Origin of the sequence: Paenibacillus ginsengarvi, assembly GCF_003626695.1 — a bacterium.
Classification (GTDB): domain Bacteria; phylum Bacillota; class Bacilli; order Paenibacillales; family NBRC-103111; genus Paenibacillus_AB; species Paenibacillus_AB ginsengarvi.
This window is the reverse complement of the sequence record NZ_RBAH01000005.1, coordinates 57,672-173,014: the sequence shown is the minus strand read 5'-3', so window position 1 is coordinate 173,014 and position 115,343 is coordinate 57,672. Positions and strand designations below refer to the sequence as shown.

Here is a 115,343-nt window from a genome sequence, read left to right as displayed (position 1 = left end):
AACAGCCCATATCCGCCGAGGGCCGTCGTGAACAGATCGGGGTTCTCTTCCCGGCTCACGTTCCGGATGTGTCCATCGGCGCCGAGCAGCCGAAACGATTCCACGCTGCCGATCATCGAACCGTTGCGGATATCCCGCCCATGCGCATTGATGCTGATCGAGCCGCCGACGGTAAAAATATTTTGCGACTGCATCGTTTTCACGGCGAGCCCGCTCGGGTTAATTTTGTTTTGAATATCGTTCCATGTCGCTCCCGCCTGCACGCGGATCGTTCTGGCCTCCGGGTCAAACCCCAGTATCCGATTGTACGAGGTCATGTCGAGCACGATGCCGTCTTTGTAATACGTATGTCCGCCTTGGCTATGCCGCTGGCCCGCGATCGATATCGTCAAGCCTTTGCGCTTCGCCTCTTCGACCAGCGCGATCAACTGCCGCTCCTCCTTGCCCTGCACTACACGCTCCACCTTGACGGGATGGAGCCTGCCGTAATCGGTAATGAGATAAGGGTCCTGATCGGGAGAAGCGGTTCGCGCATATTGGTACAAACATAGCGCTGCCAGCATGGCCAACGCGATAAGCTTCTTCATCCGGCACCTCCTTGCCGCGAACGGATTGTTATGGCTGAGTTCGATACCCGCAGCGGAAAATCCTTTTTATTCGGGGCAAAGAAAGTCGAATCCGTCCTGCTGTAACCTTTATAGCGACAATTTCACTTCCTCCTTGCCCGGGCAGAACCGTTCCGCCAGCGATAACGGAACTTCCGCTTCTGTTATCGCTGCCCCAGTGGAACCGTTAGTTCCGTTATTACCGCTTCGCGAGCCTATTAGGCCTGCATAAAGGAAGCAATACTTCCTTTATGGCGCTAAACGCCCGGCTCAAACTCAAGCTATCGGCGGCCTTAACGGAACTTTTGCTTCCGTTATCGCCCGATCAGCGGCATTCTGCCAGCTATAGCGGAACTTTCACTTCCGCTTCCCTGACCCCAAAAAGTGAAGAGAAGCTACGAAGTAATCCTTCGTAGCTGTGTCGCTTAGCGAACTTAAACTTTCTCGATTCCAAACAAAAGAGCCCGGCGCCTTTCGGCCCGAGCTCTTTGTTATGTTTCACCGCTTACGCTCCCGCCCGCGCTTTCGCAAAAGCGGCGCTGCCGACAACGCCGGCATCGTCGTTCATCTCCGCCAGCTTAATCGCGACGCGGCCGCGATACATCGGCAGGATAAGCGGCTCCAGCGCTTCCCGCATCGGCGCGAGCAAACGCTCGCCGGCGTTCGCCGCCCCGCCGCCGATGACGATGACATCGGGGCTCCACAGCGTGATCGCCCAGGCGAGTCCTCGCGCCAAATTACGGCCGACGAACTGCAGCACCTGCTTCGCCAGCTCGTCGCCTTCGTCATATGCCCGGGACACATCCGCCGCCGTAATCTCGCTGCGGCGATCACCCGGGAACCATTCCCCGAGCAAGCTCGCGCTTCCCTGCTCCAGCCGTTCGCGGGCGATTCTCGCGATGCCCGTTGCCGAGGCGATCGTCTCGAGACAGCCGCGCATGCCGCAGCCGCACAAGGCGCTCTCGCCGTCCAGCGGAACGTGGCCGAGCTCGCCGGCGAGAAAGCCGCTGCCGTAGTACAGCTCGCCCTTGTTGATCATCGCTGCGGCGATGCCGGTTCCGAGCGTAATGCCCATGACGTGTTCGTAGCCGCGTCCGGCGCCGCGGGCCGCTTCCCCGTACGTATACATGCGCACGTCATTGTCGATAAAGACCGGGATGCCGCCAAGCAGCTCGCCGAGCCAATCGCTGACGGGCACGTTTTCCCATTTCAAATTGGCCGACGACAGCGATATGCCCCGGATCGGGTCGATAAAGCCCGGGTTGCCCATCCCTACCGCGCCAAGCTCGCTTCGGCCGATACCTTGCCCCGCCAGCAGCTCGTCGATCATCGAAGCGATGAGACCGAGTACGTAACGAGAACCGTTCGCGGCCCCGGTAGGTTTTTTCGCCTTGCGCAGCAAATTCAGCTCCGCGTCCAACAGCCCGCATACGATGTTCGTGCCGCCGATGTCGACTCCGATATAATAGCTCATGGTCCGGTTCCTCCACTTGTCCATCAAATCGCCCGGACCGCCTGGACATCTCCGGCTTCACCCGGAAATATCCGCAGTCCGGGCTTATTTCCCGTACATTTCACCCTCTTAAGCGCGCCGCTTTACTCGGCTACATGTACCCGAATGCCGCATTCGAGCAGGCGTTCCTTGAGCGCGCCATCCAAAGGCGCATCGGTAATGCACGCATGGATGGCGTCGATCGGCGCGATCGTAAACAGCGAAACGCGGCCGACCTTGGACTGGTCGAATACGACGTACGTACGTTCGGACCGTCTCAGCAATATTTTGGCGATCTGCGCCTCCGACTCGGAATGGGTCGTCAGACCTTGCCCGAGCGTTAGGCCGTCGATGCCGAGAAACATTTTGCCGATATTGAGGCCCTCCACCACTTTTTCCGTCAGCGGTCCGCACAGCTCATAGCTTTTGTGGCGCAAAATGCCTCCCGCCACGACGAGCTGAATACCGTCGCTGTCGGCCAGCTCCATCGCGATGTTCAAGGCGTTCGTGACGACCGTGATGCCGCTTCTCGCCTTGAGCTGCTTCGCGATCAGATACGTCGTCGTGCCGCCGGAGAGGCCGATAATATCGCCCTCTTCGACGAGGGCCGCAGCAGCTGCGGCGATTCGCTCTTTTTCCATCCAGGATATCGACGTTTTTTCCGCGAACGATACTTCCTTGGCCGTATGGTAGGCGTCATAGATCGCCCCGCCGATCGTCCGGATGACCGGATCGGTTTGCTCGAGCGCATCCAGATCCCGTCGCGCGGTCGCCTCCGAGCAGTGGAGCGTATCGACGATATCTTGCACGGAGACGCGCCCCCTGCTCTTCAGCATGCCAAGTATGGCCTGACGGCGCTGTTCCCCTTTGGACAAGGACTGTTCTTGCATGAAACGTTCACTCCATCGGTTTCGGGATGTGCAGCAGCATTTGTTTCTTTTTCTAAGTACGGGCAAGATCGGTCCTTGAACCGATCAAATTTTTACGACTTGGGTCAAATTGCGCGGATGATCGGGATCGACGTTCTTTTTCAGCGCCGTGTAGAAGCCGATATATTGCAGCACCGGCAAATACAACACGCCGCGCGCTTCGTCGCTGATGTCCGCGCAGCCGGTTTCGAAGACGCCGTCCGCGAAGGCCGTGTCGTCGCCCTTGCGAGCCGTTACGACCAGTACCGTTGCTCCGTACGCCTTCATCTCTTCCGCTACTTTCAGCTCGTAGGAACGGGCCGTTTCCGACAGCAGCACGCAGACGAGCGTGCCCGGCTCGACGATCGATTTCGGGCCGTGGCGGAATTCGAGCGTACCGAAGCTTTCCGTCCACACATACGACATTTCTTTAATTTTCAGGCACGCTTCCTGGGATAAGCCGTAGTAGGAGCCCATGCCCAAATATATGAATTTGTTCAGCTCATGACCGTTCACGAACGCTTTGGCGAAATCGTCCGCAGCTTTGACGACATCCGCGTCCGCTTGTACGACCTGACCCGCTTCGGCGAGCAGCTCCGCTTTGCCCGATGCGACCGCACAGGCCGCCTGCATCATGAAGGTCATGCTGCTTAACGATTTCGTCATGACCGTGCTTTTTTCCTTCCCGAGCGGCGAAATTAAGCATTCGGCCATTTGCGCCATTTTGCTGTCTTCATGACAGGTGATGCCGCAAGTCGTCCAGCCTTCCACGCCTTTGACCGATTCAAGCGCCAGAATGACTTCCGTCGATTCGCCCGAGCGGGATACGCCGACGAGCAGGTAGTTTCGGCCCGGTACGGCAGCCGCGTCGCGGAACAGGAAAATTTCCGAGGACGGGTGCGCGCTTGCCGGGCGGCCGACCCATTTTTTGTACGTGGCGGCCATCGTTTGCGCCTGGTAATAGGAGGAGCCCGAGCCGATAAAAATAATTTCGTCGTAGGCCGGATTGCCGATAAAGCGGCTCACCCAATCGTGCTGAGCCGCGAGCTGCTTGTGCGCGGCAGCTAGCGCTTCCGCCTGGGCGGATATTTCCGGATAAGTCAATTGACCGTATGCATTAGACATAAGAATCGCTCCTTCTACTAAAATGGCGTATGGGCGATTCGCATAAGCTTTCAGCGACCATCACCCGTTATGCTCAGTATAATCGTTAGTTTTGATCGTTTCAATCATAATTTTTGATTTTTTCGATCATATATGAATTTCGCCTGAAATTGCCGGTCAAACGAATTTATGATATTTTTTACGCGTCGCAAAAATGTCTAAAATATGAAAATTGATATGTAAAATACAAGACGTTGTGCTATACTATTCTTTGAGTTTTTTCGTACATGCGGCTCCATGACGCGGTACTGAAAGCGTTTCATAGAAAATACGTCTATCGGCGCACTTCGAAGCGTAAAGCGGTCGCTATTGTCGGCGAAGGCTCCTTCCGGGGCGTTGCCCGGATATCGATTGCCCGTTTCGGGAGGAAGTTTTTCTCGGTACAGAAAGAACGCACATTCATTTATATTGATAGTGAAATCGTTTTCTGTATCGCCAAGAAAAGCTTCTTCGGCTTGAAGCTTGCTGAAGTGGCGGATTTTCGTGTTTCAGCGGCAGCTTTTCTCGGTTCGAACATGACACGCTGGTGCCGGAGCAGTTGACACGAGCGCAAGCGGTTTTTCGAATCGAAACCTAGTTTTTTCCATTCGGGAGGAGCGTATTTTAATGGAGAAGCAAGCGGACATCGTCAAAGCGACAGCGACGGATGCGAACCTGAAAAATTATGAAGAAGCCCGCCGCACATTTGACTGGACCGACGTGGAGAAGGAGTTTTCCTGGCACTCGACGGGTAAAGTAAACATGGCCTACGAAGCGATCGACCGCCAAGTAGAAGCCGGCCTCGGCGACAAAGTAGCGCTTTATTACAGCGACGCCACGCGCGATGAAGCGGTCACTTACGGGCAAATGAAATCGAATTCCAACAAATTCGGCAACGTGCTCCGGGGGCTCGGCATCGGCAAAGGAGAGCGCGTCTTCATCTTCATGCCGCGTTCGCCGGAGCTGTACTACGCCCTGCTCGGCACGATCAAAGTCGGCGCTATCGTCGGCCCTCTGTTCGAAGCGTTCATGGAGCAAGCGGTGCGCGATCGTCTCGAGGACAGCCAGGCTATCGCCATCGTTACAACGCCGACATTGCTGCCTCGCGTACCTGTAGCCGATCTGCCTAACCTGAAGCATGTCATCCTCGTCGGAGACGATCTCGAGCTTGGCGAGCGCGGCGTCGACTTCAAGAAGGAAATGGCCGCAGCGTCCGAAGAACTCGCCATCGAGTGGGTAGACCGTGAAGATGCTCTCATCTTGCATTATACATCCGGATCGACGGGCAAACCTAAAGGTGTTGTTCACGTTCACAATGCGATGATCCAACATTATTATACGGGCAAAATCGTGCTTGACCTGAAACAGGACGACGTCTACTGGTGTACAGCCGATCCAGGCTGGGTAACCGGTACGAGCTACGGCGTTTTCGCTCCGTTCCTGAACGGCGCTACAAACGTCATTCGCGGCGGACGTTTCAGTCCGCAAGACTGGTACGGCACGATCCAGCGTTACAAAGTAACGGTATGGTACAGCGCGCCGACGGCTTTCCGCATGCTGATGGGAGCCGGCGACGATACTGTAAGCCAATTCGACCTGTCCAGCCTACGCCATGTGCTCAGCGTCGGTGAACCGCTTAACCCTGAAGTCGTGCGCTGGGGATTGAAAGTATACAATAAACGCATTCACGATACATGGTGGATGACTGAAACGGGCGGCCAGCTGATCTGTAACTATCCGAGCATGGACATCCGTCCGGGCTCGATGGGCAAGCCGATTCCGGGAACGGATGCCGCTATCGTCGACGACAACGGCAACGTGCTGCCTCCGAACCGGATGGGCAATCTGGCGATCAAGACGCCGTGGCCTTCGATGATGCGCCGCATCTGGAACAACCCTTCCAAGTATGAGGAGTATTTCCGCTTGGAAGGCTGGTACGTGTCCGGCGACTCCGCCTACATGGACGAAGACGGCTACTTCTGGTTCCAAGGCCGCGTCGACGACGTTATCAATACGTCCGGCGAGCGTGTAGGACCGTTCGAAGTCGAGAGCAAGCTCGTCGAGCACCCTGCGGTTGCAGAAGCTGGCGTTATCGGCAAGCCGGACCCGCTTCGCGGCGAGATCATCAAGGCGTTCATCTCGCTGCGCGCCGGCTTCGAGCCGAGCGAAGAGCTGAAAGCCGATATCGCTAAGTTCGTCAAGGTCGGCCTGTCCGCCCACGCTTCCCCGCGCGAGATCGAGTTCCGCGACAAGCTGCCGAAGACGCGCAGCGGCAAAATTATGCGCCGCGTGCTCAAAGCATGGGAGCTTGGCCTTCCGACCGGCGACCTGTCGACGATCGAGGACTAATTCCAGCTACGCGCCAGGCCAAGCGGCAAGCATGCCGCTTGGCCGGAGCGACAACAAAAACGCCCCTGGGAGAGCATACCGCTCCCGGGGCGTTTTTTACTGTTCCTGCCGATATTTATGCGCTTAGCTGTTTATTTTTGCTGCTCCGCCTGCACGAATTTCTCCGCCTGATCCTGAGCCTCGCGCAGCGCCGTGTTGAGATCCGTTTGTCCCGTGACGACCTTCAGCACGACCGGCGAAAGAAACTTTTGCAAAATGTCGCCGTCATAGATGCTTTGGTACGATTTCGGCGCGATCTCGTTGTAATAAACCGCCTTCCAGTTTTTGTTCTTGAACTGGCTCTCGCTGCCGATCAGCTTTTTCACGTTGTCGTCGTTCAGCACGGTCATAAAGCCTTGCTTGGATATTTCCGTTTGCACCTCTACGGACGTCAGTTGTTTGATGACCTCCATCGCAGGCCCTTTGTTTTTGGCCGTGCCGGTAATTGCGAACATGCGCGGCGACGCTTGTGAGCCCAGCTTCGGCTTGTCTTTGGTTGTCGGCAGCGCCACGAGATCCCAGTCGATATCCTTCACGTACTGAGGCCCGTCAAACGGGAACTGCGAGTTGAACACTATCGTCGCCAGCTCCTGCGAAGCGGTCATTTCCGTGTAATACGGCAGCTTTTTCTTTTCCGTTGACCAGGTTTTGTAGCTGCTGCTCGCTTCGTTCAAGAAGTACCTTTCGATCGCGGCTTTCCAGCGCTCGTCGGTCAACATCGGCTTTTTCGTCTTCGGATCGTACATCGGGACCGACATCTGGTTCATCCGCAAAATGTGGTTCGGCGAAGCCGAGTAGCCCATATAGTTGATACCGCTTTCATTGCGCGTCAGCTTCTGATTCATCGCGTGCACGTCGTCCCACGTCATGCCGTCCTTCGGATACGGAACGCCAAGCTTGTCGAATATCCCTTTATTATAAAACATGACCTGCACCATCGTGGTAACCGGCAAGTAGTAGATTTTGCCGTCGCCCATCGTCCGTACCGCATCAATCGTTGTTTGCTCGAATTTGTTCAGATCGACGCCGTGCTCTTTGATGAGTCCGCTCATATCGAACTGCTGGCCGCTCGCGAGAAGCGGGCCCGAGATCGTTTCCAGGGACGCGTAGACGATATCGACGTTTTGGCCGGCTAAAGTCAAGTCCTGGAGCTTCGTTCCCTCTTTGCTTTGAATAAACGTAATTTTGAAGTTCGGAAATTTTTTACGGATATACTGGCCGAACGATTTCTCGAACGGCTCGTCGGAGCCCCCGGCCAAATCCTGGATGACGACCTCGTAATCGCCTTTCGTGTAATCGACCGCCGCCGCCTTCGTATCCTTGTCGGCTCCGCCCTTGCTGCCTTCGTCGGATTTGCCGCAGCCCGATGCGATAACAGCGATTGCGATCCCCGCCGCCGCGCTTTTCTTTAACAAATGTTTGACCATACATACAGCCCCCCGGTTTAAGATTACAATACTTTCGTCGTTTTGCCACTATACTAATGATAACGCTTTAGCAATCGATTGCTAAATGGGTGAAATAATTCGCTTCGTGGACGACTTCACCTGACAAGCCGAGCTTGTTTCTCTAGGTACCGCCGATGCTCACCTCCCCTTAAGTTGAGAGAAATCGATTGCTAAAAGAGCGAAAAAAGACGAATTTGCGAATTCGGATTCGCGATGTATAACTAGCCCAAGATACTGATCATAAGCAGCTTATGGGTTTATTATAGTATACGTATTCTTTATTTGTAAACAACAAAAATCGCCCAGAGAAATCTAGAGGAACACACGCGCGGTCCTCTTCGTTTCTGCGGGCGATTTTTGTTTCTGCGGGACGTCTCCTCTTCCTTCGAGCGTCCCGCGGGTCTTCTCTTTATTTGTCTAACTTACGGGGAGCGATTTCGTCGATTGGCGAACCGTCAGCACCGGCTCGATAACAAGCTCAACGCCGCGGGAGAGCGCTTGTTCCTTACTGTCCGTATCCGTAGCTTGGCCTGCGGGAAGCTCACCGGCCAAAATCTCGACCGCCCTTCTCGCAAGTTCCCCGATATTCGGGCCAACGGTCGTCAGTGGCACGTCCAGTACGTCCTCCAGCTCGGGCACGTCGTCGTATACGATCAGGGACAGGTCGTCCGGAATGGAAACTCTCAGCTTGCGAAACCATTTCAGCATCTGAAACAGCATGCCCTGACTGTCGATAATGAGCGCGGTCGGACGCTCGCTCGCGGGCCGGGCGAACAGGCCCTGAATGGCCTGCTCCGGTGCTTTGCCGTCTATGCCCCGTTTGATGAAGTAGTCCGGATGATGCTCCATGCCGAATTCGAACATCCCTTGCATGTACCCGTTCAGCTTATCGTTCGGATTGCCGATATACGTAATTTTCCGGTGTCCGAGCTGGGCCAGATGCTGCACCGCTTTATAAATGCCCGCCTTGCGGTCGATATCGATCCGATGGGCCCCCGGCAAGCTGGCGCCGCCCATAAGCAGCAGCTCGCCCTGAAACGCCTCCATCTCCTTCACAAACCGCATATCCGGCGCCCAGCCGGAAGCTTCCCAGAACAGGACCCGGTCGACGAAATGCTCGTTGAACGTATGCACCGCCTCGGCCGGATTGGCCACCGAGATGAGAAACGTCAGTCCCCGCTTCGTCACTTCCCGCTCGATCGCATGGCACAGGTGAAAATAAAACAACCCTTCGATACGCGGCCAAATAAGCCCGATGCAATTCGATTGCCGGGTTACAAGCCGCTTCGCAGCCAGATTCGGGACGTAGTTCAGCTCCTTGGCGATACTCAGAATACGCATTCTTGTTTCCTCGCTGACGCCAGGCTCGTTATTAAGCGCCTTCGAAACGGTAGGCTGCGTGACTCCCGCTAATTTGGCTATGTCTTTTACCGTTACCCTCACTAGGACAGCCTCTTTTCTGCTATTGTTGCGACTACGTATACTATACCGCAACACCCGCTTTATTGCACGGGAATAGCAGCCGATAGCGGCTGTTTCGCTCCTTTTCGTCCGGTCATCGGCATTTCGCCAGTTATAGTGGAATTTCCGCTTCCGTTATCGCCGTTTCAGCGGAACCGCCAGTTCCGTTATCGCCGCTTCGCGAGCCTACTAGGCCCGTATAAAGGAAGCCCCACTTCCTTTATTGCTTCATTTGCCCAGCTCCACTCGAGCTATCGGCGGCTTTAACGGAATTTCCGCTTCCGTTATCGCCCGTTCGGCGCCATTCCGCCAGCCATAGCGGAACTTCCGATTCCGCTTCCCTGTGCCATAAGAAAAGCTTCTAAACGAAGCCTTTTCCACGATGAATGGTCCTGCGTAGGCGGTAGCTTTTCTTGGTACTGAAAGACGCTTTTCGCTTTAATGCTTTAGCGAAGTTTAAACTCCTGTAACGATAAAAAAAGGCCGCCTCCAAGGCAGCCTTACGATTATTTCCCCAGCTTGTCCGCAAACAGCTCGAAGCGGTTGTAGCCTTCCATCCGGAACGGGCTCGTCGGCACCGCCCATGGAAGCGAAGCTTCCGAATACAGAAGTCCCTGCTGCGCGATGTCCTTCATCCGCTCGGATAGCTCCGGCAGCAGCCGCACGGTCGTGCCGTCTTCCTCGCGCTCCACCGCGTACGTCATCGGAATCTCGCGAACGAGACCAGCCGATTCGTAAGCGCCGTTGGACGCGAGCATGAAGCTGCGGCACGCTTCAATCGGACAATAAAGCGGCTCGCAGGAGCCGGAAATCGCTTGCATCAGGTTCAGGTACATATTGCGCACGAGCACTTCCGGAGAATACGACTTCGTCTCTTCGCCATTACGTCCGCGGATCGTAAACGTGTTCTGGTAGTTCCAGTACGCCTCGCCTTCCGTACCACGAATCGAAATATACGGAACCTCGTGCCCGTGGTGGGAAAGCATCGCATAAAAATGAACGGTTACGCCTTCCTTCGTTCCGATCCGAATGACGGAAGTGTCGTCGCCCTCGATGTCGTTCACATGATAGAGCTCCGCCTGCACCGTTTCCGGTATCGCCCGTCCGGCATCCCCGCTTCCTGCCACAACCATGCAATTGTTCAGCAGATGGGCTAGCGGGTTGTTGAATGTGCCGTCCAGCACATATTGGCCGTCGCAGGTCAGCTTGCCGGCCCAGCGGGTCCGGTCGTAATACGAACGCGTCCGCTTCCACATCCCGACGCCGGTTACATGCGTCACTTGCCCGATGGCCCCTTGGGAAAGCTCGGTCAGCAGCTCGCGGAAGGCGCGGCCCGACGTATTTTGAAAGTCGACCTGGCACCATTTGCCGGTTTCTTTCGAAGCAGCGATCATCTCGTCCAGATCTTGTATGGTCACTGCAGGCGGCTTCTCGACGATCACATGGAAGCCCAGCTGCATGACGCGCACGCACATCGGCTTGTGGGCGGCAATCGGGGTGGCGATGGCGACGAAATCGATTTCTGGATGCTCGCCGAGCATTTGCTCGTAATCGGTGTAGTGCTTCGCGCCTAGCGCTGTGAGCTTCCCGTACTCTTCCGCATAAGATTCGGCTCTCAAGTCGGCAAAAGCTACGATCTCGAGCAGCCCTTCCTTAGCTAGTTCCGTTGCAATTCTGACATGCTGCGCGCCAAACCCGCCGATTCCGATAATACCGGCTCGAATAATGTTCACGAACGTTTCCTCCCAGCAAATATGCGTAATTGCCCGGGAAGACTAAGCTCCCCAGGCAATCTTCCAACCGCTCGTCTTCCGCCCAGGACGGTAAGAGGCGAGGCGATTAGCAATGCTCCAAATAACGTTCTTTGATCAAGGCGAGAGCTTCGTCTCCCGGCATATCCCATACTTTCTGATTAAAAATCTCGACCTCGATCGGCCCGTTGTAGCCGGCCGCTTCGACGGCATGCCGCATGCGGCGCAGCTCGATGACGCCGTCTCCCATCATGCCGCGGCCCATAAGCAGATCCGGCACCGGCACGATCCAATCCGATACGTGGAAGCCGAGAATGCGCCCCCGCGCCCGTTCGATCTGCTTGTACAGCTCCGGGTCCCACCAGACGTGGAACGCATCGATGACAACGCCGACGTCCTGCACGTCAAACCGTTCGGCCAGCGTATTCGCCTGAGCCAACGTGTTAATGACCGACCGCTCCGCCGCATACATCGGATGCAGCGGCTCGATGCCGAGCTTGACGCCGTGCGAGCGGGCAAACGGCGCCAGCTCCTCGATCGCCTCGGCAACCGTCTTGCGGGCGAAGTCGATGTCACGATCGGGCGCCGGACCGCATACGAGCACGAGCACGTCGGTGCCGAGCTCGGCCGCTTCCTCTACCGCGCGGCGGTTGTCGTCGAGACGCTTCTTGCGCTCCTCGGCCGTAGCCGCCGGAAAGTAGCCGCCGCGGCACAGGCTGGAGACGCGAAGCCCGGCGTCGCGCACGAGCCGCTTGCTCTCGGCAAGCCCCGCTTCGGCGACTTTATGCCGCCACAAGGCGATCCAAGGCACATCGGCCCGGACAGTTACGTCAACCGCTTCCCGCATGTTCAGCCGGTCGGTCGTAATTTGATTCAAGCTGAGTCTATCAATGGAACGTAGAGGCTCCATGCCGTTTCCCCCCCGTAATTATACATCTGTAATAGAGCCCGGGCTATACCCGGGCTGGAAAATATTCCTGCAAGTTAAGCTGCTTCCGCTTCCGCTTCGCTTATTCGATTCCCGCCAGCGCGAGCACATGCTTCATCCGTTTGACGGCAAGCTCGGCGTCGGTCAGCAGTCCCGCCCGGTCGGCCAGCGCGAACAGTTCGGCCAGATGAACGACCGAACGCGCTCCCTCGCTGCCTGCAATCATGCGGAAATGCTGCTGATGTCCGTTCAGATAAGCCATGAATACGATGCCGGTTTTGTACGCATACGTAGGCTTTTGGAAAATGTGCCGCGACAAGGCGACCGTCGGCTCCATCACCTCTTCGTACCGCGCCCAGTCGCCGCGGTCCAGCGCATGGAGCGCTTCGGCGGCCGCAGGCGCGATCGCGTCGAATATACCGAGCAGCGCGTGGCTGTAACCCTGCTCGTCGCCGCGAATCAGCTCTGGGTAATTAAAGTCGTCGCCCGTGTACATTTTGACGCCTTCCGGCAGCAGTCGGCGCATGCGGATTTCTTTGCCCGCGTCAAGCAGCGAAATTTTGATCCCGTCGACTTTGTCCGCGTTCGCCTTGATGATACGCAGGCATACGTCCATCGCCGCGTCCAGATCGTCCTTGTAGCCCCAGTACCCGGCAAGCGCCGGATCGAACATATCGCCGAGCCAGTGCAGCACGACCGGCTGCTTTACCTGGCCCAAAATTTTCGAGTAAACGCGCTCATAGTCCTCAGGACCTTTGGCGCAAGCGGCCAAAGCGCGGCTCGCCATCAAAATGACTTGACCGCCCTCGCCCTCGACGAAGCCGACCTGCTCCTCGTACGCCGCTTCCACCGCTTCGAGCGTTACGTTCGGCCCCGGAGCCAAATGATCGGTGCCCGCTCCGCAGGCGATGCGTCCGCCTACGCTGCGCGCTTCCGCAATCGAGCGGCGGATCAGCTCCTTCGAGCGGTTCCAGTCGAGGCCCATGCCGCGCTGCGCCGTATCCATCGCTTCCGCGACGGCTAGTCCGAGCGACCACAGATGGTGCCGGTAGGCCAGCGTGGCGTTCCAGTCGATCTGAGCGTTGTTCAGCGGATCGGCGTCGGCAAACGGATCGCAAACGACGTGAGCGGCCGAGAATGCGACGCGGCCCTGAAACGGCGCCGTCTTCGGAGCGAACGTTTTCGCCTCGCCGAGCGTATATTCGTACAGCTGTCCCCCCGCGCGGGGGAGAAGCAAAGATTTTGCCATCGGTACCGGTCTCCCTTCGCCTTCGATTATTTCAAGCTAAGCTTCGGCACATCGATCCAGCGGCGTTCCTGCCACGATTGCAGCGCGAGATCGGCGAGCTGGGTTCCTTTGGCGCCTTCGAGCAGATCCCACGGGAACGGCGTATCGATCACGATGTGCTTCAGGAACATTTCCCACTGCACTTTGAAGCCGTTGTCGAAATTTTGATTGTCCGGCACTTGCACCCATTGATCGCGGAACTTGAACGGGTTCGGGATATCCGGATTCCAAACCGGCTTCGGCGTGTTGACGCGATGCTGCGCTTTGCAGTCGCGCAGTCCGGCTACGGCGCTTCCTTCCGTTCCGTCCACCGTAATCGTCAGCAGGTCGTCGCGGTCAACGCGCACCGCCCAGGACGAGTTCGCCTGTACAATTACTCCGCCTTCCAGCTCAAAAGTAGCGTATGCGGCATCGTCGGCTGTACATGCATAAGGCGCGCCTTGCTCGTCCAAACGCTGCGGAATGTGCGTCGCGGCCAGACAGGAGACGGACTTCACTTCGCCGAACAGATTGTCCAGCACGTAACGCCAGTGCGCGAACATGTCGACGATAATGCCGCCGCCGTCTTCCTTGCGGTAGTTCCACGACGGACGCTGCCCCGGCTGCCAGTCGCCTTCGAATACCCAGTAGCCGAACTCCATCCGTACGGACAGGATGCGTCCGAAAAAGCCGGAATCGATCAGGCGTTTCATTTTCAAAAGTCCCGGAAGGAACAGTTTGTCCTGCACGACGCCGTTCTTCACGCCGGCTTCGGTTGCGATGCGGGCCAGCTCCATCGAACCGTCCAGGTCGACAGCCGTCGGCTTCTCGCAATAAATATGTTTGCCTGCGGCGATTGCCTGCTTGATGCTTTCTGCGCGGCGAACCGTCGTTTGGCTGTCGAAGTAAATTTCGTTGTACGGATCGGCAAGGCACTCTTCGAGATTCGTGCTCCAGCGGGCTACGCCGTGCGTTTCGGCAAGTGCTTGCAGCTTATGCGCCTGTCTGCCGACCAGGATTGGGTCCGGCATAATGACATCGCCGTTCGGGAGCGCAACTCCTCCTTGACTCCTGATAGCGAGAATCGAACGGATCAAGTGCTGGTTCGTTCCCATACGTCCGGTAACCCCATTCATAATAATGCCGATATTGCGAACTGCCATGTTGATTAGCTCCCTTCGGTTTGTATACCCGTATTGTATACGCAAGCGAAAGCGCTTTTCTTACTACTCCGGGAACATTATTCTTAATTTCGGAAGCGATATTTGGAAGCTGCCGGGCAAAGCAAAAAAAGAAGAAGACCTTGTCCGGCCTTCTTCCGTACTAATGCACCTATTCAATATTTGCCGCTTACGACGAAAATGACGCTGAGCACAAGCACGGAGCTAAGCGCGAGCCCCGTCACGTACGTGGACAGGCTCGAGGAAGCCGCGACCGCTTGCGACGTCCCGCCGGAAATCCGCTTCATCAGACGTTTGCCCATGATCGAGATCGCGATAATGAACAATAAAATGATCATGCCGCCAACCCGCTCCATATACGTCATCCAGAACGGTTTATCCGAGCCAAGACCCATCTCTACGATCATCAGAACGCCGCTGATCAGAACGAGAAAGGCGCTGGGATGCGTCAGCATATTAAACGTGCGTACCGTACGCCGGACCAAAGCGCTGACGTCGGCGGAGTGAAGCTGCTTCTTCATGGCGACGAGCAGAAACGCGACGGCCACAATCGAACCGAGCCAAATGCAAAGCCCGGCCAAATGAATAAATAGCCAAAAGCTAAACATACTAATACCTCCATGCGGACATGCCGTCCAATTATAGTCACGTATGATTAATAATACGTGATTAGATTATCAGTTTTTGATCTTATAGTCAACAGTGACTATAATATAAAGAAGCAAGGAGGATGACGAACCGCATGGACGAACGCGAACTGCTCGTGCTCGGGCTCTTGATGACGCAAAGCCAGCATGGCTATCAAATTAACGAATTTATCGAAAATAACCTCGGCCGCGTTTCCGATATGAAGAAAGCGACCGCTTATTCGATTTTGAAACGGCTCGATTTGGCCGGATATGTGGATGTAAGCACCGAACAGGAAGGGAATCGCCCGCCGCGGCAAATTTACACGATAACGGCAAGCGGCGAGCAGCGCTTTCACGAGCTGCTGCGGGGGGTACTGGCGAATGTGGAGCATGTGACGCCATCGGGGGATATCGGTCTCATGTTTATCGACCATCTGAAGGCGGACGAAGCGCTCGCTCTGCTGGAGGAGCGCTTGAAGGAGACGGAGCGACTGCTCGGAGTATTCGCTGCCGTTCCCGCACACGGCCACGGCAAAGGCGTGGATTTGTCGATCAGCCACCGGATCGCCCTGCTGAAGTGCGACCGCGACTGGCTGACGGCGACGATCCAATCGATCCGGGGTACGGCGGCGCAGTAACCATAACGATGATGCGCAGCGAAGCGGATTATTCCTCTTCGACCGGCTTGTTCAACTCCCGGTACGTCTTCGGCGAACTTTTGGCAACAGCCTTGAAGCAGCGGTAAAACGTCGAAACCGAATCGTACCCGACCTCGAAGCAGATCGAGATGATGTCTTTGCCCGATTCCGCCAGCAGCTTCTGAGCGACGCGGATGCGCACCTCGGTCAAATATTGCATCGGCGTCATGTCATACCGTTCTTTATATATATTGTTCACATGCCTCGTGCTGATGCCAAGCTTGGAGGCGATATCTACCGCAGTTAACGGTTCGAAGTAATGCGAATCGATGTAGCTGCGGATTTTTTCCGCCCTCAGCCGGTTCGAGCCGGTTCCCGGTCCGGCTTGCAGCGACCTGGCCAGTGACAACAGCAGCTGCGACAGCTGGATGCGCAGCGACAGCCGGCCTAGCAGCGACGGGTCCTTGGACTGTTCGAACAGCATTTTCCGCAGCAATTGGCGCAACTCGCTTCCGGCGAACAAATTCGGCTTCATCAGCACCGACGTTTGAAAATGGCCGCCCAGCAGCAGCTCGGCCGATTCCGCATCGAGTGCCGTTTCCTCGAAAGCGAGCACCAGCAGCGTCAGCCTCGAGTCGGACATGACAGAATGGACGGAATACGGCACGATCAGCGCAGTATCATCCGCAGCCAGCTCGCTTGTCTCCCCGTCCAGCCTGATCTTCCCTTCGCCCTCAAGCACGAACAGCAGCTGATAGGTTTGATGATGATGCTCGGATACGAGATGGCCGCCCATATGCTTTTGTTCGTATATATGTATTTGATTCCGGGACAAGTCGATCCATTTGATCGCCATGACGGTCCTCCAATCGCTAAAATGACCCCACGAAGTGGAGCCCCGAAACAAACCGCTTCAAAGCCATTTTATCGCGACTGGCCTACCGGTTACAACTGCAAGTCCCGCTTACCGGCGCGACTAATTCGCTGGGACGAACAAACAGCCCTCTTGCTATCGCAAGAAGGCTGCTCACTCGTTTGGCCTGTCATTTTTTCTGTTTCTGAAGCTGGCTTTCGATATGTTTGTTTAATTCCTCGTCCGCCAGACGGAGCGCGCTGTTAATATCGGCCGTTTTATCAACGATAGACTGGAACATTTTGTTCGTAATCGCATCGACCTGACCTTCGTTCAAAAATTGCACCTGCACCATCTTCGCCATTTTCGGCTTGGTCATCGCAATAATGTTTTTCCCCTGAAGATCGGCCATCCCTTTGCCGAACTGGTCCTTGACCGCTTGCGAGTTCAGCACCGTCATTCTGGCGTTGCGGACCATCTCCGTCTGCACCTCGTCGGACAGCATCGTCTCGAGCACCTGGAACGCAGCGTCCTTCACTTTGCTCTGCGCCGTAAGCGAGAGCACCGGACTGTCCAGCCGGTGGCCGACGCCGGGCACTTTTTTATTCGACGGATACGTCACGACGTCCCAGTTCATATTCGGCGTCTTGCGCAGTGCCGCGAGCGTATTGCTGTAGCCGGCCAGCATCGCCAGCTCCCCCTTGAGGAACGACTGCTCGTTCGGGGCATAGCTGATCGTTTTGTAAGCGCCGTCCATCAAGCCGGGAATGTTGTACAGCGACTCCCACAGCTTCGCAAGCTCCTGCCAGCTGTCCGTGTTCAAGGACGCTTTATTCGTTTGGAAGTCGGCATAAGGCAAGCTGAGCTGCCGCCCTCCGCGGTACAGGAAATCGGCGAAGATGCCTCGGTATTGCACACCGCCATCCTGCCGGGTCAGCTTGACAGCCAGGTCCCGCACCTCCTCCCACGTCATGCCGTCCTTCGGATAAGCGACCCCGAATTTATCGAACAGGTCTTTGTTATAAAACAGCCCGAATGGATTATGGTAAGACGGGAGCCCCGTTAAATAAGACTGGTTGCTGCCCATTTTGACCGCGTCAAGCGCTTCCGGCACAACCCGCGTCAGATCGAACTTATGCTTCTTGATCAGCTCCTCGATATTGTACGAAAGCCCCAGATCGCCAACATTGACAAGGTTGCCGGGGTAGTATCCGACAAGATCCGGAATATTGCCCGCTGCGACCAGTTCGTTCAGACTGCTGCCTTTTTCCGACGTATTGATGCGCTCTACCGTAATATGAGGGTATTTCTTCTTCACGGGATCGGACAAATAAAGCTTGAAATCTTCCTCCGAAAATTGGACGTTGCTGGCTGCTACCTTTACCGTAACCGGCTCATTGACCGGTACGGGCGGTTTGATGCCTTCGCTTTCGTTTCCCCCGCCCGAACATCCCGCCGCCGTCAGAATCATCGCAAAAAAGCCGAATGAAACCACCGTCTTGTTTCGTATCGAGACCATAGCCAATTAACGTCCCCCCGTTTCGCGTATACGCCGCTCCGCTCCGTTAAGCGCTTTCTTTTGCCGAACGAACCGTGTTACACTCAAATTGTAAGCGCTGCCCACCCTGGAATACTATGTTGAAATCCGGCCATTTATAGCACAAAATCATACTACCTCATCGTCCCGGTCTGCTGCTGCGGAGAAGGGGCGAGCCAAGGAGCTGCTTATGCACTGTCTCGAGCTGCCGATTCCCCCGCTGCCGCAACTGATGGCGGTAAATAAAGTCGCGTTCAAAAAAGACTGGCTCCACTACGAGCGAAGCTTTCCGCTATACGATCTCATTATCGTGCACCGAGGGGTGTTCTACATTACCGAGGACGATACGCCTTACGAGCTTCGGGAGCATCAGATGATCGTACTGGAGCCGGGGAAGCGGCATTACGGGCACAAGCCTTGCCCCGTTGACTCCGAGCTGTATTACCTGCACTTTCGCCACGGCGCTCCGCTTCGGACCGTAAAGGCCGAGCAGATCCAGTGGAACTCCCTCTTCCCGGTTATGACGTACCACGATCTGGAGCCGCAGGAGCACAGCATGTACCTACCGAAACTCGCCGAGCTGACCGTCAGCCAATATGAGCCGATCATGAACGAAATGATCCGGCTTCGGAACCATTCCGTCCTGGAGCATATGCTTCCGCTTCAGGCGCTGCTCGGCCAATTGCTCGTCATGCTGCAAAAGACGGCTAGAAGCCGGTCGTTCTCCCGCAGCGAGCAGGTATGCCACAGCATTATCGATTATTTGTACGCCCGCATGGACCGCCCCTTCCGTCTCGACGAGATGGCGGCCGACTTGAATTTTTCGGTCGATTATTTGTCCAAATGTTTAAAAAAGCACACCGGCCTCGCTCCGCTTCATTACTTAAATCATATTCGCATAGAACGCGCGGTATCGCTGCTGAGCGATCCCAATCTGACGCTGCAGCAAATTGGCGAGAAAGTCGGAATAACCGACTACAATTACTTTCTCCGCCTGTTCCGCAAAATGGTCGGAACCCCGCCAGCGCAATACCGCGCCAGTTTATATGCGTACCGCCGGAACGATGTTTCCGAGCGATGAGAGGTAGTCACAGAAGAAAAAACTTCAAACAGCGGCCCGCCGCGGACGCATGGCAGGTCCTTGATTCGCCAGGCTTTTCGTTTGTGCCATAGAAAAAAACTATGCCTTCTCATAGCTTTTTAGTGTTACTTGATAGCAGCCTCCGCACTATATAATGAAGCCAACATATCTCGTAAGGAGCTGTTACAGTTGAAAACATCCATCATCGGTTATCCGCGAGTTGGCGCGCTCAGAGAGCTTAAATTCGCATCCGAAAAATACTTTAGAGGTGCGCTTCCCGTCGAAGAACTGCAACAAACAGCGGCTCAGCTTAGATCGGCGAACTGGAAGCTTCAGCAGGAGAATGGCGTCGACTTCATTCCGTCCAACGATTTTTCCTTCTACGACGGACTACTCGACACGGCTTGCTTGCTTGGGATCGTTCCGCAAAGATATCAAGTGCTCGGCCTAAGCCCGCTGGAGACGTATTTCGCCATGGCAAGAGGCTATCAAGGCGACAAAGGCGACGTTAAAGCGCTGGCGATGAAAAAATGGTTCAACACGAACTATCACTATATGGTGCCTGAAATCGACGATACGACAAACATCCGTTTGGCCGGATCGAAGCTGTTCGACGAATTTACGGAAGCAAAACAGCTCGGCATCGCAACCAAGCCTGTACTGATCGGCGCTTTCACCCTGCTTAAGCTCGCGAGATTCACTGGCTCGAAGAAAGCGAAGGATTTCGTGCCTGCGGTTGTCGAAGCTTATACGGCTGTCCTGAGCCAATTGAACACGCTTGGCGCAGCATGGCTTCAACTGGATGAACCCGCATTGGTAACGGATTTGACTGCGGAAGATATCGCGCTGTTCACGGAGCTTTATAACGGTATCCTCTCTGCCAAAAACGGCGTGAAAGTAGTCGCACAAACGTATTTCGGAGACGTTCGCGACTGCTATCAAGCGCTTCAAAAACTGCAGTTCGACGGGATCGGTATCGACTTCGTTGAGGGCGAGCAGTCCTTGGACCTCGTGCGCAAGCATGGCTTCGCAAGCGACAAGGTGCTGTTCGCCGGCGTAATTAACGGCAAGAACATCTGGAAAAACCAATATAAACAGACGATTGCCCTCGTTCACACGATCGGCAAGCATGCAAGCCAAGTCGTGCTCGGCACTTCCTGCTCGCTGCTTCATGTCCCCTACACGACTAAGCACGAAACGAAGCTGACGGCGGCGACTAAGCAATATTTCGCGTTCGCGGAAGAAAAGCTGCACGAGCTTGCGGAATTCAAATCGATCCTGGAGCAAGCAAGCCCTGAAGCCTCCGCTGCTTATACGGAAAATGAGAAGCTGTTCAGCGCATCGCGCCTCACGAACGACAACTCGGTACAGAAGAGAGTGGCGGAGTTGACGGACGCCGACTTCACGAGACTGCCTGCCTTCGCCAAGCGGGAAACGATTCAGAAAGCAAAATTCGATCTACCGCCGTTACCTACGACGACGATTGGTTCGTTCCCTCAGACGGCTGACGTCCGCGCGAACCGCTCAGCCTTCAAGAAAGGCAACATCACCGAACAACAGTATAAGCAATTCAACTTGGACCGAATCGCGGAGTGCATCGCAAAGCAGGAGGAAATTGGGATCGACGTCATTGTTCATGGCGAATACGAGCGTAACGACATGGTCGAATACTTTGGCGAATGCTTGGATGGCTTTATCTTCACGGAGAACGCTTGGGTGCAGTCTTACGGAACACGCTGCGTAAAACCGCCGGTCGTATGGGGCGACATTAGTCGCAGCAAGCCGATTACTGTGGAATACTCGGCGTTCGCAAAGAGCCGTACCAACAAGCCGGTCAAAGGCATGTTGACGGGTCCGGTAACGATCCTGAACTGGTCGTTCCCTCGCGAAGATATCAGCCTGAAGGAAAGCGCTCTTCAGATCGGTCTTGCGATTCGTGACGAAGTACTCGATCTCGAAGCCAATGGCATCGAGATTATCCAGATCGACGAAGCCGCATTAAGGGAGAAGCTTCCGTTGCGTCATTCTGACTGGCAGAGCGAGTACTTGAGCTGGGCGATTCCTGCCTTCAGACTGGTGCATAGCGGCGTCAAAGCCGAAACGCAAATTCATACCCATATGTGCTACAGCCAGTTTAGCGACATCATTCGCGATATCGATGCGATGGACGCCGACGTTATTACGTTCGAAGCGTCGCGCTCAGACTTGGCCATCATCGACGCAATCAACGAGTGCGGCTTCCGGACTGAAGTCGGACCAGGCGTATACGACATCCATTCGCCTCGGATTCCAAGCGTCGAAGAGCTTAGACAAGGACTTGATCGCATGCTGGACAAGATCGAGGTCTCCAAGCTATGGGTTAACCCGGACTGCGGTCTTAAAACTCGCGGTGTTACGGAAACGTGGGCCAGCTTGAAGAACCTTGTCCAAGCAGCCAAAGAAGTAAGGGCAACATTGTAATAACGTACAAGAGGATGGGCTCAAGCGAGCTCATCCTCTTGGTTTAGGATCGGGTAGCCGAAATCCGTAATGACCGTTTTGAGCTTCAGAACGTAGGCGGCGGCCAGCTGGCTCAAGCTCGCCTTCTGGTTCACGATGTAACCTACCTGTATACTCTCGTCCGTGCGAAGCCTTACGGATTTGATTTGCTCCCCGTTAAGATCCTTGTTCAGTACACCCGAGCTAATGGTATAGCCATTGAGCCCGATCAACAGGTTGAATAGCGTGGCACGGTCACTGACCAGTATTTTCTTCTTGTACGTTCGTGTGCTGAGTATTTCCTCCGCGAAGTAAAAGGAATTATATTCGCCTTGCTCAAAGGCCAAACACGGGAAGTCATCCAAATCTTCGATGTCCAGCAGTGACTTGGAGGCAAGTGGATGCTCCTCACTGATGAATACGTGCGCTTCCGCTTGGAACAGGGGATGAAATCGCAGCTCGTTGTCCTTTAATATTTTCTGAATGACCTTTCGGTTGAATTCGCTCATATAGATGATTCCGAGCTCACTTTTCATATTCCGTACGTCTTCGATAATCTCGTAGGTGCGTGTTTCGCGTAGCGTGCACTCGTACTCGTCCACGTTAAGCTCCTTCAGCAGCCCGACGAAAGCCTGCACGGAGAAGGCGTAATGCTGTGTCGAGATCGAGAACAGCTTCTTCGAAGGCTTTCGATTCATGTACCGCTGCTCGAGAAGCTCGGCTTGCTCCACGACTTGCCTAGCGTAGGATAAAAACTCCGCCCCGTCGCTTGATAGCACGATTCCCTTGGACGATCGAAGGAAAATCTCAATACCGGCTTCCAACTCGATTTCTTTCACCGCGTTGGACAAGCTCGGCTGCGAAATAAACAGCTTCTTTGCCGCCTCACTTATGGAGCCGTAACTAACGATGGCCAGAATATATTTCAATTGCTGCAAGGTCATTGGAATGCCCCTTCCTTCCCGATAAACAGCATAATGAAACACGTCTTCACGTGCTCCATCAGCTGACAACAATAACAGGCGTCCTCCCTTTGAAAAATACATAGGGAAAGGCGCCTTCATAATAGTGCATTATGACGGTTCATCTAACACTTCCCTATCTCCCGTAGGTACAGCAGTGCTGTCAGAACAGGCAGGTCTCCTGGCTCCGGAATCGTCGCTAGGCAGCGGCCTTCCCGATCAATAGATCAGTGGCTGGTGAAGCTGCCTGCTCCTCCGTTACAGTGGCGGGACCGCGTCGGTATTGCACCGAACTTCCCTTTTAAGTCAGAACGACAAGCACGCTCGCCGATCAGACACCTATTCTCGAATATGCAATTTATACAAATTCAATTATACTTACATCTTACTTGACAACGAATGGTAAAAACAAGTGCAGGCAAGTCTCCTGGCTCCGGAATCATTACTCGGCAGCGGCCCTCCCGATCAATAGATCAGTGGCTGGTTGAGCTGCAACAACCTGACCAAGACCGGCGTAGGCTCCCTTATCTGTAGTGGCGTCGTTATGAAGAACCGAAAAAAGACCTCCCTCCCCATGCTTGGCAGTGGAAGTCGAGGCCTTTCGTATGTTTATTGGAGTATCCGGCCAGCCTTCGCCAGCCGCACGTAAAACCGCTCGTCATGCCGCTCGGCGGCGACGGGCGCTTCGAAGAAGTCGCTCAGCGCTTCCGAGTTCATCACGTCCGAAGTAGCGCCTTGCCGGAATACCTCGCCCCGCCGCAGCAGCAGCGTATGGCCGAACGCCGGCAGGATCTCCTCCGTATGGTGCGTGACGTATATCATCGTCGGCATATGCTCCTGCCGCGTCAAGTCGTCAATGCTGGCAAGCAGCCTCTCCCGTGAGAACAGATCGAGCCCGTTGCACGGCTCATCCAGAATGAGCAGCTTCGGCTCGGCCATCAACGCCCTTGCGATGAGAAGCTTCTGCTTCTCGCCCTGCGAGCACATCCGGTATTCCCGATCCCACAGATGCGAGCAGCCGAGCGCCGCCATCAGCGCTTCGGCGCGGGCGAAATCGTCCGGCCCGGGCTTTTCGTACAATCCGATCGAAGCGAACTTGCCGCTGATAACGACGAGCTGCGTCCGGTCGCTGCCGTACAGCTTCTCTTGCAGCGACGAGCTGACCCAGCCGATCGACTGCCGGAGCTCCCGCAAGTCGACCTCCCCGAACCGGCGGCCCAGGACGGTCACATTTCCTTTAGTCGGCCAGAAATAGCCGTTAATCAGATTAAGCAGCGTCGTTTTACCCGAGCCGTTCAGGCCCAGCAGCGCCCAATGCTCGTGGCGGCGGACCTGCCAGTGGATGTCGCGCAGCAAGGTAAGCTCGCCGCGCCTCCACATAACGCCCTCGATGTCGATCACATAGTCCATCTAAGCTCACCCGTTCCGTTTCGGTTTCTATTTACGCATTCGCTTGCGGCCATCAAGCGGTTGCGACCAGCTTGCGGTCCTTCGGCAGCAGGAAGGCGACAACGCCGAGCAGCGGCAGCCACGAGCATATATGCATCATGGACGAGATGCTGATAACGTCGGCCGCCCAGCCGAGTACAACCGAGCCGATCCCGCCAAGGCCGAACGACAGGCCGAAAAACAGTCCCGCCACGGTACCGACGTTTCCCGGCATCATTTCCTGCGCGTACACGATAATGACCGAGAAGCCCGACATCAGAATCAAACCGATGCATAGGCACAGCACGATCGCCCACGCCGGACTTGCATACGGCAGCAGCAGCGAGAACGGCGCCGTGCCGAAGATCGAGAACCAGATGACGGTTTTGCGGCCGATTCGGTCCGCCAGCGGCCCGCCGATGAGCGTGCCGACCATTCCCGCGAATTGCAGCGCGAACATGCAGATCTGGGCTTGTTCCAGCGACAGGTGGAACCGTTCCATCGCATAGAAGGCGTAATAGCCCGTCATGCTGGCCAAATAAACGAATTTGGAAAACAGCAATATAATCAGCACAGTGAACACGAACGCGATGTACCTATTGCTGAATCGCCGCTGCGCGCCAGCGGACGCGCGACTCTTACTCTCGCGGGAGGCGACCTGCTGTCCGTACCATTTGCTTATATACCACTGCACCCCGATGCCGATAATGGCGAGGATGGCGAACCAGAGAAATCCGCCCTGCCCCTGCGGCACGATAAAAAAGGCGATCAGCAGCGGCGCCAGCGCCTGACCGGTATTGCCGCCGATCTGGAAGATCGATTGAGCCAGCCCTTTGCTTTTGCCGGCGGACAAATGCGCGACGCGCGACGATTCCGGATGCAGGATCGAAGATCCTACCCCGATCAGCGCCACCGACGAGAGCAGCAGGAAGAAGCTGCTTGCAAGTGCCAGACCGATGACGCCGATAAGCGTAAACAGCATCCCCATCGGCAGCAAGATCGGCAGCGGCCTGCGATCGGTGTACCGGCCGATCAGCGGCTGCAAGATCGAAGCGGTAATGTTCAGCGTAAAGGCGACCCAGCCGACCTGAGCGAAGCTGAGGTTCATCGACTGCTGGAAAATCGGAAATCCGGCCGGAACGGCCGCCTGCATGGCATCGTTCAGCAAATGCGCGAAGCTGACGCCAAGCAGCATGGTGGACGTGCGCTGAGCCGACCTTTGGACGGCTATGGAAGTATTCATCGTGCTCACCCTATCCGTTTTTAACATCCATCATAAGAAAAACCGAACGGGCTGTCGTCGCGAAAATTGCGGCGAAGGAAAGCAACTTTTGCTATACTTTTGTACTATAGGGGAACCGACGGGGGACTTCCAATGAAAATGAAAATCGATACGCCGCAGATGACGCTCTGGAAAATCGAGGAGCTGCACAATACGCCCCCGCATATCCATGAGCAGGAGTTTCAAATTACGGTGCCGATCTACGGATCGTGTTTGTTCGTAGGCCAGCATCGCGCTTACGAGCTGGCAAGCAGCGAAGGCTTCGTGCAATACCCGGAGGTGCCGCATGAGCTGCACGTTTCCGAAGGATCGGGCGTTATCGTGCTGCAGGTCAACCGCGGCAGCTTTGCGGAATTTACCAAACAGCGCCCGCTGGAGCTGGATATGCGCCAGCAGATCGATCCGGCCGAGCTGAACGTCCAGTTTCGCAAATGGGTGACGGCACTGCTGTTGGGTCAGACGGAACCGCTCGCCGTGCAGGAAACGGAAACGCAGGTGCTTTATTTTTTGTCGCGCGTGCTGAAGGGCAATCAGACGAACAAACGGGACGCCGCCTTAGCCAGTGCAGCTGTTGCCGACCGGTATATGACGCAGGTGCTGGACTATATGCACGAGCATTTTACGGACAAAATCAATATCGATACGCTCGCCGCGATCGCGCTGCAAAGCCGGTATCATTTTATCCGCTCGTTCAAGTCGATTCTCGGCATGACGCCCTACCAATACATGCTTGCGTTGCGCGTCGAAGAAGCAAAGTCGCGGCTTGGGCGGTCGGAAGCGACCGTGACGGAGATCAGCTTCCGGCTCGGGTTTTCGAGCACGAGCCAATTTTACCGGGTATTCGCGAAAACGGTCGGCGTAACGCCCGAGCAGTACCGCAGCGGTTTGCGGCGCTGACGGCCTGTTCGAAAACAAAAACAGCGGCAGAAGCCCGGAATCCGGCTCTGTCGCTGTTTCTTTTGTTAAGTTGCAGGCATCAGCTTTACATACTGATATCACGCTGAGAACTGGCTGACGGCTATTCTCCAGGCTTGTATGAACCTTTCATTTGAGGCGACTTGTATTTCTGGGCATTGTTGATTCGCAGATGAACCGTAACGCCTTCGAGCGAATCGGGCTTTAGCGGCAATCGCCCCTGCTCGCTATAGTCCGCCCATTTGCCCGGGTGGTACCTGTAATAGGTTTGCCCCAGATGCAGCAGATCGGCTTGCAGGAGCAGCCCCTTCTTGTAATAGTCCATAATTTCTTCGCTAATCGTCGCCTCCCCCAGCTTCTCGATCTCCTCTAAAGACACCGCAGCCGCCAGCTCCATAATCGTCGCTTTCGCCTTTAGCTTCATTTTGAAGTGTGGGGGACGACTCCCCTTGTCTACAATTTCGATTTCATGCGAGGCATCCTTCACCTCTAGCGTGGCCACTATCTGATCTCCGGAACGCAGCGTCAGCGGAGAAGCCTCGTAAGCCCTTTGAGTCCAGCGTCCTAACATGATATCGCTCATCGGCATCCAGCCTACATAGGTCGTTCCGTTAAAGACGAAACCTCCCGTTTTTTTGAACAAAGCCTGGGGACGGTTCGACTCCCTCCATACTTTGTTCGTCAGCTCAAGGGAAGGGACGATCGTGGTAGACGACGTTTCAAGAACGCTCGAAACGATATCGTTCACGTAATAAGGCTTCAGATTCGATAGCTGCGAGTAGTTGGCTTCCGGGTTGCCCAGAATGCTGTCGAGCGTGCTTCGGTCAAAAAAGGACTTCGCGCTGAACAAATCGAACAAATCTCCCTTTGTGCCGTAAAACCATTTCGTATAGCGGGTTTCCTTATTCCGATTGGTGAAGTCGAATACTTTTTTCAGCATTTGCTCCTTGAGCACCTTTTCGGTTAGTACCAGGTAGTTGACGTGACCCAGGAACATCGTGCCTTGTCCTGTAGCAATCAAATCGTTGATGGCGCCGAGAATGGTGGAGCCTTTTCCGACACCGACCCAGGTTTTGACCGGCGAGGAGCGTTCCTGCTGGCTCGCGATCGACGAAAAATTGAGCATTTGCGCATAAACCACGAACTTCTCATCTTCAAAGTCGATCCCGAGACCGGTGATGTAATTCAGCCGATGTACTTCCTTCGCATCCCAACAGCCCGAAACCAATAGCAAAGCCAGTCCCGCCAGCACAAGCGCACTTACATGCAATCGTCTCTCTTTGTTCATGTGCCGTCTTCACTCTTGGTGAACGGTACGCTCTTCGCCAGATCGATACCCTTTTTCCGAAACGGCAGGCGGAAAAACTTCAACAAGCTGTCCTTTCGACTGAACTTCACATACGGGAAGTACATCTGTCCGAACGAATTTACGTTTATGGCATACACGAGCATATAAAGCATAGCCATAATCGTCCCGTATATCCCGACCGTCGCCGACAAGAAGAGCACAAACAATCGAAAAATTCTCGTCGTACTCTGCAAATTCAAATTCACCAGCGTCGATCCGGACACGATGGAAATAGCCGCCAAAAACGTTACGCTTGGCGACAAAAGACCGGCTCTCAGCGCGGCATCGCCAATAATAATCCCGCCTACCATCGTAATCGTGGACCCGGTCGCACGGGGCAAACGCGCGCCTGCCTCCCGCAGCAGATCGAGCAGCAGCAGACTGAGTAACATCTCGAAAAAGGCGGAGATGGGCAGCCCGATACGGGACATCCCTACCGTGGCGAGCAATTGAAATGGAATCTGATCCTGGTTATACATCAGCAGCGCGACATACAGCCCCGGCAAAAATATGGTGGTAAACGCCCCGATAATTCGAAAAAAACGGTTGGTAATCGCCGCATGGTAGCTGAAATAGGAATCCTCCGGGCTGATAAAAAGCTCGGTCAAGGTGATCGGCGCGATCATCGCAGTCGGCGAGCCTTCCATCAAAACCAGAAATTTGCCGCGGACAAGCCGTTCGGCCGCATAATCCGGCTTCCCCGTAAAATTGCTTATCGGAACAAGCGAATACCGGTTGCCGGATAACGCCTCTTCCAGCCTGGACATTCCGCCTACAAGCGTCGTCTTCCCCAGATTCTCGAGACGCTTGCGAACGAGCGCCAAGGCGGAGGCCGGCACGCGGTCTTTGTAATACAGCAATGCCAATCGCGTCTTTGTCGATCCGCGGGATTCATAGTAGGCCACCCTTAAATCGGCGGTAGCCAAACGTTTGCGGATTAACGCTATATTCGTTTCCAGCTCCTCGACAAAGCCGTCCCTGGCCCCGCGAATAGAAGGTTCCAGCGCCGAATCCTCGGGGCTGCGCTGCGGCTTCATCGCAAAATTAATGCTGTATACCCGGCCGGTCCCTTCTACATATAACAAAAGCTTGCCGCCAAATACTTGCAACGCGCACGCCTCAATCGTTCTGTCTGAGCCTTGCAGGCATTCGGCCGCATTTTCTTTCAGCAGATCCTCGAGCCCGTTCCCGTCTCCGTCCAAGCAACGGACCAATTCCGGCATGAAATATTCGCGAATCCGCGACACATCCACCAATTCGGATTGGAAAAACAAGCTGATCGTATCGATGCTTCCGGCAAATTGTTGTTTGGTAATGTCCTGGCACTCTTCGGTCATGTCGGCAAGTTTATCCAAAAACCCGGCGTCATTCATCGTGCACGGCTCCTCTCCGGTTTGGCGAACCAGGCCAGCAGCAGCATACCCAGACTGAACAGCAGCAGAACGGTGAGAGCGCCGGTAAAATACCACCGGCTGAGGATGGCGACAAAAGCTTTGTCGGTGATCGGCAGCAGTATGAAGGCGGACATCAGAACCGCCAACAAAACAACCCCGATTTTCGCATTATGTTTGGGGAAGATGTAGTTCCATATAAGATCCTTCAGCAAGAACAGCGCCAGTGAAACTCGAATAAATGCTCCTGTCAGCCATTGAAAAATAGACAAAAAATCGACGTGCTCCACGTAATGGCCGATTCGCACCAAACGCCACTCTTCATAAGCCGGATAGCGGAGATGCGCGGCTTCCTCCGGACCGAACTCCGCAACGGCTCCTACGTATGGACCGACTGTAAGTCCAACAAGCAGCCACAGCACCAGCAGCAGTTGCGGAAACTTCGGTTTGCGCGATAGATGGTGCTGCATCAGCACAATGAGCGTAACCTCGATCAGCCCTCCCCCGGCAATAAACATCCCGTGAAGCACAGGGGCGATCCCTTCTCCCAGTACAGGCAGCAGCAAATCGTAACGTTTGCGGGAGGTGTTCACCACGCCGACGAATATGCCGAACATTACGACAAGCGGCAGCAAAAAAATGCAACATCTGGCGATCGCCTCAATTCCGGAGTGCGCGACCCAGACACAAACCCCCATCAGCAGCAGCGTAACGAACCAAACAGGCGTCTCCGGAAGAAAAATGCTGTTCACCCAGCCGACAGTGTCTACGATGGTCACCGTACCAAATGCAAACAAATACAAAAAAACAGGAACGGCGATCAGCAGGGACAAGGGACGCCCATATTTTTGCTCGATCCACCCGAAGACTGGCTGCATATTCGTTTTTTTCATCACATAGCTCATAACCGGCAGCCAGCAGCTCAGGAGAAGGCCAACCGCGACAACCGACAGCCAGCCGTTTCGGCCGGAAATGCCGAGCAGGAACGGAATAACGATAACATGATCCATAAGACCTGAGGAAAGCATAAACAGACTGACCAGTTGATGAAAATTGATATTGCGATTTCCCGCCATCATGCTCCTACCCCATTTTGGGCATATTTGGGTTCATGGGAATAGGGTTCCATTCGGCCGTAATTTTATTCTCTTTTTTCCCTTGTGCTCTTGTAGCGGCCAACATACTTCATGACCGTCTGCGACAATAAATCAGCCTCAACTTATAACTGAGAGGAAACAAGAAAATACCGTCAGGAAGCACCCTGACGGTCCGGTAGTCCTCTTTTGTGCTCACAATGTCTTCTTGAAGTACTGAGCCGATTCCGCATAACCGATTGACTTGTAAAAATCGCCAGCTCTTCTTGTTGCAAGGGCTACAAGTTTTGACCCGCGTTCCCCAGCCCGTTTCTCCACCATTTCCATTAACTTTTGCCCTGCCCTCATTCTCCTGTACGGTTCTGCAACAAATATTTCCTCTACCCAGCTTATAGTACCGTTTGCATAAAATGCGGGATGATGGAATGCCAGTACATAGCCGATGAGCTCCGTATTGCATTCTGCGATCAGAATATCGGCATTAGCGTTGCCCAGCGTATCTGCAAATATTGCAGAAAACTCCTTCTTGTTCACGTTGTAACTTGTCGCTAGACTCCTAGCCAACACAAAGACTCCCTCTTCATCTTGTATTGCTGCATTCCTGTAAATGATGTTCATAGGCAGCTCTCCTTCCAAAATGCAATCGCAGGTAGTATGTATTTATTCGTTAACGAACCATGCAGGAGCACCATTGTGCCTAAAGTCATGCGTGTCGATAATGTACCGGGTTCTCTCCTGGACATACGCCAGGTTACCATAAGCCAAGCCGCCTAATTGACTGGCATGCTGGTTCAAGGCGACAAACAAATTATATTTTGGCCAAAACGTCTCCGGTATGATGCCGTTAAAATACCCGTTTATTTGCCCCCTCGCAAAGGAGATGCTCACCTGTATCGTATATTTGGGCAGTTTGAAAAATTCCTCCCACGGATCTCCCCAATCGAAAGAATCAAAATCAATAATCGAAACAGCTCCGTCGTTGTTTACAATCATATTTTGAGGGTGGAAATCGTCATGCTGGAACGAAACCGAACTCTCTTTTAACATATGAAAATGGTCCTCGATATACGGCTCAATCAGCTCCTGCCGATAAAAGGTAAGGCCGGCTTTCCTGCATTCCTCCCTTTTTCTCCTGTACTTCTCCTTCCGTTTGCCGTACCAATCGAACGGCACCGACGGAGAAACGAGGTGAATTTTTCTTAATTCCTTTCCCGCTAAAACTCCCAGAAGGTACTGTTCCTCTGCACTCCTGCCGGGTATGGCTTTGTCCCCGCCCGTTCCATCCAGATAAGCCAGTATCATGTAGCAAACTTGGTGCTCCTCATTGCTTCCGAACTTGACGGGTTTTGGACAGGTTACCTGGTTATCGACATGCCGCTGCAACAATTCGAATTCCTCTTTACGCCGCTCCGCTCGTCCCATTCCGTAAACTTTCAAAACGTACTTCGGTACGTTACCTGCATAGAGTACATACTTTTTCGCGCCGGAAAAGCCATGAGTCAACTCTTCGCAATGCGTGATAGACGGATCGAACAGCTCGTCAACAATATTCTGGACTAAACTCACTTGATTGCCCCCTATTTCCTGATCACCAACGCCATCGAATCTATTTTATACTGTTTCTCAATGTTGAAAGTGATGGAAAAATGAGTAAAACTGAACTTAACCCAACTGAGGAGGCGATTCACAGTGTCCACCGAGATGATACGAGAACTACGGGATACGGACGATTTCTCCCGTATCAGGGATCTGATCAAGAACTCGCTCAGACAAATGCGCAACGATCAAAAAACGCATTACGTCTCAACGCCGGAACATCTGCGCAGCCAATTTTTCGGAGAGGATCGTGCCGCTTGGGCGGCGAATCGCGGGTTCGTATCGATGCATCAAGAACGAATCGTTGCTTTCGCCGGCGTATATGTATCCGAGAACAGTAAAAATGGTCTGCTCTCCATAGGATTTGAATCGGGTTATGAAGAAGCGCTGCAGCCTTTGCTCGACCGCTGCTCGGAAGTAACCCAGGCTCAGGGCGGACAGCGGATCGGCCGATTTATAACACTGGATCCGGGCCAAATTCGCAATGACGAGATCACGTTCTGGGAACGTTACGGGTTTCGGGCCGATCCGTACTTCCACGCGCTGCTCAAGCTCGAGGTCGACGAATGGAGCGCTCCGGAACACTTGAACATTGACGGCGTCCACCCGGCCAACCTGGCGGAAATCACCGATATTATTCGTATACTAAACGATGATGGCGAAGAATACCTCGCCGATGAATTTCGCGAGACCTACAGCAGCTTGACGCCGGACCATGTGTTTTTGACGTTGAAGGATCCGGGTAGCGGGGCGATTACGGGCATCGCCTACTATCGGGTGAGTAAGTTCAAGGATCAGGGTAACGGAAAAACGTATGACGGATACGGCGCTTGGCAAACCGGCATCCATTTCCGGCCGAATGCCCGGCTCGATCGTCACGAAAAACGGCGGTTTATACAGGCTGTGATCGCCTCCATGAAGCAATTGGACGTCATCTTTGCCAGCGGCCGCGTATCGTCCCGGGATTATGACTGTCTTCTCGAGCTTTTCGCCGAAGGCTTTTATTTTCAAGGCTCCGTTCCTTCGGTACAAAATCGGATGAGCAAACGGGTTAGCGTACATTGAAAAAGTACGTAAATGCCAAAGAGGTGCTCCCACAATCGCTTATTGAAGAAATCCAAAAATACGTGCAGGGCAAACACTTATATATTCCATGCACGGAGCGGAAAGCATGGGGAACTTCCACGGGGAGTCGGGAGCAGTTGCGCCAAAGGAACGCGGATATCGTACGGCGGTACCGCAGCGGGATCGACATGGAGAAGCTGGCGGAGCTTTTCCACCTAAGCCTGGAGCGGATCGAGTCTATCGTATACGGAGAAGAGCTGTAGCGGTAAGGCAGCTGTAAGGGTTTACGGCTGCCTTTGTTTGCTGGCTTCGTTCCGTTATCGGGCTTTCGCACCGTTCGAACGATTGGAGAAGCGTAAACGGCAATATTTCGTCCACCATGCAGCAGACGTGGTTGTGATGTAACACCCGTAAAACGCTTGTTTGCAGCTCCCGGCGTATTCCAAATCATAGTCAAGATGTTTTGGTGAACGTACACCTAACTGGACCGCCTAGAAGCTCGGGCCCTTTCAAATGCATCTTAATCCTATCTTCCTCTTCAATAAATTCTATTTGAAGCGGCAAGGATTGAACATGAAATACATTGGTTGATACGGGGAGCAGTGTTGATCTCGGCCATGCGTGGGGAAGTCCATCTGCGATCAAATGCCCATCTTCCATTCGAATCGAACAAACCGGATTGTTTTCCTGCTCGGTCTGGTAGGTCCCGGCCCAAATCGGAAGTTTTGCTGGAACCATTGCAGCTTGTTCGTGACTGTTAATGCCTAAAAATTTCGAAATGATGCAATTGTATTCGGCCCAAATCCCTTCGGAGTTGTCTATCGCCAGTTTATGACAGGCCAGGCCTTCAAACATTTCATCCGTCATATGGCGGTAGTCCCTCCAGTACATGACCATTCCCTCAAATGCGAGCAGTCCCCGGGATGCTCCGTAGGGAGACAGGGTGGCAGCACGAACGAAACGGTCCTCTGTATGTCCTCCGCGTCGAGCACAAATTTTTCGAAGCGAGGTCTCGAGATCCGTTTGATACAAGTAGATCATATACGGATTCAATGGCCGAATAATAGACTCTACCGCTTTAACATAGCTAATAATCACCTGCTTGGGGACTTCATATGGAAATAAGCTCCAAGTCAGATATCCGAAAAGGCAACTGTCTGCAACAATCGTCTGTGGAGCTAATTGGACATCCATCGCAAATTCGCGCCATCTCTTTAAAGCCCTGTCTATTAAATATGGATAATTGCCCTTTGCCAGCTCGTCAATAATGGGTTGCATCGAGTTGTAATCCTTGTAGATGTATACGGGGTGCCCCTTCTCTTCTTCGTACCACCATTTATGGGCGATCCCTTGGCGATCCAACATATGCGATATCCATTGTGCAGTCGTGGATTTTCCTGAACCGGGAATACCTTCAACCATAATCAACTTGGTGCGGTGCATGTGCTCACCTCCTGGATACTAGCGTTCTGTGCTCTTGGTTCCTGTCATTTCCGGCCATATCCGGTTGCGAACAACTGCTCATTTAATCCGCCCGTGGCACGCAGTAGCCTCGCGACTTCAGGCATCCTGTCCGCATTGCGCTTGATGGAGGCGATCGTAGCCGAAACCTGCTCCGTCCCGAGCCGCTGTTCCTCCTCGTCCGTGCAATTGATCCATAGGGATCGTTTCAAGCTGTATTCCAGCCAGCCCAGCAACCCTAGCAAACTATAGTCGAGCACGATAGGCCAGTCGGCATCAAAGGGCCCGAATCTACGCCGGTAAGCGCTCAGAAATGCGAATAACCGCTCGCAGTCGAGATCACCCGACTCCGTTTCCGACCAATACAGGGCGGTTTCGGTCAAGTTTTGCATCGGGTGGATTGCCCCAGATGCTTCCCAGTCAATGAGGACGGGCTTTTCCCCATTCCACATCACATTTTTGGAGTCCAAATCCCCATGACTGATGACGTTGTCTTCCGCAAGCAGTTGCGCCGCCCGGATCGCTTTCTCCTTCCATTCATACAGCTGATCCATAGTGTCCAGCAGCATATCGGCCCATACGGAACGATTCGCTCGCCCTTGCCGTGCATAACTGCTCCAGTCGGTCGGCTGGATAGGCGCCGCTTCCCGCTTCGTTATACCCAGCTCCGAAAAATCCGTCCGATGCAGGTCGGCGAAAATCGCGCCCATGATTTCGCAGTGGGTGCTGCGGATTTCATGCGGCTTCAAACATCTGCCTTCCAACCAATCGAACACGAGATAGAATTGATCGTCCAAACACTGCAACGAGGCGCCGCCAAATCGTTTGGCCGGGAGCGCTGGTATGCCTCCGGCAGCCGCAATATGGGCGATTTGTTCCGAGCGGATCATGTTCGGCATCGCCGTAGGCCTGCTCATTATTTCCGGGTTCAACGCTTTCACCGCATATTTGCCAAGGCTCGTCTGGACGGCGAACATGCGGTGTAATAACCCGCCCTGCAAAGCTTTCGGGGTACCCGTCAACTGGCCGAGCTGCAGCTTCTCACACAATGCCTCAAAATTCACCCTATACCGGAACTCGCTCACGAAGTAGTCCCGCCTTCCTGCTTGGAGCCCTCCAGTCCGCCAGAGCTGCCGCCCGCTCCAGGAGTTGCTGGATTTCCATTATCCCCTACGGCTTCCCGCAAGGTGTCGTGCTCGTATATTTTGGTTGGACGTCCCCATTCGAAAAGATCCAGCCCGATCTCCCTGAAGCCATATTTCTCGTAATACTGAATATGGTCCGTCGCCAAATAGACGGTACGATAGCCGAGCCGCCCAGCGGTTAATCTCGCATGCTCAAGCAGTACTGAGCCGTAAGCCTGCCCGCGTTCGCTCGGGTCGATGAACAAAGGTGCAATCCAGGGCGATAAGTCTTTGCGGCACACCGCATCCTGCTCGACCAGCTGATAAAATCCGATCAGCTTGCCGGTTTTGAGCAGCAAAAACGTAAACGGCATACGCTCCTCGTCAACCAGACTCGCTTCTATTTGCGGTAACACCGCCTTCATCACGTTTGGCCACTTCTCGGCAACATACTCGGCAAGCTCCGTTCGACGCTCCGGACAGTCATTCAATGATTCGATCTTTACCATTATGTCGCCCCTCCCATGCTTGACGCACTTTCGGCTGTATAGGTCCAGCTTGCTTTAATGGGGAGCTGCGGGCAACAGAAAGTTTGGTTGATAGTTAAACGATACGTCTCTAAGGGGAAGCAGGCAGCCGTTCACACCGACTGCGGTCAGGAAGCTTGCTACCACTGTATGGAGCCCTTTCTCATTTTGGCGATATAGACGATTTGTCCGGTATGAGCGGGCAGATGTCTGAATTGGTGCAGCAAAATTTCAAGGACAGTAGCCTGATTGTCGACCCCGCTGTTTGTCAACGGCGGCAAATCCGCATAAGGCCGCTCAAGCAACAGCCCTGGCCTCTCGCTCGCCTGCTTCAGCACTTCGATAATCCGGTCAAACGAGTCCGCGATGAGCTTTAGTGCCTGTTCCTTTGATAGCTGCAAACCGCTTTCGAATTCTTTATCCCGGTCTCTCGAATCGGGAACATCAAGGAAAACGGTTTCAATTCGCTGATGAACGGTTCCCCTTATATGCGCCACCAAGTTGGCAATACTGTTGCTCCCCTGCGCAGGTGCCCACATCAAGTCTTCATCCGATAGCTGTTCGATGACGTACATCGTCGCCTTCTTCTCCGCAGCGTATTTTTTCAACAGAAAATCGATCAGTACCAATGTAGTATCCATTTGGGCCACCATCCTTATTAATGACATACTCTATTTCTCAGCCCCGGTGTATACCGGAAAAGAAAGCCGCTCCTAATTGGGGCAGCCTCTGAGATGATTCGACCATAATTCTACTCATTGCCCGATCCGCTCACCGAAGCGGGCGCAATTTCTTAATGTCCTCGACCGACATGCCGGTTGCTTTTGCAATGGTTTCCACTTCGATACCCATTGCAAGCAGCTTGGCTGCTGTCTCGGCCTTTGCTTCAGCCTTACCTTCCTCCTTGCCCTCTGCCTTACCTTCCTCAAGCCCTTTCGCTCTCCCTGCAGCCATCGCTCCTTCCATACGCGATTTTTCGTCGCTGAGTGCCTTCATTCGAGCGTCATAAGCCATACGAGCCGCGGTATCCTGGCTCAAAAACTCCAGCGTATCCATCGCTTTTTTCAGCATGGGCTCTTTCATGGTCAGCACCTCCCAGTTTGATTTATCTACGCCTTTCAGAAACAGCAGCCAGTTGGTCAAGCCGCCTTCGTCCGAAGGGACGAACTGCCGATCAAGCTTCGTCAGTTCCATCACATGGATTTCAATATCGTCTATAAGGGCAATTCCGGTATGATCCTCCCGTAGATGATACACATTGTGGTAACGGTTACCCGGCAGGCAGTTGCATACCAAACGCTAAAAACAGTGGTCTCTCAATTTTAGAACAAGTGTTCCCTTTTGTAAATATTACCATAATACTGCTCCAAAATGGTCTCATTACATGAAAACAAGACTGCCGATTCGATTCGATTCGGCAGCCTCGCTTTTCGTTTTCCCTATGGGGCTATCGTTCCCGCGTCTGACACAAGGAACCGTTAGTTTTCGCTAGTCGGAAGTAACGTCCCGCTCGCGCGGATTACCAGTTCAAGCTCGGATCGTCCAGCTCCAGCTGTTTTGGCTTGTCATGGTCCGGCACTTTCACGTGTATCACATTGCTCGCTTCGTTTACTGCAATTACTTTCGCCTGTCCGTATGCGGTTTGGATCAAAGCGCCTATCTTGGGAAGCGCCTCGTTCGATCGTTCGTAATTGTCGTGCTCAAATCGGAGACAACACATCAGCTTGCCGCAAAGTCCGGATATTTTCGCCGGGTTCAGCGATAACCGCTGATCTTTGGCCATCTTGATCGATACCGGCTCCAGCTCGCCGAGGAAGGAGGAGCAGCACAACACGCGGCCGCAAGGCCCGATTCCGCCGATCATTCTTGCCTCGTCGCGAACGCCGATATGCCTCAGCTCGACGCGAGTCCGATACATGCCGACGAGCACTTTAACCAGCTCGCGAAAGTCGATGCGGTTATCAGCTGTGTAGTAAAAAAACAGCTTGCTCCGGTCGAACGTCCACTCGGCATCGACCAATTTCATTTTCAGCGCCTTGAACTTGTCGACATTTTTGGCGAAAGCCACGCGCGCGTCCTCTTCATTTCGCGTTACGGCTTCCTGGTCGGCGCTGCTGGCAAACCGGATAACCGGCTTAAGCGGCTGCACGACGTCCGCTTCCTGCACGAATTTTCGGCCGATCGCGATTTGCCCGTACTCTGGGCCGCGTGCCGTATCGACGATGACATACTGATCTTTCTCCACCTGCATGTCGCCAGGGTCGAAATAAAAGATTTTGCCCGCTCGTTTGAAGCGTACCCCTACAATGCAGAGCAACCCGATTCCTCCTTTGCCCTCTAATTACTTCGTCTATAGTAAGCTGGATCGAACGGCCGATCAGAACCGCACCCAGCATATGAAATATATTCCATTCAAGTTTATATAATCCTTCTTTCGACGAGCTATTGCGGTAAAAGATAAAAGCCGAATCGAGCATTGGCCTAAGATCCATCGACAAAAAGGCTGCCGGATCCATTCCGGCAGCCTGCAGGCGCTCGATAACGCTAATTATTTTACGCGCTGACGCACGACTTTCTCAATAATTAGCCGGTGTCCGACCCTCGTCCCGAGCCGGATTAGGCCCGTCGTTCTGCCGGATATGATATGACGGTGCCCTTCCGTGATATTCGTCTGAATCCGGAAACGGTGGAAATGGTTCGGACCCCTGCCGATGTTAAGGCCCGTTTGCCCCGAATAGGTGTGCCGGTGCCCGTCGGCCGTTGTCGTAATTCCTCTGAAATTATGACGGTGTCTGCCGTCCTCCGGAATAAACAAGTCCGTCAAATTGCCGAAAGCATGCTGATGGCCTTCCACCCGCGACGTTAAACCTTCCATGCGATGCTTAAATTGGACGGGCCCGCCGCTGCCTTGCCTGCCTTGCCTCGTTTTCGCCATCTGTACCATCAACCTTTCCAGAAAAGATGGTACAGCGTATGCGAATGAATGGAGACTTTCTTGGGGAGAAGGCCACACGCCGTGAATCTGTGTTATTCAAACAGGCCGATTTCGCTCAAAAATGAGGGCTCGTATCCGTTCTCCGACGCCCATTTGGCGGCGGTCATAATTTTATTCCGGTATTCCGGCTGATAACCGCGATAAAACGGATAAAAATATTGCTCGTGAATGAGCAGCTCGATAAAGCCCGATTCGTGCGGCGACTCCTTCAGCCGGTCAAGCTCCGGAACGATCTGCTCCACATCGAGCTTATCCAGCACGGCATCGATTTTGATAAAAACGAGATCCTCGCTGCGGTCTTTCCAGAAATCCCGCTTTGCCAGATGCGCCGTTTGCTCGTCGTCCAAATAATACGAAACAATCGGCTTCCCGTCGCCGAACCGGAAATAACCCGCCAATCCGCGAAAGCCGAGCTTACGCAGCGCCCTGCAGCTTTCGCGGGTCGCCTCGCCCCAATGAATGGTCGTAACCGGATCGAGCAGTTCCTTGCCGGCGAAGCGGATAATCTCGCTTGTCACCCGCTCGCAGTCCCGGATCACTTCCTCCGCCGGAGCGGCGATGTAAGGCTTGTCCGGATCGTTCTGCATCGCATGGAACGTCAACCGCAGCCAGTGTGCATTCGCCTTCCACTCCTCCTTGAACTTGTCCGGCATTTGCGACAGGTCGAAGCCCTCCGTCTGGTAGTAAATATTGATATGGACTTTCGTTCCGTACGTATCATGGGCCTCTTTGTACAGCGCCAAGTACGGATTTTCAAAAATAGAGCGGTACACGTGGGCGTTCTCGGCAATGTCCTTCAAGCACCAAATGTTGTCGTCCAGCGAAAGCCTGTATTTGGATGACGCCTGCTTCAGCCAGATGACTTCCAGGCTTTCACTGCGCCCAGAGACCTCCTCGGTGACGACAATCGCATTGCGGTAGCCGTCCAGCGATACCGGAGCCTTATAAATCCCGTCCTCCTCCCGCTGTGCGGAAACCCCATTTACGCGCAAAAGGCTTCCGTCCGGGGCCTCGATCGATACGATAATATGCAGCCTGCCGTCGCGAATGTCCCCGTCGCGCTCGTTCAGCATGTCCCCGTCGACCGGAAACAGCAGCTTCCAGTCCGGATTCGTTGTCACCTGTTCTATCACTCGCTCGCGCCTCCCCTTGTCCGAACGCCGGATCGGTTCCGGCCGCAATCTCTATTCTCCTGTTTGCCCGGTGACCGAGCTGGCGTGCAGCCACATATCGAAAAATTCGTAGGCGGCCGCCCGCACAGGCGTGGGGAAATCGTGCCCGCTCGTTCCGTCCAGCGATAACATCCGCTCCGGCTCTCCGAGCCATTCGTACAGTCCGCGCAAATCCCGCATCGCCTCGGCAATCGGCTCCCAATGCGGGAATATTGCATCCGCTTGGCCGCTCCAGTTGAAGAAAGGCGTCGGCGCCGCAAGCGCGGCGATCTCGTGCCATTCGAACGGCACCCGCCCCTGCTCCAGCTCGTCGGTAACGGCCGGGATGTGCGAAAACCAGTCGCGCCTCCCCCACCGGTTCGGCTTCTCGTCTCCCGTGAATGTCGCGAAGCCGCAGCTGGAGACGACGGCCCGGATACGCTCATCCGCGCCCGCGAGGAAAAACGCGTTATAGCCGCCGAGAGAATGGCCGATCGCGCCGATATTCGCCGCATCCACCTCCTCCAGCGAAACGAGCAGGTCGATGCCCTGCCGATGATCGGCGATCATTTTGGCGACGGCCGACCATTCAGGGTACTTCTCGTAAAAGGGAGCGGTCTGAAACGGCGATGCTCCCTCGTAGACGCGCTCTCCGGCCGTGATCGTATCCGGCGCAAGCACGACATAGCCCCGGTTCGCCAGCTCGTAGCCGTAACGCCGGTTTTTCTTGCCCGTCGGCAGACAGATTTCGGCTTTGCCTTCATTCGCCGTCTGATGCAGCGCCATGATGGCAGGCATTTTACCGTCTGCATTCCGCAGGCCGTCTTTCGGAATCAACAGGAAAGCGGTTACGGAATCGCCGTAAGCCGTATCGTAACGCAGATGCACACGCCTGTGCCTTTCCTCCTCTTCCTCTGCCAGTACGTCATACCTTAGCGGAACCAGTTCGGGCAAGCCGCCGATAAACGCCTCCCAGCGGGCCTTGATCTCCTTCCGCTTCGCTTCCCAACCGTCCCGGTCGGCAATGCCGTTCAGCAGCTTCGGTATACCGTCACGCTTCAACTGCTCCAGTGTGTAACCCACGCGAGAGCGCCCTCCCCAGTTATATTCATGATATATACATGTATGCATAACAATCGTCTTTTAGGCTATCTACGCAGCTACTATTAAACTAAATCTATTTGATATACAAGTCAAGCTACATTCCTTCAGACTTGCCGGAATTACTGCATATAGCAGTCTCTAGAGTCTCTTATTTCGACGATAAATACTAGTTTTGGAAAAATAGAATGTGTTAGAGACTCCTATTCCACCCGAAACAGCCACGAGAAACCATTTAAGTAAAAATAAGCGTCCATAAAGACCTCTATCCCTGTACGACTCCTGAGTCAAGTTCATTTAGCGTGTCCAAAAGACCGCTATCGAGTTGAATGAAGAAAAAAAGAGGGCGGGCTTCGATCTTCGCCCGTCCTCTCCCAGCGTTACGTTACAGAGCCACGGTGTTGCCGTGCTCGCGGCTTTCGTTGGCCGCTTCGATAAACCGGATGACCGCGATCGTTTCCGCAAAATCGATTGCCGCGCCTTCTCCCTTGAACATCGGCACGATCCGCTCCAGCAGGCTCGCATAATACGGCTTCGAATGCGAATAAATGTCGACGAATTGGCTGCCCTTCTCGCGATGCACGACGGCACCGAACGCATTGTTGCCCTTCCGGTTGCCCCGCACCGTAGCGATCCGGCCATCCGCCCAGCGTCCGACGATCACGTCGTAATCGTCGTTCGTCGTGACGGTCACGTCGACGCAATCTTTACCAAGGACGGCAAATACCATCTCGACGGTATGGATGCCATACCAGAAATAACCCGGCTGCGTAGGCTCAATCGCCATCGGCCCGTACGCATCGACGCCGATAACCGCGCCTTTCTCACCGTTACGGAGTACCTCGGACAATCCTTCGGCGTAACGAAGCGCCGACGTACTCATGACCGCGATGCCATGCTTGGCCGCAAGTGCGGCGATTTGCTTCGCGTCCTCCGACGATACGGCGAGCGGCTTATCGATAAATACCGGCTTGCCATACGGCGCAATTTTGGCAAACTGCTCCAAATGCACACGTCCGTCGACCGACTCAAGCAGAATCGCATCGCTTTGCTCGGCTACTTGCTCCACCGAGTCGACGATTTGTACGCCATGCTCGTCGCGAAGCTTGTCCGTGAACCCTTGTACGCGCGAAATGCTTAGCGCGAAGTCGGGAGAGCCTCCCGGAAACGCAACAACAACTTTGCCGCCGGGCACATGATACGTTTGGGCCGGATCATTTAACAGTTGGGTAAAAGCGGTAACATGGGACGTATCGAGTCCGATAATCCCGATTCTCAATGCGTTCGACAAAGGAACGCACCTCCTTCGTTTAACGTTCCGACACTTCGCAAAATATCCCCGCAAAGTGAAGCCAGAGCTACAATGCGGGTAAGGAAGCCTCGTTCTCTTAAGTAACTATACCAAAGAGAGGCTGCGGAAATATTGCCTTTTCTTACGATCCCGTTCGCCTTTTTTTTCGATCTTTCACTTGCGCCAGATCAAAACCGCCGACTTACCGGACGAGCTCGCTCAAAAACGACAGCCGGTATATTTGCTTCGGCCGCCCTTTCGACTTGCCCTTCTCCTCGCCGATGATGTCGATCAGGCCGGAATCGAGCCAGGCAAGCAAAAACCGGTGCGTGCTGCGAACGGTAACGTCGAGCACGTTCGCCAGCTCCTGCGCCGTGTAGTCCGTTTTACCGAATCTCGTCACATGGGCGACCAGCTTGCTTAAATAGCCGGACGTCAGCCCCGCCTCCTCGGCGCGCTTCAGCAGGTTGGCGTCGATCAGCGACAAGTCGTACTCGTGCGGCTGGGTCATCTCGAGCGGTCCAATTACGCTTTTATCCTCGCGCACGATGAAGCAGATGTCGCCGCCGCTCTCCTTCGAATTGCGCAGCGCCAGCCTGGCGTGCGTGCCGGCCTCGTTGGCCGAACGGCCGAAGCCGATGCCGATGCTTAAGCTCAGGCCGTAATATTTTTCTACGACGCGAGCCAGCGGGATCGATTTGTAGCCGCCGGTTTCCCGCTCAAATATGCCGCGGGTCGTAATGAACAAATATTCGTTTCCGCCCAGATGAGTCAGATGGCCGTCGAGCGACTCCACATAACCAAGCAGCATCCGGTGAATATCGAGCTTTAGCCGCTGCACTTCATGCTCGGACGTTTTCTTTTTGGCCAGCCGGTCGAACTCGTCCACATGAATAAACCCGACGACGATCTGCGATTCCTTGCTGCGCCGCGTCTCCGACGACAACAGCGATCGTTCCAGCGCGACGATGATGTCCTGATCAGTCGGCAGCACCCATTCGTTCGGAATCCCCAGCTCCGAAAGCGCGGCGGATACGGAGCCGACGCTCGTCAGCGCCGCCTTCGCCTTGCCTAAGCGGTACTGCTCCGCGTGGAAGTCGATCAAGGCTTCCTTCGATTCGAATTCCGAGCCCGGATAGTGAACCGTTCCTTGGTAGGTCTCCCCCAGCTCGCGGAATGCCTGCTCCAGCGACTGTTTGGACAACGTGTCGACGGACAGCTCCGTTAATCCGTTCCGCCGCCCGATCCGGTACAGCGCCCGGTACAGGCCGGTGCCCGACAGGCGCACGTAGTGAACCGGGATTTTGAAGCTTAGCCGTTCGACAGCAAGCCTGTAGGGAACCGGTCCGGAAAAAAGCAGCACTTCCACATGATCCATCAGCTCGCGGGCCAGCTCGGGCGCTTCGTCCTCGAGACTGTATGCGCGGGTGATCGGATCGAATGACGGGAAGCCTTTCAGGCAATGGTTCATTTTTTCGACGAGCGGCTCGGGCCCGATGATCCCGATGGCGATACCTTTGGCGATCGGAGCTATGTTCGTTTCGGCCATGGTTCAGCCTCCAGATGTGACATTTTAGATGCGCCTGCAAGCTGGAAAACATGCTCCGAAGATCATGCGGCTTGGCAGAGCGCCTATTCTGTTCCCCGCTATTTCAAACGGTTCGCCGCGACAGCCGCGAGCAGGGAAGCTCCGAGCGGCAGACACGACTCTTGGATGCGAAACTTCGGATGATGCAGACCGTACGATTGCTCCGCCCCTTCCTGCGGTCCGGAGCCGAGCCAGAAAAAGCAGCCCGGCACTCGCTGCAAGTACAGCGAGAAGTCTTCGCCGGCCAGTGTCGGCGCGGCCTCGACCCGGTTGTCCTCTCCGATCGTTTCCTCTACGGTACGTATAACGTGGGATACGCAGTCATCATCGCTGACGAGCACGGGGGTCATTTCCGTATACTCGACCACCGCGGTGCAGCGGTACGCCTCCGCGATCTTTCCGGCGATTCGGGTAACCCGTTCCTTCATGGACGCTTGAACGTTCGGCGAGAACGTGCGAATCGTTCCGACGAGCGAGGACCGGTGCGGAATCACGTTGTACGTATCGCCGGCTTGCAGGCTGCCGATCGTCACGACGACCGGATCGAACGGAGATATTTCCCGGCTTACCGCAGACTGAAGCCCCATCACGATAGCCGATGCGGCTACGACCGGGTCGATGCTCTGATCCGGAATGGCGCCGTGTCCGCCCTTGCCGGTCAGCGCTATTTCGATGCGGTCCACGGAGCCCATCAGCGAGCCGTAACGCGTCGCAACTTTGCCTGCCGCGAGCGTCGGCAAATTGTGCAGCCCGTATATTTCGTCGACGCCGTCCAGAACGCCCTGCTCGATCATGAGCCGGGCGCCCCGGTTGATCTCCTCGGCCGACTGGAACAGGAAGCGCACGCGGCCCGAAAGCTGCTCCTTCCGCTCCGCCAGCAAGGTTGCCGCTCCGAGCAGGATGGCCGTATGCGCATCGTGGCCGCAGGCGTGCATGACGCCCGGCCGGGTGGATGCGAACGGCTCGCCGCTTTCCTCCATGATCGGAAGCGCATCCATATCGGCGCGCAGCGCGATCAGTCGTCCCGGCTTTGCTCCTGCCAGTTCGGCTACTACGCCGTGTCCTCCGACGCCGGTCTTCACGTCGTTGCCCAGCGCCCGTAAGCGGTCGGCAACCTTCGCAGCCGTCTCCGACTCCTCCATGCTCAGCTCGGGGTAACGGTGCAAATCGCGCCGAAACGAGATGAGCTCTTGCTCCAATCGCTTGCCTGCCTCAAGCAGCGGCTGAAACGCGGATGCTTGTCCCATATATTATAATCCCCCTCCTAATGTATTCCCGAAAACATGCAAGACTCCTCCTGCCCGGACGAATCACGCATAGGGACGGCGGCGCCGCTTGCCTGCAATCGCCGTCCTCCTTTATAGCCCGGTATTCCCTCGCAAGAACAAACCCCTGAAATTCCCCTCGGACAATCCGCTTCGTTAGTTTACATCTTCTCCGTTTCATCCGACAAACGGGCTGTAAGCGAGCCGTCGGAAACTTCCGCGGATGCGGCCGCAGGCGTCGGTGCCGACGTTTTCTTTTGCGATCCGTTCCGATACAGCTGGTCCATAATTTTTTTGCCCGTCGGCGTTTGCGCAAGCCCGCCTTTCGCCGTTTCGCGGTGCTTCTCCGGCATGCTCGTGCCAACCTCCAGCATCACCTGAATCACCTCGTCCGAAGGAATGACGCTGCGAACGCCGGCAAGCGCCATATCCGCCGCCGCAAGCGCGTTGACCGCGCCGAAGCCATTGCGCACGATGCACGGAATTTCCACGAGTCCGCCTACCGGATCGCAGATGAGACCGAGCGTATTTTTCAGCGCCAGACCGACGGCGTGAGCGACCTGCGACGGCGTTCCGCCGCGCAGCTCCGTCATCGCCCCGGCCGCCATGCCGATCGCCGATCCGACCTCCGCCTGGCAGCCGCCTTCCGCGCCGGAGACGAACGAATTGTTCGCAATCACATAACCGATCGCTCCGGCGGCGAACAACGCGTACGTCATCTTCTCGTCATCCCAGCCGAACCGCTTCTGGCTGCTGACGAATACGCCGGGGATAATGCCGCAGGAGCCGGCGGTCGGCGTGGCGATAATACGTCCCATCGAGGCGTTTACTTCCGAGACGGCCAGCGCATTCGCCATCGCTTCGGCGGCGATGGGGCCGACCGCCGTTTCATTCGCTTCCATATAGCTCGCAACGCGCTGCGCGTCGCGGCCGGTCAAGCCGCTGCGGGAGGTCGTGTCCTCGGTTAAGCCCTTGCGGACCGCTTCCTTCATAATATCGTAATAAGCGGCCATTTTGGCAAATTCTTCACGTTCGTCCTTGCCGGATTCCTTCGCCTGTTCCTCCAGCATGAGCCGGCCCAGCGATTTTTGCTCTTGCTCGCATAGCAGGACGAGTTGTTCCAGCGTGCGAAATCTCATGATGGTCTGCCCCCTCCCGCCGTCAAATCGACAAGCCTTACATCGCGAACCGTGTCCAAGCCGGCGATTTCCCGGATGATGTCGTCCGTCAGCGAATTGTCGGTATCGATCACGGTGAGCGCTTCGCCGCTTCGCCCTTTCCGGTCGACCGACATATGTCCGATATTTACGTTCTCGCGGCTGAGCACACGGGTCGCATCGGCGATCATGCCCGGCCGGTCGTTATGGAACAATATCAAAGTGGGATACATGGCCGTAAACTTGACATCGAATTCATTTACGCCGAGCATTTCGATATTGCCGCCGCCGATCGAAGCGCCGATGACAGTAATTTCCCTCTCCCCCCGGCGGGCGATAATTTTCGCCGTATTCGGGTGCGGAAACTGGCCCTTTCCCGGTGCAAAGTTGATCTCGACGCCAAGCTGCTCGGCAATGGCGAGCGAAGAGGGGATGCGCGGATCGTCCGTATCGAAATCGAGCAAGCCGCCCACGATGGCAAGATCTGTGCCATGGCCGCGATACGTATCCGCGAAAGATCCGTAAAACAAAATGTCCGCCTTCTCCGGCAAATCGCCGAGAATATGGCGCGCGACGCGCCCGATCCGGACCGCCCCCGCCGTGTGCGAGCTCGACGGTCCGACCATAGCCGGACCGATGATCGAAAAAACGTCTTTGAATCGCATGTTTAGCTGACCCCTCATTCCGCTCTATCGTCCTGCTAATATTGTATTCCAAACGGACAAAAACGGACAGCGTGTTCACTGTCCGCTATCCTTATTATGTCAGTCGGCAAGCCATTCGTTCAAGTGCTCGCGAACGAAGTCGTCGTCGTTCAAATGCGGGTACTCGCGGTACATCCGGTCGATCTCCTCGGACTGGCCGGGAGACATCACTTCATGCGGATTGAGGCACCACGTGCCCTTCATCAGCCCTTGGCGGCGAAGCACCTCGTGAATGCCCGGAATGCAGCCCGCGAAGTTATGGGCCGGATCGAAGAAGGCGGCGTTCGTTTCCGTCACTTCGATGTTGCGGGTGAGCCATTCGGATGAGATCGTGGCGCTGTCGCGCACCTGCTTCACTTCCTCAAGCAGCTCTACCGCTTTCTTTGTCCAGACGCACCAATGGCCGAGCAAGCCGCCGACGATTTTCTTCTCGACCTTCTTGCCGCCGATCGTGAACCGGTACGTCGTAAGCAGGTCGTTCACGATATTGTCGTCATTACCCGTGTACAGCGCGATTTCGTCGCTGCGGCTGGAGGAAGCGACGGCGCGAACGACGTCGATCGTCTGGTACCGGTTGAACGGAGCCATCTTGATCGCCACGACGCCGTCGATATCGGCCAATTGCCGCCAGAAGTCGTAGCTGAAAATGCGTCCTCCGACCGAAGGCTGCAAGTAAAAGCCGATGACCGGCATTTTCTCCGCAACCGCGCGAATGCGCTCCAGATGCTGCTCCTCGGTCCATTCCTTCAGTCCGCCCATGCTGACGAGACCGGCGTCATAGCCAAGTCTGACGGCGATATCCACTTCGCGGAGCGCCTGCTCGGTCGGCCCGCAAATACCGGCCACCTTAATGAACGGACGATCCAGTCCGGCCCGGTCTACCTCTTCGGCAGCGAGGCGAAGCACCGGCTCGTACAAATTATGCTGCGGCTCGCGGATTTCGAATTGGGTCGAGTGAACGCCGACGGCTACGCCGCCCGCGCCCGCCGCGATATAGTAACGGGTAAGCGCCCGCTGATGCTTTTCGTCCAGCTTCCGCTCTTCGGTAAGCGCAAGCGGCTGGGCGGGGATCACGAGTCCGTCGTGCAGTGCCTTTATTTGCTCGGGGCTTAAAGGTTTGCGGCTCATCGCTTAATATTTCCCCTCTCTTTCCTGGAAGTGGGTCGGCTTGTTCCACGTTTGGCCGCCTTGATCCACCCACTCTGCGATCCAGTCGATCATTTGCAGCGTGCTTACGCGCGGATATCCGAACGTTTTATGCGCCTTCGAGCAGTTGCTGAGGAGCGCCGTATCGGCTTCCTGTCCGACGATGTTCGCTTCCGTGCCGAGCCGCTTCGCAAATTCGTGGGCAACCCAGCGCATCGACAGCGTTTCCGGACCGGACATGTTAAAGACGGCCGGTGGCGTGCTGCACACGTTCAGACAGCGAATCGCCCATTCGTTGGCGTCGCCCTGCCATACAACGTTGAAATGTCCCATCGAAACGTCGACCGGAAGACCCGCCTTCACCGACTTGGCGATTTCCAGCAAAACGCCGTAGCGGAGATCGATCGCGTAGTTCAAACGGTAAATCGCCATCGGAATGTCGTACCGGTGCGAGAAGCTTTCGAATACGCGCTCGCGGCCGAGGCAGGACATGCCGTATTCGCCGTTCGCTCCCGGAGGCGTGCTCTCCGTCGCTCCGCCGGATAGAACTGGAGTCAGCGGATAAACGTTGCCCGTCGAAAACACGACGATGCGGGAGTTTCTGTACTTCTCCGCAACGCGGCCCGGCAAGTAAGCGTTCATCGCCCACGTAAAATGCTCGTTGCCGGTTGTGCCGAATTTGTTGCCGGCCATGTAAATGACGTTTTTGACGTCAGGAAGCTGCTGCAGCTCGTTGTCGTTCAACAAATCGACCTTGATCGTTTCGATGCCGTCCGCTTCGAGCTCGGCTTTCAGCTCTTTGTCGGAGAAGCGCGACGCGCCGTATATTTTTTTGCTGACGCCCGCTTCCTTCAGCGCATTTTGAGCCAGTCTCGCAAGACTCGGGCCCATCTTGCCCCCGATGCCGAGCAGCATAATATCCCCGTCGATTGCCGCAATGTCCTTAACAAGAGCCTCGGAAGGCTGTGCCAGTTTCGCTTCTAATTCCGCAATAGTTTTCATAATTGCTCCCTTCGCGTATCGGAATGGATGAATTGCTTCCTACCTAAGCTTAAGCGATACGCGAAATAAAAGACAAGTCTATAAAATGTCCATAAGAACCGCTTACATAGCTGAAACTGCGGAAAACGCGACCTGTGCGGCATAGCGCAAAAGTCGATTACTTAAACCTGTATGTTACCGGAGTAGGACCGCCGTGGGATTAATCGGTCTTGTCCATAAATTGTCTCATTTTGCGAGCTTTTCGAGTATCGCCAAAAACTGCTCCGCTTCGCCTGCATCGATGCTTTCGAACCATTGCGCCATCGTCCGTTTCCGCATCGCATCGAGCTGCGCCAGTACCTGCTTTCCCTGTTCGGTCAAATAGATCTGCACAACGCGGCGGTCCTTCTCGTCCGGACGGCGATCGACAAACTGGTGGGCAACCATTCGGTCGATCATGGACGTAATCGCGCTTGGCTTCACCTCCATTCGCTCGGAGAGAGCAGTCACCCTGCACGGGCCTTGCTCCCGGATCAGCAGCAGCATGAAATGCTGCGGAGGCGTGAGCCCGTAACCAGGCCGGGCGGACATAATCTGAGTCCATTTTCTCCTGAACGATTCCATTGCCACAACCATACGTTCGGCATATTGCGCCCGATCCGGCATCATCGGCCTTCTCCCTCCATTCTTCCCTGCGTTACGCTCTGGAAAACCAGTCGAATATCGAATCGAGAACGGCTTCGTCTTCCTCGCGCGGGAACACGTGAGCCCTGCCCTGGTAAATGTCCATTTTGTAGCTTTTTCCCGCCTCCGCAAGCGCTTTGCCCAGCCGGTACGCGTGTTCGACGCCGACATGTTCGTCGATCGAGCCGTGGATGATCAGAACGGGCGATGCGATCTGCCCGGCCCAGCATACGGGTGATCGCGCCCTGTAGCTTGTCTCGTCCTTCTTCGGATGACCGACGACACGTTTGAGCATGCGCCTTAAGTCTACCCTCTCTTCGTAAGTGAGCAGCAGATCGCTTACGCCGCCCCAAACGGCGACAGGTCCGACTCCCTCGCACTCTTTGGACGCGAGCAGCGCCATCATCGCTCCGCGGGAAAATCCGAGCAGCGGCACCGGCTCGTCTCTTACTCCGGGCAGCGAGCGCAGCAGGCGAATGCCGTTGTAGAGATCATGGCGATCTTCGCCGCCGAAATCTTCACGCCCCTCGCCGCCTTCGTTGCCTCTGTAAAACGGAGCAAAAACCGCGTAGCCGCGCCGCGCCAGCGTAACGAGGCGGGCGACTCGGACCATGCCTACGCTTCTGATGCCTCCGCGGCAATAAACGAGCGGCGGCAGCGGCTTCTCCGTCTCCGGTGCGCAGTAGTATCCTTTCACCCGGAGCCCCTGGCTCCAGTAGGTGATGCATTCTAGTCGTATACCCGGAACGGGGTCCGGCAGCGGTTCCCGCTGCACAAGCGTTCCATCTCGTCCGGCTTCCAAGTCCATGAGCTGCCTCTTTCCATAGGTAGTAAGCCTATTTTGTCCAATTTTTTAGGTTTTGCACCTCTATTTCCGTTCCTATCGCGCCGCTGCATTCTTCTGGCCTTAGCTTTTCTGCTTTGACAACGGGCGGCCTGTTTCGTAGACTGGGAGTACCTATACCCGAGGAAAGGTTGTCTTCCGCCATGAATCCAGCTTTCGACCGGGATTTCGAAGCGCTCGTGCAAAAATTCGCCGAGCTGCTGACCGGCCAAACGACTCCCGAGACGGTAGAACAAGTAAAAAAGTGGGCGATCTACAACCATATTCACAAAACGATGCCCGCTCTCGCCAGCCACTGGAACCAGACGCATCCCGAAGCCAAGCAAGAGGTGCGGAAGCTGTTCGAGGAGATCAAAGCTTTAAACGAAGCGCACCGGGCGCAGCAGTCCAATCCGGGCAAGCCGGATGCGGAATAAGCCGGATACGGAGCAAGACCTTCTGAACGCAGAAGGTCTTTTTCGTCTTGCTTCGCAGCCGCCGTCCCCGCTCCGCTCCCTGCCCGGCCAAGCCGGGATCCAGGTTTCAAACCATTCGCTTTCGCCCATACTGATGATGAGAATACATGGTGGGAAAGTGAGGTACATGCGTATGAGAAGCGGCGACCCTTACCGTTACCCGGAACCGGAGGCCGGTCTTCCTCCGGACGACGCTGCCGCTGCGGAGGGCGGCCCCATCGCCGGGCTGATCTGGGGCATCTTGTTCAGTATGCCGATCTGGGCGGTTATCGGCATTTTCGTGTACCGTCTTATTTCAAATTGAGAAACCGTCGGCTGAATCGCTCGAACGTTCGCGGAAACAGATGAAACAGCTTAGCTCCAAAACCTGCGACTGCCGGCAAATCTACCTCGGCGCGCCCCCGTTCCATGGCCCGCACGATCGACATAGCGACCTGATCCGGAGTCAGCATGAACCATTTGACATTGGCGGCATAAGTTCCCGACGGATCGGCCAAGTCGAAAAAAGGCGTATCCACCGGCCCCGGATTGATCGCCGTCACCGTAATACCCGAGCCCGCCAGCTCCTGCCGCAGGCTGTTCGTAAGCCCGAGAACGGCATGCTTGGTGGCCGCGTAGCCGGCCGATTTGGCCGTTCCGATTTTGCCCGCCAAGGACGCGATGTTCACGATCTGTCCCGAACCCGCTGACCGCATAGGCGGCAGCACCGCTTTCGTACAACGCACGAGTCCCATATAATTTACGTCCATCATCTTCTCGAAATCGTCCAGCGGCGTATCTTCGAACATGACGAACTTGCCGAATCCCGCATTGTTAACTAACACGTCGACCTTGCCATGCCGCTTGTGGACGAGATCGAAGACACGTTCAACCGACGACGCCGATGAGACGTCCAGCTCATACGTTTCGCAGCGGCCGCCGATCCGGCCGGCGAGCTCGCTCAGCTTCTCCCGATTCCGCGCCATCAGCAGCGGCGTTCCTCCGCGCCTTGCGATAAGCTCCGCCGTTTTGGCCCCGATTCCGCTTGATGCCCCGGTAATGGCGACAATTTTGCCTTCCAATTTGGCCATCTTTCCGCTCTCCTCCGGTTGCCATATTATTTTTCGTTCAGCATGTCCGCCCATAAACGAACTTCCAACTCTTTATGCAATAGAATACGGTTTGAGCCGTTCAAATTCAAGTTCCCTCCGGCAAGCCGGACTGCCGCCCGCTCAAGCTTCACCGTACAAAAAAGAGGCTGCCTGAGGCACCCCCTTTCACTACCTTATGTATGAAGTCCGTTAAGTAATCAATACCTTGATATCGAGCTGTCCGATCTGATCCATCATTAGCGGAATCGTGAGCGCCTTCGTCGCCGTAAAACCCGCAGCCGCCGCGGACTGAATGAGCTTCGGCGGAGTAATGTCGACCCGTACTCCCTGATTGAACAAAATCGTGCTGGCATTGCCGCTGATCATATTGCCCAGCTCGGAAATGGCGCTTTGCGACATTTCGTCCATCTGAGTGACCGCGTAGCCGCCCATCATGGCGGACACAAGCTTAAGCGCCACGTCCTCGTGCAATCCGAACACCACGTCGCCCTTCATCTGACCCGTCATGCCGATCTGAATCCAGATGTAATTTTCCACGAACTTGACGTCTTTGATACCGAGCTGCCCGGTTGTCGGACGAACGTTAATCAGCTGTTCCAAAACAATTCTGGCGGATTCCAGAAATGGATTGATATATTCGGCCTTCATTACATAGAGTCCCCTTTTCGACAAAATTCTCGGATTCCCCGGGGCCGAACCCGCGGGAAATACCGCATACCGTCCGATGGAGCGCACCTGCACACATGTCCCGGCACTGCGGCTACGGGGTGTAGAAAACGGCCGCAATCCAAGCGGCGGCTTGACCCGGTATATGCAAAGGACTTGATTTAATTATACTCCAGTTTCCTAAACCTGTATATAGGAGGCCATCGTTCGTTCGGTCCACACAAGCGAAAAAACTAGCGAAAGCACCCGATTTGTGTCGTTTTCTCCATCATACTAAAGTCCCTTTTTTGGTCATTTCTTCAAAAATAGATGAATGCTTCGTCCCAAAGACTTGCGTCTCGAGTACCGCATCGTAGCGGCAAATACGATCACGATCGCAAGCATAGAATATAAAGTGCGAACAGGACCGATCACGGCAAGCCCTGCCAAGAGAACGGCGAGATCGAACAGCAGTATAAAAACGGCCGCAGGCACACCCGTCCGATCGGACAGCAGCTGCCCGATCAGGTCGGAGCCGCCGGAGTTCGTCCGATACGCCAGCATCACGCCGACCCCCATGCCGATCAGCCAGCCTCCGATAATCGTATGCGGAAGTATCCCGAGCCGGAACCAATCGGACGCCGGAGCGAACAGATCGATCAGCAGCGAAGAGACAAGCAGTCCGTTTAAAGCGTTCAGCAGCAGCGTTTTATCGTAAAACAAGACGCAGGCGAACACCGGCGCGCTAATAACCAGAACAGCCAGACCCGGCAGCAAGCCGTAGTGATAGTTCAGCAGCAGACCGATGCCGATCATACCGCCATCGATCAGATGGTACGGGGACAGAAAAGCGTCGACTCCGAAAGCAAGCAAGGAACTGCCGAAAAGCACGGCCGCCATTTGCAAAGCGATCTGCATCCCTTCTCCCTCCCCTCGTCCATAATGTATGGGATTAAGAATTACTTAAGAACTGCGGGCCATGTTTCTTAAGAAATGAGCCGTATAATGAGATTCAATCGTTTGTACATCCCCGCCTTGCTATAGTAATGTTGAAGATAACCCCACAAAGTGGAGCTGGACTTCGAATCGTATTCCAAATACTTTGCGGGGAGCCCCGAACTATAAGTTCTATAGATGGAATGAAACACGAATGGAGACGATGGAGGAATGGCGCAAGAAACTTTGCTTCTGGTGGACGACGAGAAGGACATCCTCGACCTGCTGGAAATTTACTTGAAAAATGAGGGCTACCGTCTTCTCCGCGCCAGCAACGGCATCGAAGCGCTTGACGTGCTGCGGAGCAAGGAAGTCGACCTGATCATTCTCGATATTATGATGCCGAAGATGGACGGCATCGAAGCCTGCATGAGAATCCGCGAGGAAAAAAATATGCCGATCATCATGCTGTCGGCCAAAAGCCAGGACATGGACAAAATTATGGGGCTTAGTACCGGCGCCGACGATTATATGACGAAGCCGTTTAACCCGCTGGAGCTGGTCGCCCGGGTGAAGTCGCAGCTTCGCCGGTACAAGCGGCTGAACGTAACCGCCCCGAGGCTGGAGGAAGAGATCGAGATTGACGATCTCGTGATCAATACCGCCACGCACGAGGTCAAAGTCGAAGGGCGCGAAGTCCGGCTGACGCCGCGCGAATTCGCTATCCTCGAGCTGCTCGCCCGCAACCGCGGCCTTGTGTTCAGCATCCAGAAAATTTACGAAGCCGTCTGGAACGAAACGTTCTATGAATCGGACAATACCGTCATGGTGCATATCCGCAAAATTCGCGAAAAGCTGGAAGCGGTGCCCCGCCAGCCGAAATATATCAAGACGGTATGGGGGGTCGGCTACAAAATTGAAAAGTAGGTCGCTGTGGAACCCTCTGCACTGGCTGTATATCGGACTTGGCTTTTTGAAAGACATCTATTTGTTCGTCAAGCGGCATTTCGAATCGAGCATCCGGCTCCAGCTTATACTGACCTTCGTCTTCTGCCTGCTCGCTTCCATTCTGATTCGCAGCCTGACGACACCGCTCTTCGAAAACTCGAACCAGTATCCGACGATTGATTATACGGCGGGCGTTCACGAGATCGATTCGCGGGCCCGCTCCATTCTGAACGACTTGACCCGCGACGATGAGTCCTTGCCCAGCCGCGCTGGGAGCGCCGTAACCGTACCGACGGTCGAGGATCGGGTGGCGGCGACGATCGACCGGTACAATCAATGGGACCCGAGCCTGAAAATACTGCTGCTCGATCTGGATGGCCGGGTGCTGTTCAAGTCGCCGAACGCGACCGAAAATCAAGTCGATCTGCACGGCATAATCCGCAATGCGATGGACGCTCGCATCAACGACAGACGGTACCAGAATCAGGAGTATTCGAGCTTTTATCCGCTCGACCTGCAGCAGCGGAAAGCTTATCTGGTCGTATCGGGCATGCCTTCCCCGAACATCGTTTATATGAAGGGAAGCAGCAGTCCGATGCCGATGCTGCTGGCATTCATTACGTTTATCTTTTTATTTTTCTGGATTACGAAACGCAAAACGAAATATATCGAGGAGCTGGCGCAGGGATTGCTCGAAATATCCAAAGGGAAGCTGCATTACCGGGTACCGACGCGCAGCCGGGACGAGCTCGGAACGCTCGCCGACAACATCAACCGGATGACCGCCGAGCTGGAGCAAACGATCGAGGAGGAGCGCCGGGCGGAGGCGACCAAAAACGAGCTGATCACGAACGTTTCCCACGATCTGCGCACGCCCCTGACGCTTATTATGGGCTATCTCCGACTGCTCAAGGACCGGAATTACGAATCGCAGGCGCAGGCCGATTCCTATATCAGCATCGCCTACGGCAAGTCGGAGAAGCTGAAAAATTTGATCGACGATTTGTTCGAATATACGAAGCTTTCGAATCAAGGCGATACGTTGAAGCTGGATACGGTCTGCATGAACGAGCTGCTCGAGCAGTTGATCGAGGAAATGATCGGTTATGCCGAGGAGAACGAGCTGAACATTATCCGCGCGTTCCCTCCCGAGAAGCTGCGGGTGCAGGTCGACGCCGACAAAATGATTCGCGTATTCGATAACCTGCTCACGAATGCGGTCAAATACAGCCGCAAACCCGGAACAATCCGTGTGCTGATGTTCCGCGAAGCCGATTACGTCACCGTACGCATCAGCAATAACGGAACGCCGCTGTCCAAGCAGGATGTGGAGAGACTGTTCGATCGCTTCTACCGGATCGATCCGTCCCGTTCGTCGGAAACGGGCGGCTCCGGGCTGGGGCTCGCTATCGCGAAAAGCATTATCGATTACCACGGCGGCGAAATTTGGGCGGAGAGCGAAGGCGACGAGATCCGTTTCTGGGTGCGGCTGAAGCTGGCCGTCTGAGTAGAGGATCGAAACCAGCGCCCATGTTACCTTGCATAACCATATACGAATGCCTCCGAAACCACTTGACGAAGCGGATCGGAGGTATTTTTTTGTGCGAAAGTTTGGGTCAATTCCGGTTCCGTTACTCCTCATCCTTCGCGTCAGGAAGCCGTATAGGAAATGATTTCTGGCCGGGACTTTCCCTGCCGACCCGATAAAGGTACAATAGATAAGACGACAAGCGGAGCAGTCCGCGAGCGATTCGGGGCATTTATTCGGAAGGAGACGAGAACGAAATGGCTGTACGCAAAATCGAACATGTAGGCATTATGGTAACGAATATGGAGCGTTCCGTCGCCTTTTACCGCGATGTCATCGGTCTTGAGCCGTTAGGCACGCTGGATCACGGCAATGGCACAATCAAGCTCGCTTTCCTCGGATTTCCCGGAGCGAAGGAAACCCAGGTCGAGCTGATCGAAGGTTATGACGGCACGCTGGCCGAGGAAGGCAAAGTGCATCATATCGCCTTCACCGTTGACGATCTGGATGCAGAACTCGCACGCATCGAGAAGCATGACGTCAAGTTTATCGATCCCGATGTCACGACACTTCCGAACGGGGCGCGCTACCGGTTCTTTTACGGCCCGGACGGCGAATGGATCGAGTTTTTCCAGCCGGCTTGATGAAGCCGATTCTATAGGATCATGTCGCCCTTCCGAGCAGCGGAGCTGTGTATGACCGATAGCTCCGCTGCCCGCAAGGGCATGGCAGGAAGGAGAATGCCGTGAATATTAACCAGTTGGAAACACTGGTCACCATATCCAAAACGATGAGTTTCCGTAAGGCAGGCGAACTGCTGAATTTGACCCAGCCGGCCGTGTCCGCGCAAATCAAAAGCCTTGAGGAAGAGTTCCGCACGGTGCTGGTCGACCGCAATCAGCCGGTGACGCTTACCGACAGCGGCTTTATTTTTCTCCAGCATGCGGAACGTATTCTGCAAACGGTTGAGGATTTGAAGCAAAGGCTCGGCGATTTGAACCAGACGCCGCAAGGCCATATTCATATCGGCACGACAACGTCGATTGCGATGCAAATTTTGCCCCGGGTGCTGTCTTATTTCCAGAACCAGTATCCGCTCATCAAAACAACGATCCACTCGATGACCTCGTCGCAAATTATGGCCAGCGTCGAAAACGGCACGCTCGACATCGGCATCGGCTATTTGTTCGACAAGCACCCGGCGCTGGAAACGTCGATCTTGTACTACGATACGTTCGAGCTTGTCGTGGCGCCTAGTCATCCCATGGGCAATCTGCGCCATACGACGGTGGACGCGCTGAAGGATATTCCTTTTATTATGCTTTCTCCGGAAACGGCCGGCCGCCGGTTCGTCGATCAGGTGTTCCACAAATACAAGATCGAGCCGCCGATCGTGATGGAGCTGTCGAGCAGCGAGGAAGTAAAACGGATGGTGGAGCTCAATCTCGGCGCTGCAATTATCTCGAAGCTGTCGATCGCAAACGAGCTGAGGCTGGGCACGCTCAAAATGATTCAGGTCAACGAGCTGGAGCTGACGCATCCGATCGGGGTCATGACCAAGGCGGGCAAATACATGAGCTCGGCGATGCAGCAATTTTTGCTCGACCTGAAAGGGATGCCGGAATCAAACTTCATCGGCTCGGAATAACGCTGAGTCCTGTTGGCCGAGTGAAGATCGGGACCGCAGGATACAATGATACTTGACGACGCTCTTGTACGCGCCGGCGCTTTAGTCCATGCCCTCGGCGCAGCTTTGCTCCGCAAAGCTTCAGCCACTTACGAAGCAAGTTTTGCTCTGCAAAACTTCTTAGGAGGATCTTCCCATGAAATTCGATCTGCACACCCACCACTTCCGCTGCGGACACGCAGACGGAACAATTCGCGATTACATCGAAGCAGCCATCAGCCACGGGCTCCAAGTGATCGGCATTTCCGATCATTCCCCCTATTTCGCCGAGGAAGAGGATCAGCCATGGCCGGGCATTACGATGGCCACAAGCGACTTCGGCAATTACGTAGCCGAAGTGCTAAAGCTGAAGGAGGAGTACAAAGACCGGATCGAAGTGCTGCTTGGCGTCGAGTCCGACTTTTTCCCGGAGCACGCAGACGTATATCGGCGCATGTACGACCAGTATCCGTTCGACTACATCATCGGCTCGGTGCATAAGTCCGACGGGATCAGCATTTTTAACAAAAACCGCTGGAAAGGGATGAAGGACGGCGAGAAGGTACGGCAAAAAGAGATCTACTACGACCTGATCCGTCAGTCCGCCCAAAGCGGCATGTTTCAAATTCTCGGCCATATCGATGCGATGAAGGGGTATTTTCCGGCGTTCTCGGAAATACCGACTGAGGCGGTCGACGAAACGCTCCGCGTGATCGGGCAATGCGATATCGCAATTGAAATCAATACGTCAGGCAAAATGAAAGACTGCGGCGGCTGGTACCCGTCGGACGATATTCTCGAGCGCGCCCTCCATTACGGCGTAGCGGCTACGTTTGGCTCCGATTCCCACGTTCCGAGCCGCGTCGGCGACGAATTTGAAGAAGTGGCGAGGCGTTTGAAGGAAATCGGCTTTAAGGAATGGGTGTTTTTCCGGCAAAAGCAGCGCTGCATCGTTCCTTTGTAATGGGACCGACGAGCGAAGACAGCCAGCGCGAGAGCTATGTCCAGAGCAAAACGAAGAAGCTTCCAGCCCACCTGCGAGTGGATCGGAAGCTTCTTTATTTTCAAAAGGCGGCGGCCGTTTTGCGGATCGCCCGAATCACATCGTCGCAATCCTCGTCCGTCATATGCTGGTGCAAGCCGATGGCGATGGCGCGGCCGAGCCAATCGAGCGTTTTCGGACACATGTCCTGCGAATACTCGACATTGCCTTTATAGCTTGCGCAGTTCCATGGCGTGTCGCGCTCCGACGCTCCCCGTTTCTCCATCACATACGTCCAGTTTTTGTAAATATGACGGTCGGCAAAACCGTTGTTGTCGATGGTGCCGTTCGGGATGCCTTCGCGTGCCAGCCGCTGCGCAAATCGCCGCGCCAGCTCCGCCGTCGGCAAGTAAAAAACGAGGCTGTACGAAACATCCCCCTGCGGATCGGGGATCGGCTGCAGCCGGATTTGCGGCAAGTCGCCAATCGCCGCCGTAATCGACGATTTGATATGCCGCAATCTCGAGACGATCGCGTCGATCCGGCCCGACTGTGCCAGCGCCAGCGCCGCGTGAAGCTCGCTCATCCGGTAGTTTTCGCCCGGGAATGCCGGCTGCTTGTTCTGCGCGTTCATCCCCCAATAGACGAAAGCGGAATCGTGGTAAATGCTAGCCCGCTCATGCAGTGTATCGTCGTTCGTGACAACCAGGCCGCCTTCCCCCGCCGTAACCAGCTTATATTGCTGGAAGCTGAAGCAGCCGGCCCGGCCGATTGAACCGAGCGCCCGTCCCTTGTACGAGCCTCCGTTGGCCTGCGCCACGTCCTCGATAACGACCAGCCCGCGGCGGCCGGCGATTTCCATAATTTCATCCATCCGGCAAGGAACGCCGCGCATATGGACCGGAATAACCGCCTTCGTATACGGCGTGATTGCCGCCTCCAGCGCCACCGGGTCCATCGTGAGCGAATCGTCGACCTCGACGATAACCGGCACCGCCCTCGCCAGCAGCACCGCCGCCGCCGTCGCGATGTACGTGTAAGCCGGGACGATCACTTCGTCCCCCGGCCCGACACCTGCGCCGATAAGCGCGGATACAAGCGCCGATGTGCCGGCATTAACCGCCAGCGCGTGCTTCGCGCCGGTGCGCTCGCGGTACAGACGCTCCAGCCGGAACGCCTCGGACTGCTCCTTGTCGGAGCCGAGGAAGCGGAACACCCGCTTTTTGTCCAGCACGCCGAGCACCAGCGCCTTTTCTTCTTCCCCGAATTCCTCGCTGCTGTGCATGCCGAATCCCCACGGTTTCGTGCGAACCGGCTGATGATCGGTTTCTGAATTCATGTCGAATAGGTCCCCTCTCGTCTTATATGCTTATTGATAAGTTCCAGACCTTCCCAAGAACAATGCCCCTGCCATATGAACCTTTTTGATGGACAACCGCTGCTCCTTTCCCTTGTGGGGTTAGCTAATTAATTTACTAAATAAAATATATATCGACTTTTTCGTTTTGTAAATACATATCAGAAAATTAATTACAAAAATCCGGATATAACGGAACCGATTTTCCGTTATTCTGCACCAAAAAAAGCCGATAACGGAATATATTCCGCGATCGGCTTCTTTCTGCTCGTCCTATCCACATTCGCCAGAGGGTCCTGCTTTACTTGCCCATCGATTCAATAAACGACGTGCCCGCCAGCGTCAAAGCTCCCATGAGCCCTTGCCGGTCGCCGAATGTCGTCCGATCCAGCGCCATTCCGACCGTGGCGAACCGGTTCGCGCGCAGCAGCACCGTCCGTCTCACTTCCTCAAACACGATTGGAAACCGTTCGAACACCGGACCGCCCAAATAAATGATTTCCGGATTAAATAAATTGACGACATTGCTCAGCACGATGCCGATCGCTTTGCCGGCGGCTATGCAGACGTCGAGCGCGGTTTTATCGTTAAGGCCGTACGCTTCGGTGAGTGTAAGCGACCCCTGCGCTTTCCGGCGATACTCCTCCTCGAGCATCGGGTACGTGACGACATTTTCCAGACAGCCGTAATTGCCGCACATGCAGCGCCCTCCGCTCTCGTCGACTGTAATGTGACCGAGCAGTCCGCCGACATTGCCCGCACCCCGGAGCGGCTCGCCGCTGGTGTAGATGCCTGCGACGATGCCGTACGCCACATGCACGACGATAAAATCCGACTTGTCCTTCGCCTTGCCCGACAGCTTCTCTGCAAATGCCATCGTACGGCCGCTTTCCTCCAAATACACCGGGCAGCCGAACCGCTCCGACAGCGCAGCCGTGATCGGCACGTTGTCCCACCGGTTCAAATTCGGGATGTTCAGAATCGTTTGCCTGGAGCTATCGATAATCCCCGTCACGCTTACTCCGATCGCATCGACCGCATCCGCTCCGGCCGCTTCCAGAAACGTTCGGATTTTGTCTACCAGCTCCGGCAGCACCTCGTCCCCCTGGTCCAGCTCCGCGATTAAAAATTCCTCGGTCCGAATCAGCTCGTAGCGGTAGTCGGCCAGCGCAAGCCGAAGCCGGTAACCGCCGATATCGACGCCGAGAAACTTGTATTTGCCCGGGTTCGGATACAGCAGCACTTCCTTGCGCCCCAGGCCGGTGCCGACCCGTTCCCCTTCGTAAATATAATCGTCCAGCCCCAGCTTATGCGTTATTTTCGTAATCGAAGCTTGGGACAGTCCGGTTTTTTCCGCCAAAGCTTTGCGGGAGATGCCCCCGCTCTGCTGAATCGTTGTCAGTACGACTATCTCCGAGGCGTTGAGTTGCGTCACCACACTACAATCCCTTCGCGTTGTTTGTAGTATTGTAGCATATATAATTCACTTTGATAAATAATCTGGAAAGGGAGAAGACGACTTCCCGACAATAAAGCTGCAGGCCGATCCCTATTTCCGCTTAAAGGACGCCTTCATACGGGTGGTGGGTGACACTAACGGTTGAGCTGAGCATAACGGAAGCGGAACTTCCGCTAAACGGGAAAGTTCCCTGTTGCGCCCCCACTAACGGAACATGAAGTTCCGCTATAGGCTTGGGACGGACCGAATTCGCCCTCTTTTTGCGGGCTTAACGGAACTTTTGCTTCCGTTATCGGGGCGTTTCCACCCTCGCAGAAACAATAACGGAACAAACGGTTCCGTTATTCTTAAGCCAGACCAGGCAGGCACGCGAAAAACAAAGGCTCCCGCCGAACGAATTCGGCAGAAGCCTTTTGATCATCTATACTCTATCGCACCTCAACGGCCACTTCATCCGGCCGGTACACGGCCACGAGGCCACCTTCCCGGTCTGTGGCGAACATCACCGACCGTTCGCTTGGCAGGGCAAACTCGTACACGCGTTCCGTTGCCGGATCTTTTACCCGGATGGCGGCGCCTCTCCCGTATTCCGAAACGAACACGAACAGCGAACCGTCCCGGAACGCCAGCTTGCGTCCGTATACGCCGGCCAGATCGCCGCCCTGCTCCCAGACCAGCTCGGACCGGGCGCCGCACTCGGCTAAGACGTGCGCGTACAGCGCCCGCATCGACTCCGCCCTGTCGTTAAGCTCGACGGGTAAGCCTGTCCACAGCAGCTTTCCCTTCCCGATCCGAGCTTCAGTCAAGCCATGCGGCTCGTCTCCAGCCGCTCCGCCCGCGACGCTTCCGGCACAGGCCACTTCCTTGCACAGCTGCGCAATTTTCCGCGCGCCGTACGAGAGCGGCAGCGCCTTGCCGCCGATTACGAGCTCTTCCTCGCGCAGCACGTTCGCGAGCCGCCTTGTTCCGAGCTGCTCCGTCAGCCGCTCCACGGGCCGCCAATGCTCGTCGAGCCCGGCCGGGCCGGTCAGCAGCAGTGTACCGCCGTGCTCCCGCACATGACCGAGCAGCGTCTCTAGCGCCCCATCGCTGAAGTTGTGAGCGCTTGGCACGACGATCAGCTTGGGCGGTTGATCCGCCAGCGCGCTCAGCTCGTATTCGCTCATGGCGCGGAAATGAACGTTCAGCTCGTAGCAGAGCACGCGCGTCAAAGCGCTTGTCGCTTCAACGGCCAGCCTGCGGTTGGACAAATCGTTCGAGTACGGGAATACGACGACGACGTCCTCCAACGCGCGGCCCTCGAATAAATGGCCGATGTCGCCCATAAACTTGCCGAAATCGTACGAAACGTCCGCCTCCGGCTTTTGTGTGCCGTCCGCGCGCAGCGCTCCGATATTCGACTCGTTAACGTTGTTCATGTACATGTTCGTATGCCACAGCCATTGCACCGCTCCGGCGCCGCCGGTCGAGAACGAATAGGCGTATTTGCGCTCCAGAATGTTGCGCAGCTCCGTCTCCGACCGTTTCGCCCGGCCGTCCGGCGTTTCCACGTACATGATCCCGGTTTCCTGGATCAGATTCGGCTTATACGGCGTCTTGGTAAAAATGCCGTCCCATACGAGCTGATCCATCAGCCACCACGAGTGGTTCGTCGTATAATCGACCGAGCTCTCATACAGCAGCGGGGAAGGCCGCTGCGCTCCTAGCGCTTCGTCCTGGCCGACCGTAATGAGCTGGCCGGGCGCGATTGCGCGGATCGTCTCGCTGAGCTCCGCCGTCCACCGGTTCAGCATCTCCATGCCGAACAGCGAGTAATCGAGCCAGCGCGTCCCTTTTTTGCCGGAATGCATGTCCTGAATGTCGAAATTGATCTCGCCCGGCTCCGGCGGCGAAACGGCTTCGAAGCTCGGCAGCTCGGCAGGCGTATAGCCCCACCGCGTCTGAAGCTCGCGAATCGAGCCGTAGCGGGATTTCAGCCAGTCGATATAGGCCTTCTTTTCGAAGCTGTCCCGGCTGCTGCGCGGTCCTTCGAAAATGCGCTTCGGATCGAACATCGACGGCTCGTTGATCAGATCCCAGTGCACGTTTGCCGTTTCCCGGTGCCTCGACACAACCGCCGCGATTAACCGCTTCTGCGCCGCCACGCTGCGCGGATCGATATACGGATTCGTGCCCTCCCACAGCTCAGGAGTAAACGCGAAAAAGTTAAACGTCACCTCAAGCTCATGCCGTTTGCAGGTCAAAATGAAGGCGTCGATCGCACGAAGCACCTCCTCCGACGGATGGCCGTCTTCGTACATGACGTGACGGTAGCCGGTCCAGATGCCGGTGCGGATCATATTGATGCCCGCCCGCTTCATCTCCGCCATATCCCGGTCCCACACGGAGACGTTCGGCATAAAAATAAATTTGCGCGCCACGTCGGACGTCATGTACGTCATCCCGACGATCGGCAGCGGCTTGCCGTTTTTGCGGAAATAGTCGCGGTCGCATGTGAGCGCCTCGCCTTGCGCAAGCAGTTCGCGATCGAAGCCCCATACCGCTTGGCGCAGCAGCCGTACTTCGCCCTTGTCGGAGACAGCCGTAAGCTGCGCCGTATACAGGCCCGCCTCCAGACCGGCAGGTACGGTGACCGGAAGCATCGTCAGCTCCCGGCTGCCCGCGACATCAAACGTATGGGTCCACTCCGCTTCGCTTCCGTCCGCCGTCTGTTTGCCGAACCGAAACGTGCAGCTCCAGCTTTCATTCGTCTCAGCATCCGTCGAAGCGGCGCCGCCAAGCTGCTGAAGCTGGAAGCGGAATTTCGCCCGGTCGCCCGGATCGTACGAAGCATAAAGCGGCAGCAGCCACATCTCGGTGACGCCCCGCGAGCAGAAATCCGCCAAAGCGCGGAAAGCAGCCGCTCCGTCCTGCGACCAGAACTGCGACGTTAGCCGCTGATTAACAAACAGCCAGCGAGCCCCGGCGAACGTTCCCTTGGCGTGTTCGATCAGAACGACAGGAGCAGCTACTTCCCGCTTGTCCGGGGATATGCCTTTGACGAGCGGATATAAACGCGCATCCATCGGCCCGGCAGAGCCGCTTTCGTGCGGAATGTCGCTGGACCGCGTGACGTGCATGACCAGACTATATGTCGGCTCCACGGTAAGCAGCCCCGTATACGGCGCAAATAGCGGAATTTCGTCGAGCGCGGCCAAGCTTTCGATCGGAGCCGGGTCGACCTGCATCGCTTCATGAATAAGCAGCTGCCGGTGATAAGCCGTTTGCTCCGATTCGCAGGTCCAGCCGGCCTCGCTCCGGTATACCGGAAACCGGAACGGAGCGCCACCGGCGCTCACTAGTCCCCCGCCTCGCTGCAAATAGTCCAGTATCGCCGTCCAGGCGTCCTTCGGGAAGTACGGCGCGTGCAGGTTAACGAAGCAGCCGCCTTGCGTCGACAGCAGCAGCTCAGCCAGCGCCTCACCATCCGTGATTGTCGCCGAAGCGGCGAGTCGATCCAACAACGCGGCATCCGGGCGGTCGGAAGCGATTGGGAAGAGCGGGTCGTAAAACACGATCGTGCGGTTCATAGTCCATCTCCTTCATATACAAAACTGCGAAAAAAGCGCCAAAAGGGGAACGAACTCCTCTTTTAAGCGCTGCTTTTCGTTTGGGCATAATCGTTCGTAGGCTGACTCCACTTTTGGGGGATCAGTGTTTCGGGGCCCCCGAAAAGTACCCGGAATCTCCTGCGAAGCGTCGCGTCACTTTTTGGGGAATCTTATTCCATTCTCAGCCGCTTATACTGTCTCACCAAGCTATCCTCGTGCTGCACCATCCAGTCGGCGAGCGACTGCCGCATTTCCGCCAGAGCGCCCGTGTAACTCTCGTCGCCGATCAGGTTCGTCATTTCGTGCGGATCGACGGACAAATCGTACAACTCGTCCAGATCGCCGCAGTTAAACACGTACTTGAAATGCCCCTTGCGCAGCATACGCTGCGTAAACATCGCCGCCTCGAGACCGGCGCCCTCCGTGACGACGCAGTCCGGCCAATCCTGCACGGCTTCGCCAGCCAGCATCGGCGCGAACGAACGGCCGTCCGTTCCTTCAGGCGGTGCGCCGGCTCCCGCCAAATCGAGAATCGTGGCGTGGATGTCGCAAGTGCCGACTAAGCTCGATTCCGTGCGGGAGGCAACCTCTGCCATTCCCGCAGCCGGCTTGACGATAAGCGGAATGCGGCACGTTTCCTCGTACATGAAAAACGACTTGTCGCACAATCCGCCGTGAATGCCCAGCGATTCGCCGTGGTCGGCGGTAAAAATAATGACCGTGTTGTCGTACAAATCGTGCTGCTTCAAGTAAGCGATCAGTCTGCCAACCTGTTCGTCGATGCTGCTCATGGCCGCATAGTAATGTTTAATATACGGGACGAAGTCGGCCCATTCCTTCGTATTGCCTCTTTTGATTTGATGAATCGACGGTTTATCCTTGCCGTCGTCGTAGAAGTTCGGCCACGGCTCCAGCTCCACGTCCCGGTACATATCCAGAAAACGCTTCGGCGCGATATAAGGCTCGTGCGGACCCCAGAAGTTAAGCGAGAAGAAAAACGGCTGGTCTCTCTTACGGAAATCGTCGATAAAATGGATCGCGCGCTCCGTCAAGAAGTATTCGACCGTAGACTCGATCGGCGACGTCAGCTCGGAAGCGTAATGCCATTCGAAATGGCCGGTAATTTTGTTCTCTTCCTGCCACGTCAAGCCGTTATCCTGCAAATACTGACGGAACTGCGGGTAGGTCATCCCCCCGCCGCCGTGACCGGCAAAATCGTCGCCCTCGTAGCCGACGTCGGTCGGGAGCGATTTGAACCCTCCGGCAATATCGGCAAAACGGACATGCGCGAGGTTGCCTCGCAGAAATTGTCCCATTTCCGGTCCGAAGCCGAGATGCCACTTGCCGGTGTAACCGATGCTGTACGATTGCTGCTGCAATTGCCGGCTAAGCAGTCTCGGCGTGTCGGGCAGCTCCTGCACCATGCTGCCCATGCCGTAGCTGTTCGTCTGCATCCCGTGCTTGAACGGGTACAGACCGGTCTGCATCGACGCTCGGGCCGGCGTACATACCGGACAGCTCGCATAAGCGTTCGAGAACACGACGCTTTCTTCCGCCAAACGGTTCAAATGCGGCGTTTGACAGACAGTGCCGCCGTAGCTTTTCAGCGTGTCGACCCGCTGCTGGTCGGTCTGGATAAATAAGATATTCGGTCTGCGCTTTGCTGTCTCCGTTTGCCCCTGCGTCATACAATCATCCGCCTCCCAAAATGGTAATCCTGTAGCAGCATGCTGCAAGCCATCAGCGCTCCAGCTTCATCCAATGAAACACGCACTCGGCGAACAAGCTGTTCGCCCAAGCGAACCACGAACGCGTAAACTTGGCGGGATCGTCCACATCGAAGCCTTCGTGCATATAGCCGGTATCCGCGTCGGTCGCCAGACAGGTTTCGATGAGCGACCAGATCTCGTCCGGATCGCCGGACGTGAGCGCCTGCATCGACAAGGCGATATGCCATATATAACGGTGCGGCGTATGCGGACTGCCGATTCCTTTTGCCTGACTGCCTACGTAATAGTACGGGTTATGCTCGCTCAGAACGAACCGCCGCGTATTCCGTACAACCTCGTCGTCCTTATCCTTGTAGCCGAGATAAGGGATCGACAGCAAGCTCGGCACATTGGCGTCGTCCATCAGATTATGGTTGCCGAAGCCGTCCGTTTCGTACGCGTATATTTTGCCGAATTCCGGATGCAGCACCGTTCCGTACGTTTCGATGCCGTATTCGATCTCTTCCTTCAGCGCCAGCGCGTCCCGCTTCAAGTAGTTGTCCTGGAACACGGCTTCGGCAATTTCCGCTATATGGCCGAGAGCGACGGCCGCGAACATATTGGACGGGATTAAATAACCGAACGTACACGCATCGTCGCTCGGACGAAAGCCGGACCACGTCATGCCCGTATACTGGACCGGCATGCCCATGCCGTTATTGCGAAGCGTGTCCGACTTCGGTCCGGTGAGGCGGGTAAACCGGTAGGTCGACTGCTCGAAGTGGCGCTGCTCCGTAACCCACAAGCGGATTATGGTGCGAGCGGCCGTGCGGAACGATTCGTCCAGCGCCTCTTTCCTGCCCGTCGCTTTCCAATACGCATAGGCGAGCTCGATCGGATAACAAAGCGAATCGATCTCGTATTTGCGCTCCCAAACCCACGGGTTCAGCTCCGTCAAATCTTCCTCGTAGCGGCGATCGTTCGCCTCCGCGTTAAACGCATTCGCATAAGGATCGATGCCGATATAATAAAACTGGCGGCGCAGCAGTCCTTCGATCAGACTTTGCAGCGTCTCGTCCTCTTTAGCCAGCGGTACGTAATGGCGGACCTGCGCGCTCGAGTCGCGCAGCCACATGGCCGGAATGTCGCCTGTAAAAACGAACGTAGTGCCGTCCGGCATCCGTTTCGTCGTCGTTTCCAGCGTGTTGACATAACATTGCTTGAACATGCGCAGCAGCTTCGGATGATGAGCCAGCTTGCGGTCCGCTTCTTCGAACAGCTTCTCGATTGCTTGTGGAAGTTGCATCGTATAGTCTCCTTCGTGCATTATGCAAATGGCTTCCGCGCCGGATGGCCGGAAAGGCCGGCCTCCTCCCGCTCCAAGTAGCGGAAGGAGTTCCGGTTGTATCTAGATAATCCTGGTGCTCGGTCGACTCAAGATAAGCAAATGCCCAAAGTAACGATTTCGCTGCCCCGAACGGCCACGCTCGCTGACGAGTCGTCCGCCTCGATCGCCTCGCGGCGATCCTCTAGCACAGCGCTTTTGTAAAATCCGTTTGCACCCGGTATGCGACATGTCAGGCTCGTCTCGCTGCCGGACATGTTGAACCAGCGAACCATCCAATCTCCCGACGCTTCGCCAAGCTTCAAGCTGGAGAATGCCATCGCCTTGCCGCTCCATTCCAAGAACGAATGCGTGGACGGCAGCGTTCCGGCAGAAGCTTCGGTTTGCACCGTTTGCCACGGAATTTGGTACTGGTATGCTTCCTCGTAGGCGGCGTACGCAAGTTCTTCCCCGCCTCCGGCATGAGGGATCAGGCACAGCTCGGCCGTGCAAGCCATCAGGCACTGCGCTTCCGGCGTATGGAATACGCCCCAGTCGCCCAGTTCAGCCGTGGAACGCAGCAGCGTAACGGCGATCGTCGAACGTCCGTCGCGAAGCACTTCGTATTCCTGAAGGCCGTGATTCGCCACAGTCATGCCGCGCGTTTCGTCATGTACGCTGGCGAAAGCGTGTTGATGCTGGCAGTTGCTCGGATTTTTCCACTCCGCCGCAGGCTCGGTATCCCGCTGCGCTACCTCGAAAATCGAGTCGGCCCGGTGAACCGCGGTAACCGCGTCCGTCGGAACGAGCATCCGCAGCCGGTGATCCTTCGCCTTGTTGTCGAACGCCGCGCTGACGAGCACGCCGCGCCATTCCGCTTCGAGCCGGACCGTTACGCGAATGTCCATCTGCACGGTCTCCAGGCTCCGGCCCGCTTCCCGCATCGTGAAAGGCGTGATTTCTTCGATTTCCGTATGCAACCGCTCGTCGGCCGACACCGGAATATCCATCTTGTGCACGATCTCGAACGAAGCCCGGTAGCCTGCATCCTCGATCAAGCGGATGTCCGCCGCTTTCCCTTGCGTCGTTACCGTCACGCCGTCGGCGGTTTGCTTGTAAATATATTCGTTGCCCACGTCTCCCGTATCCTCGAGAACGCCAAGTCCTGCAAATACGCGGCCGCTCGTCTTCTCCGTAACGGTCAGCGATCCGTCGTTCTCGATCGCCACTTTCAAATACCGGTTTTCCAGCTCACGGCCGCCTGCGGCAACCGGCTCATAGCCTGCGCCGGATTCGGCGACAGCGTAAACGCCCGTTACCCATGCGAACGACTGGTATCCGAGCGACGGCACGCTGCTAGCGTGGAACGTAAGCCGGATTTTGCGTCCCATATAAGGCTGGCGGAACCGGTCATCGGGCAGATCGTAGCCGAACTGTACGCCTAAGTCCTCGAGTGTATGCGGCACAACCGCGCCCCGGTCATCGACGAGCGAACCGGCAGGAAGCGGCTTCGCCTTCAGCTCGCGCGCGATCTGATCCGGCGCTCCGGCGCTGAAATATTTCCGTTCGATCGTAAGTTCTACGGAAACGGTGCCCGAACGCTTCCAGCCGGACGTATTAAACACGACAAACGGATGAGCCCCCCCGTCGCCATACCCGGCAAACTTTGACGTATCCGCATGCGAAACGATCGCCTGCAAGCTGTCCGCCACGATGTTTGCCGCCACTTGGCCGCTTTTCTCGAAGCGCGTAACCATCTCGCGATGCACTTCGTCTACGCTGCAGCCGCATATGCTGTCATGCGGATGGTTCTGCATCAGCGTCTTCCAGCCGTATTCCAGCAAATGGCCCGGGTACGAGTGGCCAAGCGAAGAAGCGAATGCCGCCAGCGGCTCCGCGACCTTCTCAAGCAGCGTCTGGACGCGGTGATTCATCTGCTTCAAATAAATGCGTGACGACGCCGTATTGACGAGCGTATACCAGCCGGCCGTCCGCTGGCTGCGCAGCTCTCCGCGGATGACGGACAGATCGGCGGGCAGAGACGCCTTGACCGCGTTCACATAGTCCTCGAAGTTCGAATGCACGAACTTCACGTCAGGGTACAGCTTCTCCGCCGTGCGGATCGCTTCGGACATATCGGTCTGCACCGGCTGATGGTCGCAGCCGTTCATGAACAGCAGATGCGGCGTGGAGGCAAACTTGTCCGCGCTGCCCAGCTTCGCGTCCCAGTACTTTTTCGCCGCTTCCGGGTCGGTCGGCACTTCCATGCCGTTGCAATACCAGTTCGCGAACAAAATGCCGAGCACGCTCGACCCGTCCGGAGATTGCCACATCATTTCCGAATAAGGAGACTCGTATTCACCCGGTTCTCCGACCGTATTGTTGAACCCGGTCGGCGTTACTCCGCGGCCGAATACGGCGGTGTCGATACCGGCCTGAAGCAGCAGCTGCGGGGCTTGCCCCATGTTGCCGAACGAATCGGGGAAATAGCCGATTTTGCATATCGCTCCGTACTTCGCCGCGTCGAGGTGTCCGTATTGCAAATTGCGGACGTTCGCCTCGCTGCTTGTCAAAAACTCGTCCTGAAGCACATACCAAGGGCCGATAACGAGCCGTCCTTCGGCAATATGCCGGGCGAGCCTTTCCTTTTGGTCGGGCCGTATGGCGAGATAATCGTCCAGTATGATCGTTTGTCCGTCCAGATGGAAGCTGCGGAACTCCGGATCACGCTCCATCGTATCCATCAGCGTATCCATCAGCTTGACGAGCAGATGACGATGCGTCTCGAACGGCAAATACCATTCTCTGTCCCAGTGGCTATGCGATATAATGTGGGCCGTTTTCACTTGATATATGTCCTCCCTTGTATCCTGATCGATCCTTTGTATCTATGCCCGCATGGACGCAGAAAAGAGAGGCGCGGACCTCTCTTTTCTTGTTGGCTCAGGCTCCCGCCTGCTGCCCCAGCTCTGCGTACCACCGGCGAACGTCCTGCTCCAGGCGGCTTGCGATATCGGGATATTGGTCCTTCAGATTCACGCGCTCGCCCGGATCGGCTTCCAGATCGGACAAATGAATCTCATCCGGCTGCGTCCGGTTGAAATCGAGCTTGCCGCCCAGCACGAGCTTCCATTTGCCTTCGCGCACGGCGAGCTGGCTGCCGTACTCCCAGAATATTTGACTGTGCGGCGTGGCAGCTCCTTCCGTCGCCATCTTCACGACGCTGGTGCCGTCGATTTCGCCGGCCACCGGCGCCGGAAGTCCCGCAAATTCGAGCACCGTCGGCACGATGTCGGCCATCATGCCCGCTTCGCTGCATACTTGCGCGGACGGTATCGCCTTCGGATAGACGAGAATCGCCGGCTCGCGAATGCCGCCCTCGAACAGGGATGCCTTGTGTCCGCGGAAAATGCCGGCGCTGCCGCCGTAGTACACATCCTCCGTGCCGTCCAGGAAGTTGCGCGCTTCCGAGGAAGGGCCGTTGTCGCTAGAGAAAAAGATGATCGTGTTGTCGTACACGCCGGCCCGCTTCAGCGCGGCAACGATGTCGCCCACGCCGTCGTCCACGGCGGAGATCATAGCCGCCATCAGCATACGGTCGTACGGCAAATGACTGTAACGCTTCATGTATTTTTCCGGGGCATGCATCGGATAGTGCGGAGCGTTATAGGCCGCATACAGGAAGAACGGCTGCTCGCTGCCCTGCTCGATGAAGTCGACCGATTTGTCGGTAATGATGTGGGTCATGTATTCGCCGTCGCGCCATACCTCTTCGCGGTTGCTCCACAAATCGTGCACCGGGTTGACATTCGGTACGCCCCAGTAAAAAATATGCGAATAATAGTCGATACAGCCGGCGTGGAAGCCGAAGTAATCGTCGAATCCGCGCGCGTTCGGCTTGGCGTTGTCAGCCGATCCGAGATGCCACTTGCCGTACAGAGCGGTCCGGTAGCCGGACTGCTTCAGCCGTTCGGCCAGCGTCTTCTTTTCCTGCTTCAGCCCGCCGGTTCCTCGCTTGCCGCCAAGAATATGGCTGACGCCGGCTTTGGCCGGATACAGACCGGTGAGCAAGGCGGCTCGGGACGGCGAGCAGACGGGCGAATTGGAATACCAGTCGGTAAAACGAACCCCGTCCTGGGCAAGCGCGTCCAGATGGGGGGTCCGAATGACATCGGACCCGTAGCATCCCAAATCGCCATACCCCAGATCGTCGCAATAAATGACAACGACATTCGGTTTAGTCACAGCGATCACACCTTTAAGCGATTTATTTGGTTTTGTTCCAGCGATCGTAAGCGTCTTGGTAAATTTTCAGCATCTCGTCGAGGCCCATCTTTTTGATCGTATTCACATAGTCGTCCCATTTCGTCAGCGGCTCTTGACCGACGATGAATTTCGCTTCCATTTGGTCGACGTACGTTTTGATGTCGGTTTTAACGACGTTCAGACGTTTTTGCTCTTCGTTGCTGAAGTATACGTCCGGATAATCGCGTTTCGCGAAAGGATCGAGCTTATCGAGCACCATCTTGTTGTAATCCGGCGCTTTGCCGTTATCCCGCTTCGAGTCGAAATCTCTTTCCTTGATGAGCGGCAGTTGTCCGCCTACGTCCGGAGTCAGCTTGCCGCGGTATTCTTCGGCGTTGACGCCTTCCGGAGATACGAACGTCCATTTTGTTTTCGCGTCGTCGAGCCATTTGTAGCTGTTGCCGAGGAATCCGAGACGGCTTCCTTCGTCCGAGTACAGGTAGTCGACCCAACGGATCGTCGCTTCCGGGTTTTTGTTCTGATTCGTGATCGCGAACGTACCGCGGCGAATGTTCGAGGCGCGAAGGGCAAGCTTCTCGCTGCTCACCGGGCTCGTCAGAGGTCCGAGCATCGGGTGCTTCAGGTTGTCTTCCGGCTTCGCTACTTTCAGCACGAGGTCCGGAGCCGAGCCGGCGAATACGCCGAGCTGATTGCTGTTGCCTTTGGCGGCCATTTGCTGCGACGTTTGCACGAACATTTCGCCATCGAGCAGCTTTTCCGAGAACAGCTTGTTCAGGTAGGCCAAATATTCCTTATAGTTCGGTTGAACCGGGTTGTAGCGGACTTTGCCGTCCTTCACCTCGACCTCGCGGCCAAGCAGGCCGAATGCCGGAAGCAGGACGCCGTCGAAGTTGTTCAGCTTGACGTTGGACATTGGAATTTCGTCGGCTTTGCCGTTTTTGTTCGGGTCGCCGTTTTTGAACGCCTTGAGCAGCTCGTACAGCTCGTCCGTCGTTTGCGGCACTTTCGTGATGCCGAGGCTTTCCATCCACTCGCCGTTGATCCAGAACCGGTTCGGCACGAAGGCGCGCGGCTGGTCGATGATCAGCGGCAGCGAGTAAATATGTCCGTCCATAGCCGTAATCGATTTTTTGATATCCGGGTTCGCTTCCATCCGCTTCTTGAAGTTAGGTGCGTACTTCTCGATCAGCCCTTCGAGCGGGATCAGGTAGCCTTGGCTTCCGTAGGTTACTTCGTCGTCGGGAGTCAGTCCCGCGTTGAAGAATACGTCCGGCAGCTGACGGCTCGCAAACGCGAGGTTTTTCGCTTCCTGGTAGTTCGCGGCCGGAGGCGTGTTGAACTCGAAATGAATGTTCGTCATTTTTTCCATTTCCTTGAACAGCGCCATTTCGTTCCAAGGACCGTGAATCGCCGCTTTCGCGCCCATCATGTTCAGCGTAATTTTGTCGTTGACGATCGGATAGTTTTCGGCATTGAAATTTTTCGGCGCTCCGCTGCCTTCCGTTTTCGGAGCCTCGTTCGTTTTGCCGGAGCAGCCTGCGAGCAGAACAGCGCCGCTTACTGCGGTAACCATGCTTACTTGAAGCCATTTCTTCATCTTCGTTTTCCCCTTCCCTTTTTGCAAGGTTATTTGTATAAGATGATTCCTAGTATATGTGAACCGTTCCCGTCAGCCTTTGACGGAACCGATTAACACGCCTTTCATGAAAAAACGCTGCATGAACGGGTACACAACAATGATCGGCAAGCTCGATACGATCATGACCGCATATTTGATAATGTCGGCGATTCTCGCCTGCTTGGCCATCGCTTCCATATCGTCCCCGGTCATCATCATCGTGTCGCTCATCTGGTTTTGTACGAGAATTTCGCGCAGGATAAGTTGAAGCGGGTACAAGCTTCTGTCCTTCAGGTAAATGATCGCGCTAAAGTAGCTGTTCCAGTGGGCTACGCCGTAATACAGCGCCATTACCGCGATAATCGGCGCGGACAGCGGCAGCACGATTTTAACAAACAGCATCGTATTCGAGCAGCCGTCGATTTCCGCCGACTCTTGAAGCTCCCGCGGAATATTCGTCTGGAAGAAGGTACGGCATATGATCAGGTTGAAAACGGCAACCGCATTAGGGATTACAAGCGCCCAAACCGTATTCAGCATGCCGAGATTGCTGACAAGCAGGAAGGTCGGAATCAGACCGCCGCCGAAAAACATCGTAAATACGATCAGTCCCATCATGACGCCGCGCCCCTTCAAATCTTTGCGCGATAAGGCGTAAGCGCCCGGAATTGTGAACAGCAGGTTGATAAACGTGCCGAGCACCGTGTACATGATCGTGTTGCGGTATCCGATCCAGATTTCCGGATTTTGAAAGACGCGTTGATAGCCCTCGAACGTGATTCCTTTCGGAAACAGCCACATCTGGCCCTGGTTCACATAGACCGGATCGCTGATCGAGGCGCTGACTACATAAACGATCGGATATAGGACGATAATGAGAATGGCGAACAAAAACAGTTTGTTAAAGGCGCCGAATATCCGGTCCGACAAAGCTTCTCTATTCATTGTTGACCACCTTCCCTTACCACAAGCTCGTTTCGTTCAACCTTTTGGCAATCCGGTTGACCGTGAGCAGCAAAATGAAGTTGATGACCGAGTTGAACAGACCGATCGCCGCCGAAAAACTGAACTGTCCTTGCACAAGACCGCTCCGGTATACGTAAGTGGAAATAACGTCGGACGATTCCAGGTTGAGCGGATTTTGCAGCAAAAATACTTTTTCGAAGCCGACGGACATGAAGCTGCCCACGTTCAGAATGAGCAAAATGACCATCGTCGGCACAATACTCGGCAAATTGATGTGCCATACCCGCTGAAACCGCGTAGCGCCGTCAATCATCGCCGCTTCATGCTGCTGCGGATCGACACCCGCGAGTGCGGCCAAATAAATGATCGTGCCCCAGCCCATGCTCTGCCATACGCCGGATAAGACGAATACCGACTTGAACCAACCCGGCTCGGTCAGAAACGGCACCGGTTCGCCGCCAAACGCCTTGATCGCCAGGTTGATAAGCCCCGAACCCGGGGAAGTGAAAGCGATAATCATACCGGCCATAACGACAACCGAGATGAAGTGCGGGGCATACGTTACAGTTTGCACCCATTTTTTGAACGCACCGTCGCGCAGCTCGTTCAGCGCCAGCGCCAGCAGAATCGGAACGGGAAAGCCGACGACCAGCTCGTACAAGCTGATGCCGAGCGTATTTTTGATCAGCGTCCAAAAATAGTATGAATCGAAAAACCGTTTCAAATGCTCCAGGCCGACCCAAGGACTACCCCAAATTCCAAGACTGGGCGTATAATCGCGGAAAGCGATCTGCACGCCGTACATCGGAAAGTAATGGAAAATAATAAAGTACGCCATCGTCGGCAAAACGAACAAATATAGCTCCCAATTTTTACGAATCGACTTCCATCCTCTGCGCCGCCCCGTTTGTTTCGATAGCTCCGGAGCTGCCCGCTCCGTCTTGACTGCCATGTCTTTCGTTCCCCCCAACTACTCGCGGTTTATGGAGTTTATGTTAACCCTGAGTTAGCGCTATCGTAAATTTGTAGTTCGTGTTTCGAGCTTGTTGCATTTGACAATCCCGCACGGTTCAAGGCATCCGGGGCACGGATATGTATTTCTTGCGGCGATTGTTGTTTTTTTTGAAAGGAACATTTGGTACAAAAAAAGACCTGCCCCGGTACACTTCCGTTTAGAAGTGGCCTCTGGGCAGGACAATCGGATCGGGCTCAAACGAACGAATACCGAAGCTTTAAGTGTTAAGCTTGCGGTATTGTCCGAGCGTAATCCCTTCTGAATTTTTGAATTTTCGCATAAAATTAGGTACGTCCGAATAACCGACACTGGCGATAATATCCTTGATTGCAATATCCGTAGTCCGCAGGAGGCGTTTCACTTCCTCCATCCGCAGCTGGGTGACGTATTCCGTAAACGTATAGCCGGTCTGTTCCTTCATGAAACGGCTGAAGTACGACAGCGACATCTGGAAATGATCGGATATTTTTTCCAGATTAAGATCGTACAGCTTGAAATTGTCGCCGATATAGCTCAAAATATCGCGTCCGAGCTCACTGTTTTTGTTTTCCTTGCTGGCGTTCGCGTGGTCGCAAATATCGCCGATCAACCCGTACATTCCTTTGCCGAGCTGTTCGAGCGACGTAAATTCGGTAAGCATCTGCCGGTGCTCCGGCTGGATTGTGAGCTGCAGCTCGTTCATCGTCCGCAAAAACGTATTGATCAGATCGAAGCACATGCAGCGCAAGTAAAACAGCGATACTTCCTTGCCCTTCAGATCGCCGAGCAGCGTTTGCAGCGAAGCTTTCGCCGCCTCCTTGTTGCCCTGCTTCATGCTCTGTACGAGCCGGATCTGCTCCTCCACGGAATACCAGTCACTGCTATCCTGAAGCTGCGAGATCTGATCGAAGAAGATGATGTCGCCCTTTCGCCCGCGGACGCTGTATTCGATCGCCGCCGACGCCTCGATATAGGACCGGTTGACATAAAGCAGCTCTGTTACCGGGTTGCCGACTCCAATCGAGGGACGAATGCCGCTGCACTGCTCGAACAAGCCCGCTATATCCCGAACGGCTTCCTCCTGGTAGACACGGGTGCAGTCGAAGCCCGCCTCTGTGCCTACGAGCATAACGATCGCGTTGTCCTGAATCATCTCGACCCCGTAGCGCTCCGCGTGCGGCAAATCCGCATCGGTTAATACACGGAGCAGCTCCTCCCGGCTTTGCGTGGATATATACTCGCCCCCGCCTACCGAAGCAACGGCCACGAACCAGGTCGTTCCCGCGAACTCGAACTTTTCCCGGGCAATAAAAGCGTCCAGCTCCTGCCGGTTCTGGAATGCGCCGGCCAGCAGCTTCACGAAAAACTGCTCGCGGATGATCGGCCGCTGCAAATCGATCTGTTCCATTAAATGCTCGGTCGCCCGGACCGAATCGCGGATCAGATCGAGCTCGCTAACTTTGCGCCCTGCCTCCGTGGCGGTACCGCCCTGCAGCGTGCGGACGTGATCCGCAATGCTGCGGATCGGCCGGTACTGGCGCGACGACAGCAGCATCGCGATGCCGATGCCTACCACGACGACCGCAAGACATACAAGCAGGATAAAAGTCCGCATTTCGAGAACGCGGCCAAGAAACTGGCTTGTCGGCATCGCCGCAACGTAGGACCAGCCGGTAATGCCGGACTTTACATTCATGAGCGAATAGCGCTCTCCTTGAAACGAAACGTCATGGATGCCCTGCTCGTCGTTCTGCGCGAGAAACTGCTTCGCATCCGCTCCGGCCAGCTTCGATTCGCGGCTGTTGGAGACGATGACGTTGTTTTGTGCGTCAGAGATGTAAACACTTCCATGAAAATCACCGAGTATCGGTCCGACCAGATCGGCCAGCACCCGCTCGCGCACGAAGAAAACAACCGTGCCGTAAGGCGACTGGCTGTTGCGCGGAATTGGAAACATAAAGGCGAGCATCGTCTGCTTCCCTTCGCTTCCGGATATGCGGGTGTCCATCCGCTGAATTTTCGCTAGCTGCAGCTCGTTCATCATCTTCATTAGGCTCGCCGAGTCCATATCCGTGAACTGAAACGTACGCTGCGTAAACGTATCGAACGAGTTCAGCCCGCCCGATGTATACAGCTGCGTATCGCCGTGGAAATACAGCGTCAGCTCATCGACGATCGCGTTGTTCGCCTTATACTTGCCAAGCTCCTCGATCGCTTCGATTTCCTTGTACGTGCCGTTCTTCACCATGAATGGCGTCAGCTTCGAATCGATCGACAAACGCGCCGCCGTATTGTCCAACCCTTTGGCCAGCAAGTCGAACGAGTTCATAACCTGATTAAGCTTGTACATATTGGACGACTCGATTTCGCTTTTGAACTTGACGACCGCATTGTAATAAACGACAACGCTCAAAATAAGGAACGGGATCGCGAATATGAGCACGTGCGACAAAAAGATTTGCTTGAACAAGCGGGAACGGCTTAGGCTTGATTTCAAAAGGCTGCCCTCCTTTTTGTCTGTTTTTGTCGATGTTTCTATTATAAGCGCAAACTTTCGTTTTAGTAAAACCGGCGGCCGTAATCTCGCCCTCAAAACCCTGGATAGCGATTACCCTGTACCGGACTCGTCCCCCGTTGCCGGGCTTCCCGTTTTACCGTACAATAGAGGCTGTAACGACCGCTATATTACTTTCGTCGTATTCGTCGCCAAGGAGTTGCATCTAGTGAAGAAGAAAGTATGGCTTGGTACACTGCTTGCCTTCGCGGCACTTATCATCGTGGCCGGCTACCGGTTTATGACGGACAAGAAAGCGGATCTCGTCATCATCGGCACGGAGCTCGAAGGGATGTACATGGCCAGACGGGCGCACGATCTCGGCCTGAAGGTCACCGTACTCGAGCCGGAGGAGAAGGTCGGAGGACAACTGCTCCTCGGCGAAATGCTGTATCTCGACGAGACGTTCGACGACAAGGGCAATTCGCTCGTTCAGGGCTCGATCAAGCAGCTTTTCCATGATTATTATGCAGGACAAATACGCAAGCTTGGCGATTTCGAGAACTATTTCGGGTCGCTGACCAAGCCTATACGGATCGTCAAACAAGCGAAGCTGACTGCGGCCAGCCGCGAGAACGGGGCCGTCCGGTCGCTCACCTATACGAACGACAAAGGCAGGGCACAAACGATCGAGGCCGATTATTTCGTGGACAATACCGATAACGGCGCTCTCGTCAACCTGCTTGGCGTCGAACGTTTGCCCGGCTTGGAAGCGCTTTACCAAAATCCGGAAAAAGAATATATGAGCGCCACCTATATGATGAAGTTTAAAGGCGTCGACTGGCAATCGTTTTATGGCTCGTTCTGGAAAATGAACAAAGCGGAGCGCATGACACTGTACGGCCCGGAAACATATGTGGACGCCAATATTGCCTACGGCTTCCCGCCGATCGTCGCCCGCTACGAGCCGAAAAACCCGGACAAGGTCAATCTGCGCGGGCTGAACATCCTGAACCAAAAAGATGGAGATATTATTATCAACGCCCTTCAGGTATACGACGTGGATCCGAGCGATCCAGCGACCGTGGAAAAGGCTATGGCTTACGCCCGCGAAGAAATGCCGCGCATCCGCGATCATTTGAAGCAGCATATTACCGGCTTCCAAAATCTCGAGCTGAACGGCGAGCCGGAATATTTGTACGTCCGCGAATACAATCATTACCCGACCGAGTATACGCTGGAGGCATCTGACCTGCTCGGCGGCGAGATGTTCTGGGACAACGTCAGCGTCGGCGGCTATTTCATCGATATTCAGGGCTCGCGCTCCAACCGCGAAGGATTCGCCATCGGCCGCCCGGACCGATACGGCATGCCGCTCCGCAGCTACTTGCTGAAGGAGACGGACAACGTGATTCTCACCGGCAAGCTGGTCGGCGCCACGCCGGTTGCCTACGGGAGCGCGCGTATCCAGCCTAACGGGGCTCTCGCAGCGGAAAGCATCGGCGTACTGCTCGCCCGTCTCGAGCATACGGGAATCGGGCTGAAGCAGGTAACGCCGGACATCATGAACAGCTTCCAACAGGAGATGCGCGACAAATACGGCGTCGAGCTGCAGCCGGGCAAAGGAGTAAGCAAAATCGAGGGCATGTCTCCTGAGGACATTGCTGAGCTGAATGCCGGGCATATTACGCTGCTTGCGAACCAAAATCAGGCGCGCACGCTGCCCTTCATCCGCGTCTATTACAATAACGAAGAAGTCAAATTTACGGCGCACAAGCCGGTGATCGTCGACGGTAAGACGTGGACGCCTGTGGAGGAGCTACTCACTGCATTCGGAGCGCGTAACATACGGATCGATCTGGACCGCGGGGAGATCCGCTACACGCAGGTGAACGATCCCGGCCGGCTGCGGACGATCGTAGCCCCGATTCATATTCTGAACAACCGGGTGCTCATCAACCTGCGCGAGATCAGCGATCTGTTCGGATATAAGACGTATTGGGATAATAAAAATCGGGTTATAACCATCTATAGCGATGAAACGGCACCCCCTGCGCTTTGAAAGCGTGGAGGGTGTTTTTTTAATTAAAATAATTCCAAAATAAGTATTGCTTTCATTGCGATGTGTGCATATAATAAAACCAACTTACTTAACATACATTTTAGTATATAAAGTTTATTTAAAAAAGCGAGGGATCACTATGAACAGGCAAAAACCGCAAGTTGTCATGATAACGGGAGCTTCCAAAGGGCTCGGCAGATCGCTCGCCCTGGCGTTTGCCTCGCAAGGAGCGAAGCTAGCCTTGTGCGCTCGAGGCGCGGCCGGCCTTGAAGCCGTCAAACGCGAGGCCGATGATAAGGGGGCGGCTTCCGTGTTAACCGCAGTCGCGGACATTGCCTCGGCGCGCGACGTCGAACGGTTCGTTGCGCTGACGGAGCACGAGTTCGGCCGCATCGACGTCCTGATCAACAACGCTTCGGCGCTCGGCCCGAGCCCGATGCCTATGCTGCTTGACTATCCCGAGGACGATTTCGCAGAGGTACTGCGAGTGAATGCGGTCGGCACCTTCCTCGTCACCCGCCGCGTCATCGCCGGTATGCTTCGCCGGGGAAGCGGCTCGGTCATCCATGTAACCTCGGAGGCGGGAAGCACCGGTTATGCGGGATGGGGCGCGTACGGCATCTCCAAGTTTGCAGTGGAGGGCATGACCGAGACGTGGGCTGCGGAAGTGGAAGGTACGGGCGTTACGGTTAATATGGTCGATCCGGGCGAGATGAACACCGACATGCACGCGCTGGCTGTGCCGGACTGCGACTATGCGCTAGCCGAGCCGGACGAGGTAACGGAAGTATTTCTGTACTTGGCTTCGGATGAAGCCAAAGCGATAAACGGCCGCCGCTTCGAAGCGCAGACGTTTCGCAGCGGAGACGAGGAAGAAGCCGGCGTATAGCCCTAAGGAGGTGAACCATCATGGAAGCAGCGTCCTATACATTTGAGCTGCCAGTAGATCGCAATGCCGGCGCCCCGCCGGAAAGACGGGGCGTGCGCAGAGACCGCGTACGGCTGCTCGTCCAATCCCGGGCCGGCGGCGAGCTCCGCCATTCAAGCTTTCACCGGCTGGCCGACCATCTGCGGCCCGGAGACTGTCTCGTTCTGAACGAAAGCCGGACGATTCCCGCTTCGCTGAAGGCGCGCCGTTTCGCTGGCGACACTTATATAGATACGGTGGAGGTGCGTCTGGCTAAGCAGATAAGCGACGGCGTCTGGGAAGCGCTTCTGCTGGAGACGGAGGCGGCAAACAGCAGCCTCCTCTCGCTTCCCTCTCCCGCCAAACTCTATGCAGGCGAAACGCTTCGCTTCGCTTCTACACTTACCGCAACAGTGGAGCGGCGCGCGGGCAGCGCATTCGCCACGCTGCACTTCAACATGGCCGGTCCCGACCTGTTTGGCGCGTTTTACGAGCTCGGGGAGCCGATCCGCTACGAATATACGGAGCGGCCGTGGCAGCTCGATTATTACCAGACCGTATACGGAACGGTTCCGGGCTCGGTCGAGATGCCGTCCGCCGGGCGCGCGTTCAGCTGGGAGCTGCTGTTCGGCTTGCGGCTCCGAGGAGTTCGCATCGCTTACGTGCAGCTGCATACAGGACTGTCCTACTTGTACGGCTTCCGGCTCGATCCGGCGCAGAATGCCGAATCGTACGCCGTCTCCCTAGAGGCGGCGGAAGCGATCAACCGCTCCAAGTCGGACGGAGGACGCATCATCGCGGTTGGAACGACCGTCGTCCGCTGCCTGGAAGCGGCGGCGGGGCCGGATGGCGTGCAGGCCGGAGCCGGGCAGACGTCGTTGTATATCAACGAATCGTACCCGCTGCGGGTGACTGATGGCCTAATCAGCGGCTTCCACGAGCCTGAGGCGAGCCATCTGCATATGCTGTCGGCGTTCATCGGCCTAGAAGAGCTCGGGCGCGCCTACGATGAAGCAATCCGGGCGGGTTATCTGTGGCATGAATTCGGAGACGTGCACCTGATGCTGTAACGGTTTCGCGCAGGCCCGTGGTGGGGCAGACGGATGCGGGACAGTAGCTGCCGGGTGCTAGCGTCCTTTGATAGCGAGAATTGCCTCTGCAAGCGCATCGCGGTTGTCGTCCAGCCACTTCAGCGGCCCTTCGATGCCGCCGGTCAGTACGCCGACCGACCGCTCCGGCGGAACCTTCGCCAGCGCCTGCACACGGCTGTGCAGCAGCCTTGCAGCCATCAAGTCAGGGAGGACGGCCGCTTCCGCTTCGGTCAAAACTTCCCCCGCCTCGCGCGTATACGCACACAGCGCCGCGATCGCCCGCTCGAAGTCGAACGTACAGCTCTGCACGAGCGAATAAATGCTGCCGCCATCCAGCGGTCCGGCGCGCAGCGCGGCGAAGTATATGACCAGGTCGGCGATGTCGCGCAGCCGGGGCTGCTCGCAAATCCAGTCGAAATCGTATACAGCGCTTACGGCATCCCCCCGGAATGCGACGTTGGCGGGATGAAAGTCGCCGTGGACGATTGTATGCGGCAACCGGTCATACGCTTCGTCCGGAAGCTCGCGGCATAATCTCTCGGCCCGCTCCAGCATGAGTTCGATCGTGAGCCGTTCAGACGCGGTCATTCCTCTGTCGCCCAGTAAAACACGTCGGAGCGCTTCCGCCGTTGCGGCCGGATCGTCAAAACGCGGAAGCGGCTTACGGACAGACGGGCGAAATCCCACAGCCGCCCGGTGCAAACGGCCGAGCATCGCTCCGGCCCTTTCGAGCTGCCCGGTTCTTAACGGCTCATACGCCTCTCCGCCCATATACGGAAACAGCTGAAACGTCGCCTCTACCATCCTGCATCGCCGCGAGCCGCCCACTGTCGGCAGCGGAACGGGAACGGGAAGGGCGGCGCTTTCCATGTGCAGCAAATATTGCTCCTCGTAGTCAAGCCATCCGTCACCGCTATATTTGGCGCTGCGTCTGCGCAGGATGAACGTCCGCCCGTCATGGCGGACTGTGTAATTGCGATTGGCCGTGCCGCCAAAAAGCGGTTCGACCGCTGTATCCGGCGGGAACCCGTAAGCGTTCAGCGCCTCCCGGGTCTCCATGTTTTCGCGTTCGTCTTTCACTGGCTTCCCCTTCTTTCATCAGCGATTATGGGACCTTCCTGACTCTTTCTTTATTTATTATAGCTGGTTTTTACATACCTTTTTAAGTTCGCCGACATAAATAAGCCGAAGCGAGCCGGCTGCGGCTTCGTGCGCCGTTTGCCCAGCCCGGCTTCGGCCGGTACCGTTATTTCCGTTTTTTGAACTTTACTCAGTCGGCCCAAAATGCGGCTAAGGCTTGATCGCGATCGGATACGATCTGCCGACATCGATCGTGTCTCCCGAACGGGACAACTCGATCGTATAGCGCTCCAGTCGGGGAGCCGGAATGTAGACATCCAGGTGCGGCTTGTTCAAGTAATCTTCGGCTATGCCGAATCCGCTCACAAGGAACGCTTCCCGATCCTCTTTGGTTTTGCGGATGTAGGCTTCCAATCTTTCTTGTTCCCATTCCCCGCTCAAATCCTCTTTCTCGGCTATATCGAACGATACGCCTTCGAGCGACGTTTGCCCGGGGCGGTCCTTTTTCATTTTCAGATGCAGATAGCCGCGGCTGTCGTAGTCGGCCCCCTCGATAACAAGCTCCCGATTTTTGAATCGGACCGATTTCGGAAAAGCCTCATCCATCGCCAGCTCGACACGCCCGCTCGGCTCCATCTCGCTTATCGTCATTTTCCCGATATATAGCGTAAGCGATCGAATATCTCGGTCGAAGAAAACGGACGATGAAAACGGAAGCTGCAGCTTCCCGTCTTCCAGCAGCAGTCCCGGCCCCGAAGGGTCATATCGGTATATGCGGCCCTTATCGTCTTTCAAATACGGCGCTGTTTCGTCATCCCGCGGGAAATCGAACTGCCAGCCTTTTGGCCCCTGCACAATGACGTTCATCGTCGTCGGCTGGATCGTCAGCTTGTTTAGCGGCATTTCGCCGAAATCGGGGTCTCCTATTGCAAGGCGGCTGTCCGGTTCCAGTACGCGGTTATGCAACAGCTTGCCCGGCTCGATCGGAATCTCAATTTGACCAAGCTCCTTCCAGTCGGAGCGACGCGCCGCCCGATCCGCCGTATGCTCAATGACCGTCAGCCGAAGCTCGGTGCCCTTCTGCAAAAATTCCTCGGCCATGCCCGCGGCCAGCTGGAATTTGTACGACTCCTGCAGCACCGGCTTCCCGCCTCCGTCGGTCGTCGCCGCGATCGCCCCCGCCGTTGTCGATCCGCTTCCGCTGAGGTTGCCCGGATGGATCTTAATGTCAACCGATCTTTGCGGATCGGTTACGTCGAAGTCGTCGCTGGCGATAAAGCTTTTGAACAGCAGCTCTTCGTCCGTCAAGTATATATCGCTGATCGTAATGACCGTACCGCCCGTCTGCCAAGTAACCGGCGCGATCGGTGTATAACCGTTGTTCAGCGCCGTTTGGACGCCGTCACGCTCGCGGACTTGAGTCAGCCAATCGACGGCAAGTTCAAATCCGGGCACGGGCACCCCTTTTACGAACGAGGCGAACGCCGGAGATACTTTCACACCGGCCGTCAGCGTCGCGATCACCAGAAGTGCAGCCGCCGCGCTTTTATATAGAACGGGGAGACGGCGTCTTCGGATGCGTCTTGGCGCAGCCACGGTCGGACGATCAACAAATTCTCCCTTTTCAAATTTGTCTGGAAGCTCCTCCGCAAACCGGAACAGCGATTCCGGCACGGGAATGTCCTCCAAAGCCTTCTTTAGCCTCAATCTCATTTCCGTCTCTTGTTTCATACGGGAATCTCCTTCGTTTGGGGCCGTGCACGGCCCAGCATGCCGCCAAGCTTCAGCCTGGCGTGGTACAGCCGCGACTTGACCGTGCCTTCCTTAATGCCGAGCAGCTCGGCGATTTCGTCGATCTGCATCTCTTGAAAATAATATAGCCCTACGACGATGCGCTGGTTCACTTCCAAGTCCATAATCGACTCGAGCAGAAACGCGGATTGCTCCTTGCGGAGCAAATCGTCGAGCGGCGAAGCCGAACCGTCTTGAATATCCATCTCGTCGATATCTATGTTCATTTTATAGCTCTGCTCTTTGCGGGCGATGTCGATCGAACGAAGCGCAATCAGGCGGCTGAACCAGCCGCTTGGACGGACGATGTCCCGGCCGCTCATGATTGCGGCATACAGCTCGATCAGCGCGTTTTGCACCGCTTCCTCAGCCAGATGCTTGGACCGCAGCATCATATAAGCGGTGCGGTAAGCTTTCGGAATGAGCGAATTCGCCAAGCTCCGGAACGCCTCTTTATTGCCGCCGCGGACTTCCTCCCACAATTTCCGTTCCGCTTGCAAGTCCATGAAGCCACTCCTTTGTTATTGTTCCTATAGGATAGGCGTAAGCAGCCGGCATTCGGTTCATGTATTCGGCAAATTATTTATCGAAGTAACGCTGCAGCATGCCCCATAGTGCCTCAGACGTAACATAAGGCTCACCGGCATTGAGTCGCTTGACAAGCCGGGTGCCCGGCCGATTGCTGCCTTCTTCAATCGTGAAAAAAAGCTCGATCCCGGCGCTGTGCGCCTCTTGGACGGCTATTTCGTCGTAAGCGCCGTACGGAAAAGCGAGCAGCCCGGACTGGCTGCCCAGCTCTTCGCGCAATCGTTTCTCGAGAAACGTCAAATCGCTGAAGACCCGTTTGCGGTATGCGTCCTCGGACTCGCTCCGCTGATAGTTGTCCATATACTTTCGTGCGGTCAGCGCAGGCTGCCGCGAACCGGCGCGATCGGTCGGCACGGTTCGGTGCAAATTGTACGTATGGCTGTAAAACCCCATGCCGCGACGTTTTAGCTCACGCATTTGCGCCCAGCTTAAATGCGGATCTGCCTCGGGATTATACAAATCGGAAGAGACACCGATGATAAAGTTCGATGCGGGCACCCCGAACTGTCCCAGTACGGGGGCCGCATTTGTGTAGAACGATTCGTAGCCGTCATCGAACGTAAGGACGATCGCATTTGGCGGTATACGTTTGCCTTCAAGCATGAACTTCGCAAATAGTTCCATGCCAATCACTTGAAACCCTCGCTCCGCGAGCATGCGCAGATGATCCTGCAATTGCTCCTCGCTTATGGTGCCCGCTGGCAAAGATCCGCTCTCATCCGCCGCGGACTTCACATCATGATACACCAATACAAGCGCTTTGTCCTTGTAATACACGTTCCTTTCGAGGGATTGTTTGGCGCTTGTCTCCGCGATCGCCGCTGTCAGCAAGACGGCTACGATCGCCAGCAAAGCCCAATAGCAGATACTTGTTCTCATGTTCCTATGCCTCTCATACCATGTTGCGCGCGCTCATCAAGTATGGCGAAAGGAACGGGGAATCGGTTCAAATGAAACCGAACGGTTCATTGATCCTGCTATAAGCTTTATCGGCGTGATGCCTCCCCCCGGACCATAATCACAACCCGCCGTAGCAGATCCGGTCCGCAACAAAAATGACCGCAGCCCATCGGGCTTGCGGTCATCCTGTTACACGTTCGGGCGTCGCGTCGCGACATCCCTGCCGTTATTGCTTCGCTTTCTCGGCTTGCAGCATTTTGTTGATCTCCTCATCGCCTTTGCTGAGCGCCGTGTTGACGTCGATCGTTCCCGCGAGATATTGGTTAAAATACGTTTTCGCGATCGCTTCCGACTTCGACCGGTACGGCGACGAGTTCGGATAAGGCACCGGCTTGCTTTTGAAAATGCTGGCGATCCGCTTGCCCTTCAAGATGTCCAGGTTTTGCCCGAACTCCGCCTGAATTTGCGGACTGAGCAGCGGCGAGATACGTCCCTGCCTAGAGCTTTCGAGCTGCACGTCGTCGGAGATGGCCGCCTCGATCACCTGCATCGCCTGATCCTTGTATTTGCTTGTTTTCGTTACCGTCATAATGTTAACGCTGGCATTGCCGTATATGTTGGGCCGCTCCGTGTAGCTCGGATACTGGGCGATGTCCCAGTTGAACCCTTCCTTCGTCGGTCCTTCCAGCTGGGAGAACATGTTCGTGTACATAATCATGGCGAGTATTTTTTCCTTCAGGAAGTTATCGATAGCGTTCCCTCTCGGCTCGTTGCCCGGAATCGTAAACATCGCCTTGACCAGTTCGAACACGCGCTTCCACTTGTCGTTGTTCAGCGTCGCCTTGCCCGTCTTGTAGTCGTCCGCCTCGATGCCGAGCGGCTGATAAATCCACGAAATGCCGCTGCCCGGATCAATGCCGCGATATTGCGTGCCGCCTTCGTTTCTCGTCACTTTTTTGGCCAGCTCGAGAATTTGCTCCCACGTCATGCCGTCCTGCGGATAAGGAACGCCGAATTTATCGAAAATGTCCTTGTTGTAATAAAAGGCGTGAAAATTGCGGCTGTAAGGAAGGCCGTACAGCTCTCCGTTAGGAGAGCCGACCTTCGTGTCGGCGATCATCTGCGGCTCGAATCGGCTGAGGTCGACTTTATGCGTCTTAACCAGCTCGGTGATGTCGTACAAAATGCCCTTCTCCTGAAACGCCGTCAGACGGCCGCTGTACGTGAATACGATATCCGGCACGGTGCCGCTCGCGATCAGCTCATCCAGAGTCGAGCCTTTCACCGGCTGTATGATGTTCAGCGTAATGTTCGGATGCTGCTTCTGCAGCTTGTCCTTGATCAGCTTCTCAAGCGCCGGGTCGATAATGACCGAATCGATCGCAGCCGTCAGCGTGACGGGCGCGTCGCTTATGGCTGGGGCCCCTGTCCCCTTGTCTTTTTTCGTCGTCTCGTCCGCACTCCCCGACTGGCTGCCGCAAGCAGCTGCGAGTAAAGCCGTGGCGAGCAGCAAAGCCGTAGCGCCGGTAACCTTTTGTTTACGTTTCACGGTAATCCCCCCGATTGTCCGTTTTGGTAATACAAATCCAAGTGTCCTTCCTTACTCGCAGCGGATTTCCATAATCCGTGCATGATCCAGTCCGTTGGTCGCCACCACCTCCAATCGTAGCAGATCAACGCCGCGCAGATCGACTGCGAATTCGAGCTGGCGCTGATAGTTGTCCTTCACGCTCGCCACCCGTTCGAGACGTCCCGAGCAGGATGCCAGCAGGTCGAATGCCTTAAGCGTCTCCGGCTGCGGCCCCCATTCCATCTTCGCATGGTGAGCATCCGAATGCGTGAGCGCCAAATGGCGGTGCAGCCCGGTATCGAGCACGATGACGATGCGCGACAAATCGATCGGGCGCTCCCAACGCAGCTCCAGCCACGGCGCCTTGTCCGCCGGATCGGACATCCAGCGGTGCGTCCCCGGAACGGCCAAGTCCGGCCGTACTCCTCGCAGTCCGTGAACGGATCGGGTGTGACCGTCTACGATCTGGGAGGCACTTCCGCCCTCCTGCTCCGACGATGCTGCTATCGTTGCCTCAGCCGCCAAATTACGGTCGGTTGGCTGTTTGCCCGGCAAAAAGACGCCTTGCCGGATGAGCTGCTGCTGCACCTTCCCAACGAGCTCTTCGTCCCGCCAGCCGTTTTCCGGCTTACCTTCTCGGATCGCCAGCGCGGCATAAGTGCCCAGCGCTTCCCCCATCAAAGCGCATGTAGCCATTACCCGCGTACTCGAAAACGCGACATGCGTCGCCGATATGTTGCGCCCGGCAAAAAGCAGATTGGCGATATTCGTGCTTACAAGCGACCGCAGCGGAATGCCGTACATATAAGGCGTGTACGGATGAATGTTCGGCTTTTCCTTCGTCGCCTCGATGCCGCCGGGATGATGAATGTCCATCGACCATCCCCCATAGGCGACGGTGTCCGGGAAATCGACCGCCTGTTCCAGATCGCTTTGCCGCAGCATATGCTGCCCGATGAACCGCCGCGATTCCCGCTTGCCGGGAACGAATCCGAACCAGTCGAGCGCCCAATTTTCCGATTCGGGATGAAACCCGCTGTTCTTAATATGGTCCCATACCCCGAGCATAATCGCTAGCAGCTCGTCGCGGATCGATTCGTTGTCCTTGATCGTATCCCGCATCCCGCCATACTCCACCCACCAGTATCCGTATTCCCAGGTCGGGTGCGAGCGGAAGCGAAGATCCTCCTCGGTAAACCTTCTGATCCATTTCGGCGGAACGAACGGCATCGGCCGTCCCATGTCCTTCGTGGTGAACAGTAGCGAGGAGCCGAGCCTGTAGACATCACGGTCATCCGAAGCGAATGATTCCCCGTACTCGGACGCCGCTTCCCGTCCCGTCGTATACTGCGCTCCCACCTCGAAGCCGAGCCGGCCATCGCCGGTGCAGTCCGCAAACAGCTCGGCTTCGATATCGAAGAAATGCTCTGTACTTTCCCGGTTCACGAGCGCCGACACGATCCGGCTTCCGTCCATACGAACGCCTACGACACACGCATTTAGCATCAGCGTCAAATTCGGCTCCTCCCTGCACTTTTCGTACAGGATCAGATCGAGCATGTTCGCGCATCGCTGAGGATTGCGAACGGCGCATTCCAGCATGATCTCCTCCACGATGCCGCTTTCTCGCGACTCCGTCTCCAGAGCCCGGCCCCGGACCGAGCTGCCGCTTACGTTCATGCGAATTTCCGACGAAGCGTTGCCACCCAGCACGGGACGATCCTGCACGAGCACCGTCCGGATGCCGTTTCTGGAGGCAGCCAGCGCAGCAGCTACACCGGACATCCCTCCGCCGGCGACGAGCAATTGCGTTTGTATCCTCTGTCTTTTCTTATCACTTGCCATATCCATTGTCGAATGGTTCCTCCCCGGCGTTTAGGAAATAAAACGCCACTTTATTTTTGCTTGGTTATCAAGTATCTTTAAAGGCGAATCCTACTGAAGGCGGTGAAAGGGATGCAAACGTATCGCCCGAGAGAGCTTGCCCCGATCGTGCAGATGATGACCGTATGGAACGATAAAGCGCAATTCGAGAAGCCCGAAGACCAGAGCCCGTACTGGGTCGTATTCGTCGTAGGCGGCGGCAGCTTCCGCTTCGAGATCGACAAGCGCGAAGGGATTGCCGAGAAGGGCGACCTGCTGCTCTGTCCGCCGAACGTTCCGCTTAAACGGGTCATGATCCGTCCGTCTTCCTTTCTCGTCCTTTATTTCTCCTGGTTCGCCGACGAAGCCGAAATTCGTTCGGAGGATCAGCTTGCGCCGGGCATTGTCGGAAAAACGACGATACGGGACAAGCTCCGCTACGCATCCACTTATGCTTATCTGGCGATGCTCGCCAGGCCGAGCGATCCGGCCGGAAAAGCGCGCCGCAGCTTTTTGCTGCGCGACCTGTGGGAGCAGCTCGATTGGGAGCACGATACGCTGCGCCGCGATACGCGCCCGGTATCCGTCGACATTTTGATGATCAAAGCTTGCGCCATCCTTAAAGAAAGCGCTTTCGAAACGATCAGCCTGAATCAGCTGGCTGCGTCGCTCGGGCTAAGCACGGTCCAGTTCAGCAGGCGCTTCCGCAAAATGTACGGCATCAATCCAAGCGAATACGTCAGTGAGCTGCGGCTGGATAAAGCCCGCGAGCTGCTGCTCGAAAATCGGCTCACCTTGGACGAAATTGCAGTGCGTTGCGGATACAACAACGGGTTTTATTTCAGCCGCGTGTTTACGCAAAAAATGCGGATCAGCCCTTCCGAGTACCGCCAGACCTACCGGGTCTGAAAACCGCTCCCCACTTGCGGAAGCCGGCTTCTCTTTGCCTTTCCTTGTCTTCCTCTTCATCCTATCATGGGATTCCGTTTCGTTACATGCAGGAATCCCTCAAGTTCCATATACTTTTCTTCAAGCTTGTCCAAGCGACTTAGCGGAATAAAAAACAGCCCCGCTCTCGGCCGATGCCGATGCTGCGGAGCTGTTTTTGCGAGTAATCTGCTAGTTCCGAACGGAGCCGCGGCGCCGTTAGTGAATATCTTTTTTCTTGAAGCGGCCGCCCTTCACATCGTGAATATTGCCGACCGCGAGGAAAGCCGTCGGGTCGACTTCTTCTACGATCGACTTCATCTTCGCTTCCTCCAGCCGCGTGATGACGCAGAAGATCACCCGCTTCTCCCCGCCGGTAAAGGCGCCCTCGCCGTGCAGGTAGGTGACGCCCCGGCCGAGCCGCTGAATGATCGCCTGGCCGATCACGTCGTGCCTCTCGCTGATGATCCATACCGATTTCGATTCGTCGAAGCCCTCGATAATAATATCGATCATTTTGTAGGCGATGAAGTAAGCGATCAGCGAGTACATCGCGCGATCCCAGCCGAAAACGAAGCCGGCGCTCGCCAAGATGAATACGTTGAAGAACATGACGATTTCGCCGACCGAAAACGGCGATTTTTTCGTGACGAGAATGGCAACGATTTCGGTCCCGTCGAGCGATCCGCCGAACCGGATGACCATGCCTACGCCAACGCCGAGAATGATGCCTCCGAAAACGGCGGCGAGCAGCGGATCGTCCGTAAGCGGATTGACGGAATGAAGCAGCCACGTGCCCGCGGACATGATGCATACGGCATACAGCGTCGACAGCGCGAACGTCTTGCCGATCTGCTTGTAGCCGAGATACAGGAAAGGCAAATTGAGAACAAGTAGGAAAATGCCGAGCGGCAAGCCGGACAAGGCGGATACGATAATTGATATGCCGACAATGCCGCCGTCGATAATATTGTTCGGAACAAGGAATATTTCCAGGCCGACGGAAAAAAGCGCGGCCCCCAGCGTCAGAAACAACACTCTTTGCACAAATTGCGTGCGGGTCATATGAGTATGCATAGGCTGCGTTTTTTGCAGCTGTACGGTGTCTGTTTTCATCGGTAACCTCCCAGTAGCTTTCTCGCGGCAGTCTGCGAACATACGGGCTCACTAATAAACGCCCCGACGCGCTGCGACGAATCAAACGGCACGACAAATAAGCCTCTGTAATTGCGGCATAAACGGATTCTCAGCGAGCGAATGGGATTCGCCTGGATCGCTCGATCTTCCGCACATCGCTAAACGGCGATATATTTGGACGTAAATTTGATCGGACGCAGGAGCAAGCTTTTGATCAGGAGGGGAATGGCTCGGGTTCGCCTGAGCCGATACGCGGAAAGTACCGGCAATAACGTAAAAAATAGGATGGAGAAGCTTTCGCATAAAACCGCTTCGTCCGGTTTTTCGAGGCTGGGGCTGACCGTAGCGGAGACCACATTGCCGGTCGCTCCCGAGGATACGGCGGGAATCGATCTGGAGACGGGGGTTACGACCGTTTCGATCGTCGGCATCAGGAATGCCCAGAGGAGGGTGAACGCCACGATAAACTTCATATGTTTGCGAAAGGTCCGATACGCAATCATAAGGCTCCTCCTCCTCCGTCTTCGTCTCTGTATTGCCATAATACCACAAATTCCCCCGATTTTCAAAGCTAACTCGGATGAAACGTGCTTTATGACACCTTTCCCTCCGCTTTCCTCCGAATATCACCTGTTGTGTCACATTTGAAGGCAGCAAGGCGGAGAACCGATTCGAAAAAAAACGGCAAAAAACCCGGGACCATCGGTACAAGGCTTGCCGCCCTGCACCGGAATGTCCCGGGTTATGGTGAAATTCTATTGGATTAAGCTCGAGCCGGATTAAGCGCCTTCCAGTCCTCGTCCAAGCCGAGTCCGCGCAGGTCGGCCACGGTGTTGTTGCGCTCCGCCTCGTACAGCCTCCAGATGACTCTGAGTCCTTGCAAGCTTGTCGGTCCGTCCGTTACCGGCTGCGCGCCGTCGCGGATGCAATCGAGGAAATGCTCCAGCTCGTGGTGGGTAAACTTGCCGGAGGCGTCCGCCTCGTACAGCACCTTTCTGCGCGATTCCGAATCCAGATTCGCCTTCTCTTCCTTGATGTGCGTATGGGCGTACAGCTTTTTGTCGGCCAGATTGATCTCGAGCATCCCTTCCGTACAATGGGCGTGAATGCTCCAGCCGAGCCGCGTGCCCCGCGCTCCCCAGGTGCCGAAGTGATAGCCGAGGGCGCCGTTTTCGAATTCGATCGTTACATTGCTTGTGCCTTCCTTCTCCATCCACGGCGTCCCGAAGTTGGTGCCGATATGCGTGCCTCGCACCGGACGGCCGAGGAACCACATCAGAATGTCGACGTAATGGCAGCCGTGGCTGAAAAACTGCCCGCCGCCGAGCCGGTCCGCCGAAAGCGCCCAATGACCCGGGGCATACTTCGTATATTGCTCGGTCCACACCGACATTTGGAAGCATTCGCCATACGCCTTCGAATCGATCAATTCCTTCAGCTTGAGGACGATCGGCCAGAACCGAACCGGATAGGCGGTCATCAGCACTTTGCCGAGGCTCTCCGCCGTTTCGATCAGCTCGATACATTCCTCTTCCGTGTTGCACATCGGCTTCTCCATCAGCACATGCTTGCCCGCCTTCAGACAGGTCATGCCGACTTCGTAATGCAAATCGTGCGGCAGTACGACAAGCACCGCATCCACATGGTCAAGCAGCTCGTGATAGTCGCTTACCGCCAGCTTCGCGCCGGTTGCTTCCGCCGCCTTCTGTGCACGCTCCAGATCGATATCGCATGTGGCGGCGATCTCCACCCGGTCCGCCAAATAATGAAAGCCCCCGGAATGCGAGCCGGCCATTCCGCCGCAGCCAATAATGCCAAGTCGAATTTTACTCATTGTTTTTCCCTCTTTCCGCTTAGGGTTCGTGTATCGGTTCGGTCTACACTTTCATCTTAAACGGTCCGGCGCGAACAATCTTTATCTTCACGGTCCGTTGTTTTGTACTTTTTTGAAGCGAACAGGCTTTCGAACCCTATGCGCGAAAAAGGCTGGCGTGTTTGGCTGAACCGCGGGAGGCTGTTGCCGAAACCTAACGGGCGAACAGCGCGAGCTTATATCAGCTCCGAATATTGCAGCAGCTTTTGCATCATGATGGCTACCTCTGCTCTAGTCATGTACGCTTTCGGGGCAAGCTTCGCGCCGTCCCGACCGGAGACGATGCCCGCCTGCAGACAGTCGGTTATGCCGCTTGCCGCCCACTCCGCAACTTTATTCGCATCCGCAAACGAGCCGAGCGGTACACCCGCCTGAGCGGACGCCAGCTTCGCCTTCAGACCGGTGAGCTTCATGGCGCTGGCCATGATCGTCATCGCCTGCTCCCTCGTAATATTGTCCATCGGACGGAAGGTGCCGTCCTCAAAGCCGCTAATCAGCTTGCCCGCGTAGGCGGTTTGGATCACGTCGACGTACCATTCCGGCGCTTTCACATCGGCGAACGGCGAGGCCGCTTTCTCCAGCTTCAGTCCGAGACCGCTCACCAAAATCGCCGCGAACTCCGCGCGGGTAATTTCCTGATCCGGGTTAAACAGGTCATTGCCGACCCCGCTCACAACCATCCGCGAGCCCATGTCGTTCACGGCGTCCTGAGCCCAGTGCCCGGCAACGTCCTTGAACTGCTGCGGATGCCACACGACGGCATAAGTGCTGTTCGTCAAGCTGTTCACAATGGCGTAATAGCTGCCGTCTACGATTACGATCCGGGTCGGCACATGGCGAACCGCCCCATCCGGGTCCACGACTACGGCCGTCGTTATTTTCGCCGGGTCCGTTCCTTTCGGAATCGCGATTCTTCGTTCCACGTAGGCGTTAAAATGGGATACTTCGATCGTCGTGTCCCCATAGGCCGCTTTTACCGTAAAGTTGAGCGGCGGAGCGACGATGGAGAATTCTCCTCTTGCCGCCGAGCTTTCCACAACCTTCACCATATCAGCCGAAGGTGCGGCGATTTCGATACGCACTTTAATATCTTGAAGCTCTACGTTTCTCCCGAGCTGCTCTGCTATGGCCTGGATGTTGATTTGCTGGGCAGGCAGCGTATAGACGGCTTTCTCGGTGGCAATTTCCACGATCGCCAGCTTTTGCTCCATATTTTTGACCATTCGGCCGTTTAATTCGCCGATCACGACATCCGCATTCGTTTTTACCGGAATGGTGATGACAGCCCGCTCACCTTCCGCCGCAAGCTTCTCCTCCAGCTTTTGCGGATCAATCGCCACTGTCGTTACCGTCCGGTCGCCCGCTTTAACCGTTGTCGCCGTGCCGGCACTTTCTGCTTTCCCGTTAATCAGAACATCAACCCCTGTGCCTGGTGTCTCTGAAATCGTTGGAGTTGTCGGGGCCGGCGTATTCACTGGCGTATCTGTAGGCGTGCCGGCATCGCTATCGGACGCACTTGGCGTGACCGCATTGGAAGGAGCGGAAGGCGCGCTGCCGCCGACCCGATTGATCGCCTTCACGGTAAACGTATAAACGGTTCCGTTCGCTAACCCCTGCACCCGTATTGGACTTGCCCCTCCCGTTGCCACGATGCCCCCTGGCCAAGCTGAAACCTCGTACCCGGTTACAGGGCTTCCGCCATGATCCGCCGGAGCGGTAAAAGACACGGTCGCCATGCTGTCTTCAGCCGTCGCTACAACGTCCGTCGGCGCCCCCGGCACGTTCACGGGCATAGCGCTAACTTGGTTGGAGGCAGCGCTGTCCCCTGCCGGATTGGTCGCCTTCACCACATAATAATACGTTACACCGTTCGACAAGCCCGTAGCCTTGTAACTGTATACCGCCTCGCCAACGGTCGCGACCTCGCTTCCATAAGTTCCGGCCGTCACGCTTTGAAACACTTTGTACCCGATTGAACCCGGTACAGCGTTCCATGCCAGCGTCACTTGCCCGTTACCGGCTGCGGCCGCTTGCAATACCGGCGCTCCCGGCGCCGAGACTAGCGGAGTCGCCCCCGCCTGATTGGAAGCGGCGCTGTCTCCGTACGGACTGGTCGCCTTTATCGCAAAATAATACGTCACACCGTTCGTCAAGCCTGTGGCTCTGTAACTGTGTACCGCCTCGCCGACAGCCGCTACTTCAGTTCCGTACGTTCCGGCTGTCACGCTTTGGAATACTTTGTATCCGGTCGAGCCAGCCACCGGACTCCACGCTAGCAGGGCCTGCCCATCGCCAGCCACGACCGAATGCAGCACCGGGGCCTCAATCGGCGGAACCTCCGGCGTTACGCTCGGCGTCGCCGCAGACGGCAGCGAATCCCCTTTTGCGTTCGTCGCCACAACCGTGAATGTATAAGCTGTGCCATTCGTCAATCCGGTTACCAGGATCGGGCTGGCGGTTCCGCTGCCTGTGAGTCCGCCCGGATTCGACGTAACCGTGTAGCCCGTTATCGCGCTGCCGTTACTCGCCGGCGGAGTAAAGCTGACGAGCGCCTGACGGTTCCCCGGCGTCGCCGCCGCTCCCGTCGGAGCGTCCGGCACAGAAGCCGGCGTTACGCTTCCCGATGGCGCGGACGGCAGCGAATTCCCGATTCCGTTCGTCGCCACGACCGTAAACGTATAGGCCGTACCGTTCGTCAAACCGTACACCGTAATCGGGCTTCCGCTTCCGGTTCCCGTCAAACCTCCCGGACTTGCCGTCACCGTATAACCCGTTATCGCGCTTCCCCCGCTGCTTGCCGGCGGCGTGAAGCTGATGCTCGCCTGGCCGCTGGACGTCGATACCGCTGTTACTTCGGTCGGCGAGCCCGGAGTGGCTGCCGGCATTACGCTTCCCGATGCCGCAGACGGCAACGAATCCCCTTCTCCGTTTGTCGCCACAACCGTAAACGTATAAGCCGTGCCGTTCGTCAAACCGGGTACTATAATCGGGCTTGCGGTTCCGGTTCCTGTGAGTCCGCCCGGACTTGAGGTAACGGTGTAGCCTGTTATGGCGCTTCCCCCGTTACTCGCCGGCGGCGTAAAGCTGACGATAGCGGCGCCGCTCATGGCTGCTGCGTTCACTGCTGTCGGAGCGCCAGGCTTCCCGACCGGCGTTACGCTTGCCGTCGGTTCGGAAGGCGTCGAACCGCCTATCGCGTTATTGGCGACTACCGTAAACGTATAGGCCGTGCCGTTCGTCAAACCGTACACCGAGATCGGGACCGTTACACTTGTGCCGGTCTTGCCGCCCGGATTCGAGGTGACCGTATAACCCGTTATCGCGCTTCCTCCGTCACTCGCCGGCGGCGTAAAGCTGACGCTCGCCTGCCCGTTTCCGGCCGTTGCCGACGCTCCGGTCGGGGCGTCTGGCACGGAAGCCGGCGTTACGCTTGCCGAGGCCGCGGAAGGCAGCGAATCTCCCTTCTCGTTCGTGGCGACCACCGTGAACGTATACGCCGTCAAATTGGTAAGGCCCGTCACCGTAATCGGGCTTGACGTACCGCTTACGGTCTTTCCCCCCGGGCTGGCCGTTACGGTATAACCCGTTATCGCGCTCCCCCCGTCTTCTGCCGGCGGCGTAAAGCTGACGGTTGCCTGGGTGTTCCCCGGCGTTGCCGTTACCGCTGTAGGAGCGTCAGGCGTCGTAACCGTAATGACCAGCTTCTGAATGCGGTTGTTATTTTTATCGGCTACATAAATCGTCGAGCCGCTGCTGTCCACCGCGATTCCGCTTGGGTTCGAAAACTTCCCCATACCGGTCTCCCCCTGAGTCGAGCCTCCCCAAACCTTCCACGTATTGGTAGACAAAGTCAGCTTCTGGATACGATTACGGGCAAGATCGGCCACGTAAACGTTGCCGCTGTCGTCAACCGCTACTCCGTTTGGCTTGAGGAAAGATCCGGGGCCGCCGCCGGTCTTTTTCCACTCGCTCCATAGCCCCGTGGATATTGTAAACTTCTGGATGCGATCGTTCTCCGTATCGGCCACATAAACGTTCCCGTCGCCGTCAACAGCCACCCCCTTCGGGCTGTTGAATTCGCCGAGGCCGCTTCCCGAAGCGTTGCCGCTCTTGCCCCATGAACTCCATGTGCTGCCGCCCGCAGGCAGCTTCTGAATACGATGATTGTTCGTATCCGCCACATACAGATTCTTATTTTTGTCAACCGCCACGCCGCTAGGGCTGTCAAACTGGCCCAAAGCTGTTCCCGCAGTTGTTCCGTTCCCCCACGCAGCCAAGTAGCCGACTGTTGGCGACAGCTTCTGAATGCGGTGGTTGGGCATATCCGCCACATACATATTTCCGTTCTGGTCCACCGCCACTGCGGTTGCATTTTTAAACTGGCCGTTGCCCGCTCCATGGGTGCCGGCGCCATAGGAGCTCCATGTGCTTCCGCCTGCAGGCAGCTTCTGAACACGGAAGTTGTTCCCGTCGGCCACATACAAATTGCCGCTACTATCTATGGCTACTCCACTTGGCACCTTGAACTCGCCTGGAGCGTTGCCTTCAGCAGGGCCTACATCCCCGTACACGACCGGCGCCGCGCCGGTCAGCTTCAGCACGGCATGATTCATCGCTTCGGACACATACACGTTTCCGTTGCCATCCACTGTCACGCCCAGCGGATTGTTGAATTCGTTCAAGCCGCCTCCCGAGATCGGGCCGTTTTTACCTATTGCGCTCCAGGTGCTCCCGCTCAGCTTCTGAACGCGGCCGTTGCCGGTATCGGCCACGTACACATTATCTGAGCTATCTACCGCCACTTTGGCCGGACTACTAAATTCGCCCAAAGCCGTCCCCGCAGCATTACCGCTTTTTCCCCAACTATCTGTGACGATGCCGCCCGACGACAACTTGAGCAGCCGGTGATTGTTGGTATCTAGCACATACACATTCTTGCTGCTGTCTGTCGCTACGTCTTTCGGTTTGTTCAACGTCAATCCGTCCATCGTGATCCATGTATCGGTGTCCACAGGAAGCTTCCGAATACGGCTGTTATCCGTATCAGCCACATACACGTTTCCGCTGGTATCTACAGCGATCCCGCTCGGCTTATTAAAATTGCCGGGAGCCCACGTCTTCCACGTATTGGTTGCTATGTCCAGCTTCTGGACGCGACTGCTGCTATATTCAGCCACGTATATATTTCCGCCGCTGTCAAGCGCCACGCCCATAGGAGCATTAAACTGCGAAAGCGGAGGCCCTTGAATGCTACTCCATGAATCACCAGCCACATCAAGCTTTTGAATGCGATTGTTGCCCTGATCGGCCACATACACATTTCCGCTGCCGTCTACCGCCAATCCTTGCGGAAAATAAAATTTACCCAAGCCCGATCCGCTTAGATGCCCTATTTTGCCGTATGACGTCCATGTTTCCGCCGCGTCCACCGGGACAGGAAACGAGCATGCGTATACAATAAGCAGCATCAAACCAACGCTATACCATCTTCTAATAGCAGAAGCAAATCTTCTTCCATTCATAATCGACATCCTCCCTCAAGAAGTATTTTTTTCCGACAACAACCACCAAAATCTCAACTCCTTCGACAACAATCAAGCCTATTATACAAAGCCGCAATAAACAGAGAATAAACAAACAAAAAGCCCGCGAAATCATTAATCGATTCCGCAGGCTTTTCCGCCACTTGCCGCTAACTTTTCAATTTCGCAATAAACGCTTGAATCCGGGGGTCGGGTCTCGTTCCGAGCTCCTGCAGCAGCAATTGCTCCAGCAGCTCATATTGCCGAAACGCCTCGTGCTTCCTACCGAGCTCCGTATACAGCCGGATAACCTCGTGGCTGATGTCCTCTCTTATCGCATCCAATTTCAATATTTCGCCAAAATACCGCAGCGATTTTTGCGGCTGATTCAGCTCGATATGAAATCTCGCAGCGGCTTCGAGCAGCTCGATGTACTGCTCCTCGAGCCGGCGCGTTTGCCCGCTTGCCCACTCATACGCCTTTCCCTTCAAAAACTCTCCCGTATACAGCGCTTCCGCCTGTCTGAACCAATCGGCGCTTGGCTCGGGAGCCGAGCGTATTTGCTTCAGCAGCCGCTCGAATTCGTACAAATCGCAAGAAACGCCGCTATCCGCAATGCGAATCTCATGCCTGCCCGCCTCGATGCAATCGCCCGCCTGGACCGCGCCGATCGCCTTGCGAATATAGTACAAAGTCGAATTCAAATTTTTCAGCGCTTTGTCCGTTTCCAGGCCGCTCCATAACGTCTCGACGATTTCCTCCCGGCTCACCGCCCTCCGGGTCATTAGAAAAGCGAACAGCTCCTCGGTTTTGGGGCTTCTCAGCCTGATCGTCTCCTGCTCCATGCCGCTGCGGCACAGCTTCAAGCCACCAAACAAAAAAACCGACAAAGACGGTCCGGCAGCGGCAGATCCGCGTTTCTTCCTGAGTTTGTCGAGCGTTTTGGCCATTCGCTCGGCGGTTACGGGCTTCAATAAATAATCGAGCGCGCTTGCCTCAAACGCCCGAACCGCATATTCGTCATGAGCGGTTACAAAAACGATGTCCGTGGAGCTGTCGAGCTCCTGCAGCAAACCGGAAAGCGTCATCCCGTCCAGCTCCGGCATGGAAATATCGAGAAATGCCACGTCTACCGGATTCGCCTGAGCAAATTCGCAAGCCTCCAGCGGATTCCTAAACGTGTGGCACGTTTCGATCTCCCCGCTTTCGGACAGCAGCCTGTTCAAACGTTTGATCGACAACGGCTCATCGTCCACGATAATAGCCCGCAGCATGTCTTTAACCTCCCCTCCGTTTGCCCGGCTGCCAGGGAACGTCGAAGCTCACCCTCGTTCCGCTTCCTACCGTGCTTTCAATGCGAAGGCTCTCGCCATAGAGCAGCCTGATTCGCTGATTTATGTTCCATAGTCCGACGCCTTTCCTGTCCGCATCCGGATGCTGCACTTCGCTGAGCCTGATCTCGCTCATCCCGCATCCGTCGTCCTCCACAACGAAACTCAGTCCGTCGTCCGCTTGCTTCTTCACGGTTACGATGACTTTCCCTCCAGCCGCTTTGGACATCAGGCCATGACAGATGGCGTTCTCCACCAGCGGCTGCAAGACAAGCGGCGGAATCCGCATATTCGCGCAATCGTCCACATCGTACTCCACCTGAAGCCTCTCGCCAAAACGCGCCTGCTCGATGCAAACGTACGCCTCCACCAGCTCCAATTCCTTGTCCAGGGTCGTCCACGAATCCAGATGCTTGAAATCGAAGCTGCCCCGCAAATATTGGGAAAGCTGAAGCGTCAACTCCTCCGCCTTGCGCGGCTCGTCCATACACAGCGTGACAATCGAATTAAGCGCGTTATATAGGAAATGCGGCTTGATCTGCGAGCGCAAAAAAGCGATTTCCGCATTTTTGGCGGCTTTTACGGAAGCTTTCAAGCGGGTTAAGCTTCGCACGCGCGCCATCAGTTCCTCCGCCTCGAACGGTTTTCCGACAAAATCGTTGGCCCCGCCATCCAGCGCCACCTTCGCATCGATGGCTCTGTTTTTGGCCGTCAGCATTAGTACCGGCAATTCAAAAGGTGAAAATCGCTCCCTCACCTTGCCCAACACTTCGTAACCGGACATATCGGGCATCATCATATCCAGAATGATCAGAGAAACGTCCTGCCATTTGGCCAGCTCCTCCAGCGCAAGTCGGCCCCGGTTGACGGCAACGATGGAATATCCGTCCAGCCGCAGCAAATTGATCGCCGCCTGAAGATTGGCGAAGTCGTCGTCCACTACGAGCACACGCTCATCCTTCTCTCCCTGGATATAAACCGGCTCCCAATAAGTAGGGGACGTCTCCACAGGCGGTCGTTGCTCTTCCCGCGCCGCAGCGCTTTCCACAGCCGCCTCCGGCGACAGCGGAAGCGTGAAAGCAAACACAGCGCCTTGCCCCGGAGCCGAGTCGACACGAATATCGCCGCCGTGAAGCTCGACCAGCTTTTTCGTGATGCTTAGTCCGAGACCCGTTCCGCCATAGTTACGCGTTTCCGATGCATCCGCCTGCTCGAACGGCAAAAAAATACGCTCCTGCATAAACGCCGCTATGCCGATTCCCGTATCCTTTACCCGCACCTCCACCTTGTCGCCAGCGACGTCCGCGCTTATTTCCACCGTGCCGAGTTCGGTAAATTTGATCGCATTGCCGAGCAAATTGTGCAAAATTTGCACAAGCCGATTCCCGTCGGTATACACGGCGGGGAGGTTCTCCGGAACGCGGTTCACAAGCGCGATCGGTTTGCCTTCGAGCAAAAACGAATGGATACGGATGACCGAATCGGCAACGGCTTTCAGATCGGTGGCGGATTTGTACAGCGTTATGTCGCCATGCCTTATTTTCGAATAGTCGAGCAACTCGTTGACGAGCTCCGTCAGCCTTCTTCCGCTTCCCGAAACGATGGCCAAATTTTGCGCCTGCCTGGCGGTAATCGGTCCCTCCACGCCCTTAAGCAGCGTATCGGTAATCGTTACGATGGCGCTTAAAGGCGTTTTCAGCTCGTGGGACGTGTTCGACAAAAAATCGTCCTTGATTTTGTCTAGCTGGAGAAGCCGGTCCTTCATCCCGTCTACCGTACGGTACGCTTCAAAAAATCGGAGCACGACCAAAACCAACATGACCATATTAAAACCAATCATATAAAATTGGCCGATCCGCGCATTTTCCTTCAAGGAGAAAGAAAATAAAATCAGGTCGACCGCATACAGCGTCATGCATAAAATCGCCGCGAACAGCAGAAATCGCTCCAGACGGTTGCCTTCGGCACTTCTGATATAAAGCACGGCCGTTCTCAGCAGCAGCCAGATCGTCATCGATTCGTATACCAGAATAACGAACGGCTCTACGGTTGAGTAGGCGGAAATCGGAAGGAATGCGATCAGAACGGCATAACCGCCGAGCACTCCAACGACGAAACGGGTAAACGCCAAAGAAATCATGCTTTGCCTTAGCCGATAAAAAAGGATGGCGAGTGCGCTGAGGCCGGCCATCGAGCAGATGTCCTTCACTTTAAACACCGTTTCGAACGAAACGGCGGGCGCATACATAAGCAGCACCCGTTCCCCGGTCAAACCGTTAAACATCGCATAAAACGAACAAATCGCTGCAAAAAGCAGCAAGGAATAGTCCTTTTTGCCATACAGCGCCGCGATTACGAAGCAGATGACATAAATGAGAGCAAGGGCGATAAGGATGGCGAAGATGCTTAATTCGTGCGCCTTGGCCTTCTGCTGAAGCGTTAGCATCGAGCTTTGCTCGCCGAAATAAATGGAGGCCGGAATGCCCGCGTTCGAGAAGTCGAAATTGGCCACATGGACGATAATGTCCACATCGCCCCGCTCCGCCGAGAAAAAGCCGATTTGCGGCACGTTTCCCGCCCGATAGCCGCTCGCCGTCGAGGATGGCTTGCCGTCCTCGAACAGCTTTCGGCCGTTTGCGTAAACGGCGCTGGAAAAGCGGATATTCGTCTTTTTCAAGGCGAACACGCCGTCTGCCGGCACGTTTTTCAGCACCATTCGGTACGTGGCCGCGCCGTGAGCGGGCAAAAGCGAGCCGTTTACCGTCTTGCCGTTCCACTTGGAGGGTACGTTCATCAAAGCGTCAGGAGACGGCTTGTTCGCGCCAGATTGCCCAAAATCTTCGGGAGTCAGCAGCCGGTTCCAATAATATTCCCATTCGCCGTCCAGCCTGATCATACGGCCCTGTTCGTAGTTCCAGGCGGAAAGATCCATCGCGCCGTCCCGAATGCGCAAATCGCCTTGTTGTTTACCGTTATCCATAACGACAGACAGCGGAATCAGCATAAAGGAAATCAAGCCAACCAAAAAAACGAGCAGCGTCCTCTTAAGCACCATATCCGCTCCTTTGAACAGGATGAAGCTTGCGAACGGACGCTGCCCATTGGGTAAGCAGGCTGCGGCGAGTTTGCGTACACGCCCTAACTAAATCCGTACAGCGAGTTCCTAGTAACTCATTCGACAAAATTCTCCGAAACCCTTCATTTTGGACGATTTCGGTTGATCGGGAAGGCCAGGACGACGTTCTCCTTTAGCTTTTTTTCACTGGCCGCTATATTTGTAAGTTTCGTCGTTAACCGCCCCGAGCGGGGTCATGCGAATGGTTGCCTCCGGATCGGCCGCCAGCACCAGCTCGCGCACGCGGCTCTCCTGCTGCCGAGAGATCAGAACGGTCAGCCCGTCCGCGGCCTCATGCGGAGCCGCCACCCAGCAATTGGAGCCGGTAAGAGACAACAAGCCGGAACGGATCGCCTCGTGCCGGTGTCCGCGTATACGCACAATCGTATAACGGTGACTGCCTCGCATCGTATAACGCAGCGACTGGTAGGCGACGAAGTAGGCGATAACAGAGTACATCGCCTGATCCCAGCCGAACAGAATCCCGCCCAGAGCGAGTATGGACAGATTGGCCAGCATAACCAGCTCGGCGATAGACAGCGGCACTTTCCGCTTGAGCCAGTATACCGCCTCGCCCACCCCATCCGTATAACCTCCCGTACGGACGATCAAGCCCGCACCGCAGCCGAGCGCCGCTCCTCCAAACAGCGAAGCGGCAAGCGGATGCTCGGTCAGCGGCGGCACCGGATCGAGCAGCAGCGTAAGGACGGCGATCGCCCCGAGGGCGGCAAGGCGGAGCGCGGCGGAGCTTCTGCCGATGCCCGGCGCCGCAAGGAACAGAAACGGAACGTTGATGAAAAACAGCAGCAGTCCGAGCCGCATCTCCGTCATATGCGCCAGCATGATGGAAATCCCTTGTGTGCCTCCGGTCATAAGCCGGTTCGGCTTCAGGAACAGTTCGAGTCCGGTTGCAATGAGAACGGCCCCGGCGCAGAAGGATAGCAGCGTGAACAAACCGGTTCGGAAAGGTGTTCTGGCACGATTCGGGCGTTTGCCGATAAAGATCGCACCCCGCATCGCCTCACCCCTCCCGCTCGGGCTGAACCCGTTCGATGGACGACTGGGCGGGATCTTTGGCAGGCTCGGATCGCGAACGGCGGGCGAAGAGCAGCCTGTAGACGTGTTTCGATTCTTTCGTTAGGAGAGGGCCGAGAATGGCAAGTATGAGCACGTACAAGGCAGCAAAAGGCTGCAAAATCCCGAGCAGTCCGCCCGCTTTTCCAAGGCCCGCCAGCACGATCGAAAATTCCCCCCGAGAAGCGATCGTTAGGCCGATATTAACCGATGCCTTTTGCGACAAGCCGGCACTGCGCCCCGCAAGCAGGCCTGCCACGAAGTTGCCGATCAAGGTGATCGCGACCGCGCCAAGCGCCAGCCATACCGCTCCGCCGAGCGCTGTTGGGTCGATCGTCAGCCCGAAGCTGAAGAAGAACATAGCCCCGAAAAAATCGCGAAACGGCAGTATGAGATGCTCGATCCGCTTCATATGCTCGGTTTCCGCTAGCACGAGGCCGACAAGCAGCGCTCCGATCGCCTCCGCGACATGGATCGTTTCGGAGAAGCCGGCAACGACCATCAACGCGCCGAAAACGACAAGGAGAAACAGCTCGTTCGAGCGAATATCAAGCAGCTTGTTGAGCAGCGGAACCGCCTTCCGTCCGATGACGATAATGGCCAGCATGAAGCCGAGGGCGATCAGCGCCGATACGGCGACTCCCGTTATCGATGTCGAGCCGCTCAGCACGAGCCCCGACAAGATCGAGATATAAACGGCGAGGAACACATCCTCGAACAAAGTAATGCCGAGTATCATTTCCGTCTCTGGGTTCGCCGTCCGCTTCAGATCGACGAGCACCTTGGCGACGATCGCGCTCGACGAAATCGTCGTAATACCGGCGATGACGAGCATTTCTTTAAGCGGCATTCCCGCGAGCAGGGCGTACAGCAAGCCCAGCGTAAAATTGATGCCGATATAGATCGTACCACCGACTACGATCGAGCGGCCCGACTTGATAAGCCGGCCGACGGAAAACTCCAGCCCCAAATAAAAGAGCAGAAACAGGACGCCGAGCCGCCCCATAAATTCGATTAGCGGGGCGCTCTCGATAAAGCGGAAGTCGAATACGCCCCATTTCGGAGCATGTGGTCCGACCACCATGCCGACAATAATATAAAATGGGATGACCGAAAACTTCAATTTGGCCGACAACAAGCCGGCTATCGCAATAAGGACGACGGCGAGTCCGATCTCGAGTATGATATGGTCCATATTAAGACCCCCCGTGCGTGAGCAGCTGCTTCAGCACCTTCAGCTGGTTTCGCTCGCCGGCGACAATAAGCGTGCTGCCCCCTCTAAGCCTATAATCCGAGCCCGGGTTAATATGGTGCGTATGATCCGGATACACGGCGGCGATAATGCTCGCGCCCGTCTTTTGGCGTACGTCCAGCTCTCCGATCGTCAAACCGACCGCCGCATAGCCGTCATCGATCCGATACCATTCGATGATAAGATCGTTCAGCGCCACCTCGATCGTTTCCAGCGCTTTCGGTTTATAGTGCATCCCGCCTAGAATCGCTCCGATCGCTCTTGCCTCGTCATCCTCCAGCGTGGCGACAGAGACGGTATCGTCCGGATCGCTTCGATCGGGCGTATAAATCTCCCTTCTGCCATCGTCGTGTACAACGATCACAAATCTTTCCCGCGACAACGTTTCGATTTCGTACTTACGGCCGATTCCCGGCAAATCCGATTCTCTGATTGGTTTCATCCTGTTATCCTCCGATTGCAATGGATCACAGCTTTGCCGCTGCGGCGCAATCGGATAAGGGCAATGCCCGGCATCTGGAAACATGATACGGTTTATTCCGGGCATGCCAAACTTTACCCGCTCCACCTGAACAGACGGCTGGCTGCCGTTATGGTTATCCTTTCCTGCCTGCCAAGTTTCATACGAACCAGATCGAGATGCGAATAACTAATGAACATAAAGCGAAGTGAATTTGAGGGGGCGCAAAAGCAGCTGCTTGCGCAGCAGCGGAATTGGAGGGGCGAATCGTTCCAGACGGGAGCAGATCACGGGACAACTCGTTATCATAGACAGGGAAACATAAAATAATGCAACAAGCGGCAGCATAATGCGCAGCTTCTGCAGGAAATGAGCGGGGGCGCCGAGCGGCGAATGAATCGATGCCGGTGCGGACACGGCGGGAATCGACTTGGAAACCGGCGTCACGACACGTTCGGCGGTAGGCATAAGAAACGACCACAGCAGCGCGAACGCGAAGATCAACAGGCCGAACGTTCGAATAAGCGGACGCAAGATCATCAAGGTACCATCCCTCCCTTCGTTGTAGTCTACCTCTATATTAGCAGAAAATCGTCTGTTTTTAAAGGTTTTATCGAAATTTTCCACCATTTTATGATCATTACTCCGTTTATCTGATATTTTGTCGGAATACCGTCTAAAATCACACATTTTCATTTCTTTTCATATGTTGAACATGAACTGATAACGATAACCATTCTCTCTTATTTAGAATTATTTTAAATAAGTATTGATTTTAAGCCTGACGAGCGTATAATGAAAGACACGGAAGAAAGAAACGTCCTTTTCTAAAGAAAGCAGGTGTCAATATGTACGATTATCATCATTTACGCCATGTCAAAGAACAAGCGACGTCCAAACGGGCGCTCTGGATTACGTTAATACTGACCGCCTTTTTTACGGTCGTCGAAATTATCGGGGGGATCGCCTCCAATTCACTGGCGCTGTTGTCCGACTCGGCCCATATGGTGTCCGACGTTTTCGCGCTCGGTCTCAGCATGACGGCCATATATCTAGCGTCCCGCCAGCCCAATGCCAAATTTACGTTCGGTTATCTCCGCTTTGAGATTGTCGCCTCGTTCCTGAACGGGTTTGCGCTTTGTATTATCGCCCTCGGCATTTTTTACGAAGGCGTGCGGCGGGCGCTTAATCCGCAGGCGATCGATCTTGGCCTGATGCTTACGATCGCCTCCATCGGGTTCATCGTCAATCTGGTGCTTACGTTCGTGCTTAGCCGAAGCATGAAGGAAGAAGAAAATCTGAACGTAAAAAGCGCGCTGTGGCATTTTATCGGCGACCTGCTCAGCTCGGTTGGCGTCATCGTGTCGGCGATCCTCATTTACTTCACCGACTGGGGCTGGGTCGATCCGCTGATCAGCGTCGTCATCGGCGGCATCATTTTCACCGGGGGCAGCAAGATCGTCAAGGAATCGTATCTGATTCTGATGGAATCGGTGCCGGAGCAGTTCAAGCTCGATGACATTCGCCAGTCGCTGCGTGAAGTCGAGGGCGTCGAGGACGTGCACGAAATGCATCTGTGGGCCGTCTCGACCGACCATTATTCGCTAACCGCCCATGTGTTCGTGAATGAGCGCATTCAGCCGTACTGCGTCATACTCGCCATCAACGAAACGCTGCAAAGCAAATACGGCATCACACACTCTACGATCCAGATCGAACATGCGGCGATTCACCCGCACGGCGAGTACGGCAAGCAGTTTTTGCGCCATAAGGAAGAAGAAGAGCGTGCCCGGCTCCAAGCCGAATAAATCGTTTGCGATCACCTTCGATCCCGTATCGAGGTGGTCGCTTTTTTTTGTAAATTGGCAATAAAGAATGAAAACGAAAGATCGCATGTGATCGGATAAGATCGTATGATTTTTTCATGAAAAACCAAGCATTTAGAAGCATTGTTTCATTCGTTGGTACATCGATATAATTAAGTCAGTTATTGCCAGTCACTTCCGCTGACGACCTGAAGTTCAAGGTCCGCATGTTTCCGTCGTCAGCCAAGGCGGTAGTTCTTTTTAAGCTACTAAGATGAAGGAGGTCGCGTATCCCTAGGTTCGGCTGCAATCGATCACCCAATCGAACGAACGGAGGATGTTGTATGAAAAGAAAACTGATGGTCCCGTTTCTTTTCACCTTTGTAATCGCTTTCACGGGATGTTCAAAAAGCCAAAGCACCGGTACTACCTTACCGCCGGAAAAACCGCTCGAACCCGTAACGCTGCGTGTGCATCAGCTTGGAGGCTACTTTACGGACCAGGATTTCGATGAGCTTATCGCTCAGCCCGTCAAGAAGAAATACCCCCACCTCACCGTTACGATGGATAAAACGACCGAAGATTTGCCGGATGTGCTTGCCAAAGGAGAATCCATCGACTTCCTCGTTACGTATCACGGACGTTTGACCGCCTACAAGGATCTCGGCGTTTACGTCGACTTGAATCAGCTCGCCAAGCAGTACAAATTCGATTTGAGCCGCTTCGACCAAGGCGCTCTGGACACGATCATCGCCAACTCCGATAAGGGGGAACTATATGCGCTCCCCTACGCGAACAACCTGAACGCGCTGTATTACAACAAGGACATCTTCGATAAATTCGGCGTCGCCTACCCGAAGGATGGCATGACGTGGGAGGAAACGATCGATCTCGCCAAAAAAGTAACGCGCATGGACAACCAGACCCAATACCGCGGCGTGGAAATCGACGACATCAACCGGCTGCTGTTCCCTCTCTCGTTGAACATTCTGGACGCCAAGACGGATAAAGTCATGGTCAACACCGAACCGTACAAACGAGCGATCGACGTCGCCAAGCAAATTTACTCCATCCCCGGCAACGACTACATCGCCGGCTCCCCCATCGACCGCTTTTTGAAAGACCGCACCGTCGCCATGATCCCTACTATCAATCTGTATCTGCGCTTTCGTCAGGTGACCGACCTGAACTGGGATGTCGCCCAATTCCCGAGCTACAAGGACAAACCGAATGTGTACGGCATGTACGACCTCCACTGCATGATCCCGATGGTGGCAAGCAAGAATCGCGACGATCAGATGCGCGTGCTCGAGGTGTTGTTCTCCGATGAAGTGCAGATGACGATGTCGAAGAAGTCGGCCAAGTTCCCGGTCCTGAAAGATCCGAAGTTCAAACAGGCGTTCGGTCAGGACTTGCCGGAGCTGAAGGGCAAACATATCGAAGGCGTGCTGAAAAGCCATACCGAGATGGCTCCGCCCAACTCGCTTTACTATTCCAAGGCGCTCAGCCTGCTGAATACGGAGTACGCCAACATTTTGAAAAACTCGAAGGACATCAATACCGGCCTGCGCGATGCCGAGGAGCAGATCAAGCAGTATGTCACGACGGAGAAAGCTAAGAAATAAGAACCTCCCGGAGTGGCGTCACCGTACTTCCAACGGAATTATCAAACCTGCCTGACGAAAACGGACGCCGCGCGGCGTCCGTTTTTGATATTATACCATTGCAGCCGCCGCTTGCTCATTACGGGAAGGATCGGATGGCATTAAGGTGAGATCCACACCAAGTGCCATTGCTACCCGAATAATCGTATCGATACGTGGAGCAGTTGTATCGCTCTCGAATCGCGCAATTGCCGATTGCTTCATGCCAGCCCTTCTGGCTAACTCCGCCTGTGTCCACCCCTTGCTTTCCCTCAGCTCGATCAATGCAACAACCATAGCAGCCCGTTTACGTATGATTTCTATTTCTTGTATGCTATCATAGCTCATTTCACTAACCATATCGTCCCAAGATTTCATTGGTTATTCATCTCCGTTTCCTATCATGCTTGCTTTTATCCCCAATCCGATGTTCCCTTATAAATTTGTCCCTCAACCTCCTGGCCTTGGCTAGTTCCAATTCATCCGTTTCATTTGCATCCTTTGAATAATGAGATAGCATGACGAAATAACTTCCATTCCAAAGACACATAAATATTCGTTCATCTAGGGGCCGCAACTCATACAAATTGTTATTTTCCTTCCCCTTTAGGTCCTTGATGATCCTCGTGCCCGCCCGAACTCCCTGAAGACGGACGCGTTCAATGCAATAGGCAATTTTTTCGAACATAATCCTTGCATCTTTCTCGCCGTTATTCTTTCTGACTTCAAGATCTTTAAGGAACTCCTCGATTTCGGGGAGGAACAGAAACTGATATTTATGCACCGGAACGACCCCTTATAATCTATCTTATGCAAAAAAGCAAGATTTATAACGTATACGTTATAAATATAACACATATGTTATCGAACTACAATAAGCTGCAAAGCTTCGTTTCACTTTTTGGGGCGCTCTTGGGGGCAAAGTAGGGGGTCCCCGAAAAGTAATACGAATAAGCTGCGCAGGCCTCCCTTCACTTTTTGGGGTTCTCTCGGGGGCTCCTCCAAAAGTATTCGGAATTTTCTTCGAAGCTTATCTTCACTTTTGGGGGCCAAGTATGGGGTCCCCAAAAAGTAATCGGAATAAGCTGCGTAGGCCTCCCTTCACTTTTTGGGGTAATTTAGGGAACCCTTTTAGACAGCGATTCGTCCAATTGATCGAGGTGAACGAAAAGTGGGTTTGGACTATTTGAGCGCGCTGTCCGACAGCTCGGACAAAAACATCATTTTGAGCGACCTGATGGAGCGCTACGGCAACGATGTGTGGAACTATGCGTTTTTCCTGACGAGCCGTTTCGATCAGGCGGACGACATTTTCCAGGACGTCTTCCTGAAGGTGTACCGCAGCATGTTCTCCTTCCGCGGGGAATCGAGCGTCAAAACGTGGCTGCTCGCGATTACGCGTAACGTCGCCAAGGATCATCGCAAATCGGCATGGGCCCGCCGGGTTTTGCTGATGGCAACGATACGCCCTTCGGAAACGGCTTCCTCGACGGAGAAAGAAGTGCTGAGCCGAATGGTGAACGGCGATATTTGGAAAGCCGTTATGGATTTGCCCGAGAAGCTGCGCGAGGTGCTGCTCTTATACGCCCACCATCAGTTGACCATTCCTGAGATCGCCTCCATGCTGGGCCTGTCGCCGGGCACCGTCAAATCCCGGCTTCATCGGGCCAGAGCGAAGGTGCCGGTTATCCTGAAGCAGCAATTATTCGATTAGTATTTTTTGATCGCGCTTAGCATATCGGACACAAGGTGAGGCGATACAGATGATCTCGAAACGGAACGATTGGGAAAAAGAGCTGCGGCACTTTCCTTTGAATCCAAAAGGCGTGCCGGATAAATTAAAGCAGCGCGTGGAGGAACAAATCGCTATGGGAGCGACCTATAAACGAAAAAGCAAGGGAAGTGCCTGGGTGGCAGCAGCCGTCCTGCTTTTCCTCGCGACGGTTCTGTTCGTACAGCGGGAGCCGATCCTGAGCTTTCTGAAGCAGGAACCGAAGCTCGAGCCGTTCGACGGCAAGACGGAACGAAGCCTGAAGGTGCAATGGTTCGACGGCCCGTCGTTCATGAGCTATTACGGGGACGCGTTCATAATCCAACATCCGAACATGGACGTGGAGACGGTGAACTCGCCGCCGTACGATCCGCAGAAGGACCGGGCCGTCCAATTCGAGGAAATGATCGAGAAAGACAAGCCCGATCTAGTCTACGTCACGCTAGACATTTACCGCAAGCTGGCCGCAGAAGGGAAGTTGCTGGCGCTGGATAGCTTCGTCGCCAAAGAGAAGTATGATTTGTCCGGCTTCCGCGACGGAATCGTCGAGACGATCCGCGAAGCCGGGGGTGGCACCTTGTACGGATTGACGCCTACCTTTTCGTCCAATGCGCTCTACTACAACAAAACGCTGTTCGATAAATACGGCGTTTCCTATCCGACCGACAAAACGAGCTGGGCGGACGTGTTCCGGCTCGCGCAAAGGTTCCCTTCCGAGGGAGAAGGGGATAACCGGATATACGGACTAGTGCCGGATCTCTCCTCTCCTTACGGGGCGGCCGAGGCGGCGGCCCGTACGAGCGGCCTCGGTCTGACGGACGCCGGCGGCGCCAAAATGACCGTAAATACGTCCGCATGGCGATCGATCTGGGAGTTCGTCGCCGACGGGGTCAAGAAAGGCTGGCTATACGAAGCGAAGCCGCGGACCGGCAGCATTTCCGGCATCGACTTTTACAAGCGAAATCCTTTTTTGACCGGCAACGCGGCGATGATGGTATCGAACCAAAGTCTCGCCGAAGATTTGCTCGAAGGGAAGAGACGATACAATCTTGCCGATTTCACCTGGGATATCGTCACGGAGCCGGTTGATCCGGCCCGCCCGAACGTGTCGTCCTCGCTTCGCTTCGACGGCATCTATGCGATCCCGGCCCAGTCCTTAAACGAAAGAGACGCTTGGGAATTGCTCAAGCTGATCCACAGCGAGCCGATCGCGAAGAAAATGTCGAACCGGATGGGAATGAGTTCGCGCAAGCCGGCGGCAAACGAAACGGCAGCCTACCGCAGCGATGCGTTTGGCGCGCTAAAGCCCGATCCGGATAACGTCGCGGGGATGGGCTCGATCATCACGGGGGCGCTGTACCAAGGGATGTCCGGGCTCGTAAACAGCGAGATCAAGGCGGCGGCCGCGGGCGCGAAAACACTCGACGCCGCGATCGAATCGATCCAGCAAGGCGGACAGCAACTGCTCGACCAAGCAAAAGCCGCGAACAAACCGTGATCGGGAATGGATGGAGGCCGCAGAGAAAACATGGAGCTTAAATCTATACCGAGAGGCCGGCTCGCCGGCGCCGCCCTGACCGCCGCGCTGGCGCTGCCGGTCGCGCTCTCCGCTTGCAGCAAACAGGCGGATAAGCCGGAGCAAGAAGTGCTGCGCATTCCTTTTGGCAGCGAACAAACGTTCCAATATTCGTACGGCAACTACTTTGCCGTCAAATTCCCCGATGTCCGGGTAGAGATCATTCCGACCGAGGGGCTGTACGGCCCGGGTAAAAATTACTACGAGGAATTCGAGAAACTGATCCGCGAACAAAAGCCCGACCTGCTCATCACGTATACGAGCGACTACAAACGTTGGGCGTCCAAAGGGCTGCTGCTCGATCTGGAGCCGTTCGTGCGGAAGTCGAAATTCGATCTGGACAGCTTTACTCCGGCCGCCATCGAACAGCTCAAGGCGAACGACGAGGGCAAGCTGTTCGGGCTCGCGCCGCAGCTCACGAGTTCCGCGCTGTATTACAATAAAGATTTGTTCGACAAATACGGCGTGCCGTATCCGACGAACCAGATGTCCTGGGACGACACGATGCGGCTCGCCCGCCGGTTTCCGGTCGATCCCGATCCCGGGAAACGAATCTACGGCATTCACGAGAAATATTCCACCCCGTTCGACTTCGTCAGCGATATCGCGGGTACGGTTGGCGCCTCCCATATAAGCCCTGACGCCAAATGGATCACGCTCGAATCCGACGTATGGAAAAAAGCGTTCGACCAAGTGGTGAGCGGCTTCAAAAGCGGCAATCTGTATTATTACTACAAGGACGGCAAGCGGGTCAATTACGGCCCCGAGGAAACGAAGCAGATGGATTTGTTCAGCAGCGGCAAGGCGGCGATGATGATCAGCAGCACCGAGCAAATGTTCCGCATGAAACAGTGGGGGGAAACAAAGCTGAACTGGGATATCGTCACAGTCCCCGTCGATCCAGCCAACCCCGAGTACACGCGCTACTTCAACGTTTCTCCGATTTATGCTATAGCCGCGAACGCGGAGCATCCACAAACGGCGTGGAAAGTGGTGCAATATTTCAACAGCGAGGAAGCGGCGAAGGTAAGCCAGAAAACGGAGGATGTACTGTCTACCCGGACAGCCTTCGCCAAAACGAAGGACGGA

The 115,343-nt window shown here is 55.4% G+C and carries 93 protein-coding genes, 1 pseudogene and 1 riboswitch (2 of these 95 cut by a window edge); of the genes and pseudogenes, 23 read left to right on the top strand and 71 right to left on the bottom strand.

Features of this window, described 5'->3' with window-relative positions; translation table 11 throughout:
• From D7M11_RS09120 to D7M11_RS09105, 4 genes are all read right to left on the bottom strand, one after another.
• Positions 1-587: the start of an FAD-binding oxidoreductase gene (locus tag D7M11_RS09120; protein WP_120746893.1), read on the bottom strand. Its footprint begins 847 nt before the window's first position; the window shows 587 of its 1,434 coding nt (coding positions 1-587); it begins with the start codon at positions 585-587; the stop codon falls past the left edge of the window.
• A gap of 523 nt (positions 588-1,110) precedes the next feature.
• The gene (locus D7M11_RS09115; protein ID WP_120746892.1) at positions 1,111-2,079 is read right to left on the bottom strand and encodes an ROK family protein; all 969 of its coding nucleotides are present in this window, start codon (positions 2,077-2,079) and stop codon (positions 1,111-1,113) included.
• A gap of 122 nt (positions 2,080-2,201) precedes the next feature.
• Entirely contained in the window at positions 2,202-2,987 is a 786-nt protein-coding gene (locus D7M11_RS09110; RefSeq protein ID WP_120746891.1) for a DeoR/GlpR family DNA-binding transcription regulator, read from the bottom strand.
• An 84-nt stretch (positions 2,988-3,071) separates the two neighbouring features.
• Complete coding sequence (locus D7M11_RS09105; RefSeq protein ID WP_120746890.1) at positions 3,072-4,130, bottom strand: SIS domain-containing protein; 1,059 nt, start codon at positions 4,128-4,130, stop codon at positions 3,072-3,074.
• A 645-nt stretch (positions 4,131-4,775) separates the two neighbouring features.
• On the opposite strand from D7M11_RS09105, the gene acsA reads away from it, so the two are divergent.
• A complete protein-coding gene (gene acsA, locus D7M11_RS09095; protein ID WP_120746888.1) occupies positions 4,776-6,497 on the top strand; it encodes an acetate--CoA ligase in 1,722 nt (573 codons plus the stop codon).
• A 131-nt stretch (positions 6,498-6,628) separates the two neighbouring features.
• Here acsA and D7M11_RS09090 read toward each other — a convergent pair whose 3' ends face one another.
• The 7 genes from D7M11_RS09090 to D7M11_RS09060 form a co-directional block, all read right to left on the bottom strand.
• Positions 6,629-7,963 carry an ABC transporter substrate-binding protein gene (locus tag D7M11_RS09090; protein WP_120746887.1) on the bottom strand — a complete coding sequence of 445 codons (1,335 nt, stop codon included), beginning with the start codon at positions 7,961-7,963 and terminating at the stop codon, positions 6,629-6,631.
• A gap of 438 nt (positions 7,964-8,401) precedes the next feature.
• Positions 8,402-9,427, bottom strand: coding sequence for a LacI family DNA-binding transcriptional regulator (locus D7M11_RS09085; protein ID WP_147433413.1), 1,026 nt, complete (start codon positions 9,425-9,427; stop codon positions 8,402-8,404).
• A 524-nt stretch (positions 9,428-9,951) separates the two neighbouring features.
• Entirely contained in the window at positions 9,952-11,178 is a 1,227-nt protein-coding gene (locus D7M11_RS09080) for a Gfo/Idh/MocA family protein (protein WP_120746885.1), read from the bottom strand.
• A 106-nt stretch (positions 11,179-11,284) separates the two neighbouring features.
• A complete protein-coding gene (locus D7M11_RS09075) occupies positions 11,285-12,106 on the bottom strand; it encodes a sugar phosphate isomerase/epimerase family protein (RefSeq protein ID WP_120746884.1) in 822 nt (273 codons plus the stop codon).
• A 100-nt stretch (positions 12,107-12,206) separates the two neighbouring features.
• Positions 12,207-13,373, bottom strand: coding sequence for a dihydrodipicolinate synthase family protein (locus D7M11_RS09070; RefSeq protein ID WP_120746883.1), 1,167 nt, complete (start codon positions 13,371-13,373; stop codon positions 12,207-12,209).
• 26 nt (positions 13,374-13,399) lie between these two features.
• Entirely contained in the window at positions 13,400-14,554 is a 1,155-nt protein-coding gene (locus D7M11_RS09065; protein WP_120746882.1) for a Gfo/Idh/MocA family protein, read from the bottom strand.
• Positions 14,555-14,727: 173 nt separating this feature from the next.
• Positions 14,728-15,180 (bottom strand): hypothetical protein, encoded by a 453-nt coding sequence (locus D7M11_RS09060; protein ID WP_120746881.1) that lies wholly within the window; start codon positions 15,178-15,180, stop codon positions 14,728-14,730.
• Positions 15,181-15,314: 134 nt separating this feature from the next.
• On the opposite strand from D7M11_RS09060, the gene D7M11_RS09055 reads away from it, so the two are divergent.
• Positions 15,315-15,839 (top strand): PadR family transcriptional regulator, encoded by a 525-nt coding sequence (locus tag D7M11_RS09055; protein ID WP_120746880.1) that lies wholly within the window; start codon positions 15,315-15,317, stop codon positions 15,837-15,839.
• A gap of 28 nt (positions 15,840-15,867) precedes the next feature.
• On the opposite strand, the gene D7M11_RS09050 is transcribed toward D7M11_RS09055, so the two are convergent.
• Entirely contained in the window at positions 15,868-16,695 is an 828-nt protein-coding gene (locus D7M11_RS09050) for an AraC family transcriptional regulator (RefSeq protein WP_120746879.1), read from the bottom strand.
• Between the two features lie 187 nt (positions 16,696-16,882).
• Positions 16,883-18,211, bottom strand: coding sequence for an ABC transporter substrate-binding protein (locus D7M11_RS09045; RefSeq protein ID WP_120746878.1), 1,329 nt, complete (start codon positions 18,209-18,211; stop codon positions 16,883-16,885).
• Between the two features lie 208 nt (positions 18,212-18,419).
• On the opposite strand from D7M11_RS09045, the gene D7M11_RS09040 reads away from it, so the two are divergent.
• Positions 18,420-19,310, top strand: a complete 891-nt coding sequence (locus D7M11_RS09040; RefSeq protein WP_120746877.1) for a helix-turn-helix transcriptional regulator — start codon at positions 18,420-18,422, stop codon at positions 19,308-19,310.
• Between the two features lie 189 nt (positions 19,311-19,499).
• A complete protein-coding gene (gene metE, locus D7M11_RS09035) occupies positions 19,500-21,770 on the top strand; it encodes a 5-methyltetrahydropteroyltriglutamate--homocysteine S-methyltransferase (RefSeq protein ID WP_120746876.1) in 2,271 nt (756 codons plus the stop codon).
• A 20-nt stretch (positions 21,771-21,790) separates the two neighbouring features.
• Here the strand turns inward: metE and D7M11_RS09030 are convergent, their stop codons facing one another.
• The 3 genes from D7M11_RS09030 to D7M11_RS09020 all read right to left on the bottom strand — a co-directional run bounded on the left by D7M11_RS09030 (position 21,791) and on the right by D7M11_RS09020 (position 25,421).
• Positions 21,791-22,732 (bottom strand): LysR family transcriptional regulator, encoded by a 942-nt coding sequence (locus tag D7M11_RS09030; RefSeq protein ID WP_120746875.1) that lies wholly within the window; start codon positions 22,730-22,732, stop codon positions 21,791-21,793.
• A gap of 172 nt (positions 22,733-22,904) precedes the next feature.
• A riboswitch (cobalamin riboswitch) is annotated at positions 22,905-23,108 on the bottom strand.
• Positions 23,109-23,359: 251 nt separating this feature from the next.
• Entirely contained in the window at positions 23,360-24,160 is an 801-nt protein-coding gene (locus D7M11_RS09025; RefSeq protein WP_120746874.1) for an ABC transporter ATP-binding protein, read from the bottom strand.
• Positions 24,161-24,212: 52 nt separating this feature from the next.
• Positions 24,213-25,421 (bottom strand): MFS transporter, encoded by a 1,209-nt coding sequence (locus D7M11_RS09020; protein ID WP_120746873.1) that lies wholly within the window; start codon positions 25,419-25,421, stop codon positions 24,213-24,215.
• Positions 25,422-25,553: 132 nt separating this feature from the next.
• On the opposite strand from D7M11_RS09020, the gene D7M11_RS09015 reads away from it, so the two are divergent.
• Entirely contained in the window at positions 25,554-26,357 is an 804-nt protein-coding gene (locus D7M11_RS09015; RefSeq protein WP_120746872.1) for an AraC family transcriptional regulator, read from the top strand.
• Positions 26,358-26,478: 121 nt separating this feature from the next.
• Here D7M11_RS09015 and D7M11_RS09010 read toward each other — a convergent pair whose 3' ends face one another.
• The 5 genes from D7M11_RS09010 to D7M11_RS08990 all read right to left on the bottom strand — a co-directional run bounded on the left by D7M11_RS09010 (position 26,479) and on the right by D7M11_RS08990 (position 31,774).
• Positions 26,479-27,663, bottom strand: coding sequence for a Ger(x)C family spore germination protein (locus D7M11_RS09010; RefSeq protein WP_120746871.1), 1,185 nt, complete (start codon positions 27,661-27,663; stop codon positions 26,479-26,481).
• Entirely contained in the window at positions 27,660-29,096 is a 1,437-nt protein-coding gene (locus tag D7M11_RS09005; RefSeq protein WP_120746870.1) for a spore germination protein, read from the bottom strand. Before D7M11_RS09005 ends, D7M11_RS09010 begins: the two co-directional genes overlap by 4 nt.
• The gene (locus D7M11_RS09000; protein WP_120746869.1) at positions 29,093-30,193 is read right to left on the bottom strand and encodes a GerAB/ArcD/ProY family transporter; all 1,101 of its coding nucleotides are present in this window, start codon (positions 30,191-30,193) and stop codon (positions 29,093-29,095) included. The genes D7M11_RS09005 and D7M11_RS09000 overlap by 4 nt, the downstream gene beginning before the upstream one ends.
• Positions 30,194-30,403: 210 nt before the next feature.
• Positions 30,404-30,826 (bottom strand): GNAT family N-acetyltransferase, encoded by a 423-nt coding sequence (locus D7M11_RS08995; protein ID WP_120746868.1) that lies wholly within the window; start codon positions 30,824-30,826, stop codon positions 30,404-30,406.
• A gap of 42 nt (positions 30,827-30,868) precedes the next feature.
• On the bottom strand, positions 30,869-31,774 hold the full coding sequence (locus D7M11_RS08990; protein ID WP_205127042.1) for an aminoglycoside phosphotransferase family protein: 906 nt from the start codon (positions 31,772-31,774) through the stop codon (positions 30,869-30,871).
• Positions 31,775-31,909: 135 nt separating this feature from the next.
• Between D7M11_RS08990 and D7M11_RS08985 the strand changes: the two genes are divergently transcribed.
• On the top strand, positions 31,910-32,869 hold the full coding sequence (locus tag D7M11_RS08985; protein WP_193556151.1) for a hypothetical protein: 960 nt from the start codon (positions 31,910-31,912) through the stop codon (positions 32,867-32,869).
• Positions 32,866-33,132 (top strand): CD3324 family protein, encoded by a 267-nt coding sequence (locus D7M11_RS08980; protein ID WP_120746866.1) that lies wholly within the window; start codon positions 32,866-32,868, stop codon positions 33,130-33,132. Before D7M11_RS08985 ends, D7M11_RS08980 begins: the two co-directional genes overlap by 4 nt.
• 190 nt (positions 33,133-33,322) lie before the next feature.
• Here the strand turns inward: D7M11_RS08980 and D7M11_RS08975 are convergent, their stop codons facing one another.
• The 18 genes and pseudogenes from D7M11_RS08975 to D7M11_RS08890 all read right to left on the bottom strand — a co-directional run bounded on the left by D7M11_RS08975 (position 33,323) and on the right by D7M11_RS08890 (position 50,852).
• Entirely contained in the window at positions 33,323-34,312 is a 990-nt protein-coding gene (locus D7M11_RS08975; protein WP_120746865.1) for a P-loop NTPase family protein, read from the bottom strand.
• Positions 34,313-34,356: 44 nt separating this feature from the next.
• Positions 34,357-35,415 carry a phosphotransferase family protein gene (locus D7M11_RS08970; RefSeq protein WP_120746864.1) on the bottom strand — a complete coding sequence of 353 codons (1,059 nt, stop codon included), beginning with the start codon at positions 35,413-35,415 and terminating at the stop codon, positions 34,357-34,359.
• Positions 35,412-35,963 (bottom strand): GNAT family N-acetyltransferase, encoded by a 552-nt coding sequence (locus tag D7M11_RS08965; RefSeq protein ID WP_120746863.1) that lies wholly within the window; start codon positions 35,961-35,963, stop codon positions 35,412-35,414. The genes D7M11_RS08970 and D7M11_RS08965 overlap by 4 nt, the downstream gene beginning before the upstream one ends.
• 158 nt (positions 35,964-36,121) lie before the next feature.
• Positions 36,122-36,622, bottom strand: coding sequence for a DinB family protein (locus tag D7M11_RS08960; protein WP_158606523.1), 501 nt, complete (start codon positions 36,620-36,622; stop codon positions 36,122-36,124).
• 130 nt (positions 36,623-36,752) lie between these two features.
• Positions 36,753-37,268 (bottom strand): annotated as a pseudogene (locus D7M11_RS08955) (Rpn family recombination-promoting nuclease/putative transposase); the annotation flags it as partial.
• A 232-nt stretch (positions 37,269-37,500) separates the two neighbouring features.
• Positions 37,501-38,298, bottom strand: coding sequence for a PSP1 domain-containing protein (locus tag D7M11_RS08950; RefSeq protein WP_120746860.1), 798 nt, complete (start codon positions 38,296-38,298; stop codon positions 37,501-37,503).
• A gap of 231 nt (positions 38,299-38,529) precedes the next feature.
• Positions 38,530-38,916, bottom strand: coding sequence for a YmaF family protein (locus tag D7M11_RS08945; RefSeq protein WP_158606522.1), 387 nt, complete (start codon positions 38,914-38,916; stop codon positions 38,530-38,532).
• Between the two features lie 92 nt (positions 38,917-39,008).
• Positions 39,009-40,109 carry a hypothetical protein gene (locus D7M11_RS08940; RefSeq protein WP_147433412.1) on the bottom strand — a complete coding sequence of 367 codons (1,101 nt, stop codon included), beginning with the start codon at positions 40,107-40,109 and terminating at the stop codon, positions 39,009-39,011.
• Positions 40,110-40,160: 51 nt separating this feature from the next.
• Positions 40,161-41,210 carry an alpha/beta hydrolase family protein gene (locus D7M11_RS08935; protein ID WP_240041017.1) on the bottom strand — a complete coding sequence of 350 codons (1,050 nt, stop codon included), beginning with the start codon at positions 41,208-41,210 and terminating at the stop codon, positions 40,161-40,163.
• Positions 41,211-41,613: 403 nt separating this feature from the next.
• Positions 41,614-42,519 carry a Gfo/Idh/MocA family protein gene (locus D7M11_RS08930; RefSeq protein ID WP_120746856.1) on the bottom strand — a complete coding sequence of 302 codons (906 nt, stop codon included), beginning with the start codon at positions 42,517-42,519 and terminating at the stop codon, positions 41,614-41,616.
• Between the two features lie 202 nt (positions 42,520-42,721).
• Positions 42,722-44,068: a helix-turn-helix domain-containing protein gene (locus D7M11_RS08925; RefSeq protein ID WP_120746855.1), complete on the bottom strand. Its 1,347-nt coding sequence runs from the start codon at positions 44,066-44,068 to the stop codon at positions 42,722-42,724.
• A gap of 98 nt (positions 44,069-44,166) precedes the next feature.
• On the bottom strand, positions 44,167-45,354 hold the full coding sequence (locus D7M11_RS08920) for a M20 metallopeptidase family protein (RefSeq protein ID WP_120746854.1): 1,188 nt from the start codon (positions 45,352-45,354) through the stop codon (positions 44,167-44,169).
• Between the two features lie 179 nt (positions 45,355-45,533).
• Positions 45,534-46,511: an L-serine ammonia-lyase, iron-sulfur-dependent, subunit alpha gene (gene sdaAA, locus D7M11_RS08915; RefSeq protein WP_120746853.1), complete on the bottom strand. Its 978-nt coding sequence runs from the start codon at positions 46,509-46,511 to the stop codon at positions 45,534-45,536.
• On the bottom strand, positions 46,508-47,194 hold the full coding sequence (gene sdaAB, locus D7M11_RS08910; RefSeq protein ID WP_120746852.1) for an L-serine ammonia-lyase, iron-sulfur-dependent subunit beta: 687 nt from the start codon (positions 47,192-47,194) through the stop codon (positions 46,508-46,510). Before sdaAB ends, sdaAA begins: the two co-directional genes overlap by 4 nt.
• Before the next feature lie 99 nt (positions 47,195-47,293).
• Positions 47,294-48,361, bottom strand: coding sequence for a dihydrodipicolinate synthase family protein (locus D7M11_RS08905; RefSeq protein ID WP_120746851.1), 1,068 nt, complete (start codon positions 48,359-48,361; stop codon positions 47,294-47,296).
• A 3-nt stretch (positions 48,362-48,364) separates the two neighbouring features.
• The gene (locus tag D7M11_RS08900) at positions 48,365-49,381 is read right to left on the bottom strand and encodes an NAD-dependent epimerase/dehydratase family protein (protein WP_120746850.1); all 1,017 of its coding nucleotides are present in this window, start codon (positions 49,379-49,381) and stop codon (positions 48,365-48,367) included.
• 225 nt (positions 49,382-49,606) lie between these two features.
• A complete protein-coding gene (locus tag D7M11_RS08895; protein ID WP_120746849.1) occupies positions 49,607-50,029 on the bottom strand; it encodes a MarR family winged helix-turn-helix transcriptional regulator in 423 nt (140 codons plus the stop codon).
• Between the two features lie 28 nt (positions 50,030-50,057).
• A complete protein-coding gene (locus D7M11_RS08890; protein WP_120746848.1) occupies positions 50,058-50,852 on the bottom strand; it encodes an alpha/beta hydrolase family protein in 795 nt (264 codons plus the stop codon).
• A gap of 179 nt (positions 50,853-51,031) precedes the next feature.
• Here D7M11_RS08890 and D7M11_RS08885 point away from each other — a divergent pair, with 179 nt between their 5' ends.
• Together D7M11_RS08885 and D7M11_RS36350 are read left to right on the top strand one after the other, a co-directional pair.
• Complete coding sequence (locus tag D7M11_RS08885) at positions 51,032-51,304, top strand: YusU family protein (protein WP_120746847.1); 273 nt, start codon at positions 51,032-51,034, stop codon at positions 51,302-51,304.
• Positions 51,305-51,476: 172 nt separating this feature from the next.
• Positions 51,477-51,647 carry a hypothetical protein gene (locus tag D7M11_RS36350; protein WP_158606521.1) on the top strand — a complete coding sequence of 57 codons (171 nt, stop codon included), beginning with the start codon at positions 51,477-51,479 and terminating at the stop codon, positions 51,645-51,647.
• On the opposite strand, the gene D7M11_RS08880 is transcribed toward D7M11_RS36350, so the two are convergent.
• The 3 genes from D7M11_RS08880 to D7M11_RS08870 form a co-directional block, all read right to left on the bottom strand.
• Positions 51,634-52,413, bottom strand: coding sequence for an SDR family NAD(P)-dependent oxidoreductase (locus D7M11_RS08880; RefSeq protein ID WP_120746846.1), 780 nt, complete (start codon positions 52,411-52,413; stop codon positions 51,634-51,636). The genes D7M11_RS36350 and D7M11_RS08880 overlap by 14 nt on opposite strands.
• A 210-nt stretch (positions 52,414-52,623) precedes the next feature.
• A complete protein-coding gene (locus D7M11_RS08875) occupies positions 52,624-53,082 on the bottom strand; it encodes a chemotaxis protein CheX (protein ID WP_120746845.1) in 459 nt (152 codons plus the stop codon).
• A 309-nt stretch (positions 53,083-53,391) separates the two neighbouring features.
• Positions 53,392-53,997: a YitT family protein gene (locus D7M11_RS08870; RefSeq protein WP_120746844.1), complete on the bottom strand. Its 606-nt coding sequence runs from the start codon at positions 53,995-53,997 to the stop codon at positions 53,392-53,394.
• A gap of 249 nt (positions 53,998-54,246) precedes the next feature.
• On the opposite strand from D7M11_RS08870, the gene D7M11_RS08865 reads away from it, so the two are divergent.
• The 5 genes from D7M11_RS08865 (at position 54,247) to D7M11_RS08845 (ending at position 59,121) form a co-directional block, all read left to right on the top strand.
• Positions 54,247-54,942, top strand: coding sequence for a response regulator transcription factor (locus D7M11_RS08865; RefSeq protein WP_120746843.1), 696 nt, complete (start codon positions 54,247-54,249; stop codon positions 54,940-54,942).
• Complete coding sequence (locus D7M11_RS08860) at positions 54,932-56,470, top strand: sensor histidine kinase (protein WP_168928298.1); 1,539 nt, start codon at positions 54,932-54,934, stop codon at positions 56,468-56,470. Before D7M11_RS08865 ends, D7M11_RS08860 begins: the two co-directional genes overlap by 11 nt.
• 278 nt (positions 56,471-56,748) lie before the next feature.
• Positions 56,749-57,135, top strand: coding sequence for a VOC family protein (locus D7M11_RS08855; protein WP_120746841.1), 387 nt, complete (start codon positions 56,749-56,751; stop codon positions 57,133-57,135).
• A 101-nt stretch (positions 57,136-57,236) separates the two neighbouring features.
• Complete coding sequence (locus D7M11_RS08850; protein WP_120746840.1) at positions 57,237-58,139, top strand: LysR family transcriptional regulator; 903 nt, start codon at positions 57,237-57,239, stop codon at positions 58,137-58,139.
• A gap of 175 nt (positions 58,140-58,314) precedes the next feature.
• Positions 58,315-59,121 carry a histidinol-phosphatase gene (locus D7M11_RS08845; protein ID WP_120746839.1) on the top strand — a complete coding sequence of 269 codons (807 nt, stop codon included), beginning with the start codon at positions 58,315-58,317 and terminating at the stop codon, positions 59,119-59,121.
• Between the two features lie 100 nt (positions 59,122-59,221).
• Here the strand turns inward: D7M11_RS08845 and D7M11_RS08840 are convergent, their stop codons facing one another.
• The 11 genes from D7M11_RS08840 to D7M11_RS08790 form a co-directional block, all read right to left on the bottom strand.
• Entirely contained in the window at positions 59,222-60,478 is a 1,257-nt protein-coding gene (locus tag D7M11_RS08840; protein WP_120746838.1) for a DegT/DnrJ/EryC1/StrS family aminotransferase, read from the bottom strand.
• 319 nt (positions 60,479-60,797) lie between these two features.
• A complete protein-coding gene (locus D7M11_RS08835; RefSeq protein WP_120746837.1) occupies positions 60,798-61,934 on the bottom strand; it encodes an ROK family transcriptional regulator in 1,137 nt (378 codons plus the stop codon).
• Positions 61,935-62,383: 449 nt separating this feature from the next.
• Positions 62,384-65,524, bottom strand: a complete 3,141-nt coding sequence (locus D7M11_RS08830) for an alpha-amylase family protein (protein WP_120746836.1) — start codon at positions 65,522-65,524, stop codon at positions 62,384-62,386.
• A 191-nt stretch (positions 65,525-65,715) separates the two neighbouring features.
• Positions 65,716-67,233 (bottom strand): sulfatase family protein, encoded by a 1,518-nt coding sequence (locus tag D7M11_RS08825; RefSeq protein ID WP_120746835.1) that lies wholly within the window; start codon positions 67,231-67,233, stop codon positions 65,716-65,718.
• A 52-nt stretch (positions 67,234-67,285) separates the two neighbouring features.
• Positions 67,286-68,560: a glycoside hydrolase family 125 protein gene (locus D7M11_RS08820; RefSeq protein WP_240041016.1), complete on the bottom strand. Its 1,275-nt coding sequence runs from the start codon at positions 68,558-68,560 to the stop codon at positions 67,286-67,288.
• Between the two features lie 128 nt (positions 68,561-68,688).
• Complete coding sequence (locus D7M11_RS08815) at positions 68,689-71,433, bottom strand: alpha-mannosidase (RefSeq protein WP_120746833.1); 2,745 nt, start codon at positions 71,431-71,433, stop codon at positions 68,689-68,691.
• Positions 71,434-71,521: 88 nt separating this feature from the next.
• Positions 71,522-72,823, bottom strand: a complete 1,302-nt coding sequence (locus D7M11_RS08810) for a sulfatase-like hydrolase/transferase (protein WP_120746832.1) — start codon at positions 72,821-72,823, stop codon at positions 71,522-71,524.
• A 22-nt stretch (positions 72,824-72,845) separates the two neighbouring features.
• Positions 72,846-74,441: an extracellular solute-binding protein gene (locus tag D7M11_RS08805; protein ID WP_120746831.1), complete on the bottom strand. Its 1,596-nt coding sequence runs from the start codon at positions 74,439-74,441 to the stop codon at positions 72,846-72,848.
• 72 nt (positions 74,442-74,513) lie between these two features.
• Positions 74,514-75,407: a carbohydrate ABC transporter permease gene (locus D7M11_RS08800; RefSeq protein ID WP_120746830.1), complete on the bottom strand. Its 894-nt coding sequence runs from the start codon at positions 75,405-75,407 to the stop codon at positions 74,514-74,516.
• Positions 75,408-75,423: 16 nt separating this feature from the next.
• Positions 75,424-76,380, bottom strand: a complete 957-nt coding sequence (locus D7M11_RS08795) for an ABC transporter permease (protein WP_120746829.1) — start codon at positions 76,378-76,380, stop codon at positions 75,424-75,426.
• 280 nt (positions 76,381-76,660) lie between these two features.
• Complete coding sequence (locus tag D7M11_RS08790; protein ID WP_120746828.1) at positions 76,661-78,919, bottom strand: helix-turn-helix domain-containing protein; 2,259 nt, start codon at positions 78,917-78,919, stop codon at positions 76,661-76,663.
• 226 nt (positions 78,920-79,145) lie between these two features.
• On the opposite strand from D7M11_RS08790, the gene D7M11_RS08785 reads away from it, so the two are divergent.
• From D7M11_RS08785 to D7M11_RS08775, 3 genes are all read left to right on the top strand, one after another.
• A complete protein-coding gene (locus D7M11_RS08785) occupies positions 79,146-80,978 on the top strand; it encodes an FAD-dependent oxidoreductase (protein ID WP_158606520.1) in 1,833 nt (610 codons plus the stop codon).
• Positions 80,979-81,117: 139 nt separating this feature from the next.
• Positions 81,118-81,867 (top strand): SDR family NAD(P)-dependent oxidoreductase, encoded by a 750-nt coding sequence (locus tag D7M11_RS08780; protein WP_120746826.1) that lies wholly within the window; start codon positions 81,118-81,120, stop codon positions 81,865-81,867.
• Positions 81,868-81,887: 20 nt separating this feature from the next.
• A complete protein-coding gene (locus D7M11_RS08775; RefSeq protein ID WP_120746825.1) occupies positions 81,888-82,955 on the top strand; it encodes an S-adenosylmethionine:tRNA ribosyltransferase-isomerase in 1,068 nt (355 codons plus the stop codon).
• Positions 82,956-83,012: 57 nt separating this feature from the next.
• On the opposite strand, the gene D7M11_RS08770 is transcribed toward D7M11_RS08775, so the two are convergent.
• The 6 genes from D7M11_RS08770 to D7M11_RS08740 form a co-directional block, all read right to left on the bottom strand.
• The gene (locus D7M11_RS08770; RefSeq protein WP_120746824.1) at positions 83,013-84,056 is read right to left on the bottom strand and encodes a phosphotransferase enzyme family protein; all 1,044 of its coding nucleotides are present in this window, start codon (positions 84,054-84,056) and stop codon (positions 83,013-83,015) included.
• A 210-nt stretch (positions 84,057-84,266) separates the two neighbouring features.
• Positions 84,267-85,787 (bottom strand): DUF4179 domain-containing protein, encoded by a 1,521-nt coding sequence (locus tag D7M11_RS08760; protein WP_120746822.1) that lies wholly within the window; start codon positions 85,785-85,787, stop codon positions 84,267-84,269.
• The gene (locus D7M11_RS08755; protein WP_120746821.1) at positions 85,784-86,353 is read right to left on the bottom strand and encodes an RNA polymerase sigma factor; all 570 of its coding nucleotides are present in this window, start codon (positions 86,351-86,353) and stop codon (positions 85,784-85,786) included. Before D7M11_RS08755 ends, D7M11_RS08760 begins: the two co-directional genes overlap by 4 nt.
• A gap of 73 nt (positions 86,354-86,426) precedes the next feature.
• Positions 86,427-87,314, bottom strand: coding sequence for a polysaccharide deacetylase family protein (locus D7M11_RS08750; protein WP_120746820.1), 888 nt, complete (start codon positions 87,312-87,314; stop codon positions 86,427-86,429).
• A 247-nt stretch (positions 87,315-87,561) separates the two neighbouring features.
• Positions 87,562-88,884 (bottom strand): ABC transporter substrate-binding protein, encoded by a 1,323-nt coding sequence (locus D7M11_RS08745; RefSeq protein ID WP_158606519.1) that lies wholly within the window; start codon positions 88,882-88,884, stop codon positions 87,562-87,564.
• 51 nt (positions 88,885-88,935) lie between these two features.
• Positions 88,936-90,756, bottom strand: coding sequence for an FAD-dependent oxidoreductase (locus D7M11_RS08740; protein ID WP_205127041.1), 1,821 nt, complete (start codon positions 90,754-90,756; stop codon positions 88,936-88,938).
• Positions 90,757-90,861: 105 nt separating this feature from the next.
• Here D7M11_RS08740 and D7M11_RS08735 point away from each other — a divergent pair, with 105 nt between their 5' ends.
• Positions 90,862-91,677, top strand: a complete 816-nt coding sequence (locus tag D7M11_RS08735; protein WP_120746818.1) for a helix-turn-helix domain-containing protein — start codon at positions 90,862-90,864, stop codon at positions 91,675-91,677.
• Positions 91,678-91,914: 237 nt separating this feature from the next.
• On the opposite strand, the gene D7M11_RS08730 is transcribed toward D7M11_RS08735, so the two are convergent.
• From D7M11_RS08730 to D7M11_RS08685, 10 genes are all read right to left on the bottom strand, one after another.
• Positions 91,915-92,772 (bottom strand): YitT family protein, encoded by an 858-nt coding sequence (locus D7M11_RS08730; RefSeq protein WP_120747032.1) that lies wholly within the window; start codon positions 92,770-92,772, stop codon positions 91,915-91,917.
• 218 nt (positions 92,773-92,990) lie between these two features.
• Entirely contained in the window at positions 92,991-93,335 is a 345-nt protein-coding gene (locus D7M11_RS08725; protein ID WP_120746817.1) for a hypothetical protein, read from the bottom strand.
• Between the two features lie 260 nt (positions 93,336-93,595).
• Entirely contained in the window at positions 93,596-94,666 is a 1,071-nt protein-coding gene (locus D7M11_RS08720) for a Gfo/Idh/MocA family protein (protein WP_120746816.1), read from the bottom strand.
• A gap of 215 nt (positions 94,667-94,881) precedes the next feature.
• Positions 94,882-100,227 carry a fibronectin type III domain-containing protein gene (locus D7M11_RS08715; protein WP_158606518.1) on the bottom strand — a complete coding sequence of 1,782 codons (5,346 nt, stop codon included), beginning with the start codon at positions 100,225-100,227 and terminating at the stop codon, positions 94,882-94,884.
• A gap of 170 nt (positions 100,228-100,397) precedes the next feature.
• Positions 100,398-101,501: a response regulator gene (locus tag D7M11_RS08710; protein ID WP_120746814.1), complete on the bottom strand. Its 1,104-nt coding sequence runs from the start codon at positions 101,499-101,501 to the stop codon at positions 100,398-100,400.
• A 4-nt stretch (positions 101,502-101,505) separates the two neighbouring features.
• Complete coding sequence (locus tag D7M11_RS08705) at positions 101,506-104,613, bottom strand: hybrid sensor histidine kinase/response regulator (RefSeq protein WP_120746813.1); 3,108 nt, start codon at positions 104,611-104,613, stop codon at positions 101,506-101,508.
• Between the two features lie 204 nt (positions 104,614-104,817).
• A complete protein-coding gene (locus D7M11_RS08700) occupies positions 104,818-105,690 on the bottom strand; it encodes a YitT family protein (protein WP_120746812.1) in 873 nt (290 codons plus the stop codon).
• 4 nt (positions 105,691-105,694) lie between these two features.
• Positions 105,695-106,942 carry a cation:proton antiporter gene (locus D7M11_RS08695; protein ID WP_120746811.1) on the bottom strand — a complete coding sequence of 416 codons (1,248 nt, stop codon included), beginning with the start codon at positions 106,940-106,942 and terminating at the stop codon, positions 105,695-105,697.
• Between the two features lies 1 nt (position 106,943).
• Positions 106,944-107,441 (bottom strand): cation:proton antiporter regulatory subunit, encoded by a 498-nt coding sequence (locus D7M11_RS08690; RefSeq protein ID WP_120746810.1) that lies wholly within the window; start codon positions 107,439-107,441, stop codon positions 106,944-106,946.
• A gap of 207 nt (positions 107,442-107,648) precedes the next feature.
• Entirely contained in the window at positions 107,649-108,002 is a 354-nt protein-coding gene (locus D7M11_RS08685; RefSeq protein WP_147433411.1) for a hypothetical protein, read from the bottom strand.
• Between the two features lie 305 nt (positions 108,003-108,307).
• Here D7M11_RS08685 and D7M11_RS08680 point away from each other — a divergent pair, with 305 nt between their 5' ends.
• Together D7M11_RS08680 and D7M11_RS08675 are read left to right on the top strand one after the other, a co-directional pair.
• Positions 108,308-109,267 carry a cation diffusion facilitator family transporter gene (locus D7M11_RS08680; protein ID WP_120746808.1) on the top strand — a complete coding sequence of 320 codons (960 nt, stop codon included), beginning with the start codon at positions 108,308-108,310 and terminating at the stop codon, positions 109,265-109,267.
• A gap of 341 nt (positions 109,268-109,608) precedes the next feature.
• Positions 109,609-110,889: an ABC transporter substrate-binding protein gene (locus tag D7M11_RS08675; protein WP_120746807.1), complete on the top strand. Its 1,281-nt coding sequence runs from the start codon at positions 109,609-109,611 to the stop codon at positions 110,887-110,889.
• A gap of 90 nt (positions 110,890-110,979) precedes the next feature.
• Here the strand turns inward: D7M11_RS08675 and D7M11_RS08670 are convergent, their stop codons facing one another.
• Positions 110,980-111,285: a helix-turn-helix domain-containing protein gene (locus D7M11_RS08670; RefSeq protein WP_240041015.1), complete on the bottom strand. Its 306-nt coding sequence runs from the start codon at positions 111,283-111,285 to the stop codon at positions 110,980-110,982.
• Between the two features lie 7 nt (positions 111,286-111,292).
• Positions 111,293-111,691, bottom strand: coding sequence for a type II toxin-antitoxin system RelE/ParE family toxin (locus tag D7M11_RS08665; RefSeq protein ID WP_120746806.1), 399 nt, complete (start codon positions 111,689-111,691; stop codon positions 111,293-111,295).
• 387 nt (positions 111,692-112,078) lie between these two features.
• On the opposite strand from D7M11_RS08665, the gene D7M11_RS08660 reads away from it, so the two are divergent.
• The 3 genes from D7M11_RS08660 to D7M11_RS08650 all read left to right on the top strand — a co-directional run.
• A complete protein-coding gene (locus D7M11_RS08660; RefSeq protein WP_240041014.1) occupies positions 112,079-112,621 on the top strand; it encodes an RNA polymerase sigma factor in 543 nt (180 codons plus the stop codon).
• Between the two features lie 97 nt (positions 112,622-112,718).
• Complete coding sequence (locus D7M11_RS08655; protein WP_193556147.1) at positions 112,719-114,176, top strand: extracellular solute-binding protein; 1,458 nt, start codon at positions 112,719-112,721, stop codon at positions 114,174-114,176.
• Positions 114,177-114,206: 30 nt separating this feature from the next.
• Positions 114,207-115,343, top strand: the 5' portion of a protein-coding gene (locus D7M11_RS08650) for an ABC transporter substrate-binding protein (protein WP_158606517.1). The gene runs 228 nt beyond the window's last position; the window shows 1,137 of its 1,365 coding nt (coding positions 1-1,137); its start codon is at positions 114,207-114,209; the stop codon falls past the right edge of the window.

What these genes read in the sequence shown, in the direction of transcription:
- D7M11_RS09025 (WP_120746874.1), bottom strand. Translation starts at nt 24,160, where the DNA reads ATGGACTATGTGATCGACATCGAGGGCGTTATGTGGAGGCGCGGCGAG.
- D7M11_RS09040 (WP_120746877.1), top strand. Translation starts at nt 18,420, where the DNA reads ATGCACTGTCTCGAGCTGCCGATTCCCCCGCTGCCGCAACTGATGGCG.
- D7M11_RS09110 (WP_120746891.1), bottom strand. Translation starts at nt 2,987, where the DNA reads ATGCAAGAACAGTCCTTGTCCAAAGGGGAACAGCGCCGTCAGGCCATA.
- D7M11_RS08725 (WP_120746817.1), bottom strand. Translation starts at nt 93,335, where the DNA reads ATGATTGCGTATCGGACCTTTCGCAAACATATGAAGTTTATCGTGGCG.
- D7M11_RS09055 (WP_120746880.1), top strand. Translation starts at nt 15,315, where the DNA reads ATGGACGAACGCGAACTGCTCGTGCTCGGGCTCTTGATGACGCAAAGC.
- D7M11_RS08720 (WP_120746816.1), bottom strand. Translation starts at nt 94,666, where the DNA reads ATGAGTAAAATTCGACTTGGCATTATTGGCTGCGGCGGAATGGCCGGC.
- sdaAB (WP_120746852.1), bottom strand. Translation starts at nt 47,194, where the DNA reads ATGCGATTCAAAGACGTTTTTTCGATCATCGGTCCGGCTATGGTCGGA.
- D7M11_RS08855 (WP_120746841.1), top strand. Translation starts at nt 56,749, where the DNA reads ATGGCTGTACGCAAAATCGAACATGTAGGCATTATGGTAACGAATATG.
- D7M11_RS08885 (WP_120746847.1), top strand. Translation starts at nt 51,032, where the DNA reads ATGAATCCAGCTTTCGACCGGGATTTCGAAGCGCTCGTGCAAAAATTC.
- D7M11_RS08680 (WP_120746808.1), top strand. Translation starts at nt 108,308, where the DNA reads ATGTACGATTATCATCATTTACGCCATGTCAAAGAACAAGCGACGTCC.
- acsA (WP_120746888.1), top strand. Translation starts at nt 4,776, where the DNA reads ATGGAGAAGCAAGCGGACATCGTCAAAGCGACAGCGACGGATGCGAAC.
- D7M11_RS08840 (WP_120746838.1), bottom strand. Translation starts at nt 60,478, where the DNA reads ATGAATTCAGAAACCGATCATCAGCCGGTTCGCACGAAACCGTGGGGA.
- D7M11_RS08925 (WP_120746855.1), bottom strand. Translation starts at nt 44,068, where the DNA reads ATGGCCGAAACGAACATAGCTCCGATCGCCAAAGGTATCGCCATCGGG.
- D7M11_RS08945 (WP_158606522.1), bottom strand. Translation starts at nt 38,916, where the DNA reads ATGGCGAAAACGAGGCAAGGCAGGCAAGGCAGCGGCGGGCCCGTCCAA.
- D7M11_RS08870 (WP_120746844.1), bottom strand. Translation starts at nt 53,997, where the DNA reads ATGCAGATCGCTTTGCAAATGGCGGCCGTGCTTTTCGGCAGTTCCTTG.
- D7M11_RS09010 (WP_120746871.1), bottom strand. Translation starts at nt 27,663, where the DNA reads ATGAACAAAGAGAGACGATTGCATGTAAGTGCGCTTGTGCTGGCGGGA.
- D7M11_RS08920 (WP_120746854.1), bottom strand. Translation starts at nt 45,354, where the DNA reads ATGGGACAAGCATCCGCGTTTCAGCCGCTGCTTGAGGCAGGCAAGCGA.
- D7M11_RS08760 (WP_120746822.1), bottom strand. Translation starts at nt 85,787, where the DNA reads ATGAAACAAGAGACGGAAATGAGATTGAGGCTAAAGAAGGCTTTGGAG.
- D7M11_RS08965 (WP_120746863.1), bottom strand. Translation starts at nt 35,963, where the DNA reads ATGGTAAAGATCGAATCATTGAATGACTGTCCGGAGCGTCGAACGGAG.
- D7M11_RS08670 (WP_240041015.1), bottom strand. Translation starts at nt 111,285, where the DNA reads ATGAAATCTTGGGACGATATGGTTAGTGAAATGAGCTATGATAGCATA.
- D7M11_RS08880 (WP_120746846.1), bottom strand. Translation starts at nt 52,413, where the DNA reads ATGGCCAAATTGGAAGGCAAAATTGTCGCCATTACCGGGGCATCAAGC.
- D7M11_RS09000 (WP_120746869.1), bottom strand. Translation starts at nt 30,193, where the DNA reads ATGATGGCGGGAAATCGCAATATCAATTTTCATCAACTGGTCAGTCTG.
- D7M11_RS08820 (WP_240041016.1), bottom strand. Translation starts at nt 68,560, where the DNA reads ATGCAACTTCCACAAGCAATCGAGAAGCTGTTCGAAGAAGCGGACCGC.
- D7M11_RS08865 (WP_120746843.1), top strand. Translation starts at nt 54,247, where the DNA reads ATGGCGCAAGAAACTTTGCTTCTGGTGGACGACGAGAAGGACATCCTC.
- D7M11_RS08800 (WP_120746830.1), bottom strand. Translation starts at nt 75,407, where the DNA reads ATGAATAGAGAAGCTTTGTCGGACCGGATATTCGGCGCCTTTAACAAA.
- D7M11_RS08830 (WP_120746836.1), bottom strand. Translation starts at nt 65,524, where the DNA reads ATGAACCGCACGATCGTGTTTTACGACCCGCTCTTCCCAATCGCTTCC.
- D7M11_RS08780 (WP_120746826.1), top strand. Translation starts at nt 81,118, where the DNA reads ATGAACAGGCAAAAACCGCAAGTTGTCATGATAACGGGAGCTTCCAAA.
- D7M11_RS08730 (WP_120747032.1), bottom strand. Translation starts at nt 92,772, where the DNA reads ATGCATACTCATATGACCCGCACGCAATTTGTGCAAAGAGTGTTGTTT.
- D7M11_RS08675 (WP_120746807.1), top strand. Translation starts at nt 109,609, where the DNA reads ATGAAAAGAAAACTGATGGTCCCGTTTCTTTTCACCTTTGTAATCGCT.
- D7M11_RS08975 (WP_120746865.1), bottom strand. Translation starts at nt 34,312, where the DNA reads ATGCACCGCACCAAGTTGATTATGGTTGAAGGTATTCCCGGTTCAGGA.
- D7M11_RS08735 (WP_120746818.1), top strand. Translation starts at nt 90,862, where the DNA reads ATGCAAACGTATCGCCCGAGAGAGCTTGCCCCGATCGTGCAGATGATG.
- D7M11_RS08985 (WP_193556151.1), top strand. Translation starts at nt 31,910, where the DNA reads ATGATACGAGAACTACGGGATACGGACGATTTCTCCCGTATCAGGGAT.
- D7M11_RS09015 (WP_120746872.1), top strand. Translation starts at nt 25,554, where the DNA reads ATGAAAATGAAAATCGATACGCCGCAGATGACGCTCTGGAAAATCGAG.
- D7M11_RS09030 (WP_120746875.1), bottom strand. Translation starts at nt 22,732, where the DNA reads ATGACCTTGCAGCAATTGAAATATATTCTGGCCATCGTTAGTTACGGC.
- D7M11_RS09020 (WP_120746873.1), bottom strand. Translation starts at nt 25,421, where the DNA reads ATGAATACTTCCATAGCCGTCCAAAGGTCGGCTCAGCGCACGTCCACC.
- D7M11_RS08900 (WP_120746850.1), bottom strand. Translation starts at nt 49,381, where the DNA reads ATGAAAACTATTGCGGAATTAGAAGCGAAACTGGCACAGCCTTCCGAG.
- D7M11_RS08750 (WP_120746820.1), bottom strand. Translation starts at nt 87,314, where the DNA reads ATGAGAACAAGTATCTGCTATTGGGCTTTGCTGGCGATCGTAGCCGTC.
- D7M11_RS08905 (WP_120746851.1), bottom strand. Translation starts at nt 48,361, where the DNA reads ATGAGCCGCAAACCTTTAAGCCCCGAGCAAATAAAGGCACTGCACGAC.
- D7M11_RS08715 (WP_158606518.1), bottom strand. Translation starts at nt 100,227, where the DNA reads ATGAATGGAAGAAGATTTGCTTCTGCTATTAGAAGATGGTATAGCGTT.
- D7M11_RS09090 (WP_120746887.1), bottom strand. Translation starts at nt 7,963, where the DNA reads ATGGTCAAACATTTGTTAAAGAAAAGCGCGGCGGCGGGGATCGCAATC.
- D7M11_RS08695 (WP_120746811.1), bottom strand. Translation starts at nt 106,942, where the DNA reads ATGGACCATATCATACTCGAGATCGGACTCGCCGTCGTCCTTATTGCG.
- D7M11_RS09050 (WP_120746879.1), bottom strand. Translation starts at nt 16,695, where the DNA reads ATGGCGATCAAATGGATCGACTTGTCCCGGAATCAAATACATATATAC.
- D7M11_RS08705 (WP_120746813.1), bottom strand. Translation starts at nt 104,613, where the DNA reads ATGGTGCTTAAGAGGACGCTGCTCGTTTTTTTGGTTGGCTTGATTTCC.
- D7M11_RS08740 (WP_205127041.1), bottom strand. Translation starts at nt 90,756, where the DNA reads ATGGATATGGCAAGTGATAAGAAAAGACAGAGGATACAAACGCAATTG.
- D7M11_RS09070 (WP_120746883.1), bottom strand. Translation starts at nt 13,373, where the DNA reads ATGGCAAAATCTTTGCTTCTCCCCCGCGCGGGGGGACAGCTGTACGAA.
- sdaAA (WP_120746853.1), bottom strand. Translation starts at nt 46,511, where the DNA reads ATGAGATTTCGCACGCTGGAACAACTCGTCCTGCTATGCGAGCAAGAG.
- D7M11_RS09075 (WP_120746884.1), bottom strand. Translation starts at nt 12,106, where the DNA reads ATGGAGCCTCTACGTTCCATTGATAGACTCAGCTTGAATCAAATTACG.
- D7M11_RS08875 (WP_120746845.1), bottom strand. Translation starts at nt 53,082, where the DNA reads ATGAAGGCCGAATATATCAATCCATTTCTGGAATCCGCCAGAATTGTT.
- D7M11_RS09115 (WP_120746892.1), bottom strand. Translation starts at nt 2,079, where the DNA reads ATGAGCTATTATATCGGAGTCGACATCGGCGGCACGAACATCGTATGC.
- D7M11_RS08895 (WP_120746849.1), bottom strand. Translation starts at nt 50,029, where the DNA reads ATGATGCCGGATCGGGCGCAATATGCCGAACGTATGGTTGTGGCAATG.
- D7M11_RS09045 (WP_120746878.1), bottom strand. Translation starts at nt 18,211, where the DNA reads ATGGTCTCGATACGAAACAAGACGGTGGTTTCATTCGGCTTTTTTGCG.
- D7M11_RS09005 (WP_120746870.1), bottom strand. Translation starts at nt 29,096, where the DNA reads ATGAATGACGCCGGGTTTTTGGATAAACTTGCCGACATGACCGAAGAG.
- D7M11_RS08890 (WP_120746848.1), bottom strand. Translation starts at nt 50,852, where the DNA reads ATGGACTTGGAAGCCGGACGAGATGGAACGCTTGTGCAGCGGGAACCG.
- D7M11_RS08805 (WP_120746831.1), bottom strand. Translation starts at nt 74,441, where the DNA reads ATGAAGAAATGGCTTCAAGTAAGCATGGTTACCGCAGTAAGCGGCGCT.
- D7M11_RS08700 (WP_120746812.1), bottom strand. Translation starts at nt 105,690, where the DNA reads ATGCGGGGTGCGATCTTTATCGGCAAACGCCCGAATCGTGCCAGAACA.
- D7M11_RS08960 (WP_158606523.1), bottom strand. Translation starts at nt 36,622, where the DNA reads ATGGATACTACATTGGTACTGATCGATTTTCTGTTGAAAAAATACGCT.
- D7M11_RS08755 (WP_120746821.1), bottom strand. Translation starts at nt 86,353, where the DNA reads ATGGACTTGCAAGCGGAACGGAAATTGTGGGAGGAAGTCCGCGGCGGC.
- D7M11_RS08775 (WP_120746825.1), top strand. Translation starts at nt 81,888, where the DNA reads ATGGAAGCAGCGTCCTATACATTTGAGCTGCCAGTAGATCGCAATGCC.
- D7M11_RS08845 (WP_120746839.1), top strand. Translation starts at nt 58,315, where the DNA reads ATGAAATTCGATCTGCACACCCACCACTTCCGCTGCGGACACGCAGAC.
- D7M11_RS09065 (WP_120746882.1), bottom strand. Translation starts at nt 14,554, where the DNA reads ATGGCAGTTCGCAATATCGGCATTATTATGAATGGGGTTACCGGACGT.
- D7M11_RS09105 (WP_120746890.1), bottom strand. Translation starts at nt 4,130, where the DNA reads ATGTCTAATGCATACGGTCAATTGACTTATCCGGAAATATCCGCCCAG.
- D7M11_RS08825 (WP_120746835.1), bottom strand. Translation starts at nt 67,233, where the DNA reads ATGACGCAGGGGCAAACGGAGACAGCAAAGCGCAGACCGAATATCTTA.
- D7M11_RS36350 (WP_158606521.1), top strand. Translation starts at nt 51,477, where the DNA reads ATGAGAAGCGGCGACCCTTACCGTTACCCGGAACCGGAGGCCGGTCTT.
- D7M11_RS08795 (WP_120746829.1), bottom strand. Translation starts at nt 76,380, where the DNA reads ATGGCAGTCAAGACGGAGCGGGCAGCTCCGGAGCTATCGAAACAAACG.
- D7M11_RS08690 (WP_120746810.1), bottom strand. Translation starts at nt 107,441, where the DNA reads ATGAAACCAATCAGAGAATCGGATTTGCCGGGAATCGGCCGTAAGTAC.
- D7M11_RS08710 (WP_120746814.1), bottom strand. Translation starts at nt 101,501, where the DNA reads ATGCTGCGGGCTATTATCGTGGACGATGAGCCGTTGTCGATCAAACGT.
- D7M11_RS09060 (WP_120746881.1), bottom strand. Translation starts at nt 15,180, where the DNA reads ATGTTTAGCTTTTGGCTATTTATTCATTTGGCCGGGCTTTGCATTTGG.
- D7M11_RS08995 (WP_120746868.1), bottom strand. Translation starts at nt 30,826, where the DNA reads ATGAACATCATTTACAGGAATGCAGCAATACAAGATGAAGAGGGAGTC.